The sequence below is a fragment of the Telluria sp. PB2R4 genome (assembly GCF_059685695.1).
Genome location: NZ_JCASIC010000012.1, coordinates 111,810 through 204,514, shown reverse-complemented (window position 1 = coordinate 204,514; position 92,705 = coordinate 111,810). Strand labels below are relative to the sequence as shown.

Sequence of the window (92,705 nt, the reverse complement as noted above, 5' to 3'; positions counted from 1 at the left end):
TGGTGTTCTGCAGTCGACGACTAGGTGAGATCGACCTTCGGATGAAGCGGTAGAATGGCTTGGCATGTGTAACCTATGTCCCTAGACATGTGTAACCCATGTCCCTGTGCCATACAAACCCGCCCACCCTACATCGATGTTGGCGGCCGAATCAATCCGGCCGCCCCGATGCGATCAGCGGGTCCCCTGGAACATCAGCCCGCTGTCATTCAACCCATACTTGTACTTCTTGTTCATCTCGATGATCTCGGCCCCGGCCAGCAGCGTCGGGCCGTAGCCGTGCGCCGCCTTCACGCTGGTCGGGCGATAGGCGTAGAAGGCCGGATCGAAGGCCATGCCGGTGCCGACGCAGATGCCTTCGATCTGGCCATTGGCCGTCACCTTGCTGGCCACCGCATTCCAGGCCAGGTTGGCCATCGGGCCGTACATCTGCGGATCGACGTAGCCGCGGTTGACGGCGCGTGCGATCGCGTAGGTGTAGATCGCGGTGGCCGAGGTCTCCTGGTAGGTGTCGTTGCGGTCGATCAGCTGGTGCCAGAAGCCGTCCTTGGTCTGGTAACCGGCCAGGCCCTTGATGTGGGCGCGCAGTTGCGCGAGCACGGCATTGTAGCCTTTGTGGTCCTTCGGCAGCACTTCCAGCACTTCGACCATCGCCATCACCGCCCAGCCGTTGGCGCGGGCCCAACGCAGTTCCGGATGGTCCTTCATGCCTACGACGTAGCCGTGCATGTAGATGCCCAGCTTCGGGTTGAACATGCGCTTCGAGAACTGCAGCACCTGGTTCACCGCGTCGTCGTAGTGCTTGCGGTTACCCGTGACCTTGCCCAGGTAGGCCATGGTCGGCACGCCCATGAACATGTCGTCCAGCCACAGGGTGTCGGGCAGCGGGCGCATCTTGCGGCCGCCCTTGCCGTCCGGGCCGCCACGCGCCAGCGTGCCGTCCTTCAGGCGGTACTCGTGCTTGGTGACGAAGTCGCCGCAGATGCCGACCATCTGGCTGTAATCGACCTTCGAGCCGGCCACTTGCGCCTTCAGGAAGCTGTGGCACAGGGCGCCGGCGTCGTCCAGCGCATGCGGATTCAGGAAGCTCTTGATCGGGGCCAGCGAGCTCGCGCGGTCTGCCTGCACCACCGGCAGGTAGGTCTTGGTCAGCTGCGACAGCAGCGCGTGGCGCTTCTGGGTATAGTCGGTGTAGCGCTGGTCGCCGGTGGCCTGGCCTGCTGCCAGCATGCCCTGGTAGGTGACGCCCCATTCATAGCTGGTCAGGCGGAAGTCGCCCGGCTTGAGTACCGCGTCCGGCTCGGCCTTCGTCAAGTCGGTGATGGGCGAATTGTCGCCCTTGTGGATCACTTCGGCCGGCGTGGTGCGGTCCAGGTAGGCGAACACGCGGTCGAGCACCGCCTTGACCTCGTTCGCCGCCATCGGCTGGTAGCGGGTCGGGTACTTCACGTCCAGTGCGTGCAGCATCGCATCGGCCGCGGCCGGGCCCTTTTCCTGGGCGGGCGGCGCTTCCTGCGCCATGGCGCTGCTGCCAATCAGGGCCGGGAACAGGCTCGCAACGAGCAGGCCGATCAGTGCACGGCGCGGCATGGGGGTGGTCATCTTGGGTGTCTCCTTCATTTCAGCTGGTGAATTATCAGGTTATCGATGGTCTGGCGCGACCATGTGGTACGGAATCCGGTGTATCCCCGGGTGAAGGGTTGCGGGTCGCGATAGGAAAAGACCTCGCGGCCGTCGACGCGCATGCGCGTGCAGCCCTGGTAGACCGCGATCTCGACCCGGTAGTCGCGGTTCGGTTGCAGCATCCAGGCCGGGTCGAGGCGCTCGCCGACCAGCGCGCGCTGGCCGCCGCCGTAGCGGCGCAGGCGGGTGCTGGTGTTGGTGTTGCCGCCCATGCCGGCATAGTACATGTCGAGGTCGTCGTAGTCCTCGAACTTGCCGGAGCGGGTGAACAAGTTGTCGCGGGCCGGGTCGCGCGCCATCCAGAAGTGGTTGAGGTCGGACAGGCGGTCGTTCGGGCCACCCTCCATCACCACGCGGCGGGTGTAGGCGATCAGGATGTCGCCCGACAGCTCCCTGTCGAGCCAGACGGTGGCGCCGGAATCGACGTCGATCACCAGCCGGCCGTCGCGGGTGCCGATGAAGTTGCCCGGCTTGCGCGCATATTCGCTGACATAGCCCTTCAGCGGTCCGTCGAAACTGTCCTGGTGCAGCAAGGTCCCCTGGGTGCCCCAGTTCTCGCAAGCCGCCTGCGCGCCGCCTGCAAGCAGCAGCATGGTCGCGAACAATGCCTTCATCACTGGATACCCGCGGCCTTGTCGGAGAAATAGGTGCGCAGCGGATTGCCCGGCAGGCGTTTGAGGCCCGCCACCACGCGCTGCGCGTTGAATTCGGCCCCAAGGGCATTGGTATGGGTGCGCGCGTCGGAGAAGAAGGTATCGACCTGCTGGGCGCCGATCGTACGGTAGCCCTCGGTGACCAGCATGGTCAGGTCCATGAAGTGGACGCCGCCGTTCTCTGCAACCTGCCTGCCCCACTCGGCGAAATTGGCGAAGTCGCGCTCCTGCTGCCACTTGTCGCGGTGCGGGATCGGCGAGGCGATGACCACCGTTGCGCCCTTCGCTTTCGCATCCGCCACATACTTCGCGGTGTACCAGCCGAAGCTGTGCACCTGTTCCTTGCTGCCGTTCGGACGGGTGTCCTCGACCGTCTCCGGACCGATGCCCGGCGCCGAGGCACGATTCTTGTTGGCCGGGTCGCCGATGCGGCCGCCGTCATTGTGGCCGAACTGGATCACGACGAAGTCGCCGCGCTTCATCTGGCCGAGCACGCGCTCCCAGCGGCCTTCGGTGAAGAAGGTGCGGCTGCTGCGCCCGCCGATGGCGGCATTGACCACATTGATCCTGCGGGCGTCGAAATATGGCGTGATGCGCTCGCCCCAGCCGATGGCGCCGTTCTGGCCGCCGCTTTTCACGGTCGAGTCGCCCACCAGGAACAGGGTCGGCAGGCTGGCGTCGCGCGGCGCTTCTTCGCGCACGGTGCGCGCATCCACCACCGGGCGGACATCCTCGGCCGGCTTGAGGAACGAGGCCATGCGCGGGTCGCCCAGGGTCTTGAGGCCCGCCACCACGATTTGCGCGTTGAGCGCAGCGCCGGCCCAGTTGGTATGGATGCGCTCATCCGGTACCGTTACCGGGAACATCTTCATCACGCCTTCGCGGCCCATCTCGTCATAGCGGCGCGCCGCCAGTTCGTTCAGGTCGATGAAGCCGGTCTTTTCCTGGCGCGCAACCTGCTCGGCCCAGCCGGCGTAGTCGCCCTTGTTGCGGCGGATTTTGCCCGCATCCGGACCTTGCTCGTTCCAGGCCTTGCGCGGAATGAGCGACACCACAACCGGCGTTGCGCCTTTGGCGCGAGTCTCGGCAATGAACTTGCGCAGGTACCAGCCGTAGCTGTGCACGGTCTCGCGCTTGCCGGTCAGGATGTTGTCGATGTCCTGGGCTTCGTCGCCGACGCCGCGGATGGTGCCGCGGGCGCGCTTGTCGTCGTTGACCGGGCCCGCGTCGTTGTGCCCGAACTGCATCAGCACGATGTCGCCGGCTTTCACCAGGGCCAGCGTGCGTTCCCAGTGTCCGGAGCTGACATAGGTGCGGCTGGACAGGCCGCCGACCGCGCGGTTCACCACGTTGACCCTGGCCGGGTCGAAATACGAAGCCAGCGGGTTACCCCATCCCCACTGCCCTTCCGCGCCCTTGCCCTGGCCGTCGTCGTGGCCGTTGCGAACGGTGGAGTCGCCGATCAGGATGATCGAAGGCAGCGTCGGATTGGCCGGTACGGGCAGCACCACCTGGGCGCGCGCGGGATCCGTATTGACTGCCGCCGCCACGGTCTGCGGGGTATGCGTGCAGGCCGAACCGAGGGTCGGCAATAGCATCGCGCCGGCACGGATCAAGGTGCTGAGGAAGGACATCGACGGGTCTCCATGTGTTATAGCTTTCCCTTGATTCTATGCGCCACCGCTTGAGCCGGCAGTAAAGACGCAGAAAGAATCAACAGAATGATCATATCTGAGCAAACCTTGCTGGGAGAATGAGCGGACAACATCACAATATGGAGACACACCATGCGATCCCCCTTCATCACCGCGCTGTGCCTGTCCTCGGCCCTGCTGCTCTGCAATGATGCATCCGCCCAGATCGGCAAGCGCTTCCCGTCCGAGCGCAAAGTCGTCAAGGATCCGGTTACCGGCACCATGCTCACCTTCCTGACCAGCAAACCGCACGGCGACTCCAAGATCTATCCGACCCACCCGCAGTGGACCTCGGACGGCAAGTGGCTGGTCTTCCGCTCGCGCCTGGCCGGCAGCGAAGCCGTGGCGGTGAACGAAGCGACCGGCGACCTGGTGCAGGTCACCGAAGGCGGCTACACCGGCATGCTCAATCTCGCCCAGAAGTCGATGAAGCTGTACTACATGCGCAAGGCGCCCGACAACGACAAGATCCTGCAGATCGTCGAGACCGACCTGGCGCGCGTCTTCGCCGACAGCGCGGCCGGCCGCATGCAACCGGCAGGCAGCTACCAGCGCATCGCCGCCAACCTGCCCCCGGAACTGGAAGCCGGCGGCGACCTGGCCCTGGACGCGGACGAAGAATGGGTCTACTTCAAGGTCGGCCCGGGCCAGGCCGCCAAGCACCTGGCGCCCGGCACCAAGATCGAGCCGGCCTTCGGCCCGCGCAAGATGGGCGCCGGACCGCAAGGCATCGCGCGCCTGAACGTGAAAACCGGAGAGGTGAAGCACGTGGTGTCGGTGCCTTTCCAGGTCGGCCACATCCAGGCCAACCTGTTCAACCCGGGCGAGATCGTATTCTGCTGGGAGACCGGCGGCAAGTCGCCGCAGCGCACCTGGACCGTCAAGGCCGACGGCAGCGGCCTGCGCCCACTGTACCCGGAAGCGCCGTATGAATGGGTGACCCACGAAGCGGTGATCTCGAAGGACGAGGTGGCGATGGCGATCATGGGCCACCGCACGATTCCGGGCGCGGCCAAGGCTGTCGATGGGGCGGCCACCGATGTCGGCGGCGCCAACCCGGGCCAGGACGACGGCTGGGGCCAGACCGGCACCCGCGAGAAGCCGACCGGCCTGGCGATCGTCAACCTGCGCACCCGCCAGATGCAGATCGTCGGCCAGACCGAGTCGGGCAGCGGCCTGTGGCACGTGCACGGTTCCAGCGACGGGCGCTTCGCCGTGGGCGACGATTTCAGCCGCAGCGTCTACCTGATCGACCGCAAGACGCGCGAGATGATGATGCTCACCACCGGCCACAAGACCACCGCCGCCGACCACCCGCACCCGACCTTCAATGCCGACGGCACCAAGATCCAGATCCAGTCGGCCATGCTGGCGGAGGACGGCCGCAGCATGAACATCGTCGTGGTGCCGGTGCCGGATGCCTGGCTGAAGCGCCCGGCAAAGCAGTGACGCGCTATCATCGGGGGATGGACATGATCGACAGGAGACAGCTGATGAAGGCAATGGGCGCCAGCCTGCTGGCAGCGGCCATCCCGCCTGCGTTCGGCGCCGGCCCCGCCGTGATTCCCTTGTGGCCGGAGGGCGTGCCGGATGCCAGGCCCGCGCTCGGACCGAACCGCGTCGACGACGATGGCCGCACGACCAACATCACCGAACCCACGCTCACCGTGTACCCGGCGGCGGTCGACCGTCCCAACGGCAGCGCGGTCATCATCTGCCCGGGCGGCGGCTATGTGCGCCAGTCGACCCGGCGCGAGGGCGAGCAATACGCACACTGGCTCGGTACCCTGGGCATCACCAGCTTCGTGCTGACCTACCGCCAGCAGGAGTTCGGCCACCCTGCCCCCTTGCGCGACGTGCTGCGCGCGGTGCGGCTGGTGCGCTCGCAGGCGGCGCGCTTCGGGGTGCGGCCGGAGCGTATCGGCGTGATGGGCAGTTCGGCCGGTGGCCATCTTGCCGCCACGGCCGGGACCTTGTTCGATCATCCGCTCGGACGCACCGGCGCGGCGCTGGATGCGGTGAGCGCCCGGCCCGACTTCCTGATGCTGATGTACCCGGTGATCGCGATGGAAGGCCCGGCCGTCCACGCCGGTTCGCGCAAGGCCCTGCTGGGCGGCTCGCCCACGGCGGCGGATGTGTCGCTGATGTCGCCCGAGCGCCAGGTGACGGCGCAAACGCCGCCGACCTTGCTGATCCATACGCAAGCCGACCAGGCGGTGCCGGTCGAGAACAGCATCCTGTTCTACCAGGCGCTGACGCGTCATAAGGTGCCGGCGGAGATGTACCTGTTCGAGCAGGGTTCGCACGGGATGGGGATGCGGGATGGCCTGGGTACGGCATCAAGCTGGCCGCGCCGGGCGGAGGAGTGGCTGAAGATGCGCGGCTTGCTCGATAAGGCGAGATAGCCGTTGATCGTAGGGTGGGCGGGTCTCCCGCCCGCGCGTTCAAGCAGCAATGGAATAGCCGCGCGAGCAGCATCAGCCATGTTTGAACGCGCGGACGGCGAAGCCGTCCACCCTACGCCATATGGAACACTTGCGTCAACGGCCATTCCTTCGGCCGGTTCCCCGGCTCGACTTCCATCAGGTCGGCCATATAGTCCCACCACTTGCGCATCACCGGATGCTCCGGCAACGGCCCGAGCTGGTGCCCCGGGTGCAGTTTCATGACGGCGAACAGGTCCAGCGTCGCCTCGTCCAGGAAGATCGAATAATCGTGGATGCCAGCGCCGGCCAGCAGGCTTGAGAGTTCCGGCCAGATCTCGTCATGCCGGCGGCGGTACTCGGCTTCATTGCCTGGCTTGAGTTTCATGCGAAACGCACGTGTATTGCCCATGTCTTGTCCTGCCCCATAAAAAAAGCGCCCCAGGTATCAACCCGGGGCGCCATAGTCACAACACGATCAGACGATGCCGCTGCTGCTGGCGCCGGCCTTGGCCGGACGCGCGCTGGCGACACGGTCGCGGTAGCCGCTGGCGCGGTAGGCCGCGACCGGATCGGCGGCGCCACCCTGGCGCACGCGCGCCATGGCCAGGATCGGGCTGACGTCGGTGCGGAAGGCGCGCTTGAGGCACTGGGCCGCCTGCAGCACGTCGTTCTGCTCCTGCAGCGAAGCCAGTTCGCTGCGGTCGACCAGGGCCGACTGCACGAAGGAGCGCTGCACTTCCACCGCGCTGCTCATCAGGCTTTCGATCGGATCGGTCACGTTGTGCGACTGGTCCAGCATGTAGGCCGGCTTGAAGGCCGGGCCTTCGCGCAGGGCGGCGTCGGCCAGCTCGTTGAAGACCAGGAACAGCTGGAACGGATTGATCGAGCCCGAATCCAGGTCGTCGTCGCCGTACTTGCTGTCGTTGAAGTGGAAGCCGCCGAGCTTGCCGAACTGCGCCAGGCGCGCCACGATCATCTCGATGTTGGTGTTCGGTGCGTGGTGGCCGAGGTCGACCAGGCACTTGGCCTTCGGCCCGAGGGTGGTGGCGCAGGCGAAGCTGGTGCCCCAGTCGGCGATGGTGGTGGCATAGAAGGCCGGCTCGAACAGCTTGTGCTCGATGAAGACGTTCCAGTCGCTAGGTAAGGCCGCGTAGATCTGGCGCATGCTTTCGAGGTAGCGTTCCAGCGCGCCGCGCAGGTTGCTCTGGCCCGGGAAGTTGGCGCCGTCGCCGACCCACACGGTCAGGGCCTTCGATCCGAGCGCCTGGCCCAGCTCGATGCACTCGATGTTGTGGGCCACTGCCTGGGCGCGTGCCTGGGCGTTCATGGAGGTCAGGCTGCCGTATTTGTACGTGTGTTCCTGGCCAACCTGGTCCTGGAAGGTGTTCGAATTGACGGCGTCGAAGCCGAGGCCGAACTCCGAGGCGATGCCGCGCAGTTCGCCGGCGTCGCTTGGCTTGTCCCACGGGAAGTGGAGCGACACGGCCGGGGTGGCGCGGGTCAGCTGGTTGATCACGCCGCAGTCTTCCAGTTTCTCGACCACGTTGCGCGGCTCGCCACGGCCCGGGAAACGCGCGAACCGCGTGCCGCCGGTGCCGGCGCCCCAGCTCGGGACCGCCACTTCGAAGGTCTGGGCCACTGCGGTCAGTTTGTCGATGTCCAGGCCGCGGCGCGCCAGCACCCCGCCCAGCGCGTCATAGTCGGCCTGCAGGCCGGCTTCCAGTTTGGCGTTCTGGTCCTGGACCAGGCCCGCGTCGATCAGGCTTTTCATGTATGTCTCCTTCAGCGCTGCGGTGGCAAGGGCTTGGCCCCTTGCTCCGCAGCCTTCTATTTTAGCGGGTGAATGCGCCAGCGTTACCGGCGTCGACGTTCAGGATGTTGCCGGTGCTCTTGCCCGACTTGTCGCTGGCGAAGAAGTAGACGGCTTCGGCGATGTCTTCCGGCAGCACGCTCAGTTTCAGCATGGAGCGCTTGCGGTAGAACTCTTCGATGTCGTCGGTGCCGATCTTGTTCGATGCGGCGCGCTCTTCCTTCCACTTGCCGTCCCAGATTTTCGAGCCCTTGATGACCGCGTCCGGATTGACGACGTTGACGCGGATGCCGTGCTCGGCGCCTTCCAGCGCGACGCAGCGTGCCAGGTGCAGTTCGGCGGCCTTGGCGGTGCAGTAGGCCGAAGCGCCGCTTGACGCCACCAGGCCGTTCTTGCTGCCCACGAAGACCATGCTGCCGCCCAGCTTCTGCTGCTTCATCATCGTGAACACGCTGCGGCTGACCAGGAAGTAGCCGGTGACCAGGATGTCCTGGTTGCGCTTCCAGATCTCGAGCGTGGTCTCGTCCAGCGGCGCCGCCGAAGCGATACCGGCGTTCGACACCAGCAGGTCGACGCCGCCGAAGCGCAGTGCGGTGTCGGCCAGCACCTGGGCGACTTCTTCTTCGCTGGTGATGTTGCCGCGCACGACAGCCACGTTGTCCTTGCCCGCGACCTTGGCCAGCTCCTGCTGGGCGGCGGCCAGTGCCTCGCTATCGATATCGGTCACCATGACGCAGGCGCCTTCCTGCAGCAGCTGGCGGGCGACCGCCTGCCCGATGCCGCCGGCGCCGCCGGTCACCAGGGCGATGCGGCCGGCCAGGCTCTTCGGCTTCGGCATGCGCTGCAGCTTGGCTTCTTCAAGCAGCCAGTACTCGATGTCGAAGGCTTCCTGTTCCGGCAGGCCGACGTAGCTGTCGACGCCGTTCGCACCGCGCATCACGTTGATCGCGTTGACGTAGAACTCGCCGGCGATACGTGCGGTGGCCTTGTCTTTTGCGAAGGACAGCATGCCGACGCCCGGGATCAGGTAGATGATCGGGTTGGCGTCGCGGACCTTCGGGCTGTTGGAACGCTTGCAGCGCTCGTAGTAGGCGGTGTAGTCGGCGCGGTAATCGCTGATTGCCTGGTCCAGGCCGGCGACCAGGCGGTCGAAGTCCGGCGCAGCCGGGTCGAAGTCCAGCACCATCGGACGGATCTTGGTGCGCAGGAAGTGGTCCGGGCACGAGGTGCCGAGGGCCGCCAGCGGCGCCAGGTCCTGCGAGTTGACGAATTCCAGCACCGCGTCGCTGTCGTCGAAGTGGCCCAGCTTGTATTCGTCCTGGCTGATCTTGCCGCGCAGGAGAGGCATCAGGCGCGACACCAGGGCGGCGCGTTCTTCGGCCGGCAGCGATTGCTTGGCCTGGCCGCCGAACACCGGCTGCTGGATATTCGCTGCGAGCCAGTCTTCGGCGCGCTTGATGATCGCCAGCGTGGTTTCGTAGCACGACTTGGAGGTGTCGCCCCAGGTGAACAGGCCGTGGCCTTCCAGGATGATGCCCTTCAGTTGCGGGTTCTCTTGCGAGACCGCTTCCAGCTTCAGGCCCAGGTCGTAGCCCGGACGCTGCCATGGCAGCCAGCCCAGCTCACCTTCGAAGATCTTCGCGGTCAATTCCTTGCTGTTCTTGCAGGCAGCGATGGCGATGCACGAATCCGGGTGCATGTGGTCGACGTGCTTGCGGGCGATGTAGGCGTGCAGCGGGGTGTCGATACTGGCCGCGCGCGGGTTCAGGTTGAAGGTGCAGTGCGGCAGGTAGGCGACCATCTCGTCCTCGTGCTCGAGGCCGCGGTAGCGCCCTTTCAGGGCGTGCAGCTTGTCCATGTACAGGGTCGAGAAGCCATCCAGCTTGATCGAACCCAGGTCGCCGCCCGAGCCCTTCACCCACAGCACTTCGACTTGCTGGCCCGACAGTGGATCGAGCATGTCGACCTTGGCGGAAGTATTGCCGCCGCCAAAATTGGTGATGCGCAGGTCCGAACCCAGCAGGTTCGAACGGTACAGCAACAGTTCCGGCTCGCTCATATTCGCGGCCACACCGTCGTCCCAGCGCGACGTGATCGGTTCACGCTGTTTCGTTTCGCTCATTGCGCCCATCTAAACTCTCCAAGTTGATTGTTTTGTCATCGTCCGAGTGGCGATGCGTCTCTTTCAATGTCCTGCAGCCGCCACGTTTCGCGGCACCGGGAGACAGTAGAAATCAGCCGGGCAAGGGGTGTCAACGCGCAAACGATCAACTTGCTGACCAAGTCTCAATCAATCACCCGGTTGATCGATTTGCGCGTTTGTGCGTTGCAACCAAACCAAATAATCAGGTGATTGATCATTTGGTGATTGACGTTACGGCAGTGCTTGATCAATACTTTTCGAACATACCGCGATTTCTCAAGAAACGACGGGTGCCACGCCGCGCAAAAAAACAGACGGCTTTCGGAGGAGACAACATGGTGAATCACAAACGCCGCAAGCGTTTGCTGAAGCTGCTTGCCGAGCATCACACGGCAACGGTCCAGCAGCTTGTCGAATGGCTCAACGCATCCCCTGCGACGGTCCGTCGCGACATCAGCTGGCTGGCTGGCCGCAATCTGCTCACCCGCACCCGCGGCGGCGCCGAGAACCTGCTGCCGAAGACGCGCCAGTTCTCGCTGACCAGCGAAACCTTCCAGAACAACATCCAGTGCTATGCGGCGCGCAAGCGGGCCATCGCCCGCCATGCGGCCGGCATGTGCACCGACGGCGAAACGATCATCATCAACGGCGGCACGACCACCTTCATGATGGCCGAGTTCCTGACCGAAAAGCACCTGAAGATCCTCACCAACTCCTTCCTGATGGCCGAGCGCCTGCTGGTATCGAGCGAGAACGAGATCATCGTGCCGGGCGGCCGCGTCTACCGCGAGCAGAACGTCATCCTGTCCCCGTTCGACAACGACATCACCCAGCACCACTACGCCACCAAGATGTTCATGAGCGTGTACGGCCTGTCGCTGCTCGGCCTGATGGAGGCGGACCCGCTGCTGATCCAGGCCGAGAAGCGCCTGATCAGCCAGGCCGAGGAACTGGTGGTGCTGGCGGACAGCTCGAAGTTCGCGCGCAAGGCCGGCCTGATCCTGTGCGGCCTGGACCGCGTGTCCACCGTGATCACCGACACCAACGCCTCCGACAAGGCGGTGCAGCTGCTCGAGCAGTACGGCGTGAAGGTGGTCACCGTCGAACCCGACGTCGACCCTGTCGCCGCCAACGCACACCGCTACAACCCGCAATTCGACTTGCAATCTGCCGACCTGATGGAGCTTTCGCATTGAAAATCAAAAAAATCCTCCTCGCCGCGGCCGCCGTCGGCATCCTCGCCGGCCTCGCGGGCTGTGGTGAAAAGAAGGCCAACCCAGCCGATCCGGCCGCGCCGCAACAGACCAAGATCGCGATGGTCGTGAAAAGCCTCGGCAACGGCTTCTTCGACGCCGCCCACACCGGCGCCAAGGAAGCCGCCGGCCAGATCGGCGGCGTCGAGATCATCTACACCGGCCCGACCACCCCCAGCGCGGAAGGCCAGATCGAGATCATCAACTCCCTGATCAGCCAGAAGGTCGACGCCATCGTGGTCTCGGCCAACGACCCGAACGCCCTGGTGCCGATCACCAAGAAGGCGATGCAGCGCGGGATCAAGGTGATCTCCTTCGACAGCGGCCTGGATGCCGGCGGGCGCCAGATGCAGCTCAATCCGTCGAACCCGCAGATGATCGGCGAGAAGCAGATCGAGATGGCTGCCAAGCAGCTGGACGGCAAGGGCGAGCTGGCGATCCTGTCGGCCTCGGCCCAGGCGACCAACCAGAACCTCTGGATCGGCATCATGAAGAAGACGCTGGAGAAGCCTGAATACAAGGACCTGAAGCTGGTGGCCACGGTGTACGGCGACGACCAGTCGGACAAGAGCTACCGCGAAGCCATCGGCCTGCTGCGCAGCCACCCGAACCTGAAAGCCATCATCGCCCCGACCACGGTCGGCATCGTCGCCGCCAGCAAGGCGGTCGCGGATGAAGGCCTGGTCGGCAAGGTGTTCGTCACCGGCCTGGGCCTGCCGTCCGAGATGGCCGGCCACGTCAAGAGCGGCGCGGTGCGCGAATTCGCGATCTGGAATCCGATCGACCTCGGCTACGCCGCCACGTTCGCCGCCCACCAGTTCGTGACCGGCAAGGCCAAGGCGGAAAATGGCGCCAGCGTCTCGGTCGGCCGCCTCGGCAGCGTGACCCTGGATGCCAACGGCGAAGCCGCACTGGGCCCGCCGTTCACCTACAACGCCGAGAACGTCGAGCAGTTCGCAAAGATCTTCTGACCCGTTCGACCCGGTTCCACCGCCGCGCGTGACGTAGTTCGATACTTCGCCGCGCGGCGCCTTTCACCTCTAGCGACACTCGTATGCCAGTGACCAAACTGACAAGCCCTCCCGCACCCGGCGCAAACGCGGCATCCACTGCACCGGTCCTCGCGCTGAGCGGCATCACCAAGCGCTTCAACGGCGTCCATGCGCTCAATGGCGTGCGCCTCAGCATCCGCCCGGGCGAAGTCATGGCCCTGATCGGCGAGAACGGCGCCGGCAAGTCGACCCTGGTCAAGACCCTGACCGGCATCCACCGCCCGGACGCCGGCACCATCCTCCTCGACGGCAACCCGGTCGCCTTCGGCAGCCCGCAGCAGGCGATGGCGGCCGGAATCACCGCGGTGCACCAGGAGACCGTCATGTTCGACGACCTGTCGGTGGCCGAGAACATTTATGTCGGACGCCACCCGACCCGCGGCGCGGCAGGTCGCATCGACTGGAAAAGCATCGAGCACGAGGCCGAGAAACTGTTCGCGCGCCTGGAAGTGGCGCTGCCGGTGCGGGCCCGGGTCCGCGACCTGTCGGTGGCGCAGCGCCACTTCGTCGAGATCGCGCGCGCCCTGTCGCAGGATGCGCGCGTGGTGATCATGGACGAACCGACCGCCGCCCTGTCGCAGCGCGAGATCCGCGAGTTGTACCGCATCATCGACCAGCTCAAGGCGGCCGGCACCGCCGTCATCTTCATCTCGCACAAGTTCGACGAAATCTTCGAAGTCGCCGACTGCTACACCGTGCTGCGCGACGGCCAGTTCGTGGCCGAAGGCCGGCTTGCCGACATCAGCGAGCCGGAACTGGTGGCCCTGATGGTGGGCCGCGCGGTGCACCAGGCCTATCCCAAGGCGCAGGTGGAGATCGGCGCGCCGCTGCTGGAAGTACAGGACCTGTGCCACCCGACCGAATTCCAGAACGTCAGCTTCAGCCTGCGTAAAGGCGAGATCCTCGGCTTCTATGGCCTGGTGGGCGCCGGCCGCTCGGAAGTGATGCAGGCCTTGTTCGGCCTCACGACCAATGTAAGCGGCAGCGTGCGCCTTGAAGGCAAGGATGCGCGCTTCGGCGCCCCGCGCGAAGCCATTGCCGCCGGCCTGGCCTATGTGCCGGAAGACCGCCAGCAGCACGGCGCCCACCTGAACCAGCCGATCGCCCACAACATCACCCTGCCGATCCTGTCGCGCTTCGGCTTCTTCACCCGCACCCGCGCGGAAAGCGCCGTCGCGCGCCGCTTCGCCGAACAGCTTGAACTCAAGGCCCACCACCTGCAGCAGCACGTCGCCGAACTCTCGGGCGGCAACCAGCAGAAGGTCGTGCTCGGCAAATGGCTGGCCACCGATCCGAAAGTGATCATCCTGGATGAACCGACCAAGGGCATCGACATCGGCTCCAAGGCCGCGGTGCACCGCTTCATCAGCGAACTGGTCAAGCGCGGGCTGTCCGTGATCCTGGTGTCGTCCGAACTGCCGGAGGTGCTGGGCCTGGCCGACCGCGTGGTCGTGATGCGCCAGGGCCGCGTGGTGCGCGAGTTCGCGCGCCAGGACGCCACGCCCGAAACCGTGGTGGCGGCGGCATCCGGCGTCGACCTGGACGCTCCAACCGAGGTGGCAGCATGAATATGAACAACTTGATAAAACAACGCGAGCCGCTGCTCGCCCTGATGGTGGTCGCACTGGTGCTGCTGGTCGGCATGCGCGCGCCGGTGTTCCTGAGCCTCGGCTCGCTCGCCAACCTGCTCACCGACAGCACCCTGCTGGTGATGCTGGCCCTGACCCAGATGCTGGTAATCGTCACGCGCGGCATCGACCTCTCGGTTGCGTCGACGCTGGCCCTGGCGGGCATGGTGGCGGCCATGCTGGCCGCCGCGAATCCCGGCCTGCCGCTGGTCGTCATCATGCTGGCGGCCACCCTCACCGGCCTGCTTGCCGGCCTGCTGAACGGCTATCTCATCGGCTATCTGCAGCTGCCGCCGATCGTCGTCACGCTCGGCACCATGAGCGTCTACCGCGGCCTGGTGTTCGTGCTCTCCGGCGGCGCCTGGGTCTCGGCGCACCAGATGCCGGCCGGCTTCGTCGCCTTCCCGCTCGAGCGCCTGCTCGGCCTGCCGCACCTGGTGTGGATCGCGCTGGCCACCGTGCTGGTGATGGTGTTCGTGGCCCGCTACACGCGTTTTGGGCGCGACCTGTACGCCATCGGCAATGCGCCGCACTGCGCCGCCTATATCGGCATCCCGACCGCGAAGCGCCTGTGCTGGACCTATGGCCTGTCGGGCATGGTCGCCGGCCTGTGCGGCTACCTGTGGGTGGCGCGCTACGCGGTCGCCTACACCGAGATCGCCTACGGCTTCGAACTCACCGTGATCGCCGCCTGCGTGATCGGCGGCGTGAGCATCGCCGGCGGCGTCGGCTCGGTACTGGGCGCCATGCTGGGCGCGCTGTTCCTGTCGGTGATCGGCAATGCGCTGCCGGTGCTGCAGGTGTCGCCGTTCTGGCAAAGCGCCCTGACCGGCGCCGTGATCCTGGTCGCCGTCCTGATGAATGCCCGCGGCAACCGCAACCGCAGCCGCCAGATCCTGCCGCTGCACAAGCTTGACAACCTGAGGAGCGCAGCGTGAACGCGACCACCATTGCACAAACCGTGGCCGAGACCGACGCCCAATCCGAAGTAGACGTAGCGACCACGTCGCGCTACACCATCCTGGACCGCGAAAAGCCGGCCCTGCGCCACCTGCTGGGGCGCTGGGAAAGCCTGCTGGCGCTGCTGCTTGTGGCGGTGTTCGTCGCGGGCGGCGTGACCCTGCCGCACTTCCTTGACCCCTACAACCTGCTGGACGGCACCGCCAACTTCAGCGAAAAGGCGCTGATCGCGCTGCCGATGGCCCTGCTCATCATCTGCCGCGAGATCGACATCTCGGTGGCCGGCACCCTGGCGCTGTCCTCGGTGGCGATGGGCCTGGCGCACCAGGCCGGTTTCCCGGCCGGGAGCCTGCTGTTCGTGGCGCTGGGCACCGGCCTGGTGTGCGGCTGGCTGAACGGCTTCCTGGTGACCCGCTTCATGCTGCCCTCGATCGTCGTCACCATCGGCACCTTCTCGCTCTACCGCGGGCTGGGCAGCGTGGTGCTGGGCGACAAGGCCTTCACCAACTACCCGCAACTGATGGCCGACTGGGGCCAGGGCGTCTTCTTCGGCATGGTGCCGCGCGCCTTCGTGATCCTGCTCGGCTTCGCCCTGCTGTTCGCGCTGGTGCTGCACTGGACCTCGACGGGCCGCCGCATCTACGCGATCGGCAACAACCCGGACGCCGCCCGCTTCTCCGGCATCGCCGTCGACCGCTACCGCCTGGGCTTGTTCATGCTCACCGGCGCAATGGCCGGCCTGGCAGCCTTCCTGCTGACCGGCCGCATCGACAGCACCCGCCCGAACATCGCCACCGGCTGGGAACTCGAGATCATCACCATGGTGATCCTGGGCGGCGTGAGCATCGCCGGCGGCGCCGGCACCATCGGCGGCGTGATGCTGGCGGTACTGACCATGGGCGCCGTCACCTACGGCCTGGCCCTGGCCAACGTCCCCGGCATCTACATGACCATCGTGGTCGGTGTACTGCTGCTGAGCACCATCGCCCTGTCGCGCCTCCTGCGCGGCAAGCCCACCCGCCACTGACAGGAAGCGACGCCATGCACCCAGTCACGCGCGACGCCCTGATCGTCCTCGACATCGGCAAGACCAACGTCAAGCTGGCCCTGGTCGACGCCTCGGGGCGCACCATCCTCGAGGAACGGCGCCCGAACGCCATCATCCACGGCGCGCCCTACGCGCACCATGACACCGACGGCATCTGGACCTGGATGCTGGCGACCTGCCGCGCGTTTGCCCGGCGTGCCCACGTATCGGCGATCGTCCCGGTCACCCACGGCGCCACCGCCGCCCTGGTCGACGACACGGGCCTGGTGCTGCCGGTGCTCGACTACGAAGCGGCGCTGCCCGGCCTGGACTACGCGGCCCTGCGCCCCCCCTACGCGCAAACCTATTCGCCCCTGCTGCCGGCCGGCCTGAACCTGGGCCGCCAGCTGGCCTGGCAGCAGCAGCGCCACCCGGAACAGTTCGCGCGCGCCCGCCACATCCTGATGTACCCGCAATACTGGGCCTGGCGCCTGTGCGGCGTCGCCGCCGGAGAAGCGACCTCGCTCGGCTGCCACACCGACATGTGGGATCCGGTGCGCCAGGATTATTCGGCGCTGGTGGCGCGCATGGGCTGGCAGGACAAGCTGCCGCCCCTGCGTCCGGCGGCAAGCCCGCTCGGCACCCTGCGCCCGGAAGTGCTGGAAGCCACCGGGCTGCCGCCGGATTGCGAAGTCCTGTGCGGCATCCACGACAGCAATGCCTCGCTGGTGCGCTACCTTGGCGCCGACGCGGCCGGCATGCCCCGTACCGTGCTGTCGACCGGCACCTGGGTGATTGCCGCCGCCTTCGGAACAAGCCTCGACAGCCTGCGCGAGGACGCCGACATGCTGGCCAATACCAACGCTCTCGGCCAGCCGGTGGCCTGCATGCGCTTCATGGGCGGGCGCGAATTCGCGGCGCTGGCAGGCGACCAGCCAGCCACCTGCTCGTACCTGCAGCTCGAACAGATGGTGGCGCGCGGCAGCATGGCGATCCCCTGCTTCGCCGAGAGCGGCGGGCCGTTCGCCGGCCAGCTTGGGCGCATCGACGGTCCGGCCCCACGCGACGCGGGTGAGCGCTTCGCACTCGCCACGCTCTACTGCGTGCTCATGACCGACTACTGCCTCGACGCGCTGGGCGCCCGCGGCCCGGTCACGGTCGAAGGCAGCTTCACCGCCAACCCCTGGTTTGGCCCGTTGCTGGCGGGGCTGCGTCCGCAGCAGGCGCTGAGCTATTCGGACGACGCCAGCGGCACCACCTGCGGCGGCTGGCTGCTGCGCTACCGTGACGCGACGCCGCCGGGCGCCAGCGTCCTGAAGCCGCCACGTGCGCTGCCCGGACTGGAAGCCTATCGCGCCGCCTGGCGCGCAGCGCTCGCACAGGCCGGCGCCCCGGTGGCGGCCGCCGGTTGAGGCAGCGGGAAATGATTCAAAAGGCGGCGTCATGCCGCCCAATCTGAATCATTTCCCTTTGTTCTGCCATGCGCCGCACCCAGATTGTTTCGTGATGGACGGCGCCGCGTCCTTGCAAGCCGCCAAGCCCGCCCTAGACTGAAGCCACCGCGGTGTTCTCCCTTACCGCGGCATCCCGACGGTCGACACCGCGCCTTGCGCGCGACGCCTGTTCCGAAGGTTCCCACTCCCTTCGTGAAGGAAGCATCATGCGTGCCCATGTTCTCCTGCTGTCCGCCTCCCTGCTCCTGCCCGCCGCCCACGCGGGCGCCCAGGCCATGGCCTATCCCCCGCCGGACTCCGCGCCGATCACGTCGGTGCGCGTGACGGCGGCCCCCACTGCCCAGCGCATCAAGACGGTTGAAGCGCGCAAGATTTCGGGCGGCTACGATATGTCGAACGGCTGGTACCTGCGGGTCCACCCCGGGCCGCGTTTCATCGACACCATCATCGACGACCAGCCGTCCTTGCGCCTGAATGCGGTGGCCCCGTACACCTTCGTTTCCGGCGACGGCAACGTGACCATGCTGTTCAACCGCGGCGAAGACGGCAACGAAATGGAGATGAGTTACCGGCCCGACCGGCGCCTGGCCGAGCGGATCGTGATTTCATCGCGGGTGGCCCAGCGTTGAATGCGGGGACGTCATGATTCACAATCGCGCGGCCGGCCGTCCGTTCCGAATCATGCCGGCCCGGTCTGTCTTTTCGCGGAATGAGACTGTTTCGTCATGCGCACGAGTCCGCCCTTGCAGGCGGCCGGGGCCGGCCTAGACTGGATGAACCGCGGTGCACATTTTGCTCGCACCGTGGCATCCCGACGGCCCGACACCGCGCCACCATGGCGCGACGCCCGCTCCGAAGGCAAATCCCGCTTCGTGAAGGAATCATCATGCGTCCCCATCCCCTGCTTCGCACGTCCCTCATCGCCGCACTGCTGCTCGTTGCCGCCGGCACGGCCGCGCAGAACATGCCCTACCCGCCTGCGGCCACCGCGCGGATCGCTTCCGTTGAGGTGAGCGCAGCCGCCAGGAGCGTCCAGATCCACACCGAGGAAGCCGAGCGCATCGCCGGCGCCTACAAGATGTCGAACGGCTGGCATTTGAAGGTGCTCACCTCGGATCGCCACATCGACGCCACCATCGACAAGCAAAGGCCGATCCGCCTGGCCGCCGTCGGGCCCTACAAGTTTGTCTCGGCAGACGGCAACGTCACCATGGACTTCAACCAGGGCCGCGATGGCGACGACATGCGGATGAGCTACGTGCCCGACCTGCGCCTGGGGCAGCGCGTGGTGCTGGAGTCGAGGCTGGCCCAGCGCTGAGCACGGCGCATCAGCGCCGCGTACAAGATGGGCGGTGCCGGCAGCGTCGGACGCGCCGGCGGTCGTCCTGGATCGCAGCAAGATTTCGCCTCCGATCGTTAAGTCCTGCCCAGGCTAGGGCGCGACGATCGACCGAAACGGACTACGCCCCTCCCGCACGAGGGCTGCGAGTGCCTCTCGCGACAAAGGCGGATTCGGCAATACGAGCCGCGCCGGATCCACCCGCACCTGCTCGGCCCGCACCAGCTGCAGCCCGTTCTCGCTGCTCTCGACCAGCGTGCCACGCCGATCCAGCTGCTGCACGGTGTCAAACAGCATGCGGGCCGCATTATCGGCCAGCAGGTGGCGCCCGAAGGCCAGTTCGCCGATGGTAAATGCCGTCATCGCCGGCCCGACCTGGCGCAACGCCGGGTCGCGGCTGAGAACATAATAGGGCGCGCCTTCCGGGTCGCGATAGGCGCCGTCGCGATCGAATTCCCATTCCGCACCACGGATGTTGTAGACCTCGCCGCGCCAGCCATTGATCTCGATCTCGCCGGTGCGCACGATCCGCTGCGGCGTGGCCGCCGCCAGGGCGGTCAGGGAGCGCAGGATGCCGCGCCCGGCGCCGCTCGCGTTCGCGCCCAGCGCCGCTTCGATGTCCGCCAGGCGCGCCACCACCGGCTTGCCATCCAGCTCCGCAACCTGGTAGGCCTCGCCGGCGAGCACCAGCCGGTACTGCCTGCCGCCAGGCGCCCCGGCGCGGAAGTCGCCGTTGTCGGCAATCTCGAACACCAACGTGCCGGGATCGGCATCCTGTTCGTAGACGGCGCGGGTGTCCGCGTGGGCAAGCGTGGAGAGGAAGGCGCAAAGCAGGATCAACAGGCGCATGGTCGGGAACCGTATTGAATTGATAAGTCAATACAGCATAGCAAACCGCGCCTGCCGGCTGATGCAAATTAGAAACAAAATGTAATTACGATACCGGGCGCAGTACGTAGGTGCGGCCCTTCTTCGCCGTGAAGCTCAAGGTATGGCCGATCTTCCCCGGCCGGCTGCGCACGCCCAGCCCTTCGACCACCACCGGCACCGGGCTGCGGATCGCGCAGCGCCCGCCCGTGCGCGCAGTCACCCGGGCGCTGCGGAGGCGCCCGGCATCCCAGCCGATATCGACCACCATATTGCCGCGCGCGACCAGGCCGCTCACCTTGCCCGAATTCCAGGCATCCGGCAGCGCCGGCAGCAGGTGCAGTTCGCCGTTCTGGCTTTGCAGCAGCATCTCGATGACGCCCGCCGTGCCGGCAAAGTTGCCGTCGATCTGGAACGGCGGGTGGGCGTCGAACAGGTTGGCGTAGGCGCCGCCGTGCTTGTCGCCCGGCTTGGTGAGGCGCAGCAGGTTGCGGAACAGCGTGTAGGCGTGGTTGCCGTCGTACAGGCGCGCCCAGAAATTCACCTTCCAGGCCAGGCTCCAGCCGGTGCCGTCGTCGCCGCGCAGCTCGAGGGTGCGGCGTGCGGCGGCGGCCAGTTCCGGCGTTCCCAATGGCGAGATCACCCGCGCCGGGTGCAGCGCGTACAGGTGCGACACGTGCCGGTGCTGCGGCTCGACCTCGTCGAAATCCTTGTGCCACTCCTGCAGTTGGCCCCTGGCCCCGACCTGGAACGGAAGCAGCCGGGCGCGCGCCGCCTTCAATTGCCGGCGGAACGCGGCATCGACGCCCAGCACTTCGCTGGCGGCGGCCACGTTCTCGAACAGGTCGTGCGCGATCCCCAGGTCCATGGTCGAGGCAACGGTCACGTTGCCCTTCTGCTTGTCGCCGTAGAAGAAGTCGTTCTCGGGCGAGGTCGAGGGTGCCGTGACGAGCCGGCCCCTGGCATCCGGCTGCAGCCAGGCGAGCAGGAAGCGCGCCGCATCCTTCATGACCGGATAGGCGCTTTCGAGGTAGCGGCGGTCGCCGGTGAACTGGTAGTGCTCCCACAGGTGGCGCGCCAGCCACGGGCTCCCCATGGCCCAGTTAGCCCATTTGGGGTCGCCCTTGCCGAGGTCTCCGACCGGATTGGAGGTGGCCCAGATGTCCGAGTTATGGTGCACCGCCCAGCCGGGCGTGCGGTAGTAGGACGCGGCGGTCTCCTTGCCGGTCACTGCCAGGTTGCGGATCAGGTCATCCAGCGGCGCAAACAGTTCGCCCAGGTTCGCGCTCTCCACCGGCCAGTAGTTCATCTGGAGGTTGATGTTGGTGGTGTAGTTGCTGCTCCAGGGCGGTCTCACTTCCTTGTTCCAGATGCCCTGCAGGTTGGCCGGCGCGCCGCGTGTGCGCGACGACGAGATCAGGAGGTAGCGCCCGAACTGCACGTACAGCGCTTCCAGCGCCGGGTCGGCCTGGCCCGCGGTGTAGTCGCGCAGCCGGCGCTCCATCGGTAGCGCGCTGCGGTCCTCCGCGCCCGGGTTGATGGTGAGCGACATGCGGTCGAACAGGCGGCGGAAGTCCGCCACGTGCGCCGCGCGCAGGGCCGCGGCATCCAGCCCTGCGGCGCGCTCCAGGTGGCTGCGCGCCAGCGCCTGCGCATCCTTGCCGCCGCTGGCGGGGCATTTGTCGAAGCCGTTGAAGCTGGTCGCCGCCGACAGCAGCAGGGTCACTTCTGAGGCATCGCGGATGCTGATTTGCCCGCCCTGCTCCGTCACCACGCCGTCGCGCACCACGGGCTTGACCTGCAGCGCGAAACGCATGCCGCGGCATCCGGCCGGGTCGTCCTGCACGATCGGCTCCGCGTTGTGGCGCACGTAATTCGGGTCCACGTGCGCCGGGGCTTTGCCGTCGAGGAGCAGCATGCCCCGCGCCGCCGTACTGGTGGAGCGCAGCTGGCTCGCGGCCTGCAGGTCGAGGTCGATCCGGCCCGGCTGGTCGGCCTCGATGCGGACCACGATGAGCTGGTGCGGGCTGGAGGCGAACACCTCGCGTCGGTAGTGCACGCCGTTCACCGTGAAGCTGGTGGTCTGGATGCCGTCGCGGATGTCGAGCGCGCGCCGGTAGCCGGACACTTCGCCGCCCTTGAAGTCCTGGCGGAGCATCAGGTCGCCCAGCGGCAGGAAGCTTTCCGTGTAGCGGCCCTGCATCTGGCGCGACAGCGCGTAGGCCTGGGCGTAATCTTCCCGGCCCAAAGCTTCCCGCACCTTGCCCAGGGCCGCGTAGGCGCCCGGGTTGATGCCGGTAGCCACCGGACCGCCGCTCCAGAGCGTGGCTTCGTTCAGCTGGATCAGTTCATCGCCCGGACGGCCGAAGACCATCGCGCCCAGCCGTCCGTTCCCGACCGGCAGGGCTTCGGTCCACACCGCGGCGGGCTTGTCGTAGTGCATGCTCAAGGCAGCGCCCGGCTGGGCGCCGGCGGACACGCTCAGGGTCGCGGCAAGCGCCGCCAGCATGGTGCGAAGCAGCAGCATCGTCCGTTCTCCTTATTGCATCACTCTATTGCATCACTTCGAGGTCCACGCCGCCGCGCGCCGAACGCAGTTCGATGAGCTTGACCGGCTCCAGCGCGTTCTCGGCGCGGCCGTCGCTCGTCACCGCCAGCGCCACCGTGTTCTCGCCGTTCGGGTTGAGGATGCCCGGCGGGATCACGAAGGTGCGCTGCGGACCGACGTGGGCGATGAACTGTCCCATGTTCCAGCCGTTCACGAAGATCAGCGCACGGTTCTCGCGCTCCGAACGCGGTTTGCTGGTGTCGCCGAAGGCCAGGCCGAGCTGCACGTCGTGCCCGCGCGGCAGGTCGAGCTTGAAGTTGGTGCGCAGCCAGTAGGTGCCTGGCGCCGGCGGAGCATCGGTGGTACGCGCCGCCTGCCAACCCTGGCCCGCTGCCGCAGGCAGGTGCCATCCCTGGCGCTCGCCGGACAGGCCGCCGTTGTTCATCGGCCCGCGCAGGCGGTCGACCAGCTCTTCCCCGCCCTGCCGGCCCTGGATGCGCCAGGCGATCGGCACCGCGAAGCGCTGGCCGCCGCGCTTGGTGAGCGAGGCCGAGATCAGGCCGCGCGCCTCGCGGTGGTAGTCGTCCGCCATCAGGTTCCAGTTGTGCGAGTTGTTGCGCACCATGACCGAGATCACGTGCTCGCCCGGACGCACGTCGCCGAGGTTCAGCTTGATGCTGTCGGTGGTCTCCGGGAACGAGCGCCCGGTGTCCAGCTCGTGCTGGCCGACGAAGCGGCCGTCGATCCAGACCTGGATCAGGCCCGCGCCGCCGGCGCCGTAGAACAGCTCCAGCTGGTTGGTCTTGCTGTCCGTCGCCGTGAAGCGCCCGCGGTACCACACGTCGCCGTGGTGGAAACCATAGTCGCTCATCGCCAGGGTCGGCTGGCCGCGTTCCGGCATGGTCCAGGTCTGGGCCGCCGAGGCACGGCGGTCGGCCTGCACCCAGGTGCTGTCGTCGAAGCGTGGCGCGGCCTCCAGGCTGTCCATGCGGCGGGTCCAGGCGAGGCGGCCCAGGTCCGGCAGCTTGACCGCCTCCGGTCCTTTGAGCGTACCGGCGCGCATGCCGCCGTCCGGCTGGCGGGTCAAGGCCAGCTGCTGGCCGTTGAAGCTGGCGGCCTCGAAGGCCGGGCCCCAGATCTCGATGGGGCTGTCCTCGCTGGCGTCGCCGCTCATCACCAGCTTGCTGCCGGCCAGGCTGGCCGAGCGCACCAGCGCAGGCGTCAGCTGCAACGCGCGGCCGGCGCCGGTCTCCTGGGTCCAGAAGCGCTGGCTGGTCTGTTCATCGGCCAGCAGGAGCAGCATCGGCGCGCGGCCGCCGCCCGAGATGCGCACCCGCGCCAGGCCGTCGTGCACGTAGTTCAGCACCAGGTCGCCCCTGGCGGCATCCCAGCGCGAAGTGACCTTACCCGCCAGCACCTCCACGGTCGGTGCAGCGCTGTAGCGCAGCACGGTTTCGCCCGCGATACCGTCACGGCCGTGCAGCACGGCGATGTCACGCTCGCCGTTGCGCAAATGCGTCTGCAGTTCCGAGGTCGAATACACCAGGCGCTGGCGTTCCATGTCGTAGGCGGCCAGCAGCATGCGCGCATCCTGGCCGCGCAGGGTCGAGGCGATGGTGTAGTCGCCGTCGCGCGTGGCCAGCTTGACGCTGAACGATTCCTCGCCCTTGCCGTCGCTCGGGTTGTGGGCGGCGAAGATCACGTGGCTCCCCAAGCGCCGGTTGACGTTGTGGTAGAGCTTCAGGTTGGCGGTGGCGGGGGCCAGTTCCGGCCCCTTGTCCATTTCAGCCAGCACGCGTTCCGCCGCCTGCACGAACATGCCCTGCTGCTTGAGCGCCAGGGCTTTCGGGCGCAAGCCGCGGTCTTCCGAGATCGCTGCGCCGTAGTCGTAGGAGGTGTACACGACCGGGCCGGCGAGCCAGCCCCAGGACGTACCGCCGAAGGTCATGTAGACGTTGTGGATCGTGATGCGGTTGATCAGGTTGGTGCCGTAGAAGACCCGCTGGTAGCCCTTGCCCTGGCGTTCGGCGGTGCAGTCGTAGGTGCCGTTCGAGCCCCAGTAGTCGAACCAGCCGCCGCCCAGTTCCGCAGCGAAGCCAGGGGTGCCCGGCGAGGTCAGCGCGCCGACCTTGCCGGTGCCCGTCGCGTAGATGCCCCAGTCCGGCGCCTTGTTGGCGCCGGCCGGGTTGGCGAACACGTCGCAGCTGCCGCCGGGATAGCCGTCAAAAGCATAGATGTCGGTCGGCCCCTGGTTGGCCCAGGGCGCGCTCGAGCCTTTCGGCGCCCAGTCCGGCAGGCGGCCGGCTGCATTGTGGAAGAACGGCACCTGGATGCCGTCGGCGCGCGCCTTGCGTGCCAGGTGTTCCATCTGGCGCACGTGCTTGGGTTCGACCTTGCCCAGTTCGTTCTCGAGCTGGTAGGCGATCACGTTGCCGCCGCCGTCGGTGACCTGATGGCGCGCGATGATCGCGTTAATCTGGGTCATCCACTCGTCGACCGCCGCCAGGTAGACCGGGTCGTCGGTGCGGGCTTCGGCGCGGCTGCGGAACATCCAGCCGGGATAGCCGCCGCCGGTCAGCTCCGCGTTGACGTAGGGTCCGGTGCGGGCGATCACGTACATGCCCTCCTCTTTCGCCATCTCGAGCGCCCGCTCCACGTTGCGGATACCCGAGAAGTCGTACACGCCCGGCGCCGGCGAATGGTAGCCCCAGTCGAAATAGAAGGCCACGCCGTTGAAGCCCAGCGCCTTCATCTTCTGGATCACGTCGCGCCACAAGGAAGGATTCGGCAGGCGGAAGGGGTGGATCTCGCCCGACCAGACCACCACGCGCTTGCCGTCGATCTTGAGCGAATATTCGTCCCAGCTGACCGCTTTTGGACGGCCCTTGGGCGCGGTGATTTTCGCCAGCGCCTTCGAATCCTCGCCCATGACGCCGAAGCTTGACGCCATGGCGGCGGTGCCGCTCAGGCGGCGCTGCTCGCCCCAGGTACGGCCGCCATCCTGGCTGTCCGCGAACCAGGCGCGCGCGGCCTGCTCGCTCCGCGTATAGAGGCGCAGCGTCTGCCCAAGGCGGACCAGGCCGGCGGCCTTCTGGCCGGCGCCGAGCTTGTCCAGCGCCGCTTGCGGCTCGATGCGCCACGGACCGGTGATCGCGGCCGCACGCGCCAGCACCAGGCGCCCGCTGCGCGCCTCGCGCGCCACCGCCACATACGCGTCGCCGTCCGCGACAACGACCGTGTCGGTATAACCGCTGTCCAGGCCGCGCATCGGCACCGGCGCCGGCCAGTTGGCCAGCTTGTCGTCCGGCGTCACGACATGGGCGCCGTGGCCCCCGCCTGCAAGCGGCAAGCTCACGACCAGGTGGAGCTGTCCGTCGGCGCCGCGCACCCAGCCGGGAGCCTGTGGTGCGCCGGCGCCGGCGCCGAGGCGCAGCTCGCGCATGGCGTCCCAGCGCCGCAGGTCGGTCGACGACGCCAGCCCGATGCCCCCGGGCGCGCCGCTGGCGTAGGCCAGGATGTAGCGGCCGTCGGCATGGCGGGCCAGGGTGGGTTCGAGCAGCTTGCCGGTGGGCGGCGTCCAGGTTTCGGATGCCAGCGAGGTGAAGTTGGCGCCGTCCTGCGAGGACAGCACGCTGAGCGTATTGGCGGCGCCGGCGGTCAGCGCAGGCATCAGGACGGTTTGCCCCGACTTGCTTGCGGCCTGGGCGCTGGCGGTGCCGGCCTGCAGTCCGGAACCTTGCGGGATGCCCAGCTCCTGGGCGGCGGCGCCGCTCAGGAGCATGGCGGCGGCCAGGGCGACGGCGCACTGGGGAAGCTGGCGGGACGCCAGTTCTGGCATGGCAAGGCCAGCGGCCAGGAGCGAACGCCTGGCTGGGGAGGTGATCGGCAAAGCTGTCTCCTTTTTTATATGCGGCGGCGCCCCGCCCGCGGGCGATGACGCCACTGGACATTCTAGGTGCTGGGCCACGCATCGATCAACGGCGCGGCGAAAGAATCAGCTGCGTGAGCGGATGGCCGGACACAATGGTAAATTCGCTCATACGGATGAGTATTTCGCGCAGGCGCACGCACGCGTGCCCGCCTATGCAAAGATTGGCACCGCGCCGCCGACCGTGGTGCGTCCTCAATAACAAGGAAAGTGCACAAGCACGGTCCCAAAACGAGACACCGCAACCCAATGAATTCGTTCTCCACCCTCGACACTGTCGTCTTCCTCACCTACTTCGTGATTGTCGCCGGCTACGGCATCTGGATCTACCGGCGGCGCCATAACCGCTCGGGCAAGGAGTCGCACGATTACTTCCTGGCCGAAGGCTCGCTCACGTGGTGGGCGATCGGCGCCTCGCTGATCGCCTCCAACATCTCGGCCGAGCAGTTCATCGGCATGAGCGGCTCCGGCTACCGGATCGGCATGGCCATCGCGGTCTACGAACTGATGGCGGCCGCCACCCTGATCATCGTGGCCGTGTTCTTCATGCCGATCTACCTGAAGAACCGCATCTATACCATGCCGCAGTTCCTGCAGCAGCGCTATGGCCCAGGCGTGGCCACCGTCATGGCCGTGTTCTGGCTGGCGCTGTACATCGTGGTCAACCTGACCGCGATCCTGTACCTGGGCGCGCTGGCGATCAACAGCATGATCGGCATCGGGGTGCTGCCCTGCATGCTGTTCCTGGCGGTGTTCGCCACCATCATCACCCTGGGCGGCATGAAGGTGATCGGCTACACCGACGTGATCCAGGTGTTCTGCCTGGTGATCGGCGGCCTGGTGACCACCTGGATCGCGCTCGACCTGGTGGCGCGCCTCAGCGGTAATGAAGGCGCGATCGTCGGCGTGCGCGAGCTGTTCCACCGCGCCGGCGGCCACTTCGACATGGTGCTCTCGCGCGACAACCCGAACTACATGGACCTGCCGGGCCTCTCGACCCTGATCGGCGGCATGTGGATCGTCAACCTGAGCTACTGGGGCTGCAACCAGTACATCACCCAGCGCGCCCTGGGCGCCAGCCTGCCGGTGGCGCGCAAGGGCCTGCTGTTCGCCGCCTTCCTGAAGCTCCTGATGCCGGTGATCGTGGTCCTGCCGGGCATCGCCGCCTATGCGCTCGACCAGGGCGGCGTGCTGGGCGACGCGCTGCGTCCGGACGGCCAACTGAATCCCGACCGCGCCTACCCGACCCTGCTCACCCTGCTGCCGGAAGGCCTGAAGGGCGTCGCCTTCGCCGCCCTGACCGCGGCCGTGGTAGCCTCGCTGGCCGGCAAGGCAAACAGCATCGCCACCATCTTCACGCTCGACATCTACCGTCCCAAGTTCCGTCCGGAGGCCAGCGAGCGCCACATGGTCTGGGTCGGCCGGGTGGCCGTGGTGGCCGCGATGGCGATCGCCGTGATGATCGCCCCGCTGATGGGCATCGACAAGCAGGGCGGCTTCCAGTACATCCAGGAATACACCGGCTTCGTCTCGCCGGGCATCCTGGCCATGTTCCTGCTCGGCTTCTTCTGGCGCCGCGCCAACGCCGCCGCCGCGATGTTCGCGGCGATCGCCAGCGTGGGACTGTCGATCGTGCTGAAGTTCCTGCCCGACTTCGTGAACCTGTCCTTCCTGGCGCCGATCGGCTTCGCGGTGCCGAACCGCAGCGGCGTGTACGAGATTCCGTTCCTGGATCGCACCCTGATCGTGTTCCTGCTGATCGTGATCGGCATGGCCATCATCAGCCTGCTGGGCCGCCAGCCGACATCGACCATCGTCAAGGTCGACCGCAGCCTGTTCAAGGTGGAGCCGGGCTTCGCCTTCGGCTCGGCCGTGGTCTGCCTGATCCTGGTGATCGTCTACGCGGCCTGGTGGTAGTCATGCGCAGGGTGGACCGGGACGCGTAGTCGGCTATGCCGTCCGCGCGTTCAAATCACGGTGATGCTGCCTGCGCTGCTGTTCTTGCGCTGGCTGGAATGTCAGGCTGTTGACCTGCTGGCCGTAGGGTGGGCGGCTCCACCACGGGAGATGGCTTACCCGCATCGCAGGCGCCGCCCACGCGTTCAAATCACGGTCGAGCAGATGCCGCGGCGATTCAGCGGCTGATTGAACGCGTGGGCGGCGTCCACGGCGAAGGCGGCTCCCGCCATCGGGTGCAGCCGCCCACCCTAGCTTAATCCGCCACCGGCTCGCCAAACTCCGGCATCCCATCCGCCCGCCAGCGAATCACCTGCGCCCGCGTATGCCGGTTAGGATCGCGCAGCGGCTCGCCCACGATGTCGCGGTAATTACGCGCGTGGTAGACCAGGATGTCGGTCTTGCCGTCCGGGCTGGTGGTGAAGCTGTTGTGGCCCGGCCCGTACTGGCCGGTCGCGGCGCTGCTGCGCATGACTGGCAGCGGCGACTTGGTCCAGGAGCGCGGGTCCAGCAGGTCGGCGTCCTCCGGCGCGCTGAGCAGGCCGAGCGCGTAGTTGGCGTCGGTGGCGCTGGCCGAGTAGGTCATCAAGACCCGGCCGTTCTTCACCAGCACCGCCGGCGCCTCGTTCACCAGGTGGCCGATCTTTTCCCAGTCATGCTCCGGTCGGGTCAACAGCACCGCCGGCTGGCGGATCGCCAGCGGCCCGTCCATCTTCGCCAGGTAGATATTGGTGGCCTTGCTGCCATCGGGCGCCCGCTGGGTCCAGGATAGATAGCGCTGGCCGCGGTGCTCGAAGGTGGTCGCGTCGAGCGCGAAGCTTTCCCAGCCGGTCTTGAGCTGGCCGCGCTCGATCCACTGTCCTTCCAGCGGATTGGCCGCCGCGTTCTCAAGCACGTACAGGCGGATCTCCCAGATCTTGTCGGCCCGCCCGGCGGTGAAATAGATATACCACTTGCCGTCGATGCGATGCATCTCGGGCGCCCAGATATGCGCGCCCATCTCGCCGCTGGCGTGCTTGCGCCACACCACCTTGGCCTCGGCCGCGCCGAGTTGGTTCAGGCTGCGCGCGCGGCGCACTTCGATGCGGTCGTACTCGGGGACGGTGGCGGTGTAGTAATACCAGCCGTCCGGCTGGAGGGTGACATGGGGATCGGCGCGCTGGCGCACCAGCGGGTTGGCGAAGCCGCCATCCGCGGCGAAGGACATCGAGGGAGCGGCCAGCAGCGCCGCCATGGCGGCGGCAAGCACGGTAGTCCGGATCATAGAGCCTCATTAAGTAAAAAAGCCAGTCATCGTGAGATGACTGGCAAGTCGGAACAGGAGTCGTTACAGGGCGATCAGATCTTCACCGACACCGTGAAGTAATAACGGCGTCCGGACCAGGCCAGCTCGTTGAGGCGGAAGCTGTCGCCGGCGTCGAGGCGCTTCACTTCGTCGGTCAGGTTCTTGCCTTCCAGCGCGAACGTGACCTTGTCGTTGTAGCGGTACTGGATCTTCGCGTCGAGGTATCCGGTCGCGGCTTCGAACACCGGATTGCCCGAGACGTCGTTCCCGCCAGTGAAGAAGCGGTCACGGTAGCTGTAGGCCAGGCGCGCGTTGATCGGGCCGCGGTCGTACCAGAGCGACAGGTTGTAGGCGTTCTTCGACATGCCCGGATACGGGAGCACGGTTTCGTCGAGGATGTTCAGCACTTCGGTGCCCGGCGCGTACTTGTAGTCCATGCGGGTGTAGTTGGCGTCGACGCCGAAGCCGCTCAGCCAGCCCGGCAGGAAGGTCAGCGCGGTGCGGCCGGCGATCTCGACGCCCTTGGTGGTGGCGCCCTCGCCGTTGACCGGCTGGGTGACGTCGAACAGCCTGCCGTCCTTGAACAGGTCCACGTTGCGGGTCAGGACGCGCTCGCGCACGTAGCTGGTGATGTCCTTCTGGAACAGGGCCAGCGACAGCTGGGTGTCCTGCCCCGGGTAGTACTCGAAGCTCAGGTCGGTGTTGGTCGAGCGGTAGGGCTTCAGGTCCGGGTTGCCGGCGCTGCAGTCGTCGGTGCCGTCGCCGCCGAACTGCTCGTTGCCGCTGTTGACGGTGCAGACCGCGTTCGGGGCCAGCAAATTGATGCGCGGACGCGCCATCGCCTTGGCCCAGCCGACGCGGACCACCATCTTGTTGTCGATCGCCCAGAACGAGCCGTTAAAGCTCGGCAGCACGTCGCTGTAGGTGTTCTCGACGGTGGAGACGCCGTTGCTGATGATGACGTCGCGGAAGCTCGTCGAGCCGGGTGCGGTCTCGGTGCGTACCGCGTAGCGCGACGAGCCGGTCGAGCGGTCGCGGGTACGCGCATAGCGCACGCCGATATTGCCATCGATCTCCTTGCCGAACAGTTCGGTGGCGTAGTCGAGGCGCAGGTAAGTCGCTGCAATCCGCTCGTCCACTGCGAAGGCCGGGATTTGCGGATACATCTGGCCGTCGCTGCCCGGCGCCGAGCGCAGGTAGCCGTGGTTGAAGGCCGAGGTATCGAAGAACTGGGTCGCGTTGGCGTACACCGGCGACATCCAGCCCGAAGGCAGGCCCGAGACCTTGTCGTAGCCGTTGAAGAAGGTGCCGGGGGTGCGGCCCTGCACCGCGCTGACCAGGGCCGCCATCTGGGCCGCGTTCAGGTAGCGGGTATTGAAGCCCGAGTTGATGAAGCTTTGCGCGTCGTCCGGACGCTGGGCGGAGCCGGTGTAGAGTGGGTCGTAGACCGCGGTCTGGTTGACGTTGGCGCCGCGCACGTTGATATCATCGAGCGTCGAATTCAGGTTAGCGCCGTTGCTGGCCATATAGCCGCCGCCGTTGTACTGCTCCGAGGTCGACTTGCGGGCCTGCGCGCCGAACCAGACCTTGTTGAAGAACGGCGTGTTGAGGCGGTACTTGAAGTCGAGCTTGGCCTGGTGTTCCTTGTTCTCGGTCTCGCTCGGGCGGTACTGGAGCTGGGCCTGTACGTAGGAGTTCGGGCTGTCCGGGCTGTAGCCTTCCGGGAAAGTGAAGCGAGGCAGGCTGTCCGGCCCCAGCGCCACTTTCAGGCCGGGCGCGTTCTGGGTCAGCACGATGCTGTTGCTGTCGCTGCTGTACAGAGACTTCGAGGTGCCGAGCAGGCCGCTCACTTCCAGGCCGTCGCGCTTGAAGCTGAAGCCGGAAGAGGCATAGCGCGAATCGACGTCGAGCTGGAAGTCGCGCGCCGAGGTGCTGAAGGCGCCCTGGCCGCCCTGCCCGGCCGCGTTCAGGCAGGAGCCGACGACGTACTCGGTCACGTGGTGGTTCTCGACCACCATGCCCGGCGTGGCGCTGGTGGGCGCCGTGCAGGCGCCGGCGGCGGTCGGTACGCCGTTGGGGCCGTACACCGGCGCGCGGCCGCTATTGGCCAGGCGCGAAGTGGCGCCGAAATCGGTGCCGAAATTGCGGTCGTTCAGGCGCTGGCGCTGGGTGTTGGCCTGGTAGGTGGCGTAGGCGTTGAACTCCTTGCTGAACGCGTACTGCGCCGTCACTTCGGCCGACGAACGCTTGTGGTCGCGGGTCCAGAGGCCGTAGCGGGCGATGCCCGGCGAGTAGTCGAACCACTGGTTGCGGCAGGCGGTCTGCTGGGCGGCAGACAGGCCCGAGGTGGCGCAGGCGGCTGCGCTGCCCACGGCGGCGACCTGCGGGTCGATGCTGTTGACGGTCTTTTCCGGCGAATTGTCCCAGTCCTGCAGGAAGCGCCACGAGGTATTACGCGCGTAGTCGTTCTGGGTCAGCACCTTGTCGTAGACGAAGTTGCCCATCAGGCCGAGCTTGCCGTCCAGGTACTTGTCGGCCAGGTACAGGTTGCCGCGCGGCTGGACGCCGCCGCGCGAGGTCGAGTGCTCGGCCGAGATGCTGGTGCCGATGGTCGGCTCCTTGAAGTCGAGCGGTTTGCGGGTGGTGATCGACACGGTGCCGCCCACGCCGCCTTCGGTCATGTCGGCGGTCAGGCCCTTGTAGACGTCGATCGAGCCGATCAGCTCGGAGGCCAGTTCGCGCAGTTCGGCGCCGCGCCCGGCGGTGCCGCCGGTGCCGAGCACCGACATGCCGTTGATCTCGATGCGGTTCAAGTCCGGCTCGACTCCGCGGATCGCCACCTGCGAGCCTTCGCCGAAGTCGCGCGACAGCTGCACGCCGGTCACGCGCGACAGGGCTTCGCCAACGTTCTTGTCGGGGAACTGGCCGATGTCCTCGGCCACGATCGAGTCGGACACCGTGCCGGCCAGCTTCTTGCGATTGATGGCGGAGGCCACGGAGCGGCGGGTGCCGGCGATGGTGACGACTGCCGGCGCGGCGGCTTCGGCGCTGGTGGTCGCGGTCGATGCGGAGGCGGAGGCGGAACTGGCGGGCGCTGCCTGCGCCTGCGTGTTTGCCGGCGCTGCCTGCGCCTGCGTGTTTTCCTGGGCCAGGGCGGCTTGCGCGGCCAGGAGGGTGATCACTGCGGCAACTGCGCGGGCGCAGCGGGTCGGATACAGCACTTGCGTGCTAGTCGTAGCTCGTTTCATCGAATTGTCTCCATGGGCTCTGTAGTGTGAAATCCGGCTTGGCCTTGAAAACATTCTATGTCCGCACGGTCGCGGTGATCCATCCAGCATGGAAAGAATCACCAAACTGATCGAAATGGCAAAATTGCATGACAAATCGATCAATCCGGTGATTGTTTCCGGCGCGGGCGTTCGTAAACGAACATGGCCGCCGCAATCGCGGCGGCCATTGGCCTTCCTGCCCTTCGATCCGCTTAGCCGCCGAACTTGAAGTTCAGGCCCGCCATGTAGGTGGCGCCGGAGTACGAGTCGGTGTACACGTTCGGGGTGCCGTCCGCGAAGTCGGAGTAGCCGCCGGTGTTCGAGCCGGTGTGGGTCTTGCCCAGGTTGCGGCCTTCAATGAAGAACTCGACGTTCTTGTTGAAGCGGTAGCCGATCTTGGCGTCCACATAACGGGTGCCGAGGCGGAACAGGGGCGCACCCGGGCTGTAGGTCGGGAAGCGCACGTTGGTCATGCCGACCACCGGGTAGTTGTTCACCGAGTTGGTGTTGCAACCCGAGGTGCACGAGAAGGTATCCGCCTTCACCTGCAGGCCGACCCGCATCGACAGCGCGCCGTCGTCGTACCACACCGATGCGTTCCACGAGTGGCGCGGCTCGCCGGCCACCGGCAGCAGGTCGCCGGTGATCAGGTCGCGCAGGCCGCCGCCGTTCAGGGTCGCCTTGTTGCGGGTGTAGTTCGCGTCCACGCCGGTATAGCGCAGGTACCACGGCAGGACCGTGAAGGCCACCTTGGCCGACACCTCGAAGCCCTTGCGGGTGAACGGGATCTGGTTGGTCCAGCGGCGCTGGGTAAATACCAGGTCGGCGAGCGGCTTGCCGGTTTGCGGATCGACCGCGTCGGTCCCGGCGAAGGGCTTGACGTCGTCGACGGTTTCGATCAGGGTCGGCGCACCGGTGACGCCTTCCTGCTTGTAGACGGCGCCGGCCAGCATGATGTCGCGGTTCGCGTACCATTCCAGCGACAGGTTCTGGTTATGGTTGGTCAGCGGCTTGATTTCCGGGTTGCCCATGACGTCGGTGCAGCGCATCGAGACTTCGCTGCCGTCGCCGTCGAGCTCGATCAGATTGCGGCCATCGTATTCGCAGGTGCCGTTCGGGATCAGGCGGCCGGCGGCCGGACGCGCGATGGTTTTGCCCCAGTTGTAGCGCAGCACCAGCTTGTCCGGAACCAGCCAGGTGTTCAGGTTGGCCGACGGCAGGTAGTCGGTGGTGGTCGCATTGATCGCGGTGTCGCGGCGGTAGACGCGGGTGCTGATCCCGTTCGCGTTGTTTGGATCCAGCGGATTGTAGGCCGCGGTCGGAACGATCGAGCGGAAGGTCAGCTGTCCGCTGCCGACCACCTTGGTGCGCACGGCGCGCACGCCGACGTTGCCGTCGAAGACGACGCCGAAGGGCAGCGCGCGCTGGGTGAACGGCAGGCGGTCTACCTCGAAATTGGCCATCATGTAGCCCGCGTCGACGGTCTCCACGATCGAGTTCACCGGCTGGGCGTACATCTTGCCGTCGCTGCCGATGCACTCCTTGATGCAGTCGAGGTTGTAGTTCGGGACGCCCAGCAGCGCATAAACCTTGTCGATGTCGAATTCGGTCCAGCCGTTGGTCAGGTTGGCCGGGCGGTCCGGGTCACCCGCATAGAACTGCGCGGTCGGCTGCTTGGTGTAGCCCTCGTTGAACAGCGCGCGGTACTGGTCCGGCGAGATGACGATCGTGCCCTGGCGCGCATTGCGCGGGTCGGTGCTCGGGTTGTAGCCATACGCGCAGGGACGGCCGCCCGGCGCCAGCGAGCCCGGCGTGTTCTCGCATACCTGGAAGGTGGTGCGCAGGTTATTCGTCGAGACGTAGATGCCCGGGATGTAGGCAGCCGTGCCGAAGGTGCCGACGGCGTCCTGGACCGTCGGGCCGCCGGTGCCCCAATGGTCATAGCCGCTCTTGCGGCGGCTGTAGCCGACCTTGATCGAGGGGACGAACGGAATGTACTCGTCGGTGTAGACGTCCAGGTCCAGCTTGGCCGTCTTCTCGAACGACTCGTTGATGCGCGGGTTCTGGAACGCCAGGGTGGTGGCGCCGTTCACGCGCGGCAGCTGGGCCGCGGTGTAGGCGGGGGCGCCCGGGGTAGTGAAGCTCGGTGCAACTGCGGCCGCCGCGACCTGGTTCGCGAGCGTCAGCCAGCTGTTCGGGTTGCTCAGGTCCACCGAGTTGGCCGGTGTGTAGTTCCAGATGCCATTCGGCAGCACGGTCGCCTTGGTGGCGCCGAGATAGGCGCTCTGGCCCATGCGCTTTTCGTAGCGGTAGAAATCGGACTTGGAGTCGCCGATCAGGAACTCGGCGCGCACGATGCCCTTGCGGTAGGTGCCGCCAGCCTGGGTATAGCTGGACTTGGTGCCGGTAGTGATCGTGGTGTTGTCGACGCCATAGACGCCGTCCGAAAACTCGAAGCCGGTGACGTGGTGGTTGCCGTCCACGACCACCGAGCCCGGGTTGACGTTGGACACCGCGCCGTTCAGCGCGCCGGTGCTGCGGTAAGTCAGCTCGTTCGGATAGAGGTAGTAGCCGGAGGCCGGGTTCAGGCCGCGCGTGCCCCAGGCGCCGTTGGCCAGCTGGGTGGTCGAGATGCTGTCGACGAAGGGCGCGCCACTGAAACCGTTCGGTCCGCGCACGGTGGCCGGATTGACGGCCACGCCGCCGAAGCCGAGGTTGGTGCTGTACGAGGTGACGTCGCCCTTGCTGCGGCTATGCTTGGCGTACACGGTGAGCGCATCGTTGACCTTGAAGTCGAGGCGGATGTCGCCGCTGGTGCGCTCGTCGTTCCAGCGGTTGACGAAGTAGCGGGTGTTGCTCGGCACCCAGTCGTTCCACTGGCCGAGGCAGCTCAGCAGCGCCAGCTGGGTGATGTTCTGGGCGTTGGTGCGGCCGTTGCTGCCGGTGCTGAGCTGCGAGGCCAGGTTGGCCGGCAGCAGCGGGAACTTCTGGTAGCACTCGGCCTTGGTCTTGGCCGCGGCCGAGCCTTCCAGCACGTCCTTCGGCGTCATGCTGCTCCAGCTACCCAAGGCCGCGTTGCTGTACGGGACCGTGTAGAACGGGGTGGTCGACGCCTCGTCGTTCAGGTTCAGGGTGTCGGGGCGCAGCGCGACCGTCTTCTCCGGCGAATTATCGAAGTCGAGCGGACGATACTGGCCGACCACGCCGCTGTTGCCGCCCTGGTTGATCGAGTGGGCTTCCTGGTTGACCTCGCTCTTCGAGAGGTTCACCAGCACGCCCAGGCGGTCGTTCAGGAACTTCTTGGTGGCGATGAGGTTCAGGTTGGGGTTCTTCTTCTTGTTGAGCGAGTTCTGCTGGGCGGCCACGCGGAAGGACAGGAAGTCCTTCTTGAAGTCGAGGCCATTGCGGGTCTGGATGCGCACGCCGCCGCCGAGCGAGCCTTCGGTCATGTCGGCGGTCGAGCCCTTGACCACGTCCACGCTCTTGATCAGGTCAGAGGACAGCTGGCGCATCTCGACGGCGCGGCCGCCCGAGGTGTCGGCGCCGGCCGAAATACCGCCCAGCATGTCGGCGCCGCCGGCCTGCTGCACGCCCATGCCGTCCAGTTCGACGCGGGTGAGTTCCGGGCCGTTGCCGCGGATCGACACGCTGATGCCTTCGCCGAATTCGCCGCGATCGACGGCCACGCCGGCGATACGCGAGATCGCGTCGGCCACGTTACGGTCGGGGAAGGCGCCGACGTCTTCCGCGATGATCGAGTCCTGCGCGGTGGCGGCGTTCTTCTTGCGCGCGATGGCGCTGCGCTGCGATTCGCGCGAGCCGACCACCACCACGGTCTCGACCGCGCCTTCCGCCGCCCTGGCCGTGCTGGTGGCCGCTGGGTCGGATTGCGCGGCAGGGGCCTGCTGCGCGTAGGCGCTGCCGCTCGCGACGAGCGAAGCCAGCGCCATTGCGACGGCCTGGGTCAGGCGTTTGACGGGGAATCTATCCTGGGAGTGGGGTGCCATGTCTCTGTCCATCTGTCTCTCTCCATATATTTGATTTATTGGGACGCCTTCCGGACCTTGCCGGCCTGCGTCCTCATCTCGCTACCCGGCTGCGCGAACCATCGCAAAACAGCCGGTCACGTTCGACGAAGTCGATTGTTATTGAATGAAAACAAGACAACAACATCGATTAGGTGATTTAAGGCAAACACTCATGGGCTTGAGCGGTTGCGTGCAAATGCGCCACACTCATCGGCACGAGAATGCAGGCCGCGTGGCCACTGATGCCGTTTACGATATCGGAACGTCACGCCAGGTTATCGCTGCGCGCCGTCGACCGGCACGGGCCGATAGTCGACCGGCAGCAGCAGGTCCGGATAGCGTGCGCGCAAGGCGTCGATGGCGTTCAGCGTGCCGGACAAGTGGCCGCGCACGGTGCGCTGCGCGGCCTCGACGTCGCCGCGCCCGATGCAGTCCGCGATCTCGGCGTGCTGGGCCAGGATCGACTGCGCCTTGCCGTTCATCGGCAGGTGCATGCGGCGCAGGCGGTCCAGGTTGCCGCTGCGGCTACGCATCATCGACCACAGGTCGGGGATCGCCGCCGCCTCGTACATGCGGCGGTGGAATTCCATGTCGACCCCTGTGAAGCCGGTCAGGTCGCCGGCTTCGAGGCAGGCGCGCTGGCGCTCGACCATGTCGCGCAGCGCCCCGGCGAGTTCCGAAGCGGCTTCGTTCGCCAGCACATGGGCCATTTCGAGTTCCACCGACAGGCGCAGGAAATGGGCCTGGCGGGCCTGCGCCAGGTCGATGCAGCGCACCCGGGTCTGGTGCTGCGGGTAGATGTCGACCAGGTGCTCTTCTTCCAGGCGCAGCAGCGCCTCGCGCACCGGGCTGAGCGACAGCCCGTAGTAGTCGCACAGCTGCGGGCGCGCCAGCACCGTGCCCGGCGGGACCGCCAGGCTGACGATCAGCTCGCGCAGGTGCTCGAAGACCTGGACCGTCGCATTGCGCGAGCGGTCGAGACGGAACGGAGCGTCGGCGAGGTGCATCAGCGTGCCTCCGCTCCAGGGAACTCGTAGAATTCCGCTTCGACGATCGCCAGCGCCGAACGCGAAACGCGTTGGGCGCCGGTATCGGTGTTGGCCTGGTTGGCAACCTCGGTCAGCTGGATCGCGCCGGCATCTTCGGCCTGGCCGTCCAGTGCGATGCGCACCTGGCTGCCGCGCTGCGGCTTGAGCGGCAGCGTGACGTAGCCGAGGCTCTTGGGCGTCACGCCGCGCCACACCTCCACGTCGTCGACAAACACGCGCAAGGGATAGCTGCGCTCGCGCCAGCCGGCCAGCTTGAGCGTCAGTTCGCGCAGCAGTGCCGGGCGTGCGAGGCGGTAGCTGATCTGCGCCGCCTCGCCGGCCTTGCTGGTCCAGCTGGTCGTTTCGTCGTCATCGAAAGACTGCGCGGCCTGCTCCCCGTTGCTGCCCGCATCCGCGCCCGCCACCGGCACCGCGACGCGCGAGACCGTGAACGAGGGCGTGGCCGGGGTCGGACCGCGGTCCAGGCGAAGCGGCGGCGCCGGCGGGAGCGCGGCCAGGCCGCCGTCCACCTCGACCGCCCTTGACGTGACGCTGAGCGTTGCCGGCGCCAGGGCATCGGCACGGGCGCGCAGCGTGATCTTCCCTGCCTTGGTTGTGCTGCGTACGAAGACGCGGTTGACGCCTCCCTCCACCGGCAGCGAACGCGCCAGCACATGGTTGCCTGGTCCCTGGGCGATGCCGCCACGCCATTCGGCCGGGCCATCCAGTTCGAAGTGCACGGTATCCAGCGCCACCGGGTTGCGGCGACCCTTGGCGTCGACCGCCTCCACCTGCACCAGTGCCAGGTCGGCGCCGTCGGCGCGCAGGCCGTGCGGCGACGGGATGCTGGTCAAGCGCAGCGCCACCGGCTTGCCGGCCGTGGCCAGCACCGTCTCGCACACCTGCTTGCCCCTGGCGTCGTAGCCAACCGCCTTCAGCTCGCCCTCCTCCCAGGCCACCTGGTCGAAGGTGAACAGGAAGCGCTCGCTTTGGCGCGCACTTCCCACTTCCCTGCCGTTGAGGGTCAGCTTGACCGTCTCGGCGCTCGAGATCACGTGCACCGGTTTCACCGTGCCCGGCGCGTAGTTCCAGTGGCCGACGATGTGGGCGCGCGGGCGCTCGACGTCGACCCAGCCGTCCCACATCACCTGGTGCGCATGGAACGCATCCTTGGGGATGCGCATGGCGTCGACCTCGCCGCTGCGGCGGTAGTTCTCGGCGCCGCGGTGATGGGTATTACTGTCAGAGAAAATGATGTTGACGCCGCCGCTCGAGACGCGGGTGCCGGTGCCCGGCCGCTCGCGCCAGTAGTCGTACCAGCGGCGCACGGTCTCGATCGCGAAGCTGTCCTGGTTATGGTTATAGGCCGGCGCCGGCTGGCCCTTGTGCGGCGGACCATCGCCGTTCTTGTGGAAAGGGGGACTCAGCTCGTCCCAGAACTTGCGCGCGCCTTCGTCGCGGTTGTATTCCGTGGCCCACATCGGGTTGCGCGCGCTCTTATTGATGTACAACATTTCACCACCGTACTCGGCCACCGCCTGCAGCTCCTTGCTCAGCATCTCGCGGCTGCCCGCGGCGCGCCCGCCATGCGGATCGTAGCGGTCGCGCAGCGCCCGCATTTCCAGCTGGTGCTCGGCGCTGACGCCCTTGTTGCCGGACTCATAGAACAGGATGCTCGGGTTGTTGCGGAAGTAGACGATGGCGTCGCGCATGGCCTCCACGCGCTGGCCCCAGCGCCGGCCATCGACGTCCTTCTCGGAGTCGCCGGCCGGCATGGCCTGCATCAGGCCGACGCGGTCCAGCGACTCGACATCCTGCTTCCAAGGCGCGGTATGCATCCAGCGCACCAGGTTGGCGTTGCTCTCGACGGCCAAGCCGTTGCTGTAGTCGCTCAGCCAGCTCGGGACCGACAGGCCGATCGCCGGCCATTCGTTCGAGGTGCGCTGGGCATAGCCCTTCATCTGCAACACGCGGTCGTTCAGCTTGATCACGCCCTTGCCGAATTCGGTCTTGCGAAAACCGGTGCGCGTGGTGACGCGGTCCAGCGGCTTGCCGTCGACCTTGAGGGTGGTGACCACGTCGTACAGGTAGCCGTAGCCCCAGCTCCAGAAATGCAGGCCTGTTACGCGCGCGCTGGCCTTGGCCACCGTGGTGGCGCCGGGTGCGAGGGTCTGGGCCGGCGCGGCGAAGCGCGCCACCGCCTTGCCATCCTTGTCGCGCACTTCCACCTCGTAGGTGAAGCTGCGCGCCTGCTTCGAATCGTTGCGCACCTCGGATTCGGCGGCGATGGTGGCGCTGCGTCCCGGGATGTCGAAGTCGCGTGCGTACACGTACACGCCGGTGGTGCCCAGGTTCGAGACCAGCGGCAGGGTCTGGTACAGCGGCTCGGTCACGTGCAGGCGCAGGTTCTTGGGCAGGCCGCCGTAGTTGGCATTGAAGTTGCGGTCGGCCCACTGGTAGCGCTGGCCGGTGGCCTGCTCCTTGTAGTCCCAGCGGTTATCGGTGCGCACCGCCACCACATTCTCGCCCTTCACCAGCGCTTCGCTGATCTCGAAGCCGAAAGCGGTGACGCCGTTCTCGTGCAGGCCGATGCGGCGGCCGTTGACGAACACCTCGGCCGCCTGGCGCGCGCCTTCGAACTCGAGGAACACTTTCTGCCCCGGCATCAGGTTCTTCAGCGTGAAGCGCTTCCGGTACCAGGCGACGCCCGTCGAATGGTCGACGATGTCCTTGGCGAAAGCGTCGTCCTCGTTCCACGCGCGCGGCAGCGTCACCGGTTTCCAGGCGGTGTCATCGAACTTCGGCTGGGCAGCCCCGGCGGGATCGCCGACCAGCAGCTTCCAGCCGGGGTTGAAGTCGTACTGTGCGCGCTCGGCGAAGGCCGGGACGCTGGCCAGCAGCGCGGCCAAGCCGAATGCGGACAGTTTGAACGGGGAAAAACGCGACATCGGATGGTCTCCACTGGATTTATACTGATATATTAGTAGTTCAGCACACCTCCTGTACGGCTTTTCCGACAACTACTCAACATCGTGAGCGTTCAGGGAGGGTGCGTTGACACCGCCTCCGAATCAGCCGGTAATGGCGCCGTTCCCAATCGTTCGTAGAGAATCATGAGCAAACCATTCAAACGCATCCTTTTCACCGGCGCCGGGGGCAACCTGGGCCGCCGCCTGCGCGAGCGCCTGCATGAATTCGCCGACATCGTGCGCCTGGCCGACGTGGCTGCAGTTGTTGAAACCCTCGGCCCCGCCGGCCCCGGCGAGGAAATCGTGCAGTGCGACCTGGCCGACCGTGACCAGGTGATGCGCATGTGCGAAGGAGTAGATGCGATCCTGCACTTCGGCGGCGTTTCGACCGAAGTCGAGTTCGCGCCCATCATGCAGGCCAACATCCTTGGCATGGTCAACCTGTACGAAGCCGTGCACAAGCTGGGCATCCGGCGCGTGGTCTTCGCCAGCAGCAACCACACGATGGGCATGTACCAGACCAGCGAGCGGGTCGACGCCGGCATGCTGCCACGCGCCGACGGCTACTACGGCCTGTCCAAGGTGTGGGGCGAGAACCTGTCGCGTTACTACTGGGACCGGTTCGGCATCGAAACCGTGTGCCTGCGCATCGGTTTCTGCTTCCCCGAGCCCGCCACCCATCGCCAGATGGTGACCTGGCTGAGCCTGGACGACATGGTCGAACTGCTGCGCCGCTCGCTGGTGACGCCGCGCGTCGGCCACACCATCGCCTTCGGCGTTTCGGGCAACCCTGGCAGCTGGTGGGACGATCGCCATTCGCGCCACCTGGCCTACCAGGCCAAGGACAGCTCGGCGCAGTTCCTCGACAAGCTGCCCGTGGAAGTCGAGTATCCCGCGCCGGACGACCTCACCACCTTCCTGCAGGGCGGTCCCTTCCTGAACATCGGACCGAAGTACCCGTCATGAAGATAGTCCCGCGCTTGCTGGTTCCGCTGACCCTGCTGGCCCTGCCTGCGTACGCCGAGGTGCGCCTGCCGGCCATCCTGTCCGACCACATGGTGCTGCAGCGCGCTGCCAGGGTACCGGTGTGGGGTTGGGCCGCCCCGGGCGAGAACGTGTCGGTACGCTTCGGCAACCAGGCGCGCAGCGTGCAGGCCGGGCCGGATGGACGCTGGCGCATCGCGCTCGACCTGAGCACGGTTGCGCACTCGCCCGGCACGCTGGTGGTGCGCGGCGCGTCCAATGAGATCGTGGTGAACGACGTGCTGGTGGGCGAAGTGTGGCTGGCCTCGGGCCAGTCGAACATGGAAAAGCCGTTCGGCGAGAAGAAGGGCCAGCGACCGACCTTCGGCTCGGAGGAAACCGTCGCCGGGGCCGACCAGCCCGACATCCGCCTGTTCAAGGTCGCCAAGGTCAAGGCCGGGCAAGCGGCGGACGACGTCACCGGCGCCTGGGTACGCAGCTCCCCTGCTTCGCTCCTGTCCACACAGTTCTCGGCCGCGGCCTACCACTTCGGCCTGCGCTTGAAGCAGGAGCTGGGCCAGCCTGTCGGCCTGGTCGACGCCAGCTGGGGCGGCACCCGCATCGAATCGTGGACCGCGCCCGACCTGGTGGCGCCGGCCACGCTGCCGCCGCAAGTCAAGGACCGGCCCGCCACGCTGTTCAACGGCATGATCGTCGGCCTGGCGCCGTTCGCGCTCAAGGGCGCGCTCTGGTACCAGGGCGAGTCGAACATCCTCCATACCGACGACGGGCCGGCCTATACGCCGAAGATGGAGGCACTCGTTGCCGGCTGGCGCCGCGCTTTCGAAACCCAACTGCCCTTCTACTACGTGCAGCTGGCGCCGCACCTGTACTCGACAGTACGCGCCGACCAGGTCTTGCACGGCGCCGAATCGCTGCCGCGCCTGCGCGAAGCCCAGGCGGATGCATTGCGCATCCCCGGCACGGCGATGATCGTCACCACCGACCTGGCCGACGACCTGAAGGACATCCACCCGCGCGACAAGCAGACCGTCGGGCTGCGCCTGGCCAACCTGGCGCTGGCCAGGACCTATGGAAGGTCCGGTATCGCGCCGTTCGGACCGACCTTCCGCTCGGTGCGTTTCTCCGGGGGACGGGCGATCGTCGGCTTCGACCATGCGCAAGGGCTGGCGGCGCGTGACGGCAAGTCGCCGGACTGGTTCGAGATCGCGGGTGAGGACGGACGCTTCCACCCTGCCGCAGCCGTCGTCGAAGGTGGCGAGGTGGTGGTGAGCAGCCCGCAGGTGGCGGCGCCGAAGCTGGTGCGCTTTGCGTGGCACGAGGCGGCCACGCCGAACCTGGTCAACGGCGTGGGGCTGCCGGCGGTGCCGTTCCGCTCGGGGCATCCGATTCCTTCTAACCCGCTGTCACGGTGATGTCCGCAGGGTGGGCGGCTCGTGAATCGGCCACTGGCCAGATTCACCCCACGCGTTCAAATCACAGGAGCACTGTGGCGACGCTTTCTTTAGTTGAACGCGTGGGCGGGGGACCCGCCCACCCTACGAAAAACACTGTGCCAGGGTTCAGCGCACCATGCACGGCCGCTTGTTGTCGAACTTCCAGTTCGGGATCAGGAACTGCATGGCCGCCGCATCGTCGCGTGCGCCCAGGCCCATGTTCTTGTAGGCCTGGTGCGCCGCTTCCAAGGCATCGACATCGAGCTCGATGCCAAGCCCCGGGCGCGCCGGCACCTTGACCTCGCCGCCTTCGATCGTCAAAGGCTGCTTGGTCAGGCGCTGGCCGTCCTGCCAGATCCAGTGGGTATCGATCGCCGTCACCCGGCCCGGCGCGGCGGCGCCGACGTGGGTGAACATGGCCAGCGAGATGTCGAAGTGGTTGTTCGAATGCGAACCCCAGGTCAGGCCGAACATCTCGCACAGCTGGGCCACGCGCACCGAACCCTGCATGGTCCAGAAGTGCGGATCGGCCAGCGGGATGTCGACCGACTGCAGCTGGATCGAGTGCGCCATCTGGCGCCAGTCGGTGGCGATCATGTTGGTGGCGGTGAGCAGGCCGGTGGCGCGGCGGAACTCGGCCATCACTTCGCGGCCCGAGAAGCCGTTCTCGGCCCCGCACGGGTCTTCGGCATAGGCCAGTACGCCGTGCTTGTCGCGGCACAGGCGCACCGCTTCCGCCAGCGACCAGGCGCCGTTCGGGTCGAGCGTGACGCGCGCTTCCGGGAAGCGTTCGTGCAGGGCTACCGCCGCTTCCATCTCTTCGTCGCCGGACAGCACGCCGCCCTTGAGCTTGAAGTCCTGGAAGCCATAGCGTGCCTGGGCGGCTTCCGCCAGCGCGACCACCGCTTCCGGGGTCATCGCGGTGTCGTTGCGCAGCCTGAACCAGGCATCGCCCGCTTCCTCTTCGGACCGATAGGGCAGCCCGGTGCGCTGGCGGTCGCCGATGTAGAACAGGTAGCCCAGCATCGGCACCGCGGCCCGCTGCTGGCCCTCGCCCAGCAGGGCGGCGACCGGCACGTTCATGAACTGGCCCAGCAGGTCGAGCAGGGCCGACTCCACCGCGGTGACCACATGGATGGTGGTGCGCAGGTCAAACGTCTGCAGGCCGCGCCCGCCCGCATCGCGGCTGGCGAACGTGGTCCGGATGGCATTGAGCACGGCGTTGTAGTCGCCCAGCGGCTGTCCGACGATGAGCGGACGCGCGTCTTCCAGGGTCTGGCGGATCGACTCGCCGCCCGGCACTTCGCCCAGGCCGGTGTTGCCGGCGCTGTCGGTGAGTACGACGATGTTACGCGTGAACCAGGGACCGTGGGCGCCGCTCAGGTTCATGAGCATGCTGTCCTGGCCGGCGACAGGAACGACCCGCATCGCGGTGACGACCGGCGCGCCGCTGATATTCGCGCTGTAATTCGCGCTGTTATTCGAATTCATGTGTGACTCCGGGATGGTGAAATTATTGTTTGCTGCGGTAGTAGTCGGCCAGCACGCCGAAGGCCTGCTTGCGCACACCGGTCTCGGACATGATGCCCTTGCGGTTCCAGCCGTTCTGGAACACCGGGTGCTCGCGGCGCGGCGATTTGAAGTCCTTCAGGATCCAGGGCGACATGCCGCGCAGGGTCGGAATCTGCTCGGCCATCGCCAGGGTCTGGCGGTAGTATTCGGCCTGGTACTCTTCGGTGAATTTCTTCATGCCGTCATTGCGGTAGCCGGCCAGCGCGTCGGCGCCGAACTCGGACAGGATCAGCGGGCGGTCCGCCGGCACCTTCCATTTCAGCTTGGCGACGGCATCGAGCTTGTCCGGTCCGTACCAGCCGGCGTAGGTGTTCACCGCCAGCACATCGAGCTTGTCGGCCAGCGGATCGTCGATCGCCAGCGCGCCGCCGTCGTGCTTGACCAGCAGGGCCGCGCTGACCAGGCGGCTCGGGTCGAGCTGGCGCACGTTGTCGGCCATCGCCGCGTGGAAGCGCGTGCGTGCGTCCGCCACCGGCGTCTCGTTACCGACGCTCCACATGATCACCGAGGCGCGGTTGCGGTCGCGGTAGATGGTTTCGGCCTGCATGGTGAGGGCCTTGCGCAGCACGGCCGGGTTGTCCCAGTCGACCGTCCAGTAGACCGGGATCTCGCTCCACACCAGCAGGCCCATCTCGTCGGCCAGGCGCACCGTGGTTTCCGAATGCGGGTAGTGCGACAGGCGCACGTAATTGGCGCCGAGGCCGTGCTTGATCTCGTGCAGCAGTGCGCGCGAGCTTGACTCCGTCATGTTGCGCGCCGGGTTAGGGCCGAATTCCTCTTCGTGCAGCGAAATGCCGCGCAGCCAGATCGGCTTGCCGTTCAGGAGGATCTGGCTGCCCTTCACGGCGATGGTGCGGAAACCGACCCGGTCGCGTACTGAGTCGCCTGGCGCGGTGAAGCGCACGTCGTACAGCGTCGGCTTCTCGGGCGACCAGCGTTCCAGCCCTTTCGGGGCCGGCAGGTCGAACACGGCGCGGCCGTTGGCATCGGTGACCGCCCGTGCGCTGGCCAGGGCGCCGATCGCCACCGTCACCGCCTGGTTCGCGGCCTGCGGCCCCTGCAGGCGCACTTCGCCGGCGATACGGCCGTCCGGTCGCAGCTGGACCATGGCGTCGTCGATGAAGGTGCCTGGCGTGGTAATCAGGCGTACCGGGCGGGTGATGCCGCCGTACAGGTCCCAGTCGGTGATGAAGGTCGGGATCGACTGGGCGTCGTGGGTCGAGTCGACGCCGACGACCAGGCGGTTGTCGCCGGCGCGCAGCGCCTCGGTCACTTCCAGCACGAAGGGCGTGAAGCCGCCCTCGTGGCGCCCTACTTCCTTGCCGTTCAGGTAGACGTAGGCGCGGTAGTTGACCGCCTCGAAACGCAGGAAGGCGCGCTTGCCCGCCAATGCCTGCGCCTTGAACTTGCGCTGGAACCAGATCAGGCCATCGTAGTAGCGCAGTTCGGGCGCCGCGGCATTCCAGGCGCCCGGCACGTTGATGATCGGACCGCGGTCGAGGTCGAACTCGAAAAAGTCCACGCCGCCCTTGGCTTCGATGGCGGCGACATCGAGGTCGCGGTAGCGCTGCATGCGCGACTTCGCCACCCAGCCGTTGATGTCGGTGAGGCCGGTTCGGTACAGGTCTTTCGAATACGTCCACTGGCCCGACAGGTCCTGGCCGTCGCGGTGCAACGCGCCGCTCAGGAGGAAGGCGGGCCGCAGGTCGTCGGCCATGACGGGCTGGCAGACCAGCGCGCCGATGAATATCCAGAATGCTGCGGCAAGTTTTTTCATGGGGTGCGGGTGGAGGTCGATGATTGAATGAGATGAAGCGCTGATATATTAGTATACTTTGGCAGTATAGACGGCCATCGACAGAGATGCACGCGATTTCCCGGTTTGGTCATCAAGCTGATCGATTGGAGGCACACGCTCGACCCACTGTCCGCTCTCTATTAGTATCCGGCAGTACCAGCGAGGCTAATATATCAGCGCAGGCGCAGTTTGCGCTCTCGACAACCCCAGCACAGGACCGGCGCGCCTCGCGCAGCGACCGGCACGGAGACATGACAGAACCTACACAATCGCGCCGGCGCTTCCTGCGCTCGGCTAGCGCCCTTCCCTTGCTGGCCTCTATCCCCGCCATCTCGGAAGCCGCGACAGCGAATACCGGTGCGCGCCCGGTTCCCGTTTCCGGCACCGCCCTGCGCTGGCTGGACGGCAAGGCGCCAGACCGCTTCGAGGGCTGCACCCTGGGCATCCCCTGGCCGCGCGGCACGCTGCGCCTGCCGGCCAACAAGCGGCTGGATTTCACCTTGGGCGCGAACGGCCCCGCCATGCAATCCTGGCCCCTGGCCTACTGGCCTGACGGCTCGCTGAAGTGGACCGCCCACGCGGTGGCCGGCGGCGCCGTGGGAGATGGCTGGAACCTGGAACGCGGCGCCCCGGCGCGCGGCACGGTCTCGGTCAGGGAAAGCGCGGAAGGCGTCGTCATCAGCGCCGGCGAACTCGCGTGGACGCTGCCGCGCAGCGGCGAGGTGCTGGTGCGCATCGCGACCCGCGCCGGCCGGGTCACCATGCAGAACCTGAAACTGGTGGCGCTGCGCCAGGACGGCCCGCAACTGGAAACCAGCGGAAGCGTCGCCCGCAAGGCCTTTACCAGCAAGATCACGCAAGTCGCGGTGGAGCAGACCGGGCCGGTGCGCGCCGTGGTCAAGTTCGACGGCATGCATAGCGACGGCGCACGCGACTGGCTGCCCTTCTCGGTGCGCCTGTATTTCTACAGCGGCTCGGACAGCGTGCGCATCGTGCACTCGTTCATCTACGACGGCGACCCGGAGAAGGACTTCATCGCCGGCCTGGGCGTGACGGCCCAGGTGCCGATGAGCGACCAGACGGTCGACCGTCACGTGCGCTTTTCGGGCGAAGGCGTCGGGGTCTGGGGCGAAGCGGTGCGGCCGGTGACCGGCCTGCGGCGGGATCCGGGCCAGGCCTACAAGGACGCCCAGGTGGCGGGCAAGGCCTTGCCACCAATTAGCGGGATGGCGAAAGCCGTCCAGGACGGGCTGCAATGGATCCCCGAATGGGGCGACTTTTCGCTGGCGCAGCTGTCGCCGGACGGCTTCACCCTGCAGAAGCGCCTGCGCGCCGGCCGCGCCTGGATCGACTCGAATGCCGGCACCCGCAGCAAGGGTCTGGTCTACGCCGGCGGTGCCGCCGGCGGCGTGGCGCTGGGCCTGAAGGATTTCTGGCAGCGCGCCCCGGTGGGCCTGGACGTGCGCAATGCCGCCGGCACCATGGCGGACGTGACGGCCTGGATGTGGGCGCCCTCGGCCCCTGCCATGGACGTGCGGTCCTACCGCGCCGAAGACGGCATGGATACCCACGAAAAGCAGATCGCCGGCCTGAACATCACGTATGAAGACTACGAAGCGGGCTGGGACGCCGCCACCGGCGTGGCGCGCACCTCCGAACTGCAGTTGTGGGTGCTGGGCGCGACCCCTTCGCACGAGACGCTGTCCGCCATGGCCGAGCAGGTCGCCAATCCGGCGCGCCTGGCGCTCACGCCGCAGCGCATCCACCAGTGCGGCGTGTTCGGCGACTGGGACCCGGTCGATGCTTCTACGGGAGCGCGCAAGCTGATCGAAGAGCGCCTGGCACTGCAGCTGGACCAGTACCTGCGCGAGACCGAGCAGCACCGCTGGTACGGGTTCTGGTCCTACGGCGACGTGATGCACGCGTACGACCTCGACCGCCATATGTGGCGCTACGACATCGGCGGCTACGCCTGGGACAATTCGGAACTGTCGACCGACCTGTGGCTGTGGTACAGCTACCTGCGCACCGGCCGCGCCGACCTGTTCCGCTACGCCGAGGCGATGACCCGCCACACCGGCGAGGTCGACGTCTACCACCTGGGCCGGTTCAAGGGCTTCGGGACGCGCCATGGGGTGCAGCACTGGTCGGATTCGTCCAAGCAGCCGCGCGTCTCGAATGCCGCCTACCGCCGCATCTATTACTTCCTGACGGCGGACGAGCGCGTGGGCGACCTGATGCGCGAGCTGCTCGATTCGGACCAGGACCTGCACAAGGTCGACATCTCGCGCAAGCTGAAGACGGCCGGCGCGCGCCCGGACGCCTTCATCGGCGCCTCCTTCGGCACCGTGTGGGGTTCATTGATATCCGCCTGGCTGGCGGAATGGGAGCGCACCGGCGACACCCGCTGGCGCGACAAGATCGTCAATGGCATGCAGAGCATCGCCGCCCTGAAGTACCAGTGGTTCGCCGCCGGCGCGCCCTACGACCACCGCACCGGCCGTTTCCACGGCCCCGGCGACAAGGCCTCGTTCTCGAACCTGAACGGCGTGTTCGGCGTGGTCGAGATGAATTCCGAGCTGCTCACGCTGGTCGACGTGCCGGCGTATCGCAAGGCCTGGCTGCAGTACTGCCGCACCTACAATGCGCCGAAGGCCGACGTCCTGGCGCTGCTGGGTTCCGCTCCCGGCGGACGCGGCATGAGCGACACCAATTCGCGCATGACGGCCTACGTCGCCTACCAGGAGCGTGACCGCGCCCTGTCGCTGCGGGCCTGGCGCGAGTTCTTCGAGTCCGACTCGCTCAAGAAGGACAACGGGCGGAACACGGTGCGCCGCATCGGCGGCCCGGCCGTACTGCGTCCGCTCGACGAGCTCCCCGGCATCAGCACCAACGGCTCCGCGCAGTGGGGCCTGGCCGCGATCCAGCACATGGCGCTCGGCGGCGACACGCTGGACGAGGCGGCGCGGGCGGCGGGACTGGTGCGCTGAGCAGCCGACGGAACGGCTATTCGCGGACTGTTTGAACGCGTGGGCGGCACGTGCAGCGGGGGCTGCTCACATCATCGAGTGGAGCCGCCCACCCTACGATCGATCGGGGCACGGCATCGTAGGGTGGGCGGCTATACCCGGACCATGAACGACAGGCAGCCTCGATGCCGCCCACGCGTTCAACTCCCCAGTGAGCCGACGGAACGGCTATTCAGGAACCGTTTGAAGGGGCCATCGCGTTCGCCGTACTCGGTCGAAGCGTCCAGCCGCGTCCTCAGTCCGCGCCCGGCATCCAGTAATTCGGGTATTGCTTGCGCAGCGCATCGAGTTCCGACAGCGTTCCCGACAGGTGGCGCCGCAGCGCCGCTTCCGCGCCGGCGGCATCGCCGCGGCCGATCGCCTCGGCGATGTCGGCGTGGTCCTTCAGCACCGACTCGGCCTTGCCGTTGAGCGGCAGGTGCAGGCGCCGCAGGCGGTCCATGTTGCCGCTGCGGTGGCGCATCAGGCGCCACAGTTCCTCGACCTCGGCCGCGCTGTAGAGCTGCCGGTGGAAGGCCTGGTCGACGCGGCTGAAGGATTCGAGGTCGCGCGCCTTCAGCGCCGCCTTCTGCTGCAACACCAGGCTTTGCAGCGTCAGGGCCAGCGCCGGGTCGTTCTTGACCGCCAGCGTGCGCACCACTTCCAGCTCGATCGCCAGCCGCAGGAAGTGGGCCTGGCGCGCAGAGGCGATGCTGATGCCGCGCACGCGGGTGGCGTGCTGCGGGTAGATGTCGACCAGTCCTTCTTCTTCCAGCCGCATCAGGGCGTCGCGGATCGGGGTGACGGACAGGTCGAAGTGCGCGGACAACTCGTTGCGCGACAAGACCGTTCCCGGCTTGAGCGTCAGGTTGACGATTTCTTCGCGCAGGAACTCGTAGACCTGGACCGCGGCGTGGCGCGACCGGTCGAGGGTGAACGGGCCGCTGAATGCGATTGTTTCCATAGGGTGAAGCCTCGGGCTGGCAGCATGTCTTGTTAATTGCCAAGATGCTAGCACATTAGCGCCCGGGGCCTACACCAGCGCCAGTCTCTCCAGCAGCCACCAGCTGCTCACCACGATGACCAGGCCGGAGACCACCGGCGTGCCATGGCGCGCGAAGCCTTCGCGCCGGCGCACGAGCAGCAGCAGCGCGATCATGGCCGCGGCCACCAGCAGTTGCCCCGCCTCGACCCCGAGGTTAAAAGCCAGCAGCGGCAGCAGCAGGTCCGGCAACCCCTGCCCTGCATGCGGCCCCATCGCCTCGCGCAGCATGCCGGCGAAGCCGAAGCCGTGGATCAGGCCGAAGGCCGCCGCCATCCACAGCCGCGCGCGGACGGATTCGCGCCGCAGCAAGTTGACCACGCAGGCCACGATGATCGACAGCGCGATCAACGGCTCGACGACGCTGGCCGGCGGCACGACGATATCCAGCGCGGCCATGGCCAGGGTGAGCGAATGCGCCAGCGTAAACGCGGTGACGATGGCCAGCATCTGCCGCATCGTGGTCAAGGTGATCAGGAGCGCACACAGGAACAGCAGGTGGTCGAAGCCGGTGAGGATATGCGCGACGCCCAGCGTGAAGAAGGCCTGGGCGCCGGCCGGCGGCGCATCGGCCAGGACCGCCGCGGCGGCATCCAGTGTCAGCGCCGCCCCGGGTGCGGCCGCCGACAGCAAGGTAGTCGCCAGGAGCCGCCGGCGTGCATCCGTCACCACCAGCGTGCCGGGCCGCATGGCATCGACCGTCGCGAAATAGCCGGCATGGAGCGACACCCGGCCGACGGCGGGGCGCGGGAAGCTGGCCACGAAGCTGACCTCCTCCCTCCCCCCGACCGCCAGCAGCGCGCTTGGGACGATCTCCCGGCCGCCGTCGCTCAGTCGCAGCAGCAGGGCGGCGCGGGCGGGCGCCACCGACGCCGATGCGCCGCCGCGGGCGACGGCGCCGGCCTGCTCCGGCGACAATTCCAGCGCGCGCAGCATCGCGCGCGCCGCATCGTAGCCGAGGGTCACCCGGGCTTCGATCCGCTGGTCCAGGACCTGCACCTGGATGCTGCCGTCGAGGGGATCGTGGGCCCGGGCCGGCATGGCAAGCAGGCTCAATGCCAGGCTGGCTGCGAACAAGGTCTTGATTATCGAAAGCATATCCGGCTACAGGAAGGTCGATGCGCGATTCAAGGCACCAGGATCTCGTCGATGTTGGCCAGGTCCTGGCCGGTCGATTCGAGGCGCAGGGTGTTGTTCAGGCCCGGGACGAGCGTGACCGGCACCTCGAGCGTGATCCAGTTGTTGTAGCTGCCGGTGATCTTGAAGGTGATGCGCTGCGCCACCCCGTTCACCCGCAGCACGCCGGAACGCGGCGTCGGATTGCCGTTCGCATAGCGGATCGAGATCGTCTTGACGCCGCCCGCGCCGCCGTTGACGTTATTGAGTTGCAGGCTGCCGCCGGTGAGCGGGAAGTCGACGTAGCCCTCGCCGCGGTAGCCGCTGGCATCGCGCTTGACGGTGGCGCCGCCGCCCGTCACCGCAGCCTCGGCGGCGATGGTGCCGGTGCCCGCATAGCGGATGTTCGGCCTGGGCGGCTGGTCCATGCCGTCGCCGATGTAATAGTCCGGCAGCGGCGACTGCAGGTAGCCCTTGATCGTCATGTGGTTGCGGTAGGCCGGGTTGTGCGCCATCGTGTACAGGCGGGTGCTGGTCGGCACGTTGGTGGTGAAGATCACCAGCTCGGTGTAGTTATTGTTGAGCAGGACGACCTCGGTGCGCCAGTCGCCGTGGATGTCGCCGAAGAACATCGGATTACGGTTGTTCAGGCGCGCCGAACCATAGGTGGAACTGGTCATCGACACCAGTCGCGGCAGCGAGCCGCTGGCGCTCGGCGCCAGCGGATTCCACTTCTCGATCTTGAAGTCGTTCAGGCCCTCGGCCAGCATGTCGGCGTCCCACCAGATCGAGTGGGTCGGCCATGGCGACTTGGTGGTGTCCGGTTCGGTGAGTACGTTCATCTCCCCGTTGAACAGGCCGGAGAAGGACCACACCTCGAAGCCCGGCAAGCGCGGGTCGATGTCGCCCACCAGGCCGCGGCCGACGTCGACGATGTTGCCCGGCGTGGTGCTGTGGTTCCAGATGATCTGGCCGGTGGTGGCGTCGTAGTAGTACTCGAGCAGGCCGCTCGGGTTGTTCTGCTGGATGCCGTAGCCGCGCATGCCGGCGTGGTGCTTGTCGAACTTGCCGATGAAGAAGCGGTCGCCGTGGATCACGCCCGGCAGGATGTAGCGCAGGCTGCCGTCGCTGTTGATCATGAAGTTGCCGGTCGCGACTTCGTCCTTGCCGTCACCATCGACGTCGATGATGCGCATCTGGTGCGAGGCTTCCTTGCCGCTGGTCGGGTCCAGCGGCATGCGCCAGTTCTCGGTGAGCGTGGTGCCGCCGTTCCAGGTATACGACGCGAACACGTCGTTGAAGCTCTTGTCCTTGTTGCGGTTGCGGCCCCAGAAGTAGATGGTCGGGTTGACGCCGTCGGCATAGCCGATGCCGAGCTGGGTGCCGTAGCGGCCCGCCTGGGCATAGAAGTCCGAGGGGAACGGCCGGGTGGCCAGCGGCGTGCCCTTCATGCCGTCCAGGATCGCGAAATGCTGCTGGTTCGGGTCGGTGTCGGTGAAGGTGCTGCCGTCGCCGAACTTCACGCCGGCGGCCACCTTCAGCACCACTTCCGCCCTGCCGTCCCCGTTCAGGTCATACACGGTCACGCCGTCGTACATGCCCATGCTGAGCGTGGTCGGGCCGGGGGTGATGTTGTAGGTGTTGCGGCTGCCCGGGCCGAGGTCGATCTGCCACAGCCGGGTGCCGTCGCGCTTGTAGGCTTCCAGGTACTGGTTGCCGGTGCCCAGGTCGTCGTTGCTGCCGGCGACAAACGCGGCGATGCGGTCGATCACGAAGTCGTATTCGCCGTCTCCGTCCAGGTCGCCGACCCAGACGTAGTTGGTGCGGTAGTCGGCCGCCGGCAAGGCGCTCAGGGGAATGCGCACGATCGGTTCGTTCGGGCCGTTGGCCTTCAGGGTGAAGCCGCCGCTGGCCGGCCCCTCGACGCCGTCGACCACCGGACGCACCGTGTAGGTATAGGCGCCGAGCGTGCGGTTCGCCGAGCTATCGGTATAGTTGGTGCCGCCGGTGAGCGGCGTGGCGTTGAGCTTGACCGCCGCGCCGCCCTCGAGCGAGCGGTAGACGTTGAAGGCGATGCCGTCCGGGTCGAGGCCCAGCAGGCGCCAGCTGATGAAGGCGGCGGTGGACGAGGTGCGCACAGCCACCACGCCGCGGCCCAGCTGTTCCATGGTGCGCGCCGCGACGGCGCTTGTGCTTGTGCTTGCGCTGGTGCCGGCCATGCTGGCCGAGCTGGCCGTCATGGCGCCGCCGCCCATCGATGCGGACAGCAGCCGGGTTTCCTGTACCGCAGGGTCGCCGCCGCCGCAGGCCGCGAGCGTGGCCGACAATGCCGCGGCAATGCCCAGGGCGTGCGCGGTCCTTCCTTGTTTCAGGATGTTCATGTTCGTCTCCAAGAATGTTGTATTGATGGCCTGCGTGAGCAGGCCCGGGCTCAGGCGGCGGCGCGCTTCCTGCGGCGGGCTGCCACGGCGGCAAGTGCGCCGGCGGCCAGCAGGCCGGCGCCGGCCGGTTCCGGTACCTCGCCGCCCGCGGGCGTGATGTTCCAGGCAAGCAGGGGCGACTGGTCGATCTGTCCGAACAGCTCAAAGGCCTCCAGGTCCGACCAGTCGTACAGGCTGTTGTCCTTCGTCATATCGACCGCCAGGCTGGCGCCGAGCTCAAACAGGTTCAGGTAGAACGAGGCATCGTAGTCGTCGATCGCGCTGCCCTGGGCATTGGTGAAGTTCAGCCAGGATTCATCCGGTTGCTGCTCGTGCGAGAGGTTCCACACGTGGGTGATGGCGGTGGTCTGGGCGATGTCGGTCAGGATGCCATCGATCTGCGTCACGCGGTAAGGCGCGCTGCTGTCGTAAAAGATCTGCCCGCTGAACCTGCCGTCACGCCATTCGAGTTCCATCTGGTACCAGCCGATCGGGGCGGCGGCGGCCGTGTGGATCCAGAGGCCGGCGAACGCGCAGAACAGCGCGATTTTCTTGATCATGTCATGTCTCCGTTTTATTGTTAGCTAAGGTATTAGCACCCAAGGGCGCCAACGAAGCACACGCTAGCATAGATAAGGAGTCAACAGTATTTACCGATCAATCAGCTCCGTGAGCGTTTTTGTAATGACCAAATTCCCCCCTGCAAAGCTTATAGAATGCACTAATACATTAGCTCGATCGACCTGTGGCGCATCCGCGACATCGATCACCGACCCATTATGAGAAAACGCTTCATCGCCCTCGGCCTGCTGCTGGCAAGCGGCCTCGCCCATGCCCAGCCATTCGCCCTCGACACCGGCGCACAGCTTCCGCTCATCGTCACCGAAGCCAGCGTCACCGCCCGCCTCGCCGGCGAGCTGCTCGGGCGCGACCTGCAGGCGCTGACCGGCATCACGGGCGCGCACACCGACAGGCTCGACGAATGCCGCCGGCGCTGCATCGTGATCGGCACCGCCGGCTCGCCGCAGGTCAGGCAGGCGGCGCAGGCGATGGGCGTCGACCTGGCGCCCCTGGGCGGCCAGGCGGAGCGCTACATCCGCGCCGCCGGGCGCATGGGGGAGCGCGATGTGCTCCTGATCGCCGGGTCCGACCGGCGCGGCGCCGTGTACGGGGTGGTGGACGCCTCGCGCGAACTGGGCATCTCGCCCTGGGAATGGTGGGCCGACGTCCGGCCGGCGCGGCGCACAAGCCTGGTGCTGGACGGCGCGCGGCGCCTGTCGCCCGCCCCGTCGGTGACCTGGCGCGGCATCTTCATCAACGACGAGGACTGGGGCCTGCAGCCCTGGGCCGCCAGGAACTTCGATCCGGTCAAGGACATCGGTCCCAGGACCTACGCGCGCGTGTTCGAGCTGATGTGGCGCCTGAAGGCGAACCTGATCTGGCCCGCCATGCACGACAGCACGCGCGCCTTCTACTCGGTGCCCGGCAACGCCCAAGCGGCCGACGACCATGCGATCGTGGTCGGCACCTCGCATGCCGAGCCGATGATGCGCAACAACGTCGGCGAGTGGAAGAAATCCTTCGGCCCCTTCAACTTCTTCAGCAACCGCGAACGCCTGCTCGGCTACTGGCAGGAGCGCATCGACGAGGTCAAGGGCTTCGAGAACGTCTACACCCTTGGTTTGCGCGGCGTGCACGATTCGGCCATGGAAGGCGCAAGCAGCCCGGAACATGCGCGCGACACCGTGCAGCAGGTGATTGGACTGCAGCGCGACATGCTCAGCCGCAGCCTGGGCAAGCCGGCCGCGCGCATCCCTACCGCCTTCACCATGTACAAGGAGGTGCTGGACTACTACAACGCCGGCTTGACCGTGCCGGAAGACGTCTCGCTGGTCTGGCCCGACGATAACTACGGCTACCTGCACCAGCTCGGGACGGCCAAGGAAGCAGCCCGCCCAGGCGGCAACGGCATCTACTACCACATCTCCTATTGGGGCCGGCCGCACGACTACCTGTGGCTCGGCACGACCCATCCGGCCCTGGTGCGCGACCAGCTGCAGCGTGCCTGGAGCGCCGGCGCGCGCCGCCTGTGGGTGGTGAACGTGGGCGATATCAAGCCCAACGAATACCTGACCCAGTACTTCCTCGACGCCGCCTTCGATGCCGGCGTGCTGCGCCAGGAACCGGCGCGCCACCTGGCCGACTGGGGCGCGCGCCAGTTCGGCGCCCAGCACGGCGAGGAGATCGCCGCCATCCAGCTCGAGTACTACCGCCTGGCCTGGGAGCGCCGCCCGGAATTCATGGGCTGGAGCCAGACCGAACCGACGCGCCCGGTACGCACCACCGAGTACGTGCGCACCGGCGGCGACGAAGCCGAGCGCCGCCTGGCGCGCTATGCAGCCCTGGTGGCCCGCGCCGAGGCCCTGGAACAGCGCCTCCCGAGCGCACTGCGCGAGGCCTACTTCCAGCTGGTGCTGTACCCGGTGCGTTCCAGCGCCAACCTCAACAAGCGCATCCTGAAGCTCGACCTGGCCGGCGAATACGCACTGCAGGGGCGGCCCTCCTCCAACCTCTACACCAGCCAGGCGAAGGAGGCACATGCGGCGCTGGTGCTTGACGCGGCCGCCTACAACGCGCTCGGCGACGGCAAATGGGCCCATATCATGGACATCGCGCCGCGCCGCCTGCCGGTGTTCGCCGAACCCCTGTATCCGTCGTGGAGTCCGTCCGCGCGGCGTGGCTGCGGCGTGGTCTATCCGGCCCCGCATTCGAACGAAGCCAATGCGCTGGTGCTGCCGCTTGGCGGCAAGGCCAGCCGCACCGTCACCCTGGTCAGCTACGGCGCCCAGGCCATGTCCTGGTCGATCGCCCCGGGCGCCCGGGGACTGCGCGCCGACCTCCAGGGCGGCGAGCTGGATGCGGCCAAGGGCCACGAGCAGCGCATCACGCTGGAATACGACGGTTCCGCCAGGCCGGCCCTGTCGCTGCAATGCGGCGGACAGACCGTGAAACTGAATGTGCAGGCGCAGCCGGCGGACAAAGCCATGCCGGGCGAGCGCGAACGGATCGTGGTGCTGCCGGCCGGCAGCGCCGCAGCCAGCCGGGAATGGGAAGCGCAGCCCGGCCTGGGCACCTCGGGACAGGCCATGCGCGCCCGCCTCGACCTGCCGTCACGCGACGCCAAGGCCCTCGCCAAGGCCGCGCCGCTCGAGTACCACTTCCAGACCCGCAGCGAGGGCGGCGCACAGCTCCGCTTGGTCGCGGTGCCGGTACATGCCCTCACGTCGGAGCACCGGCTGCGCATCGCCGTCCAGCTCGACGACGGACCGCTCCAGACCGTCGACTACACGACAGTCGGCCGCAGCGACGAATGGAAGCTGAACGTGCTGTCGAACATGGCAGTGCGCAGCACCAGCATTGCCCGGCTCAAGCCCGGCAAGCATCGCTTGCGCGTGTACGCGCTCGACCCGGGCGTGGTGCTCGACCGTATCGACGTGGTGATGGACGGCGCGCCACATTACTACGGCATGCCGCCGTCGGACTGATCCACCCCATCACGCATCAACATTCCGGAGATTGCAATGAAACTCGTCAGTTCCGCCTCGAGTCCCCTAATTACCGCCATGCGTGTGATCCCGGTGGCGGGCCGTGACAGCATGCTGCTCAACCTGTGCGGCGCGCATGGTCCCTGGTTCATCCGCAACCTGGTGCTGCTGGAGGCCAGCGACGGCCGTGTCGGCATGGGCGAGGTACCGGGCGGCGAAGGCATCCTGAAGGCGCTGGAAAACGCCGTGCCGCTGGTGGTGGGCAGCGAGGTGGCGCGCTACCAGCGCACCCTGAATGCGATCCGCGCCAGTCACGGCGCGCATACCGGCACCATGCAGCATCAGGTCAGCTCGGCCGCGGAAGCCGCCCTGCTGCGCCAGCCGCACGAGATCAACCTGCGGCTCGACAATGTCATCACGGCCGTCGAGGCGGCCCTGCTCGACCTGCTGGGCCAGCACCTCGGCGTGCCGGTCTGCGAACTGCTCGGCGCCGGCCAGCAGCGCGACCGGGTGCCGATGCTGGCCTACCTGTTCTACATCGGCGACAGCGCGCGCACCGACCTTGGCTACGTGCCGCCGCGCGGCGGCGACGACTGGCACGGCATGCGCCTGCGCGCCGCCACGGACGCCGAGGCGATCGCCGACCTGGCCGACGCCGCGGCCGAGCGCTACGGTTTCCAAGACTTCAAGCTCAAGGGTGGCGTGATGTCCGCGCAGGACGAACTGCAGGCGATCGCCGCCATCAAACGACGCAGGCCGGATGCGCGCTGCACGGTCGACCCGAACGGCGCCTGGTCGCTCGGCCAGGCCATCGAGGTGTGCAAGGAGTACGGCCACCTGCTGGCCTATGCCGAAGACCCCTGCGGCCCGGAACAGGGTTACTCCGGCCGCGAGATCATGGCCGAGTTCAAGCGCGCGACGAACGTGCGCACCGCCACCAACATGGTGGCCACCGACTGGCGCCAGATGGGCCACTCGCACCTGCTGGGTGCAGTCGACATTCCGCTGGCCGACCCGCACTTCTGGACCATGCAGGGTTCGGTGCGCCTGGCCCAGCTGTGCCACGACTGGGGCATGACCTGGGGTTCGCACTCGAACAACCACTTCGACGTGTCGCTGGCCATGTTCACCCATGCGGCCGCCGCCGCGCCGGGCGCCATCACGGCCATCGACACCCACTGGATCTGGCAGGAAGGCCAGGAACGCCTGACCCGCGAGCCGCTGCAGATCGTCGGCGGCGCGGTGGCGGTGCCCGATAAACCGGGGCTGGGCATCGAGCCCGACCTGGACCGCATCGAACAGGCCCATGCGCTGTACCGCAAGGTGGCACAGGGCGCGCGCGACGATGCGGTGGCGATGCGCTACCTGGTGCCGGGCTGGAGCTACGATCCGAAACGCCCGAGCCTGGCACGCTGACGCGAAGTGTTGCGCGGACGCCCAAGGACACCAATTGTTACGGCTTTAAGCTTGCATGGCCCGCGTATTTGGCGGGATGATGGATTTGCCAGTAACGGTATGGGCTACTGAAAAGGAGCGCACCATGCAAGGCTTCATGTTTGCGACCGGGATCGAAGGCAGCTATCCGGTCGTCGCCGGACCCAATGGTGACGGGCTGCGCGTCGACGAGATGGAAAAGACCGGTCATTACCGGCGCTGGAAGGATGACCTGGCGCTGGTCAGCGCGCTCGGGATCGATGCGCTGCGCTACGGCCCGCCTTACTACCGCGTGCACCAGGGGCCGGGCTGCTACGACTGGGATTTCACCGACGAGGTCTTCGCCGAGATCCGCGAACGCGGCATCAAGCCGATCGTCGACCTGTGCCACTTCGGGGTGCCCGACTGGCTGGGCAACTTCCAGAACCCCGAATTCGTGCCCTTCTTCACCGAGTATGCCTCGGCCTTCGCGAAGCGCTATCCCTGGGTCGACCTTTACACGCCGATCAACGAGATCTACATCACCGCCAAGTTCTCGGCCCATGACGGCCTGTGGAACGAGCGCCTGCGCACCGACCGGGCCTTCGTCACCGCCATCCGGAACCTGGCCAAGGCCAACATCCTGGCGACGGAAGCGATCATGATGGTGCGCCCTAGCGCCAAGTTCATCCAGAGCGAATCGTCCGAGTACTACCATCCCGCCAGCATGGAGGCCATGGAGCTGGCCCGGCACATGAACGAGCTGCGCTTCCTTGCCCTGGACCTGACCTACGGCCACGACGTCACCGGCCGGATGTACGAATACCTGTTCGACCACGGCATGACGCGCAAGGACTACCATTTCTTCCTCAACCGCAGCGTCAAGCCGGTCTGCATCATGGGTAACGATTACTACGCCACCAACGAACACGTCATCCAGCCGGACGGGTCCACCTCGTCGTGCGAGCTGTTCGGCTACTACGTGATCACCCAGCAGTATTACCACCGCTACCGGATTCCGGTGATGCACACCGAGACCAACAACCGTGACGCCGGCAATGGCGAGAAGGACGCGCGCGCCTGGCTGGACAAGCAGTGGTCGAACGTGGTGCGCCTGAAAACGGACGGCGTGCCGATCGTCGGTTTCACCTGGTACAGCCTAGTCGACCAGGTCGACTGGGACAGCGCCCTGACCAAGGACGCCGGCACCGTCAACCAGTACGGCCTGTGCGACCTGGAGCGGCGCGTGCGGCCGGTGGGTGAGGCGTACCGCGACCTGATCCAGACCTGGCGGCATCGGGTGGGGAATGATTTTATATTTCTGCGCTAGGGTGGCGCTGAAGCGAACGTGGCCCCATCAAGGGGGCCACGTTCGCGGTGGGATTCGCCCACATGCCGCGGGCCGCCTTGGCGCGAGTACGCGCCAAGCTTCGAATCCCACACAAACTGTGCGGCTGCTCACGGGTGGGATTCGCCCACCTACCGCGGGCCGCCCTCGCGCGAGTACGCGCGAGTCTTCGAATCCCACACGCAAGGCCCGCAGGGGCCTTGCTCCTCTCCGCCACAAAATAAAAAAGGTCCCAGAGGGACCTTTTTTATTTCTTGGCGGAGAGGGTGGGATTCGAACCCACGGTACGGTCACCCGTACGCCTGATTTCGAGTCAGGTACATTCGACCACTCTGCCACCTCTCCTGAATCGGTGCTGCATGGTCGCGTAAGCGAGGCCGCATTATAGCGGCTGTTTGTCATTTGTGGAAGGCGAATGTGTTCTGCCACATCAGTATGGTGAAATAAGATTTCACCAACAAGCTGGTCATGAAATATTCTTTCACGGCGTGCGCACTGCGGACGGCTTCAGGATCGCATCCGCCTTCGCACGGTCCTGCGCCGACAGCTTGCCGTCGATCTGGCTCAGCGCCAGCCCTGCCCGCTCGAAGCCGCTGGCCTTGGCGAGGCTGAACCAGACGTAGGCCATGCCCAGGTCCTGGTCGCCGCCTTCGCCGTTGGCCAGCATCGCCGCCAGGTTGAACATGGCTTCGGACTCGCCGCCCATGGCCGCCTGGTTGAACAGCTTGCGCGCGGTGGCGGGGTTCTTCGCCACCTGCTCGCCGGTGTAGAAATACGTGGCCAGGGCGCTTTGGGCTTCCGGCACCCCTTTCAGGGCCGCCTCCTTGTAGTACACGATCGCCTTCGACTGGTCGGCCGGGACGCCTTCGCCCAGGTCGTGCATGCGCGCCATCGCGAACAGCGACCTGGCGTGGCCGGACTTGCCCGCCTGGGCGAACCAGGCGCCCGCCTGCTTGTAGTCGCGCGCCATGCCGTCGCCGCCGGCGTAATACAGCCTGGCCAGGTTGAACTGGGCCGGGACGTAGCCCTCTTCCGCAGCCTGCTGGAAATACGTGCGTGCCTGTTTCAGGTCTTTCGAACCGCCCGCGCCGGCCTGGGACGCCAGGCCGAGGGTATTCAGGGCCGGCACGAAGCCGAACTCGGCGGCCTTGACGTACCACTTGCGGGCAGTGGCCTGGTCCTTCTTCACGCCGCCGATCCCATGCTGGTGGATCCTGGCCAGCATCAGCGCCGCCTCGATCATGCCGTTGAGGGCGTCCGGATCCTTGGGGTCGAACCGCAGCGCGTCGCGCCGCACGTCGAAGCGCTGGCCGGCGGCCCGGTCGAGCCAGTACAGGGCTTTTTCGGTGCTGCGCGGTACGCCCAGGCCATCCAGGCTCAGCTTCGCCAGCAGGACGGCGGCTTCCGGGTAGCCGATCTTGCTGTAGGCGATTTCGAGCTGGGCCGCCGCCTTGCCGTATTCCCTGGCGTCCAGGTGCGCCAGGGCATCGGCGAAGGAGCGGTCCTTGCGGATGATGCGTTCGCGTCCCGAGGCGAACTTGCGGTCGCCGAGGCCGCACGGTCCCACGGCGTTGCTGGACGCCGCGCCGGTGAGCGACGAGGAATCGACCACGTTCGACGCATCGCCGAAGGGCGCGCTGCCGTTGAATTTCTGCAGGGTCGGGGACGGCATGGGCGTGCCCGTCTCGCTGACCTCGCCGGGTTCGCCGGCTTCCTGCATCTGCTCGAGCTGCTCGATGTAGGTTTCTTCATCGTCCTGCTGCGAAAAGTAGGCGCTGTCGAGCGCGCACTTCTGCGCCAGCGTTCCCCTCAGGACGCGGCGCTTGGCGGCGAATACCTTCTTGCTTTCGCCGGTCGGGGTCGCCTTGGAGCCGGTGACCTTGACCACCTGGCCGGCGCCGGCTGGTTCGGGCGCCGGGGCCGGGGTCTGGGCGATGGCGGGCGGCAGGGTGAACAGGATGGCGATGCCGAGAAGGGATTTCAACATGGTGGTTCTTGCCGAGTGGGTTAACAGCAAGTTTGCCGGGACGGATAACAAAGTGCTACATATTTTGGTGATATGAGGGAACTGATCAGCCGACTGATTGGTTCGGATGCTTTTTCGCCACGGGATAAACAAGCAATGAAGCGAGCACAAATGAAAAAAGCTCCCGGTGGGAGCTTTTTTCATTTACTGGCGGAGAGGGTGGGATTCGAACCCACGGTACGGTCACCCGTACGCCTGATTTCGAGTCAGGTACATTCGACCACTCTGCCACCTCTCCTAAATCGGTGTTGCGGTCGCTGCAAGAGACACGCATTATAGCGACGCTCTTGCAAAAACGGAAGAGCAAATTCTTCCTGCACGCAAAAACCTTTTCAGACAGGTGCCAGGCGCTCCAGCCCACCCATATAAGGGCGCAGCACCTCCGGAATGATCACGCTGCCGTCCGCCTGCTGGTAGTTCTCCAGCACCGCCACCAGGGTGCGGCCCACGGCCAGGCCGGAGCCGTTCAGGGTGTGCAGCAGTTCCGGCTTGCCGGCGGCGTTGCGGAAGCGGGCGGCCATGCGGCGGGCCTGGAAGGATTCGCAGTTCGACAGCGACGAAATCTCGCGGTAGGTGTTCTGCGCCGGCAGCCATACTTCGAGGTCGTAGGTCTTGGCGGCCGAGAAGCCCATGTCGCCGGTGCACAGCAGCATCACGCGGTACGGCAGGCCCAGCGAGGTCAGGATGAACTCGGCCTGGCCGACCATCTCTTCCAGCGCGGCGTACGACTGGTCCGGATGCACCACCTGGACCATTTCGACCTTGTCGAACTGGTGCTGGCGGATCATGCCGCGGGTGTCGCGGCCGTAGCTGCCCGCTTCCGAGCGGAAGCACGGGGTGTGCGCGGTCATCTTCAGCGGCAGCTGGTCCAGCGCCACGATTTCGTCGCGCACCACGTTGGTCAGCGAGACTTCCGAGGTCGGGATCAGGTAGAAGGTCTCGCCCTCGCCTTCCGCCCCGCCCTTCTTCACCGAGAACAGGTCGGCTTCGAACTTCGGCAGCTGGCCGGTGCCGCGCAGCGAGTCGGCGTTGACCATGTACGGGGTATAGCACTCGGTATAGCCGTGCTGGCCGGTGTGGGTGTCGAGCATGTACTGCGCCAGCGCGCGGTGCAGGCGCGCCATGCCGCCCTTCATCATCGAGAAGCGCGAACCGGTCAGCTTGGTGGCGGTGTCGAAGTCCAGGCCCAGCTTTTCGCCGATGTCGACGTGGTCCTTCACCTCGAACTCGAACGTGCGCGGCGTGCCCACCTTGCGCACCTCGACGTTGCCGCTTTCGTCCGTGCCCTGGGGGGCGCTGTCGTGCGGCAGGTTCGGCACCGCCTCGATGAAGGCCGCCATCTTGGCCTGCACCTCGCCGAGGGCCGTTTCGTTCGCCTTCAGCTCGTCGCCCAGGCCGGCCACTTCGGCCATCACGGTCGTGGTGTCTTCGCCCTTGCCCTTCATCATGCCGATCTGCTTGGACAGCGAATTGCGCTTGCCCTGCAGTTCCTCGGTGCGCGACTGGATCGTTTTGCGTTCCGCTTCGAGGGCGCCGAAGGCGGCCACGTCGAGCTGGAACTTGCGGGTCGCCAGGCGCGCGGCGACGGTGTCGATGTCTTTGCGGAGAAGTTGGATGTCAATCATGTCGGGGACGCTTGCGTATGTCGAAAACACAATTGTACCAAGCCGACGGCGGTTTTCTCCTGCTTTTACTTGACACGCTTCCTGTTTGGTTCAGCCCTGCTTAATTCAGGCCGGCTTTCTGGGCGACGCTCAGGCGCGGCGCCTTGATCACGACCACGTGCATGGTCGAGTCGATCAGGACCGCGGATTCGGTCTTCACCATCTCGACCGGACGGGCCGCGGCGGTGGCGTAGCTGGCAACCAGGCCCAGGGCGGCGGCGCTCAGGAAGATGGCTTCGAAGTTTTTACGGATGTTCATGGTGTGCTCCTTGGGGATCAATGTGGTTCGGTATGGTTGAACTTTATCGATCGCCTCGAAACATCGCCATCGACTTGCGATGAAGCGCGAAAAACGGGGGCTGAAATGCGCAGGACGCGGACTGGCCGCGAGAAGACGGCACAATCCGCGATGTTGGATGAAATACTGCTCAGGAGCCGGTGCCGTCCTTGCGCGCATCCTCGTCCAAGCTGCGGAGAAAAGCCAGTTTCTCGGCCACTTTCGACTCGACGCCGCGCGGCACCGGCTGGTACCAGCCCGGCTCGCGGATCCCCTCCGGCAGGTAGGTTTCGCCGGCCGCATACGCATGCGGCTCGTCGTGGGCGTAACGGTAGGCGTGGCCGTAGCCGAGCTCTTTCATCAGCTTGGTCGGCGCATTGCGCAGATGGACCGGGACCTCGCGCGACTTGTCCTTCTTCACGAAGGCCATGGCCGCATTGAAGGCGTTGTAGCCGGCATTGCTCTTGGCCGCGATCGCCAGGTAGATCACGGCCTGGCCGAGGGCCAGCTCGCCTTCGGGCGAACCGAGGCGCTCGTAGGTGGTGGCGGCATCGTTGGCGATCTGGAGGGCGCGCGGGTCGGCCAGGCCGATGTCTTCCCAGGCCATGCGCACGATGCGGCGCGACAGGTACTTGGCGTCCGCCCCGCCGTCCAGCATGCGGCACAGCCAGTACAGCGCGGCGTCCGGATGCGAACCGCGCACCGACTTGTGCAGGGCCGAGATCTGGTCGTAGAAATTGTCGCCGCCCTTGTCGAAGCGGCGCGCGTTGAGCGTCAGCGCGTTCTCGACGAACTCCGCGGTGATGCGGGTGACGCCCGCGGTCTCGCTTGATGCCTTGGTCTGCTCGAGCAGGTTCAGGAAGCGGCGCGCGTCGCCGTCGGCATAGCCGACCAGGGTGTCGACCGCGACCTCATCAAACGACAGGTGCTGCAGCACGCGCTCGTGCGCACGTTTGAGCAGCAGGCGCATCTCCTCATCATCGAGGGCCTTCAGCACGTAGACCTGTGAGCGCGACAGCAGCGCCGAATTGACCTCGAACGAAGGATTCTCGGTGGTGGCGCCGATCAGGGTCACCAGGCCCGATTCGACGAAGGGCAGCAAGGCGTCCTGCTGCGACTTGTTGAAGCGGTGGATCTCGTCGATGAACAGGATGGTGTGCTTGCCCTGCTGGAGGTAGTGCTCGGCCTGTTCGACGGCGGCGCGGATGTCCTTCACGCCCGACAGCACCGCCGACAGCGCGATGAACTCGCACTCAAAAGCATAGGCGGTCAGGCGCGCCAGCGTGGTCTTGCCCACGCCCGGCGGGCCCCACAGGATCATCGAATGCGGTTTGCCGGACTTGAACACCAGGTTCAGCGGCTTGCCCGGGCCGAGCAGGTGGCTCTGGCCGATGACTTCGTCGATGGTGCGCGGACGCAGGGCCTCGGCCAGCGGCGGGGATGGTTCGGTTTTGAAGAGGTCGTCCATGCGCCTAGTGTAAACGATAGGCGTGCGAGGAGAGGCGCTTCAGGCAGGCCTCCCCCACCCGGGCTGGTGCACGGGCCAGGGTGGCCTGTGCCTTATTGCTTGACCACGTCCGCGCCCTTCGGCACCTCGAACCTGAACTGCTGGGCGGCCAGCGCCGGGTTGCGCTGGAAGCTGGTGAACTTCAACAGCGACACCTGGCCGAACTGGTCCTTCAGCTCCATCGCCACCGGCACGCCGCCCCGCAAGCCGATGCCGATCTGCTCGAAGGTCGTGTCCTTGGTCTTTGGCACCGCGGTCAGCCATTCGGCGCCGTCGCGCTCACCCGCTTCGGTGAGGGTGAAGTTCTTTTCCAGGTCGTTGCTGCCGAACAGGATGGCAGCCGGGGACGAGCCCAGCGCGTTGCCGAGCTTGCGCGTGGTGACCTGGTTCAGGTCCTTGTCGTAGATGTAGAGGGTGTCGCCGTCGGCCTGCAGCAGCTGCTCGTAGGGCTTCTGGTAGGTCCAGATGAATTTGCCGGGGCGGGCGAAGACGAAGCTGCCGCTCGAGACGGGGGCGGCCTTGCCGCTCTTGGATTTCGTGAGCTGCTGCTGGGTGAATTCGCCCTTGGCGGCCTTGGTGGTGGCGACGAAGGATTTGAATTGGTCGAGGGCGGCGGCGCTGGCGGTGCCGGCTGCGAACGACGCTGCGATCAGTGCAGCGAAAGCGAATTGCTTGGTTGCTTGCATATGGTTCCTTTGCTCTGCGGCTGGTTGAACGCGCGGGCGGGGAACCCGCCCAACCTACGAAAAACGCCGGCATCTCGGCCGGCGCGGTTCAACACGGCCGGGGTTATTCTGCGGTGGTGGCAGGCACGAGGATGTCGCGGTTGCCGTTCGACTGCATCGGCGACACCATCCCGTTCTGTTCCATCTGCTCGATCAGGCGGGCGGCGCGGTTGTAGCCGATGCGCAGGTGGCGCTGCACCAGCGAGATCGATGCCTTGCGGTTCTTGAGCACCACGGCCACGGCCTGGTCGTACAGGGCGTCGGATTCGCCGCCGCCCTCGCCTGCCGGGATGCCTTCGGCATTGCCCTCTTCCAGCGTACCGCCTTCGAGAATGCCTTCAATATAGTTCGGTTCACCCTGCGACTGCAGATGTTTTACAACTCGATGCACTTCCTCGTCCGACACGAAGGCGCCGTGCACGCGGATCGGCAGGCCGGTACCTGGCGGCATGTACAGCATGTCGCCCATGCCCAGCAGGGTCTCGGCGCCCATCTGGTCGAGAATGGTGCGCGAGTCGATCTTGCTCGAGACCTGGAAGGCGATCCGGGTCGGGATGTTCGCCTTGATCAGGCCGGTGATGACGTCGACCGACGGGCGCTGGGTGGCCAGGATCAGGTGGATGCCGGCCGCGCGCGCCTTCTGGGCGATACGGGCGATCAGCTCTTCCACCTTCTTACCGACGACCATCATCAGGTCGGCCAATTCGTCGATGATGATGACGATGGTCGGCAGCTTCTCGAGCGGCTCCGGATTGTCCGGCATGATCGAGAACGGGTTCGGGATGTGTTCCTCGCGCTTGGCCGCGTCCATGATCTTGGCGTTGTAGCCGGCCAGGTTGCGCACGCCGAGTTTACTCATCAGCTTGTAGCGGCGCTCCATCTCGTTCACGGCCCAGTTCAGCGCGTGGCCGGCCTGGCGCATGTCGGTCACGACCGGCGCCAGCAGGTGCGGGATGCCTTCGTACACCGACATCTCCAGCATCTTCGGGTCGATCAGGATCAGGCGTACGTCGGCCGGGTCGGATTTATAGAGCAGCGACAGGATGGTGGCGTTGATGCCCACCGATTTACCCGAGCCGGTGGTACCCGCCACCAGCAGGTGCGGCATCTTGGCCAGGTCGGCGCAGACTGGTTTACCGGCGATGTCCTTGCCCAGCGCGACGGTCAGCGCGGACGACGCGTCGCCATACACCTTGGAGCCGACGATCTCCGACAGGCGCACGATCTGGCGCTTCGGATTCGGCAGCTCGAGCGCCATGTAGTTCTTGCCCGGGATGGTCTCGACCACGCGGATCGAGGTCAGGGACAGCGAACGCGCCAGGTCGCGCGCCAGGTTGACGATCTGGCTGCCCTTGACGCCGGTGGCCGGCTCGATCTCGTAGCGGGTGACCACCGGGCCCGGATACGCGGCCACGACCTTGGCTTCGACGCCGAAGTCGGACAGCTTCTTCTCGATCAGGCGGCTGGTGAATTCCAGCGTCTCGACGGCCACGGTTTCCTGGGCCGGCGGGGCTTCGTCCAGCAGCGCCAGCGGCGGCAAGGGCGAATCGCCCGCCAGCTCGTGGAACAGCGGGGTCTGCATCTCTTTCTGGGCGCGCTCGGACTTCGGCACGCTGGTGATCTGCGGCTCGATCTTGATGGTCGACGCCGCGCTGGCCACCGGCGTGGGCATGGCCAGCGAGGCAGGCGTCGACGCCGGAAGGATGACCGGCTCGGGGCGGGCGTCCACACGCGGCTCCAGCATCGGCTCGGCCTTCACGATCGGCGGCGGCGCCGGATGCTTCTCGGAGTACTTCTGGCGCTCGTTCACCACCAGTTCGTCGCGCTTGACGGCCGCGGCTTCGCCCTGCTTGCGGTCTTCATGGTCTTCCATGCGCATGCGGAACCAGTCGAGCGTGCCCTCGACCGATTCACCGATACGCTCGGCCACGGCCAGCCAGGACACCTGGAAGAACAGCGAAAAGCCCAGGCCGAACAGCAGCAGGAGCAGCAGGGTTGCGCCGGTGAAGCCGAAGGCGACGTGGGCCGAATGGCCGATCAGCTGGCCCAGCACGCCGCCGGCGGCGCGCGGCAGCTCGACGTTCCAGGACCACATGCGCAGGTATTCGAGGCCCAGGCTGCCGGCGAACATGATGGCGAAGCCGGTCCAGCGCACATACATCTCGCCTGCATGGGGCGGGTCCTCGACTACCGGGGCCAGCTTGTCGGTAAGGCGGCGCCAGCCTTTCCAGACCCCGCGCAGGAAGATCACGCCCCACCACCAGGCCGAAAAACCGAAGATGAACAGCAGCAGGTCGGACAGCCAGGCGCCGGCCTTGCCGCCCAGATTGGCGATCTTGGGGACGGCGTTGGCGTGCGACCAGCCCGGGTCGCCCTTGTTGTAACTTAATAAGATAAGCACGAAATACAGGAAGGCGGCCGCCATGGCGATCCAGCGCGCTTCCGACAGGAGGCGCGACAGGCGGCCAGGCAGGGGCTGGCGGGCGCCTCGCGTGGTTTGCGCGGTGCGGGTGTATCCTGAGGTGCTGGCTTGGGTGTTCTTGCTCATTGCTCGGTGTTACTGAGGGGCGGTTTCCGAAGTGTTTGCTATCAACAATCTAGCCATTCTAAGCCATATACGGCTGGGCCGGCCTACGATTCATGCTCGTGTGCATCATCGTCTATAATCTGCTGTTGCACGCATGTTGCATTTGCCGGCCTTGATTCCTGTGCGGGCCGCCCCCAGTTTCCGTCTGTCCATCTATTTTCGAAGCCTTCCATGACTACTTCCAAACACGCCAAAGTCCTGATTCTCGGTTCCGGTCCTGCCGGCTACAGCGCAGCCGTCTACGCCGCGCGCGCCAACCTGAAGCCGATGCTGGTGACCGGCGTCGAACAGGGCGGCCAGCTGATGACTACGACCGACGTCGAGAACTGGCCGGGCGACCCGCTGGGCGTGCAGGGTCCGGAACTGATGCAGCGCCTGCTGCAGCATGCGGAACGCTTCAACACCGAGATCGTGTTCGACCACATCCACACGACGTTCCTAGAAGAAAAACCGATCCGCCTGGTCGGCGACTCGCATGAATACACCTGCGACGCCCTGATCATCGCCACCGGCGCCTCGGCCCAGTACCTCGGCCTGCCGTCGGAGCAAGCCTTCATGGGCAAGGGCGTGTCGGCCTGCGCCACCTGCGACGGCTTCTTCTACCGTAACCAGGAAGTGGCGGTCATCGGCGGCGGCAATACCGCGGTCGAGGAAGCCCTGTACCTGGCCGGCATCGCCTCCAAGGTCACCGTGATCCACCGCCGCGACAAGTTCCGCGCCGAGCCGATCCTGATCGACCGCATGATGCACAAGGTCCAGGAAGGCAAGATTGTCCTGGAACTCAACCACACCCTGGACGAAGTCCTGGGCGACAACAGCGGCGTGACCGGCCTGCGCATCAAGTCCAGCGAAACCGGCGCGACCAAGGACCTGACCCTGCACGGCCTGTTCGTGGCGATCGGCCACAAGCCGAACACCGGCATCTTCGAAGGCCAGTTGGAGATGAAGAACGGCTACATCCGGACCAAGTCGGGCCTGGACGGCATGGCGACCGCCACCAATGTGCCGGGCGTGTTCGCCGCCGGCGACGTGCAGGACCACATCTACCGCCAGGCCATCACCAGCTCGGGCACCGGCTGCATGGCCGCGCTCGACGCGCAGCGCTACCTGGAAGCGCTGGAAGACGATCCGAAATAAAGCAGCCAGGGAGCGCGATGGCCGTATGAAGGAATTTTCCGAACTGAAGGGCTTGCGCGACAAGCTCAAGGAAGACGAGCGCCTGCGCGCCATCGAACAAGCCGAGCGCGAGAAGCGCGAGCGCATCGCGAAAGAACGCGCCGTGGAATTCCGCGGCGCGATGGAAGGCGTGAACAAGCTGCCGGAATCCGACCGCTACGTCTACCGTCCGGTCTACGTGGCCTCCGACCGCGCCTTCAAGGACCGCACACCGCGCACCGAGGAAGAAGAAACCGAAGCCGTCCTGCGCGAGTCGCTGTCCGACCTGTTCGACGTCGAGGGCCTGCTCGACGAGGACCCGTCGCTGAGCTACGCCCAGCCGGGCGTCGGGCCGGACGTGGTGCGCAAGCTGCGCAAGCGCCATTGGCCGGTACAGGACGAACTCGACCTGCACGGCATGAACCGCGACGAAGCGCGCGACGCCGTCACCAATTTCCTCTACCTTGCCAACCGCCGCGGGGTGCGCTGCGTGCGCATCGTGCATGGCATCGGCTATGGCTCCCCCAAGGGTCAGCCGGTGCTGCGCGGGATCGTGCATAGCTGGCTGGTGCAAAAAGGCGAGGTGATCGCCTTCTGCGTGGCCGGCAAGAAAGATGGCGGCCACGGCGCCCTGATCGTGCTGCTGCGCCCCGCCCTGCTCGAGTGAGCGAACGCACGGAATACAACATTTCTACACGAGTAGAATGTATCGAAATGTCTATTAGCTGTAAAATGCGCTCGGCCGGTATTTGCCGGATTTGACGGGAAGGAATGGTGGCGAATTGAAGGGTACTTCCGTGATTCCGATGGACCACGGCCGCCAGGTCGACCTGCTTAACTGCGCCGACGAACCGATCCATATTCCCGGTTCGATCCAGCCCCATGGCGCCCTGCTCTTCTTCAGTACCGACGGCCTGCTGGAAGGCTGGAGCGCGAACGCCGCCGCACTGCCCGGGCTTACGCTCGAACTCGGCGCGCCCTACGCGGCGCTGGCGCTGCCGCCTGCGGCGCTCGAACTCCTGCTCGAATACGTCGGCCCCGGCGACGCCGAGGCGACCCCGTCGATGGTCCCGGTCTGCTTCGGCGGCGTCGACTACGACTGCATCGTGCACGCCGCCTTCGGCCGCGTGATCGCCGAATTCGAACGGCGCGAGGTCGGGGCCGACGAAGTCGCCCAGTTCGCGATCAAGGCGCATGCCTCGATCGAGCGCCTGCGCCGCCAGAAGACCATCGAAGGCCTGCTCGCCAGCGCGGTGGACCAGATTCGCGAATTCACCGGCTTCGACCGCGTGATGGCCTACCGCTTCCGTCCGGACGACAGCGGCGACGTGGTGGCCGAAAGCCGGCGCGAGGACATCGTGCCCTACCTCGGGCAGCGCTACCCGGCCTCGGACATCCCGGCCCAGGCGCGCCGCCTGTATGTGCTCAATACACTGCGTTCGATCATCGACGTCAACGACACCATGGTGCCGCTGCTGGGCGCGCCCGAGGCGCCGGCGCTCGACATGAGCCATGCGGTGCTGCGCAGTGTTTCGCCGATTCACATCGAGTATCTCAAGAACATGGGCGTCGGCGCCTCGATGAGCGTGTCGATCGTCATCAACGGCCGCCTGTGGGGCCTGATCGCCTGCCACCACATGTCGCGCCGGCTGGTGCCCTACTCGATCCGCATGGCGGCCGACGTGCTGGCCCAGGTGATGGCCTCGACCATCCACAGCATCGAGGCGCGCCTGCAGAGCGAAGCGGTGGAGCGGTCGGCCGCGGCGCGCGCCAAGGTGATCGAAGACCTGGTGCTGGACGACGACCCGCTCGACACCCTGGGCCGCCACGCGCCGGCGCTGATGGCCTCGACCTCCTCCCAGGCACTGGTCGCCAGCCTGTACGGCAAGCGGATCGTCCACGGAGACGTGTTGCCCGAACTGGCCGATGCCATCGTCGCCTCGCTGCCCGAGGGCGAGCACGACCTGGTGCTGCGCGAAGCGCTGCATGACTGGCCGGCGGCCCTGCACGGGCAGCTGGGCAAATGGGTCGGCATGCTGGCTACGCCGTTCGACCCCGCGGCCGGCGGATGGGTCATTTTGCTCCGGGTGGAACAGATCGAACAGGTGGCCTGGGCGGGCCGCCCCGAAAAAACCACGGCCTTCGGACCGCTGGGCGCGCGCCTGACGCCGCGCGGCTCCTTCGACGCCTGGTACGAGACGGTGCGCGGCCATGCGCAGCCGTGGGAGGCGGTCGTGCTGAGCAATGCACGGTTGGCGATGGCCGAGCTGGTGCGCGTGATGACCTCGCGCCGTACCCAGCTTGATTCCACCCGCGCCCAGCTGCTGGCGATGCTCGGACACGACCTGCGCGATCCGCTCCATTCGATCAACATGGCCGGCATGGTGCTCGAGAAAGGCCACAGCCAGCCGACGCTGGGCAAGCGCATCCAGTCTTCCACCAGCCGCATGCAGCGCATGATCAGCCAGGTGCTGGACATGAGCCGCATCGACGGCGGCATCGGCCTGGGCGTGGCGCTCGAGCCCGTCGACCTGACCGCACTGGTGGTAGACCTGATGGACGAAGCGCGCCTGGCCTACCCGGCCGTCCCCTTCCGGCTGGTGTGCGACGAACCGGCCATGGTGAGCGCCGACAGCGGGCGGCTGGCGCAGGTGCTGTCCAATTTGCTGAGCAATGCGCGCCACCATGGCGAAGCCGGCAAGCCGGTGCGTGTGTGCGTGCGTGTGCAGGGCCGGGAGGCCGTGGTCGAAGTCAGTAATGCGGGCGCGCCGATCCCGCCCGAGCTGGTGGCGACCCTGTTCAACCCCTTCAAGCGCGCCTCGCTGCACAACCCGCGCAATCGCACCGGCATGGGCCTGGGGCTGTACATCGCGCAGCAGATCGTGCGCGAGCACCGTGGCGAGATCGCGTACCGGCATGATGGCAACGAGGTGATTTTCTCGGTGCGTCTCCCTCTGCTCGACTAAGGCCGCACATCGTAGCGTGGGCGGGTTTCCCGCCCACGCGTTCAATTCACGGTAATGCAGCCCGCGCGAGCGTTCAGCCCCTGACTATCACCGCGTGGGCGGCGAAGCCGCCCACCCTACCTGATGAGCCGCATGGTAATCTAGCAACGATTACCGCTCTTCCTTACCGCATGACCCTCATCAAGTTCATCGAAATCATGGCGATCCTGGTCGGCGCCTTCTCGGGCTTCATCGAAGCACGCCGCAAGCGCATGGACCTGGTGGGCGTGTTCACGGTGGCCTTCATCACCGCGTTCGGCGGCGGCACCCTGCGCGACATCCTGCTCGACCGCCGGCCGCTGTTCTGGGTGATCCACCAGGAATACGCGATCCTGATCTTCGTGCTGGCGCTGGTCGCCTCGCCCCTGATCCGCACCCTGCGCCAGATCGTCTCGGAACGCCTGATCGTGATCGCCGATGCGGTCGGCCTGGGCCTGTTCTCGGTCGCAGGCGTGTCGGCCGCGCTGGCCGCCGGCATGCCGATCTTCATCGCCTCGATGATGGGCGTGATCACCGGGATTTTCGGCGGCGTGATGCGCGACATCGTCTGCAACGAGGTGCCGATGGTGTTCCGCGACGGGAAGCCTTATGCCATCTGCGCTTTTCTGGGGAACTGGCTGTTCCTCCTGATGGGCAAGTACGGCGTCGACCCCGACTTCGCATTGTGGTCGAGCGCGCTGTTCATCAGCGGACTGCGGCTGATCACCTGGAAGTTCGACCTGCGGATGGGACGCTGAACCGCTACCCGCGCCGCGCCAGCAGCCGCGCCAGCGCCCGGCGCAGTTCTTCCTGAGTATACGGCTCGGCCAGCACGCTGATCGACATCCCCTGCAGCCGCTCGGGCGCCACCATATAGCCGCTGGCAAGCAGCACCGGCATGTCCGGACAGCGCTCGCGGAGCCGGCGCGCCAGCCCGATGCCGTCGATCGGCCCGGGCATCATCACATCCGAGAACACCAGGTCGATGCCGTCGAGTGGATGTTCGAGCGCCTCCTGGGCGTCGCGCGCCAGCGTCGTCTCGCAGCCAAGGTTGCCGAGCAGGGCCAGGGTGGCGTCGGCCACTTCCGGGTCGTCCTCGACGCACAGCACGCGCACGCCGCTGACCAGGGGCGCGGCCGCATGCGCCACCGGGCCGTCCCGGTCATGCGCCGCGGCGGCCGTGCTGCGCGGCAGCAGGATCGACACGGTCGTGCCCTTGGGCGAGCTGTCGATCCAGGCCGTGCCGCCCGACTGTTTCGCAAACCCGTACACCTGGCTCAGGCCCAGGCCGGTGCCCGCGCCGATCGGCTTGGTCGTAAAGAAGGGGTCGAAGGCCTGGGCCGCCACCTCCGGCGGCATGCCCGGACCGGTGTCGCGCACGGTCAGGCAAACGAAATCGCCGCGCAGGCCGCCGTCCGGCACGCCCGGCGCGGGGAGCGTGAGATTGGCTGCGCCGATGGCGAGGCGCCCGCCGCCGGGCATCGCATCCTTGGCATTGACCGCCAGGTTCAGCAGGGCCACCTCCAGTTGGGTCGAATCGGCATCGGCCAGCCACAAGTCGGGCGCGATGTGCAGGTCCAGCACGATCTGTTCGCGCACCGACTGCTGCAGCAAGCCGCGCATCTCGTCCAGCTGCTGCGTGAGGTCGAGCGCGCTGCCGGCCAGCGCCTGCCGGCGTCCAAAGGCAAGCAACTGGTGGGTCAGCTTGGCGCCGCGCGAGGCGGCGCGCTGGATGGCGTGCAGCGAGCGCTGGAACTGTTCGCTGCCCGGCTCGGCGAACGGCAGCAGCGTGGTCGCCCCCTGGATCACCTGCAGCAGGTTATTGAAGTCGTGGGCTACGCCGCCGGTGAGGCGGCCGATCGCCTCCAGCTTGCGTGCTTCGTTGAGCGCGCTTTCCACCCGCTTGCGGGTTTCCACCTCGGCGTACAGCTCGGCGGTGCGATCCTGTACCCGCTGTTCCAGCAGGCTTGCTGCGGCCGACAGGCTGCCCATCTGCTCGCGCACGGTCAGCTGCCAGGCCCGCGCCCGGCAGGCGGCGTCGAAGGCGGCGCGCAGCACGTTGGCGGGGCTCGGCCGCGCCAGCACCGTCAGGTTGGCGAACTGGCGCAGGAAGGCCCATTGCTGCTGCGAGCCGCCACTGTTGGCCTGGGCGCTGAAGACAATGATCGGCAGGTCCGACCAGGCGGGCTGGTCGCGCAAGGTGGCGGCCAGCGGCACGGCATTGGCCTCGAGCGCGTCGTCGGTAAGCAGCAGCAGCGACACCTCCGGATCGGCGGCGGCCAGCGCGAGCTCCGAGGCGTTGGCGCAGCCGCGGGTCTGTGCTCCCCAGTCCCGCAGCAAGGCAGTCAGGACCGCTTGATCGGCTTCCGACAGGGTGCACACGACTGCGACGGCGTCCCAGCCGGGTTTGCGCGGATCAGCCATGGCCGCCTGCGCCCGCCGCCTTGGAACTGTCCGGTGCGACGCGCGGCACGCCGGTGAGCACGCCCTGGAAATCTTCGAGCGGCTCGCCCACCGTCATGCCGTTGCTGGTCAGGGAGAACTCGCGGATGCAGCTCTGGTGGCGGCCCGGACGCTTCTTGACCACCGAGATCGCCTTGCGCACCTGTCCTTCGGCTTCGAAGTAACGCATCAGGATCACGGTGTCGCTGATGAAGCCGACATCGAGCGTGTCGCGCACGTCCTGCAGCAGACCGGTCTGGCCGACGATCAGGATCGACAGCACGCCCTGGTTCGCTAGGTAACTGAGCAGCTCGTGCATCTGCAGCATCAGCGCCGCCTCTTCGTGCATGGTCTCGAGGTAGGAATTCAGGCTGTCGATGACGACCACCGCGGCGCCGTTGTCCTCGACCTGGCGCCGCACCTTCCAGATGAATTCCCCGGGCGTGATGCGCGAGGGATTGATCCGCTCCCAGAACACCTTGCCCGCATCGATCGCGTCGGCGACGCGCATCGACAGGCCGCTGGCGCGCTCGAGCAGGGTGTCCTTGGTCTCGTCGAAGGCGAAATAGGCGACATGCTCGCCCTGGGCGGCAGCGACGCTGGCATATTGCAGCGCCAGCGAGGACTTGCCGACGCCGGTCGGACCGAGCACCATGAGCGAGGTGCCACGCACCAGGCCGCCACACAGCATGTCGTCCAGCGCCGGCACCCCGCTGCCCACGGCGGTGCGGCTGCGCTGCCCCTGGTGCTCTTCGGCGATGAGGCTGGGGAACACGTAGACTTCCTTCGCGGTGATGGCGAAATCGTGCCAGCCGCTCTGGAACTCGGCGCCGCGCATCTTCACCACCCGCAAGCGGCGGCGCGCGGCGCCGAACTCGCGCTCGCGCTGGTCGAGCGTGATCACGCCGTGCACCGTGCCCTGCAGGTCGAACTGGCGCGGTTCATCGGTGAGGTCGTCCATCACGAGCGTGGTGCAGGCCTGGTTCAGCAGGAAGCGCTTGAGCGCGACGATCTGGCGCCGGTAGCGCATCGGGTCGTTGGCGACCATGCGCAGCTCGGACATCGAGTCGATCACGAGACGGGCTGGCTTGACCGCGCGGATGGCCTCGCTGATGGCCTCGATGGTCTGGCTCAGCTCCGCCTCGGAAGGAAACAGGACGCTTTGCTGGCGTTCGAGCTGGGCCTCGGCCGGTATCACTTCGCGCAACGCGATGCCGTCCAGCGACCAGCCGTGGCTCGCCGCGGTGGCCCGCAGTTCTTCGACGGTTTCGGACAGCGAGATATAGAGGCAGGGTTCGCCCTTCTCCGCGCCGTCGATCATGAAACGCAGCCCGATCGTGGTCTTGCCGGTGCCTGGCCTGCCTTCGATCAGATGGATGCGCTGTTTCGGCAGCCCGCCTCGCAATACAAGATCGAGTTCGGGTATACCCGTGTGCATTTTCTCCGTGTCGCTCATTGTTTCTCTCTAGTGGTTATATTGGGGAGCGATAGAACGCAAAAAATATCAAAGAGATAAATTTTTATGCATCATAACTCGTCCGTCAGGACGTCCCGCTGCCTGATTCGCCGATTTCTTTGACGGATCAGACCTACACTGAGAGAAGCCAGGAGCGCGGCGTCAGACCGCGTCGGCGCCTGTTTCGCCGGTGCGGATACGGATCACCTGCTCCACGTTCTGCACGAAGATCTTGCCGTCGCCGATCTTGCCGGTGCGGGCCGCCTTGATGATGGCGTCGACCACGCCGTCGGCCATGGCGTCGTCCACCACAACCTCGATCTTCACCTTCGGCAGGAAGTCCACCACGTATTCCGCGCCGCGATACAGCTCGGTATGGCCCTTCTGACGTCCGAAGCCCTTCACTTCGGTCACGGTCAGGCCGGTGACATTCACGTCGGCCAGCGCCTCGCGTACCTCGTCGAGCTTGAAGGGTTTGATCACGCAGGTAATCTGTTTCATTTTTCTCTCTTTAATCAACAGGGCTAGGCGCCCCGGTCAGTCGGGAATATTGTTCAGGTCATCCATCCACACGGTGGCTTCGGAATCGGATGGTGCGCGCCAGTCGCCGCGCGGCGACAGCGAGCCGCCGTTGCCGACCTTCGGCCCGTTCGGCACGCAGGTGCGCTTGAACTGGCTGGTCTTGAAGAAGCGCCACAGGAAGATGCCCAGGTTCTTCTTGATGGCGTCCAGGCCGTACTCGTTGCGGCTTGATGCCGCATTCGGCCACCTGCCCTGCTCGCGGTCGTGCCAGGCGCACCAGGAAAGGAAAGCCACCTTGCTCGGCTTGAAGCCGAAGCGCAGTGTGTAGTACAGGTTGAAGTCCTGCAGCTCGTAGGGGCCGATGGTGTTCTCGGTGATCTGGGCCGGCTTGCCATCCTTGTCTCCGCCGGGCACCAGCTCGGGGCTGATCTCGGTGTCGAGGATCTTCAGCAGCACGTCCGCGCCATCCTGCACCACGGCGCCGGTCTCGGCGACCCAGCGCACCAGGTAGGAGATCAAGGTCTTGGGCACGCTGGCGTTGACGTTGTAGTGCGACATATGGTCGCCCACGCCGTAGGTGCACCAGCCCAGCGCCAGCTCGGACAAATCGCCGGTGCCGATCACGATCCCGTTATGGAAGTTCGCCAGCCGGAACAGGTGGTTGGTGCGCTCGCCCGCCTGCACGTTCTCAAACGTGATGTCGTACTCAAGCTTGCCTTCGCTGTAGGGGTGGCCGAGGTCCTTCAGCATCTGGATGCAGCTCGGACGGATGTCGATCAGCTGGGCGCTGCAGCCCACCGCCGCCATCAGGTCGTTGGCCTGCTTCAGCGTACGCTCGCTGGTGGCGAAGCCCGGCATGGTATAGGCGAGGATGTTGGTACGCGGCAGACCGAGGCGGTCCATGGCCCTGGCGCACACCAGCAGCGCATGGGTCGAATCGAGGCCGCCGGAGACGCCGATGACCACTTTCTTGATGTTGGCGCTCGACAGGCGCTGGATCAGGGCCTGCACCTGGATGTTGTAGACCTCCGTGCAGCGCTCGTCGCGCCGTGCCTGGTCGGCCGGCACGTAGGGGAAGCGTTCGACCGTGCGGGCCAGGGGCATGTCGCGTTCCAGCGGCAGCTCGAGCGTGAACGCTACCCGCCGGAACTTCGCTACTTCCTCAGCATGGCGCCGCACCGACTGCGCGAAGGTGGTGGCGTGCATGCGCTCGTTCGACAGGCGGTCGAGATCGACGTCGGCGTAGATGATGTGCGAGTCGTCGCTGAAGCGTTCCGACTCGGCCAGCAGCTCGCCCTTTTCGTAGATGAGCGACTGGCCGTCCCAGGCCATGTCGTTGGTCGATTCGCCGCGGCCGGCCGAGGTGTACAGGTAGGCCGCGAGGCAGCGTGCCGACTGCTGGCTGACCAATTGGTGGCGGTAGCCGCTCTTGCCCACCACGACGTTCGAGGCCGACAGGTTCACCAGCACCGTGGCGCCGGCCATCGCGGCGAACGAGGACGGCGGGATCGGCACCCAGACGTCTTCGCAGATCTCGACGTGGAAGCGGAACAGCGGCAGGTTCTCGATCTCGAACAGCAGGGCCGGACCGAAGGGCACGGTGGCACCGAACAGGTCGATCTGGTCGACCGCCGCGCAATCCGCCGCACTGAACTGCCGGGATTCGTAAAACTCGCCATAATTAGGCAGGAAACTCTTGGGCACCACGCCCAGCACCCGGCCATTCGCGACCACGGCGGCGCAATTGAAGAGCTGGTGGTTGACCTTCAGGGGCAGGCCGACCACCAGCGCGATGGGCAAGGCTTTCGACGCTTCGATGATCTTCTCCAGGCCGTCGAGGCAGGCGTCGAGCAGCGCGCGCTGGTGGAACAGGTCGTCGCAGCTGTAGGCGGACAGGCCCAGCTCGGGAAAGGCCACCAGCACGGCGCCCTGGTCCGCCGCCTGGCGCGCCAGGCGGAAGGTCTGCTCGACGTTGAAGCCAGGGTCGGCAATGCGGCAACGCGGGATGGCCACCGCGACGCGGGCAAAGTGGTGCGTGTAGAGGTTGAAGAATCGCTGGTTCATTGGCGCCATTATCCAATTGCTACTGAAGTCATTTTGCTACGGAAGTCATCTTGAATTATCGCACGCATATCGTTTCTTCTCTGCTCGAAGTCGGGCAGGCGCGCTGGGATGCGCTGGTCAATGCGCAGCCGGATCCGAATCCCTTCCTGTCCTATGCTTTCCTCCATGCGCTGCATGAATCCGGCAGCGCTTCGCCCGAGACCGGCTGGCAGCCGCAGTACATCGTGCTGTTCGATGGCGACGAGTTGGTCGCCGCCCTGCCCCTGTACGTCAAGGGGCATTCCTACGGCGAGTACGTGTTCGACTGGGCCTGGGCCGAGGCCTACGAGCGCCATGGGGTCGCGTACTACCCGAAGCTGCTGAGCGCCATCCCGTTCACGCCGGTGGCCGGGCCGCGCCTGATGGCGGTGGATGATGCCGCGCGCACGGCGCTGGTCGAGGTGCTGGTGGCGACCCAGGGCGCGACCGAGGTCTCCTCGACCCATGTGCTGTTCCCGCCCGAAGAACAGGCGCGCCAGCTGCAGGATGCCGGCTTCATGCTGCGCAGCGGGGTCCAGTTCCACTGGCTGAACGCGGGATACGGCACGTTCGACGACTTCCTGGCGACGCTGGAACAAAAGAAGCGCAAGAACATCCGCGCCGAGCGGCGCAAGGTGGCGCAAGCGGGCGTGACACTGCGCCGCGTGCGCGGGCGCGAGGCTACAGGCGCCGACTGGGCGCTGTTCAATCGCTGCTACCGGCACACCTACCAGGCGCATTATTCAACGCCCTACCTGAACCTGGATTTCTTCCGACGCATCGGCGAGACCATGCCCGACAATATCCTGCTGGTGATCGCATCACGCGAGGGGCGCGACATCGCGGCCTCACTCGTCATCCACAACGAGACGACGCTGTTCGGGCGCTACTGGGGCGAACTGGAACACGTGCCCTGCCTGCATTTCGAAGCGGCCTACTACCAGCCGCTGGAGTTCTGCATCGAACTGGGCATCCAGGCCTTCGAGGGCGGCGCCCAGGGCGAACACAAGATGGCGCGCGGCTTCCTGCCGACCCGCACCTGGTCGGCGCACTGGCTGGCGCATCCGTCGTTCGCGGATGCGGTCGAGCGCTTCCTGGAGCGCGAGAAAGGCGGGATCGACGACTATATGGACGAGCTGAACGAGCGCAATCCGTTCCGCTCCGCTGTCTGAGGTTCGCATTTGCCATGCCCGCCGGCGTCGCCCCCAATGACGAAGGGCCGGATTCGCTCGTCGCGAACCCGGCCCCCTGGCGCTATTGACGGCGCCGGCAGTCTACATGGGACCCGCCTCAGTTCCAGCCGCCCGCGTTCGAGCGGAACTCGACGTGGAAAGGCTTGGCCAGTTCGGCTTGCTTACGCAGGACGTTGATGGCACGGCAGTTGGCAGCGGCCAGCAGCAGGCGGGTAGCGGCGTTCAGAAAATTTTTCACTTGCGACTCCTTGTTGCGGTAATGATGTCGATCGCAAAAGCGATCCCATAGCACCGTTATAGGGGCGAGTCGGGTGAATTTCCAATTCTGATATGCAATACCAGACATGCGCTTGGTGAATGTTATTCGAGTTGCCTCCATAGCCAGGAGCGTATCCCGTCCAATGAGCGGAATTCAGAAACTGAACGGCAGGCGATACCGGGGTGGCGTGTCTGCAACATGCGCGACAGCGCAGCGCCCGGTCCGAGCTCGAGCGCGACCGTCGCCCCGGCCTCTAGGCAGGCGTCCATGCACTCCTTCCAGCGGATCGGCTCGGCGATCTGGCGTGGCAAGTCTGCCACCGCATGCGCGGCGTCGTACACGGGCTCGGCCGAGATACCGGACAACACCGGAAAAGCGAATGTGGACCAGCGCTGGGCCGCCAGCAGCGCTGCGAAAGGCGCCACTGCGCTGCGGAGCAAGGGGGTGTGCGACGCCACCGCGACCGGCAGCACGGTGGCCTTGCCGCCCAACGCCGCCACGGCTGCCGCGAGTGCTTCGGCTTCGCCGGCCGGCCCGCCCGCGACCAGGGCATCGTCGCCATTCAGGATCGCGGGATAAAAGCCGAAGCGCGACAGCAGCGCGTCGACGGCCGCGGGCGGCAAACCGGACAGCGCCACCATGGCCTGGCGCGGCCCGTCCGCCAGGCAGGCATCCATCACCCGGGCGCGCTCGACCGCCAGCTTGACCGCATCCAGCGGCTCGAGCGCACCGGCGACACCGTAGGCGGACAGTTCGCCGATGCTGTAGCCGGCCACCAGCGCGGGCGGCGACGGCAGCTCCCCCAGCGCGGTCCACATGGCCAGCGTGGCCGCCACGATCGCGGGCTGGGCCACGCGGTTGGCGAAGCGTTCCGGCCCGTCGAGGGCGGCGCCCAGCGGGCCGGCCAGCATGGCGTCGCCAAAGCATGCGTCGAGCAAACGGTTTGCTGCGGGCGCGCTGCGCGCCATGTCGAACATGGCCGGATGCTGGGCGCCCTGGCCGGGACACAGGATGACGAGCCGGCCGGCCATGCTATTCCAGCCCCACGCACACCGACTGCAGCAGGCAGACGGCGCCGAGCAGGTCGGCCGCCCCGCCTGGCGACAGGCGCGCCGCCACGAAGCTGCGGTGGCAGGCCAGCGCGCGCGCTTCCCAGTACGGCGCCGCGCTGCCGCCGCGGGCGATGAAGGCGCGGGCCTGGCGCCGCACCGCCTGCGCCCCTTCCAGCCCGCCACGGTGGTAGACGTTGGTGTCGCTGATGTGCGCCATCAGGGCGAACAGCGCGTCGATGCGCGCGCGGCGCAGGCCGCCCCCTAGCGCCAGGGTCCGTCGCAGCGCCGGCAGGCCGACGCCGAACACCGACGGGAAACCGCGTGCGCCTTCTTCGCGCGCGCCGCTGGCCGCATAGCGTTCGCGCGCCTCGATGCCATGCGATGGCAAGGCCGCGTCGCCGCTGTGGGCACCGAGCGCCTCTCCCCAGTGGATCAGCAGCGTGGCCTGGATGGCGGCTGGATTCAACATGGTGCCCTTGGCGCGGCAGCGCCCGATCGCCGCGCACAGCAGGCCCAGGCAGAAGATCGCGCCGCGGTGCGTGTTGATGCCGCCGGTGGCGCGCAGCATGCGCGCTTCCGCCTCGATGCCCAGGTGCTTGAGCACGTGGAAGGGTGCATCCTGCATGCCCGCACGGGCGATGTCGGCAAAGTAGCGGCGCAGCGCGAACATGCTGCGCATGAAGGTGGCCGCATTCATGTCCTGGTGGCTGCCGTTGTCGACCCTGGACACCAGCCCGGGTTTCGGATACAGGACCAGTTCCGCATACAGGCTGCGCACCGCGAGGCGGGCCAACCGGCGGCAAAACGGCAGATCAGGGGCCGGGGGCAAGGCCGGCGCCAGACGTGCGCCGGCGCGCGTGCCTGGGCGCACTGCGATCAGTTCAGCCATGCCTGTCCCTCCAGGGTCGCCATCAGTTCCTCGGGCGCGACCAGGGCGATACGCTCCAGTCCCTTGGCCAGCACCCGCGTGCCCGGTGCGCTGTCGAACGCGGTGCGCAGTTCTTGCCAGGCCACCGCGCGCCCGTCCGCAAACACGACTTCGCCGTCGAGCGGCAGCGTGGCCGCATGCCGGGCCAGCAAGTCCAGGCCCGCCGTCAGCTGCGCGCGGCTCGAGGGGCGCAGCAGCAGGTCGATGTCCGACGCGGGGGTGATGTAGCGCTGGCCGGTGAGCGCCTCCAGCGCCACCGAGCCGTACACGGACAGCCCGATGCCCGCGTTGGCGGCCTCGCGCTCCAGCGCCGCCAGCCCCGCACGCCAGGCCTCCGGCGCCGCGTCGAGCGCGCCGACCAGCGGCAAGGCACGGGTACGGCGCGTGACGTCGCATACCTCGACGCGGCAGCCGACCCGCAGTTTTGCAGCCTGCTTGTTCTTTGCCGCCGCGGCACGGCGCGGCGGCAGGGCAAAGCCGATCGCCACCTCGCCAGGCGGGAGCTCGGCTTCCGCGCGCCGCACCACGGCCGGCCAGCCGCCGTCGCGCCACAGGTCGAGCGCATCGATGGCATCTGGCGGTGCGCCGGCGCGCACCCGCTCCCAGCCACGGCTGCTCAGCCAGACCAGGTCATGCCGGGCGAACATGGCTGCCCGTCCTGACCGCTTCCGCGACCGGCTGCGCCAGCAGGCGCCCGCCGCGCTCGCGTCCCAGCGCCATGCGCACATCGTCGGTCGGGCTGGCGCCGATCGCGCGCGCCAGCTCGCCCGCCAGGTCGCCCTGCTTCCCGACCTGCCAGATGCCGTGCAGGCCGCCCATGCGCAGGTAGTTCTCGGGGCCGGGCGCGAACACCGGGTTGTCCCTGGCCAGTTCGGTCAGCCGCTCTTCCGGCACCTTGGTGATGCGCGCCATTGCCGGCAAGCCCATCACGCGGATGGTGGCCCCCGGCAGCGCGTAGCAGGCGCTGGCGATCAGGCCGCTGGTGATGAAGCCGCCGGACAAGGCCTGGTCGTACACCAGGCCGATCACGGTATGCCCCTTGCGCCGGGCCAGGTCGACGCACTTGCCGAGGTGGGCCATGTAGCTGTTGATGCCCAACATCTCGTCGCGGTGGCGCAGGCGCTGGCCGACGGTGTCGACCAGGATCAGGATCGGGCGGCCCGGATGCTGCTGCACCGTCTGCAGGATGGCCCGGGCCTGGGCCAGTGCGATCTCGATGCCGATCGGGACGTGGCCGGTGGTGCCGATGACGTCGACCGCCCTGCCCTCGACCTGGGCGCTGCCCGACAAGAAGTTATCGCGTTCGGCGATCTCGTGCCCGCCCGGGAACAGCTGCGTTGCCAGTGTCTGCCAGTCCATCATGGTTCTCCCTTGCTTGATGCGCTTCGGTCCTCGATGCGGCCGTCGATGCGGTGCGTCGCCGCCAGCGCCATGAAGGCGTCGGCCTCGAGCATCGGCACGCTCGCCGGATCGGGAATGCCGAGCTGCCGCCAGAGCTCCATCGGTTCGACCAGCCCGTCGGCAAGCTCGATACGGCGCGCCAGCATGGCCTGTTCAAGCAGCAGGTCTTCCAGCGTCAGGCGCGCGCCCACGTTGCGGATCTCGTCGACGGCTGCGATGGCCGCGGCGCGGAAGGCCGCGGTATCGTCCGGCACCAGCACCTGGCAGTCGCCCATCAGGTAGCGGTGCTTGCCGCCGGTGGTGCGCCAGACCAGGGCGCGGTCGCGCGAGTCGAATTCCTCGACGCCGCTGGCGGTTTCGATCACCTCGGGGCCGGACATCGCGAGCCGCCCTTCTTCCGACATGATCACCGTATTGGCGCAGCGCGCCGAGATGCCCATGCCGCCGAAGCAGCCGTTGGACCCGCCCACCAGTGCCACCACCGGGATGCCGGCCTCGCGCGCGTCCAGCATGGCGCGCATGACTTCCGATACCGCGATCAGGCCGGCATTCGCCTCGTGCAGGCGCACGCCGCCCGATTCGAGCAGCAGCACCACCGCGTCGGCGCCTTCGTCGACCGCGCGCCGCAGCAGGCCGACCAGCTTGGCGCCGTGCACCTCGCCCACGGCGCCGCCCATGAAGCCGCCCTCCTGCGCGGCGCCGAACACCAGCCGGCCATCGAGGCGCGCGCGCCCGACCACCACGCCGTCGTCGAACGAGACCGGGGCGTCGAGCTGGGCCAGGTGCGGGCTGGCCACGCGCGCGCTGGGCGGCAGGAATTCTTCGAAGCTGCCCGCATCAAAAATGGCCGGGATGCGCTGGCGCGCCGTGAGTTCCAGGTAGCTGCTCATGGCAATCCTCCGCTTGGGCTTGCCATTAGGGATTCGACCGCCTGGTCCAGGCGCAGGCCGACCACGGCCGGCGTGGCGCCCATGTCGTTGATGCAGATGCGCGCGTCCGCCAGGCTCCAGCGCTGGTGAAAATCGCCCATCACGGCCTGCCAGGTGGCGCCGAAGCCGACGGCGGCGGTGCGGATGTCGATCTCGCAGGCGCCGTCCAGCTGCGCCGGCTCGATCAGGACCTCGAGGTTGCCCGAGCCGACCACGCCGACCAGCTGCGGCATCCCGATTAAAGGCCGGGTGCCATGCTCGAACCTGTATTGAAGGGTTTCCATATGCGTCCTTATTCCTGAACTACCAGTTCCTGAAGCGTTTCGGCGGATCGTACAGCCCGCCCGATGCCCGCACCAGGCCTTTCATGTTCTTGGCGGCCAGCAGGTCGCGGGTCGCCATGCGCTTGTCGATGCCGAGATCTTCGGGGCGGCGGATGACGCCGCGGTCGCGCAGGTTTTCCACCATGCGCTTGTCGCGGCCCATGCCTACCGGCGTATAGCCCGCCACGCCGCGGATCGCCTGCTCGCGTTCTTCATCGCTGCGGCACAGCAGCAGGTTGGCGATGCCTTCTTCGGTGAGGATGTGGGTGACGTCGTCGCCGTAGATCATCACCGGCGGGATCGCCATGCCGGTCTGCTCGGCCAGTTGCCAGGCATCGAGCCGCTCCACAAAAGCCGGCGCCATGTGCTCGCGGAAGGTCTCGACCATCTGCACCACCAGCTTCTGGCCGCGCGGAATCGTGTTGCGCCCTTCCCTTGCCTGCTGCCCGGCCTTGAGCCAGGCCTTGCTCGGATGGCGCCGCCCGCGCGCGTCGGCGCCCATGTTCGGGGCGCCGCCGAAGCCGGAGATGCGGCCCAGGGTCGCGGTGGACGAATTGCCCTGCAGGTCGATCTGCAGGGTCGAGCCGATGAACATGTCGCAGGCGTAGTGGCCGGCCGCCTGGGAAAACGCCCGGTTGCTGCGCATCGAGCCGTCCGGACCGACGAAGAACACGTCGGGCCGGGCGCGGATGTAGTTCTCCATCCCGAGCTCCGAGCCGAAGGAGTGCACCGATTCGACGAAACCGGCCTCGATCGCCGGGATCAGGGCCGGGTGCGGGTTCAGCGCCCAGTGGCGAGCGATTTTTCCTTTCAGGCCCAGGCTGGCCGCATAGGTCGGCAGCAGCAGCTCGATCGCCGCGGTGTCGAAGCCGATGCCGTGATTCAGGCGCTCGACTTCGTACTCCGCATAGATGCCCTTGATCGCCATCATCGCCATGAGCACCTGGATTTCCGAGATCTGGGCCGGATCGCGCGTGAACAGCGGCTCGATGTAGTACGGCGTGGGCGACTGCACGACATACTCGACCCAGCCGGACGGGATGTCCACGCGCGGCAGCTTGTCGACCACCTGGTTGACCTGGGCGATCACGATGCCGCTCTTGAAGGCGGTGGCCTCGACGATGGCGGGCGTGTCCTCGGTGTTCGGGCCGGTGTACAGGTTGCCCTCGCGGTCGGCCATTTCGGCCGCCACCAGCGCCACGCGCGGGGTCAGGTCGACGAAGTAGCGCGCGAACAGCTCCAGGTAGGTGTGGATCGCCCCGATGTTCAGCTTGCCGGAGCCGGCCAGCTTGGCCAGCCGGCCGGCCTGTGGGCCCGAGAAGGAGAAGTCCAGCTTCGATCCGATGCCCTTCTCGAACACGTCGAGGTGTTCGGGCAGCGACAGCACCGACAGCAGCATGTGCAGATTGTTGACGCGGCCAGGATCGAGCCTGGTGAGTGCCTTGCCCAGGAAATCGGCCTGCTTCTGGTTATTGCCTTCGAGGCAGACGCGGTCGCCCGGCTCCAGCACCGCGTGCAGCAAGTCGACGATGTGCGAGGCGGCCACCACCTTGCCGCTCAGCGCCGGGCCGAGCGCGGCATGGGCGCGGGCCTGGCGCTCGCTGCGGTTGCGTTGCTGGGTAGTCCAGCGGCCTTCTGCTTGGTTCATACGATTTCCTTGTAAAGGCTCAGAGCACCACGAACAGCAGCCACACCACCACCGGCGCGACCAGGGTGACGATACCGCCATAAATCATCAGCTGGCGCAGGAATACGTCGCGGTCGATGTGCTGGGCACTGGCCAGCACCAGCGCGCCGTTGGTCGAGAAGGGGCTGACGTCGACGATGGTGGACGCGACCGCCATCGCCGCGATGAAGCCGATCGGGTCGACTCCGGTGCCGGATGCCAGGAAAGGCACGGCCAGCGGGATCAGCGAGCCCAGCACCGCAGTGGAGGAAGCGAAGGCCGACACGACGGCGCCGACGAACAGCAGCAGCAAGGCCACCGTCAGCGGCGAGCTCAAGCTGGCGACGCTGTCGCCGACCCAGGTAATGGTGCCCATCTTCTGCATCACGCCGACATAGGTGCTGACACCGACGATCAGCATGATCTCGGGCCAGGACACCTGGCCGATGGCGCGCTTCTGCACCTGCGGCGACAGGATCGAGATCAGGAGGCCGATCGAGATGGCGACGAAGCCGATGTCGAGCTTGTACAGGAGGGTCAGTACGGCCAGGGCGATCAGGCCGACGACCGTGACGATCTGGTGGAAGGTGGCGCCTTGATGGAGGTCCACCGGCGCAGGACCGGCAGCGGCGGCAGCGCCGCCGCCCACCCCGCCGATGCCGCTGATGGCGGCGCTGGAACGTTGCGCGGTCAGCTTTTCTTCGCTGGCCGCTTCGCCTTCGGCGTCGCCATAGATCTGTGGCCCCTGCGCGGCGACGGCAACGTTGGCGCCGAACGGTCCGGCCGGCGTATTGCCCAGCCCTTTGCCTCCTGCCGCCTTCGGCGCCTGCTGGCGCATCAGCTTCAAGCCGCCGAAGGCAAAGAACAGCACCGCCGACACGGCGAGGTTCACGCCCAGGCTGGTGAAGGCGGTGGTCAGCGGCGAGATCGGCAGCCCGGCCTCGAGCACCACCTTGTTGGTAATGCCCCCGTAGATGCTGATCGGCGAAAAGCCGCCGCCCTGGGCGCCGTGCACCACCATCATGCCCATCATCAGGGGATTGATGTTGTACTTGGCGGCGAAGCCGAGCGCGATCGGGGCGATGATCGCCACCGCCGCCGGGCTCACCGCACCGACCGCAGTCAGGAGCGCCGTGATGGCGAACATCACCCAGGGAATGGCGGCAATGCGCCCGCCCACCGCGCGCACCGAGAGCCGCACCAGCCAGTCGATGGTGCCGTTGTTCTGGGCCTGGGCGAACAGGAAGGTGATGCCGACCAGGGTCAGGAACAGTTCGGCGGGAAAGCCCGCCATGATGGCCTTGGCCTGCATGCCGGCCACGACCGAGCCGACCAGGAAGGCGCCGACGAAGGCGATGACGCCCATGTTGATGGGCAGCGCGGTGGCAAGGACGAACATCAATGCCAGCACGCAGATGGCGATCATGTGAGAGGACACGGCTTGCTCCTTCAAGGCGCGGCGCCGGAGGGTCGATCAAGCCCGGCGTGACCGCAGGTGAAACGTCTCCAAAACATTCCCTGCCGCCGGTGGACCGCCGTGCAGGGAATACTCTTTTGTTATGTAGTGTGAGACGTAAAGGTAGCCCTGAATCCTGATGCGATCAATTAGGCTCGCCGTGCGATGTTTACTTTTAGCGGAACTATTCAGCCGGGCCCGTGCTTGAGCATGCGGCAGACCGCCGCCAGCGCCAGCAGGTTGGGATCGCGCTCGCGCACCCGCAGGAAGCTCAGCCCGATGGTCTGGCGCATGCGGTAGTCCCTTTTCAAGGGGATCAGCTGCACCTTGTCGCCGAAGGCGCCGCGCACCCGGCCCGGCAGCAGGGTGTAGCCGATGCCCGCCGCCACCAGGTTCATCAGCGAGAAGATGTCGCCCACCCGCGTCACGATGGAGGGAGCGAAGCCGGCGATGCGGAAGGCTTCCTGGAAGCCGCTGAAGGTGACGAAGCCGTCGCGCAGGCAGACGAATTTTTCGCCGGCGCAGTCGCGCAGGTCGACCTCGCTCATGCCGGCATACGGCGAACCGCTTGGCGCCGCGAAGAACACCTCGTCCTCGAACAGCGCGATCGATTCGACCTCGGGGTCAGGATCGGGCACGGCGATGAGCGCGGCGTCGATCGCATTCTGCTTGAGCTTGTGCAGCAGGTCGTCGTTCGAGCCGAGCACCAGCTCGGTCTCGAGTTCCTGCTTGCGCAGCTTGATGCCGATGATGACGTTGGGGACGATCCCGGTGGTGAGCGAATACAGCGAGCCGATCCTGAGGTGGTCGGCCGAATAGCCGGCCGCCGAGCGGGTGGCGGCGATCCCGTCCGTCATCAGCTGGATCACGTCGCGTCCGACCCCGGCCAGCACCTGCGCCGCCTCGTTCGGGATCAGGTTGCGGCCCTGCAGGCTGAACAGCTGGCAGCTCATCGCCTCTTCCAGCGAATGCAGGGCCCGGTGCACGCTCACCGCGCTGATGTCGAGCATGCGCGCGGCGGCGTTGAGGTTGCCGCCTTCCATGTACGCGAGCAGGATTTCGAGCTTGCGGAAGGTGATGTCGTCGCTGATCCGGTTGCGCATGATGTCAATCCTCTACGAAAAGGTCCGGATGACTCTCCGCGCATTCGCGCAGCAGGTTCCACACCACCTTCACCCGCCGCAGCCGGTACAGGTCAGTTGGGGCCGCCAGCCAGAATGCGCGCTCCGCCTGGAAACCCGGCAGTACCCGTACCAGCCGGCCGTTGTCCGGCACCGCGTAGGGCGGCGCCATCATCAGGCCCATGCCGAGCGAGGCGGCTTCCAGCTGCGCCGTCATGCCCGAGCAGCAGATGCGCCGCCGCGGTGTGAAGCCCAGCTCGTTCAGGTAGGAGAGTTCGCGGCTGGCCAGCCGGTCCTGCACGTAGTCGACGAAGTCATGGCCGGCCAGGTCGGCCTGGGTGCGGATCGGCGGATGCCTGGCCAGGTAGCCCGGTGACGCGTACAGGTAGAAGTGGAACGATGCCAGCCGCGTCACCATGTAGCGGCCGGTGGTCGGCGCGTCCATGGTGACGCCAAGGTCCGCTTCACGGTTGGCCAGGTTGGCGAAGCTGGGCAGCGCCAGCAGGTCGATCGACAGGTCGGGATGCTGCTCCAGCAGCGTGGCCAGCAGCGGCGCCACCACCCGCACGCCGAATACTTCCGGCACCCCGAGCCGCACCACGCCGTGGGCCGCCACCTCGGCCCCGCCGATCTGCTCGGCCGCCGCCAGCGCCGCGCCTTCCATCGCCTCGGCGTGCGGCAGCAGTGCCTTGCCCACTTCCGTGAGTTCGTAGCCCTCGCGTGAACGGTCGAACAGGGTCGAGCCGAGCTGGGCCTCGAGCCGGTCGATCCGGCGCGCCACGGTCGTGTGCTCCACTTCCAGCCGGCGCGAGGCGCCCGACAGGGTGCCGGCGCGCGCCAGCTCCAGGAAGAAACGCAGGTCGGTCCACTCAGGCAGCGTATTCATCGGCAAGTTGTTCGATATCAAGAAGACACATTGTGCACTAGTGCACATTCCTCCTGCAATCATTTGTCGCAATCCCTTTGCGGCCGCACGCATCCGGTGCGCATATGGATTCCTCCCCCGGAAAGACACGCACCAGCATGCTGCGGCGGGCTGTGCATTTTTGCACAACGGGGTGGGCGATTGTTGACTATCTAACCAAACCCAACCGAGGCACACTGCTGACCATGCGAAAACCTGAACGCATGCCGCTTTCAAAAATTAGGAGACAAGAATGCGTCTGACCAAGAACAAACTGAAGCTGCTGAACCCTGCAATCCAATCCGCCGTCGCCCTGCTCGTCTTATCAGGCGGCAATGTGGCGTATGCCCAGGAAGCGACCGGCGCGCCGCCGGTCGCCAATGCCGAAGAAGGCGTCAACAAGGTCGTCGTGACCGCCCGCCGCCGCGAAGAGACCCTGCAGGACGTGCCGGTCTCGGTCACCGCCTTCAGCGCCGACCAGCTGTCGAAGACCGCGACGCCGGACATCACCGCCCTCGCCCTGGCCCTGCCGAACACCACCCTGAAGGCCTCGCGCGCCACCAACTCGACCCTGACCGCCTTCATCCGCGGCGTCGGCCAGGCCGACCCGCTGGCCGGTTTCGAGGCCGGCGTCGGCATCTACATCGACGACATCTATCTGGCCCGCCCGCAGGCGGCAGTGGCCGACATCTACGACGTCGAGCGCATCGAAGTGCTGCGCGGCCCGCAGGGCACGCTGTACGGCCGCAACACCATCGGCGGCGCCGTCAAGTACGTCACCCGCAAGCTGGCCCCGCAGACCGACGCCCGCCTGCGCGCCACCATCGGCGAACACGGCCAGAAGGAAATCGTCGCCACCGCCAGCACCCCGATCTCGGAAACCGCGCGCATTGGCGGCACCTTCGCCCGCTTCAAGCGCGACGGCTTCGGCAAGAACCTGACCACCGGCGGCGAGAACTACGACAAGGATGTCACCGCGGCGCGCCTGTCGGCCGAGTTCACGCCGAACCAGGACCTGTTCATCCGCCTCGCCGGCGACATCACCCAGGACGATTCCAGCCCCAAGAACGGCCACCGCCTGATCGTCGGCCGCACCAGCGGCGCCCCGATCCTCTCCAACGTGTTCGACACCCGCGCCAACCTGATGAAGGCGCTCGGCCAGGACCAGGAAGTCAGGGCATGGGGTATTTCGGCCACCGTCGAGTACACCCTCAACAACGAGTGGTCGGTGAAATCCATCACCGCCTCGCGCAAGGACAAGTCGTACGCGCCGATCGACTTCGATTCGCTGGGCGTGACCGACATGGAAGTGCCGGCCCTGTACACCAACAAGCAGTTCAGCCAGGAATTCAATCTCACCTTTA

At 66.7% G+C, this 92,705-nt stretch carries 65 protein-coding genes and 2 tRNA genes (1 of these 67 only partly in view); 24 read left to right on the top strand and 43 right to left on the bottom strand.

The window, feature by feature from the left end; all coding sequences use genetic code 11:
• Nucleotides 1-174 precede the first annotated feature (174 nt).
• From AC56LU_RS19225 to AC56LU_RS19215, 3 genes are read right to left on the bottom strand one after another with little or no spacing between them, the layout of a single operon-like run.
• Nucleotides 175-1,602 (bottom strand): glycoside hydrolase family 88/105 protein, encoded by a 1,428-nt coding sequence (locus AC56LU_RS19225; protein ID WP_497177215.1) that lies wholly within the window; start codon nucleotides 1,600-1,602, stop codon nucleotides 175-177.
• A gap of 14 nt (nucleotides 1,603-1,616) precedes the next feature.
• Nucleotides 1,617-2,297, bottom strand: a complete 681-nt coding sequence (locus AC56LU_RS19220; RefSeq protein WP_497177214.1) for a DUF6250 domain-containing protein — start codon at nucleotides 2,295-2,297, stop codon at nucleotides 1,617-1,619.
• Nucleotides 2,297-3,970 carry a rhamnogalacturonan acetylesterase gene (locus AC56LU_RS19215; RefSeq protein ID WP_497177213.1) on the bottom strand — a complete coding sequence of 558 codons (1,674 nt, stop codon included), beginning with the start codon at nucleotides 3,968-3,970 and terminating at the stop codon, nucleotides 2,297-2,299. Before AC56LU_RS19215 ends, AC56LU_RS19220 begins: the two co-directional genes overlap by 1 nt.
• A gap of 153 nt (nucleotides 3,971-4,123) precedes the next feature.
• On the opposite strand from AC56LU_RS19215, the gene AC56LU_RS19210 reads away from it, so the two are divergent.
• Nucleotides 4,124-5,479 (top strand): TolB-like translocation protein, encoded by a 1,356-nt coding sequence (locus AC56LU_RS19210; RefSeq protein WP_497177212.1) that lies wholly within the window; start codon nucleotides 4,124-4,126, stop codon nucleotides 5,477-5,479.
• A gap of 23 nt (nucleotides 5,480-5,502) precedes the next feature.
• Nucleotides 5,503-6,435 (top strand): alpha/beta hydrolase, encoded by a 933-nt coding sequence (locus AC56LU_RS19205; RefSeq protein WP_497177211.1) that lies wholly within the window; start codon nucleotides 5,503-5,505, stop codon nucleotides 6,433-6,435.
• Between the two features lie 112 nt (nucleotides 6,436-6,547).
• Here AC56LU_RS19205 and AC56LU_RS19200 read toward each other — a convergent pair whose 3' ends face one another.
• From AC56LU_RS19200 to AC56LU_RS19190, 3 genes are all read right to left on the bottom strand, one after another.
• Nucleotides 6,548-6,841, bottom strand: coding sequence for an L-rhamnose mutarotase (locus AC56LU_RS19200; protein ID WP_497177210.1), 294 nt, complete (start codon nucleotides 6,839-6,841; stop codon nucleotides 6,548-6,550).
• Nucleotides 6,842-6,931: 90 nt separating this feature from the next.
• Nucleotides 6,932-8,227, bottom strand: a complete 1,296-nt coding sequence (gene rhaI, locus AC56LU_RS19195) for an L-rhamnose catabolism isomerase (RefSeq protein WP_497177209.1) — start codon at nucleotides 8,225-8,227, stop codon at nucleotides 6,932-6,934.
• 61 nt (nucleotides 8,228-8,288) lie between these two features.
• Entirely contained in the window at nucleotides 8,289-10,397 is a 2,109-nt protein-coding gene (locus AC56LU_RS19190; protein ID WP_497177208.1) for a bifunctional rhamnulose-1-phosphate aldolase/short-chain dehydrogenase, read from the bottom strand.
• 347 nt (nucleotides 10,398-10,744) lie between these two features.
• Here AC56LU_RS19190 and AC56LU_RS19185 point away from each other — a divergent pair, with 347 nt between their 5' ends.
• From AC56LU_RS19185 to AC56LU_RS19150, 8 genes are all read left to right on the top strand, one after another.
• Nucleotides 10,745-11,605, top strand: a complete 861-nt coding sequence (locus AC56LU_RS19185; protein ID WP_497177207.1) for a DeoR/GlpR family DNA-binding transcription regulator — start codon at nucleotides 10,745-10,747, stop codon at nucleotides 11,603-11,605.
• Nucleotides 11,602-12,633, top strand: coding sequence for a rhamnose ABC transporter substrate-binding protein (gene rhaS / locus AC56LU_RS19180; RefSeq protein ID WP_497177206.1), 1,032 nt, complete (start codon nucleotides 11,602-11,604; stop codon nucleotides 12,631-12,633). Before AC56LU_RS19185 ends, rhaS begins: the two co-directional genes overlap by 4 nt.
• 83 nt (nucleotides 12,634-12,716) lie before the next feature.
• A complete protein-coding gene (locus AC56LU_RS19175) occupies nucleotides 12,717-14,282 on the top strand; it encodes a sugar ABC transporter ATP-binding protein (protein WP_497177205.1) in 1,566 nt (521 codons plus the stop codon).
• 2 nt (nucleotides 14,283-14,284) lie between these two features.
• Complete coding sequence (locus AC56LU_RS19170) at nucleotides 14,285-15,280, top strand: ABC transporter permease (protein WP_497177204.1); 996 nt, start codon at nucleotides 14,285-14,287, stop codon at nucleotides 15,278-15,280.
• A complete protein-coding gene (locus AC56LU_RS19165; protein WP_497177203.1) occupies nucleotides 15,277-16,329 on the top strand; it encodes an ABC transporter permease in 1,053 nt (350 codons plus the stop codon). Before AC56LU_RS19170 ends, AC56LU_RS19165 begins: the two co-directional genes overlap by 4 nt.
• Before the next feature lie 14 nt (nucleotides 16,330-16,343).
• Complete coding sequence (locus AC56LU_RS19160) at nucleotides 16,344-17,741, top strand: FGGY-family carbohydrate kinase (protein ID WP_497177202.1); 1,398 nt, start codon at nucleotides 16,344-16,346, stop codon at nucleotides 17,739-17,741.
• A 248-nt stretch (nucleotides 17,742-17,989) separates the two neighbouring features.
• Nucleotides 17,990-18,412, top strand: a complete 423-nt coding sequence (locus tag AC56LU_RS19155) for a hypothetical protein (RefSeq protein ID WP_497177201.1) — start codon at nucleotides 17,990-17,992, stop codon at nucleotides 18,410-18,412.
• A gap of 257 nt (nucleotides 18,413-18,669) precedes the next feature.
• Nucleotides 18,670-19,101: a hypothetical protein gene (locus AC56LU_RS19150; RefSeq protein WP_497177200.1), complete on the top strand. Its 432-nt coding sequence runs from the start codon at nucleotides 18,670-18,672 to the stop codon at nucleotides 19,099-19,101.
• 114 nt (nucleotides 19,102-19,215) lie between these two features.
• Here the strand turns inward: AC56LU_RS19150 and AC56LU_RS19145 are convergent, their stop codons facing one another.
• The 3 genes from AC56LU_RS19145 to AC56LU_RS19135 form a co-directional block, all read right to left on the bottom strand.
• A complete protein-coding gene (locus AC56LU_RS19145; RefSeq protein WP_497177199.1) occupies nucleotides 19,216-19,971 on the bottom strand; it encodes a hypothetical protein in 756 nt (251 codons plus the stop codon).
• 85 nt (nucleotides 19,972-20,056) lie between these two features.
• Complete coding sequence (locus tag AC56LU_RS19140; protein WP_497177198.1) at nucleotides 20,057-22,516, bottom strand: glycoside hydrolase family 95 protein; 2,460 nt, start codon at nucleotides 22,514-22,516, stop codon at nucleotides 20,057-20,059.
• A gap of 25 nt (nucleotides 22,517-22,541) precedes the next feature.
• Nucleotides 22,542-26,426, bottom strand: a complete 3,885-nt coding sequence (locus tag AC56LU_RS19135) for a beta-galactosidase (RefSeq protein WP_497177197.1) — start codon at nucleotides 26,424-26,426, stop codon at nucleotides 22,542-22,544.
• A 288-nt stretch (nucleotides 26,427-26,714) separates the two neighbouring features.
• Between AC56LU_RS19135 and AC56LU_RS19130 the strand changes: the two genes are divergently transcribed.
• Nucleotides 26,715-28,382: a sodium:solute symporter family transporter gene (locus tag AC56LU_RS19130; RefSeq protein ID WP_497177196.1), complete on the top strand. Its 1,668-nt coding sequence runs from the start codon at nucleotides 26,715-26,717 to the stop codon at nucleotides 28,380-28,382.
• Nucleotides 28,383-28,677: 295 nt separating this feature from the next.
• Here the strand turns inward: AC56LU_RS19130 and AC56LU_RS19125 are convergent, their stop codons facing one another.
• Together AC56LU_RS19125 and AC56LU_RS19120 are read right to left on the bottom strand one after the other, a co-directional pair.
• Nucleotides 28,678-29,685, bottom strand: coding sequence for a glycoside hydrolase family 43 protein (locus AC56LU_RS19125; protein ID WP_497177195.1), 1,008 nt, complete (start codon nucleotides 29,683-29,685; stop codon nucleotides 28,678-28,680).
• A 74-nt stretch (nucleotides 29,686-29,759) separates the two neighbouring features.
• A complete protein-coding gene (locus AC56LU_RS19120) occupies nucleotides 29,760-32,954 on the bottom strand; it encodes a TonB-dependent receptor (protein WP_497177194.1) in 3,195 nt (1,064 codons plus the stop codon).
• Between the two features lie 88 nt (nucleotides 32,955-33,042).
• Between AC56LU_RS19120 and AC56LU_RS19115 the strand changes: the two genes are divergently transcribed.
• Complete coding sequence (locus tag AC56LU_RS19115; RefSeq protein WP_497177193.1) at nucleotides 33,043-33,204, top strand: hypothetical protein; 162 nt, start codon at nucleotides 33,043-33,045, stop codon at nucleotides 33,202-33,204.
• Here AC56LU_RS19115 and AC56LU_RS19110 read toward each other — a convergent pair.
• From AC56LU_RS19110 to AC56LU_RS19100, 3 genes are all read right to left on the bottom strand, one after another.
• Nucleotides 33,188-36,982, bottom strand: coding sequence for a TonB-dependent receptor (locus AC56LU_RS19110; RefSeq protein WP_497177192.1), 3,795 nt, complete (start codon nucleotides 36,980-36,982; stop codon nucleotides 33,188-33,190). The two genes, AC56LU_RS19115 and AC56LU_RS19110, sit on opposite strands and share 17 nt — an antisense overlap.
• A gap of 296 nt (nucleotides 36,983-37,278) precedes the next feature.
• A complete protein-coding gene (locus AC56LU_RS19105) occupies nucleotides 37,279-38,010 on the bottom strand; it encodes a GntR family transcriptional regulator (protein WP_497177191.1) in 732 nt (243 codons plus the stop codon).
• Complete coding sequence (locus AC56LU_RS19100) at nucleotides 38,010-40,979, bottom strand: glycoside hydrolase family 2 protein (RefSeq protein ID WP_497177190.1); 2,970 nt, start codon at nucleotides 40,977-40,979, stop codon at nucleotides 38,010-38,012. The genes AC56LU_RS19105 and AC56LU_RS19100 overlap by 1 nt, the downstream gene beginning before the upstream one ends.
• Nucleotides 40,980-41,144: 165 nt before the next feature.
• On the opposite strand from AC56LU_RS19100, the gene AC56LU_RS19095 reads away from it, so the two are divergent.
• Nucleotides 41,145-41,966, top strand: a complete 822-nt coding sequence (locus AC56LU_RS19095) for an NAD-dependent epimerase/dehydratase family protein (protein WP_497177189.1) — start codon at nucleotides 41,145-41,147, stop codon at nucleotides 41,964-41,966.
• Nucleotides 41,963-43,399, top strand: a complete 1,437-nt coding sequence (locus AC56LU_RS19090; protein WP_497177188.1) for a sialate O-acetylesterase — start codon at nucleotides 41,963-41,965, stop codon at nucleotides 43,397-43,399. Before AC56LU_RS19095 ends, AC56LU_RS19090 begins: the two co-directional genes overlap by 4 nt.
• A 147-nt stretch (nucleotides 43,400-43,546) precedes the next feature.
• Here the strand turns inward: AC56LU_RS19090 and gudD are convergent, their stop codons facing one another.
• Both gudD and AC56LU_RS19080 read right to left on the bottom strand, forming a co-directional pair.
• A complete protein-coding gene (gene gudD / locus AC56LU_RS19085; protein WP_497177187.1) occupies nucleotides 43,547-44,911 on the bottom strand; it encodes a glucarate dehydratase in 1,365 nt (454 codons plus the stop codon).
• A gap of 22 nt (nucleotides 44,912-44,933) precedes the next feature.
• Nucleotides 44,934-46,769: a glycoside hydrolase family 2 protein gene (locus AC56LU_RS19080; protein WP_497177186.1), complete on the bottom strand. Its 1,836-nt coding sequence runs from the start codon at nucleotides 46,767-46,769 to the stop codon at nucleotides 44,934-44,936.
• Between the two features lie 272 nt (nucleotides 46,770-47,041).
• Here AC56LU_RS19080 and AC56LU_RS19075 point away from each other — a divergent pair, with 272 nt between their 5' ends.
• Nucleotides 47,042-49,780 (top strand): exo-rhamnogalacturonan lyase family protein, encoded by a 2,739-nt coding sequence (locus AC56LU_RS19075; RefSeq protein ID WP_497177185.1) that lies wholly within the window; start codon nucleotides 47,042-47,044, stop codon nucleotides 49,778-49,780.
• Between the two features lie 274 nt (nucleotides 49,781-50,054).
• Here AC56LU_RS19075 and AC56LU_RS19070 read toward each other — a convergent pair whose 3' ends face one another.
• The 4 genes from AC56LU_RS19070 to AC56LU_RS19055 form a co-directional block, all read right to left on the bottom strand.
• Nucleotides 50,055-50,762 carry a GntR family transcriptional regulator gene (locus AC56LU_RS19070; RefSeq protein WP_497177184.1) on the bottom strand — a complete coding sequence of 236 codons (708 nt, stop codon included), beginning with the start codon at nucleotides 50,760-50,762 and terminating at the stop codon, nucleotides 50,055-50,057.
• 69 nt (nucleotides 50,763-50,831) lie between these two features.
• Nucleotides 50,832-51,938 (bottom strand): HupE/UreJ family protein, encoded by a 1,107-nt coding sequence (locus tag AC56LU_RS19065; RefSeq protein ID WP_497177183.1) that lies wholly within the window; start codon nucleotides 51,936-51,938, stop codon nucleotides 50,832-50,834.
• A gap of 29 nt (nucleotides 51,939-51,967) precedes the next feature.
• Nucleotides 51,968-54,337 carry a rhamnogalacturonan lyase family protein gene (locus AC56LU_RS19060; protein WP_497177182.1) on the bottom strand — a complete coding sequence of 790 codons (2,370 nt, stop codon included), beginning with the start codon at nucleotides 54,335-54,337 and terminating at the stop codon, nucleotides 51,968-51,970.
• A 50-nt stretch (nucleotides 54,338-54,387) separates the two neighbouring features.
• The gene (locus AC56LU_RS19055) at nucleotides 54,388-54,936 is read right to left on the bottom strand and encodes a PEP-CTERM sorting domain-containing protein (RefSeq protein ID WP_497177181.1); all 549 of its coding nucleotides are present in this window, start codon (nucleotides 54,934-54,936) and stop codon (nucleotides 54,388-54,390) included.
• Between the two features lie 219 nt (nucleotides 54,937-55,155).
• Here AC56LU_RS19055 and AC56LU_RS19050 point away from each other — a divergent pair, with 219 nt between their 5' ends.
• The 3 genes from AC56LU_RS19050 (at nucleotide 55,156) to AC56LU_RS19040 (ending at nucleotide 60,664) form a co-directional block, all read left to right on the top strand.
• Nucleotides 55,156-57,921 (top strand): glycosyl hydrolase 115 family protein, encoded by a 2,766-nt coding sequence (locus AC56LU_RS19050; protein WP_497177180.1) that lies wholly within the window; start codon nucleotides 55,156-55,158, stop codon nucleotides 57,919-57,921.
• A gap of 36 nt (nucleotides 57,922-57,957) precedes the next feature.
• Entirely contained in the window at nucleotides 57,958-59,337 is a 1,380-nt protein-coding gene (locus AC56LU_RS19045; protein WP_497177179.1) for an enolase C-terminal domain-like protein, read from the top strand.
• Between the two features lie 124 nt (nucleotides 59,338-59,461).
• Nucleotides 59,462-60,664 carry a family 1 glycosylhydrolase gene (locus tag AC56LU_RS19040; RefSeq protein WP_497177178.1) on the top strand — a complete coding sequence of 401 codons (1,203 nt, stop codon included), beginning with the start codon at nucleotides 59,462-59,464 and terminating at the stop codon, nucleotides 60,662-60,664.
• Nucleotides 60,665-60,937: 273 nt separating this feature from the next.
• On the opposite strand, the gene AC56LU_RS19035 is transcribed toward AC56LU_RS19040, so the two are convergent.
• The 8 genes from AC56LU_RS19035 to AC56LU_RS19000 form a co-directional block, all read right to left on the bottom strand.
• A tRNA-Ser gene (locus AC56LU_RS19035) sits at nucleotides 60,938-61,027 on the bottom strand.
• Nucleotides 61,028-61,163: 136 nt separating this feature from the next.
• On the bottom strand, nucleotides 61,164-62,669 hold the full coding sequence (locus AC56LU_RS19030; protein ID WP_497177177.1) for an SEL1-like repeat protein: 1,506 nt from the start codon (nucleotides 62,667-62,669) through the stop codon (nucleotides 61,164-61,166).
• A gap of 187 nt (nucleotides 62,670-62,856) precedes the next feature.
• Nucleotides 62,857-62,946 (bottom strand) — tRNA-Ser (locus AC56LU_RS19025).
• A gap of 94 nt (nucleotides 62,947-63,040) precedes the next feature.
• The gene (gene serS, locus AC56LU_RS19020) at nucleotides 63,041-64,333 is read right to left on the bottom strand and encodes a serine--tRNA ligase (protein ID WP_497177176.1); all 1,293 of its coding nucleotides are present in this window, start codon (nucleotides 64,331-64,333) and stop codon (nucleotides 63,041-63,043) included.
• A 100-nt stretch (nucleotides 64,334-64,433) separates the two neighbouring features.
• Nucleotides 64,434-64,631: a hypothetical protein gene (locus AC56LU_RS19015; protein WP_497177175.1), complete on the bottom strand. Its 198-nt coding sequence runs from the start codon at nucleotides 64,629-64,631 to the stop codon at nucleotides 64,434-64,436.
• A 169-nt stretch (nucleotides 64,632-64,800) separates the two neighbouring features.
• A complete protein-coding gene (locus AC56LU_RS19010; protein WP_497177174.1) occupies nucleotides 64,801-66,117 on the bottom strand; it encodes a replication-associated recombination protein A in 1,317 nt (438 codons plus the stop codon).
• Nucleotides 66,118-66,209: 92 nt separating this feature from the next.
• Nucleotides 66,210-66,842, bottom strand: a complete 633-nt coding sequence (gene lolA / locus AC56LU_RS19005) for an outer membrane lipoprotein chaperone LolA (RefSeq protein ID WP_497177173.1) — start codon at nucleotides 66,840-66,842, stop codon at nucleotides 66,210-66,212.
• A gap of 103 nt (nucleotides 66,843-66,945) precedes the next feature.
• On the bottom strand, nucleotides 66,946-69,429 hold the full coding sequence (locus tag AC56LU_RS19000) for a DNA translocase FtsK (RefSeq protein ID WP_497177172.1): 2,484 nt from the start codon (nucleotides 69,427-69,429) through the stop codon (nucleotides 66,946-66,948).
• Between the two features lie 210 nt (nucleotides 69,430-69,639).
• On the opposite strand from AC56LU_RS19000, the gene trxB reads away from it, so the two are divergent.
• The 4 genes from trxB (at nucleotide 69,640) to AC56LU_RS18980 (ending at nucleotide 74,365) form a co-directional block, all read left to right on the top strand.
• Nucleotides 69,640-70,605, top strand: a complete 966-nt coding sequence (trxB, locus tag AC56LU_RS18995) for a thioredoxin-disulfide reductase (protein WP_497177171.1) — start codon at nucleotides 69,640-69,642, stop codon at nucleotides 70,603-70,605.
• 25 nt (nucleotides 70,606-70,630) lie between these two features.
• Nucleotides 70,631-71,290, top strand: coding sequence for a Smr/MutS family protein (locus AC56LU_RS18990; protein WP_497177170.1), 660 nt, complete (start codon nucleotides 70,631-70,633; stop codon nucleotides 71,288-71,290).
• A gap of 139 nt (nucleotides 71,291-71,429) precedes the next feature.
• Nucleotides 71,430-73,589, top strand: a complete 2,160-nt coding sequence (locus AC56LU_RS18985; protein ID WP_497177219.1) for an ATP-binding protein — start codon at nucleotides 71,430-71,432, stop codon at nucleotides 73,587-73,589.
• Between the two features lie 170 nt (nucleotides 73,590-73,759).
• Nucleotides 73,760-74,365 (top strand): trimeric intracellular cation channel family protein, encoded by a 606-nt coding sequence (locus tag AC56LU_RS18980; protein WP_497177169.1) that lies wholly within the window; start codon nucleotides 73,760-73,762, stop codon nucleotides 74,363-74,365.
• A 4-nt stretch (nucleotides 74,366-74,369) separates the two neighbouring features.
• Here AC56LU_RS18980 and AC56LU_RS18975 read toward each other — a convergent pair whose 3' ends face one another.
• From AC56LU_RS18975 to AC56LU_RS18960, 4 genes are all read right to left on the bottom strand, one after another.
• Entirely contained in the window at nucleotides 74,370-76,031 is a 1,662-nt protein-coding gene (locus AC56LU_RS18975) for an ATP-binding protein (protein WP_497177168.1), read from the bottom strand.
• Nucleotides 76,024-77,487, bottom strand: a complete 1,464-nt coding sequence (locus AC56LU_RS18970) for an ATPase domain-containing protein (protein ID WP_497177167.1) — start codon at nucleotides 77,485-77,487, stop codon at nucleotides 76,024-76,026. The genes AC56LU_RS18975 and AC56LU_RS18970 overlap by 8 nt, the downstream gene beginning before the upstream one ends.
• A gap of 180 nt (nucleotides 77,488-77,667) precedes the next feature.
• Nucleotides 77,668-78,006 (bottom strand): P-II family nitrogen regulator, encoded by a 339-nt coding sequence (locus AC56LU_RS18965; RefSeq protein ID WP_259212600.1) that lies wholly within the window; start codon nucleotides 78,004-78,006, stop codon nucleotides 77,668-77,670.
• A 36-nt stretch (nucleotides 78,007-78,042) separates the two neighbouring features.
• Nucleotides 78,043-80,091, bottom strand: a complete 2,049-nt coding sequence (locus AC56LU_RS18960; RefSeq protein WP_497177166.1) for an NAD(+) synthase — start codon at nucleotides 80,089-80,091, stop codon at nucleotides 78,043-78,045.
• 50 nt (nucleotides 80,092-80,141) lie between these two features.
• Between AC56LU_RS18960 and AC56LU_RS18955 the strand changes: the two genes are divergently transcribed.
• Nucleotides 80,142-81,281, top strand: coding sequence for a GNAT family N-acetyltransferase (locus AC56LU_RS18955; protein ID WP_497177165.1), 1,140 nt, complete (start codon nucleotides 80,142-80,144; stop codon nucleotides 81,279-81,281).
• A 118-nt stretch (nucleotides 81,282-81,399) separates the two neighbouring features.
• Here the strand turns inward: AC56LU_RS18955 and AC56LU_RS18950 are convergent, their stop codons facing one another.
• The 11 genes from AC56LU_RS18950 to AC56LU_RS18900 form a co-directional block, all read right to left on the bottom strand.
• Nucleotides 81,400-81,540: a hypothetical protein gene (locus AC56LU_RS18950; RefSeq protein ID WP_497177164.1), complete on the bottom strand. Its 141-nt coding sequence runs from the start codon at nucleotides 81,538-81,540 to the stop codon at nucleotides 81,400-81,402.
• A gap of 122 nt (nucleotides 81,541-81,662) precedes the next feature.
• A complete protein-coding gene (locus AC56LU_RS18945) occupies nucleotides 81,663-82,592 on the bottom strand; it encodes an ACP S-malonyltransferase (protein WP_497177163.1) in 930 nt (309 codons plus the stop codon).
• A gap of 1 nt (nucleotide 82,593) precedes the next feature.
• A complete protein-coding gene (gene mdcB, locus AC56LU_RS18940) occupies nucleotides 82,594-83,502 on the bottom strand; it encodes a triphosphoribosyl-dephospho-CoA synthase MdcB (RefSeq protein WP_497177162.1) in 909 nt (302 codons plus the stop codon).
• Nucleotides 83,490-84,188, bottom strand: coding sequence for a malonate decarboxylase holo-[acyl-carrier-protein] synthase (mdcG, locus tag AC56LU_RS18935; protein WP_497177161.1), 699 nt, complete (start codon nucleotides 84,186-84,188; stop codon nucleotides 83,490-83,492). Before mdcG ends, mdcB begins: the two co-directional genes overlap by 13 nt.
• Entirely contained in the window at nucleotides 84,172-84,900 is a 729-nt protein-coding gene (gene mdcE / locus AC56LU_RS18930; RefSeq protein WP_497177218.1) for a biotin-independent malonate decarboxylase subunit gamma, read from the bottom strand. The genes mdcG and mdcE overlap by 17 nt, the downstream gene beginning before the upstream one ends.
• Nucleotides 84,900-85,832, bottom strand: a complete 933-nt coding sequence (locus AC56LU_RS18925; protein ID WP_497177160.1) for a biotin-independent malonate decarboxylase subunit beta — start codon at nucleotides 85,830-85,832, stop codon at nucleotides 84,900-84,902. The genes mdcE and AC56LU_RS18925 overlap by 1 nt, the downstream gene beginning before the upstream one ends.
• Nucleotides 85,829-86,155 carry a malonate decarboxylase acyl carrier protein gene (gene mdcC / locus AC56LU_RS18920; RefSeq protein ID WP_497177159.1) on the bottom strand — a complete coding sequence of 109 codons (327 nt, stop codon included), beginning with the start codon at nucleotides 86,153-86,155 and terminating at the stop codon, nucleotides 85,829-85,831. The genes AC56LU_RS18925 and mdcC overlap by 4 nt, the downstream gene beginning before the upstream one ends.
• A gap of 19 nt (nucleotides 86,156-86,174) precedes the next feature.
• On the bottom strand, nucleotides 86,175-87,842 hold the full coding sequence (gene mdcA / locus AC56LU_RS18915) for a malonate decarboxylase subunit alpha (RefSeq protein ID WP_497177158.1): 1,668 nt from the start codon (nucleotides 87,840-87,842) through the stop codon (nucleotides 86,175-86,177).
• A gap of 19 nt (nucleotides 87,843-87,861) precedes the next feature.
• Entirely contained in the window at nucleotides 87,862-89,298 is a 1,437-nt protein-coding gene (locus tag AC56LU_RS18910; RefSeq protein ID WP_497177157.1) for an SLC13 family permease, read from the bottom strand.
• A gap of 206 nt (nucleotides 89,299-89,504) precedes the next feature.
• Nucleotides 89,505-90,419, bottom strand: coding sequence for a LysR family transcriptional regulator (locus tag AC56LU_RS18905; protein WP_497177156.1), 915 nt, complete (start codon nucleotides 90,417-90,419; stop codon nucleotides 89,505-89,507).
• 4 nt (nucleotides 90,420-90,423) lie between these two features.
• Entirely contained in the window at nucleotides 90,424-91,323 is a 900-nt protein-coding gene (locus AC56LU_RS18900; RefSeq protein ID WP_497177155.1) for a LysR family transcriptional regulator, read from the bottom strand.
• Between the two features lie 271 nt (nucleotides 91,324-91,594).
• Here AC56LU_RS18900 and AC56LU_RS18895 point away from each other — a divergent pair, with 271 nt between their 5' ends.
• Nucleotides 91,595-92,705 carry the beginning of a TonB-dependent receptor gene (locus tag AC56LU_RS18895; protein ID WP_497177154.1) on the top strand. It continues 1,178 nt past the right edge of the window, so the window shows 1,111 of its 2,289 coding nt (coding positions 1-1,111); the start codon lies at nucleotides 91,595-91,597; its stop codon lies beyond the right edge, outside the window.

What these genes read in the sequence shown, in the direction of transcription:
- AC56LU_RS19225 (WP_497177215.1), bottom strand. Translation starts at nt 1,602, where the DNA reads ATGACCACCCCCATGCCGCGCCGTGCACTGATCGGCCTGCTCGTTGCG.
- AC56LU_RS19220 (WP_497177214.1), bottom strand. Translation starts at nt 2,297, where the DNA reads ATGAAGGCATTGTTCGCGACCATGCTGCTGCTTGCAGGCGGCGCGCAG.
- AC56LU_RS19215 (WP_497177213.1), bottom strand. Translation starts at nt 3,970, where the DNA reads ATGTCCTTCCTCAGCACCTTGATCCGTGCCGGCGCGATGCTATTGCCG.
- AC56LU_RS19210 (WP_497177212.1), top strand. Translation starts at nt 4,124, where the DNA reads ATGCGATCCCCCTTCATCACCGCGCTGTGCCTGTCCTCGGCCCTGCTG.
- AC56LU_RS19205 (WP_497177211.1), top strand. Translation starts at nt 5,503, where the DNA reads ATGATCGACAGGAGACAGCTGATGAAGGCAATGGGCGCCAGCCTGCTG.
- AC56LU_RS19200 (WP_497177210.1), bottom strand. Translation starts at nt 6,841, where the DNA reads ATGAAACTCAAGCCAGGCAATGAAGCCGAGTACCGCCGCCGGCATGAC.
- rhaI (WP_497177209.1), bottom strand. Translation starts at nt 8,227, where the DNA reads ATGAAAAGCCTGATCGACGCGGGCCTGGTCCAGGACCAGAACGCCAAA.
- AC56LU_RS19190 (WP_497177208.1), bottom strand. Translation starts at nt 10,397, where the DNA reads ATGGGCGCAATGAGCGAAACGAAACAGCGTGAACCGATCACGTCGCGC.
- AC56LU_RS19185 (WP_497177207.1), top strand. Translation starts at nt 10,745, where the DNA reads ATGGTGAATCACAAACGCCGCAAGCGTTTGCTGAAGCTGCTTGCCGAG.
- AC56LU_RS19175 (WP_497177205.1), top strand. Translation starts at nt 12,717, where the DNA reads ATGCCAGTGACCAAACTGACAAGCCCTCCCGCACCCGGCGCAAACGCG.
- AC56LU_RS19170 (WP_497177204.1), top strand. Translation starts at nt 14,285, where the DNA reads ATGAACAACTTGATAAAACAACGCGAGCCGCTGCTCGCCCTGATGGTG.
- AC56LU_RS19160 (WP_497177202.1), top strand. Translation starts at nt 16,344, where the DNA reads ATGCACCCAGTCACGCGCGACGCCCTGATCGTCCTCGACATCGGCAAG.
- AC56LU_RS19155 (WP_497177201.1), top strand. Translation starts at nt 17,990, where the DNA reads ATGCGTGCCCATGTTCTCCTGCTGTCCGCCTCCCTGCTCCTGCCCGCC.
- AC56LU_RS19150 (WP_497177200.1), top strand. Translation starts at nt 18,670, where the DNA reads ATGCGTCCCCATCCCCTGCTTCGCACGTCCCTCATCGCCGCACTGCTG.
- AC56LU_RS19145 (WP_497177199.1), bottom strand. Translation starts at nt 19,971, where the DNA reads ATGCGCCTGTTGATCCTGCTTTGCGCCTTCCTCTCCACGCTTGCCCAC.
- AC56LU_RS19140 (WP_497177198.1), bottom strand. Translation starts at nt 22,516, where the DNA reads ATGCTGCTGCTTCGCACCATGCTGGCGGCGCTTGCCGCGACCCTGAGC.
- AC56LU_RS19130 (WP_497177196.1), top strand. Translation starts at nt 26,715, where the DNA reads ATGAATTCGTTCTCCACCCTCGACACTGTCGTCTTCCTCACCTACTTC.
- AC56LU_RS19125 (WP_497177195.1), bottom strand. Translation starts at nt 29,685, where the DNA reads ATGATCCGGACTACCGTGCTTGCCGCCGCCATGGCGGCGCTGCTGGCC.
- AC56LU_RS19120 (WP_497177194.1), bottom strand. Translation starts at nt 32,954, where the DNA reads ATGAAACGAGCTACGACTAGCACGCAAGTGCTGTATCCGACCCGCTGC.
- AC56LU_RS19115 (WP_497177193.1), top strand. Translation starts at nt 33,043, where the DNA reads ATGGAAAGAATCACCAAACTGATCGAAATGGCAAAATTGCATGACAAA.
- AC56LU_RS19110 (WP_497177192.1), bottom strand. Translation starts at nt 36,982, where the DNA reads ATGGCACCCCACTCCCAGGATAGATTCCCCGTCAAACGCCTGACCCAG.
- AC56LU_RS19105 (WP_497177191.1), bottom strand. Translation starts at nt 38,010, where the DNA reads ATGCACCTCGCCGACGCTCCGTTCCGTCTCGACCGCTCGCGCAATGCG.
- AC56LU_RS19100 (WP_497177190.1), bottom strand. Translation starts at nt 40,979, where the DNA reads ATGTCGCGTTTTTCCCCGTTCAAACTGTCCGCATTCGGCTTGGCCGCG.
- AC56LU_RS19095 (WP_497177189.1), top strand. Translation starts at nt 41,145, where the DNA reads ATGAGCAAACCATTCAAACGCATCCTTTTCACCGGCGCCGGGGGCAAC.
- AC56LU_RS19090 (WP_497177188.1), top strand. Translation starts at nt 41,963, where the DNA reads ATGAAGATAGTCCCGCGCTTGCTGGTTCCGCTGACCCTGCTGGCCCTG.
- gudD (WP_497177187.1), bottom strand. Translation starts at nt 44,911, where the DNA reads ATGAATTCGAATAACAGCGCGAATTACAGCGCGAATATCAGCGGCGCG.
- AC56LU_RS19080 (WP_497177186.1), bottom strand. Translation starts at nt 46,769, where the DNA reads ATGAAAAAACTTGCCGCAGCATTCTGGATATTCATCGGCGCGCTGGTC.
- AC56LU_RS19075 (WP_497177185.1), top strand. Translation starts at nt 47,042, where the DNA reads ATGACAGAACCTACACAATCGCGCCGGCGCTTCCTGCGCTCGGCTAGC.
- AC56LU_RS19070 (WP_497177184.1), bottom strand. Translation starts at nt 50,762, where the DNA reads ATGGAAACAATCGCATTCAGCGGCCCGTTCACCCTCGACCGGTCGCGC.
- AC56LU_RS19065 (WP_497177183.1), bottom strand. Translation starts at nt 51,938, where the DNA reads ATGCTTTCGATAATCAAGACCTTGTTCGCAGCCAGCCTGGCATTGAGC.
- AC56LU_RS19060 (WP_497177182.1), bottom strand. Translation starts at nt 54,337, where the DNA reads ATGAACATCCTGAAACAAGGAAGGACCGCGCACGCCCTGGGCATTGCC.
- AC56LU_RS19055 (WP_497177181.1), bottom strand. Translation starts at nt 54,936, where the DNA reads ATGATCAAGAAAATCGCGCTGTTCTGCGCGTTCGCCGGCCTCTGGATC.
- AC56LU_RS19050 (WP_497177180.1), top strand. Translation starts at nt 55,156, where the DNA reads ATGAGAAAACGCTTCATCGCCCTCGGCCTGCTGCTGGCAAGCGGCCTC.
- AC56LU_RS19045 (WP_497177179.1), top strand. Translation starts at nt 57,958, where the DNA reads ATGAAACTCGTCAGTTCCGCCTCGAGTCCCCTAATTACCGCCATGCGT.
- AC56LU_RS19040 (WP_497177178.1), top strand. Translation starts at nt 59,462, where the DNA reads ATGCAAGGCTTCATGTTTGCGACCGGGATCGAAGGCAGCTATCCGGTC.
- AC56LU_RS19030 (WP_497177177.1), bottom strand. Translation starts at nt 62,669, where the DNA reads ATGTTGAAATCCCTTCTCGGCATCGCCATCCTGTTCACCCTGCCGCCC.
- serS (WP_497177176.1), bottom strand. Translation starts at nt 64,333, where the DNA reads ATGATTGACATCCAACTTCTCCGCAAAGACATCGACACCGTCGCCGCG.
- AC56LU_RS19015 (WP_497177175.1), bottom strand. Translation starts at nt 64,631, where the DNA reads ATGAACATCCGTAAAAACTTCGAAGCCATCTTCCTGAGCGCCGCCGCC.
- AC56LU_RS19010 (WP_497177174.1), bottom strand. Translation starts at nt 66,117, where the DNA reads ATGGACGACCTCTTCAAAACCGAACCATCCCCGCCGCTGGCCGAGGCC.
- lolA (WP_497177173.1), bottom strand. Translation starts at nt 66,842, where the DNA reads ATGCAAGCAACCAAGCAATTCGCTTTCGCTGCACTGATCGCAGCGTCG.
- AC56LU_RS19000 (WP_497177172.1), bottom strand. Translation starts at nt 69,429, where the DNA reads ATGAGCAAGAACACCCAAGCCAGCACCTCAGGATACACCCGCACCGCG.
- trxB (WP_497177171.1), top strand. Translation starts at nt 69,640, where the DNA reads ATGACTACTTCCAAACACGCCAAAGTCCTGATTCTCGGTTCCGGTCCT.
- AC56LU_RS18990 (WP_497177170.1), top strand. Translation starts at nt 70,631, where the DNA reads ATGAAGGAATTTTCCGAACTGAAGGGCTTGCGCGACAAGCTCAAGGAA.
- AC56LU_RS18985 (WP_497177219.1), top strand. Translation starts at nt 71,430, where the DNA reads ATGGACCACGGCCGCCAGGTCGACCTGCTTAACTGCGCCGACGAACCG.
- AC56LU_RS18980 (WP_497177169.1), top strand. Translation starts at nt 73,760, where the DNA reads ATGACCCTCATCAAGTTCATCGAAATCATGGCGATCCTGGTCGGCGCC.
- AC56LU_RS18975 (WP_497177168.1), bottom strand. Translation starts at nt 76,031, where the DNA reads ATGGCTGATCCGCGCAAACCCGGCTGGGACGCCGTCGCAGTCGTGTGC.
- AC56LU_RS18970 (WP_497177167.1), bottom strand. Translation starts at nt 77,487, where the DNA reads ATGCACACGGGTATACCCGAACTCGATCTTGTATTGCGAGGCGGGCTG.
- AC56LU_RS18965 (WP_259212600.1), bottom strand. Translation starts at nt 78,006, where the DNA reads ATGAAACAGATTACCTGCGTGATCAAACCCTTCAAGCTCGACGAGGTA.
- AC56LU_RS18960 (WP_497177166.1), bottom strand. Translation starts at nt 80,091, where the DNA reads ATGAACCAGCGATTCTTCAACCTCTACACGCACCACTTTGCCCGCGTC.
- AC56LU_RS18945 (WP_497177163.1), bottom strand. Translation starts at nt 82,592, where the DNA reads ATGGCCGGCCGGCTCGTCATCCTGTGTCCCGGCCAGGGCGCCCAGCAT.
- mdcB (WP_497177162.1), bottom strand. Translation starts at nt 83,502, where the DNA reads ATGGCTGAACTGATCGCAGTGCGCCCAGGCACGCGCGCCGGCGCACGT.
- mdcG (WP_497177161.1), bottom strand. Translation starts at nt 84,188, where the DNA reads ATGTTCGCCCGGCATGACCTGGTCTGGCTGAGCAGCCGTGGCTGGGAG.
- mdcE (WP_497177218.1), bottom strand. Translation starts at nt 84,900, where the DNA reads ATGGACTGGCAGACACTGGCAACGCAGCTGTTCCCGGGCGGGCACGAG.
- AC56LU_RS18925 (WP_497177160.1), bottom strand. Translation starts at nt 85,832, where the DNA reads ATGAGCAGCTACCTGGAACTCACGGCGCGCCAGCGCATCCCGGCCATT.
- mdcC (WP_497177159.1), bottom strand. Translation starts at nt 86,155, where the DNA reads ATGGAAACCCTTCAATACAGGTTCGAGCATGGCACCCGGCCTTTAATC.
- mdcA (WP_497177158.1), bottom strand. Translation starts at nt 87,842, where the DNA reads ATGAACCAAGCAGAAGGCCGCTGGACTACCCAGCAACGCAACCGCAGC.
- AC56LU_RS18905 (WP_497177156.1), bottom strand. Translation starts at nt 90,419, where the DNA reads ATGCGCAACCGGATCAGCGACGACATCACCTTCCGCAAGCTCGAAATC.
- AC56LU_RS18900 (WP_497177155.1), bottom strand. Translation starts at nt 91,323, where the DNA reads ATGAATACGCTGCCTGAGTGGACCGACCTGCGTTTCTTCCTGGAGCTG.